The organism is Streptomyces sp. NBC_01549, from assembly GCF_026339955.1.
In the GTDB taxonomy this organism is placed as follows: domain Bacteria; phylum Actinomycetota; class Actinomycetes; order Streptomycetales; family Streptomycetaceae; genus Streptomyces.
Genome location: NZ_JAPEPW010000001.1, coordinates 3,526,814 through 3,641,756, shown reverse-complemented (window position 1 = coordinate 3,641,756; position 114,943 = coordinate 3,526,814). Strand labels below are relative to the sequence as shown.

General features: G+C 70.3%; 95 protein-coding genes and 5 pseudogenes (2 of these 100 cut by a window edge). 46 read left to right on the top strand and 54 right to left on the bottom strand.

Annotation, left to right across the window (positions count from 1 at the left end; translation table 11 throughout):
• Positions 1-1,551: the 3' portion of an acetate--CoA ligase family protein gene (locus OG819_RS16275; protein ID WP_266650047.1), read on the top strand. The gene continues 675 nt to the left of window position 1, outside the view; only the last 1,551 of its 2,226 coding nucleotides appear in the window; its start codon lies beyond the left edge, outside the window; it ends in the stop codon at positions 1,549-1,551.
• Positions 1,552-1,624: 73 nt separating this feature from the next.
• Positions 1,625-2,539 (top strand): enoyl-CoA hydratase-related protein, encoded by a 915-nt coding sequence (locus tag OG819_RS16270; protein ID WP_266650045.1) that lies wholly within the window; start codon positions 1,625-1,627, stop codon positions 2,537-2,539.
• Position 2,540: 1 nt separating this feature from the next.
• Here OG819_RS16270 and OG819_RS16265 read toward each other — a convergent pair whose 3' ends face one another.
• On the bottom strand, positions 2,541-3,500 hold the full coding sequence (locus OG819_RS16265; protein ID WP_266650043.1) for a hypothetical protein: 960 nt from the start codon (positions 3,498-3,500) through the stop codon (positions 2,541-2,543).
• Positions 3,501-3,603: 103 nt separating this feature from the next.
• On the opposite strand from OG819_RS16265, the gene OG819_RS16260 reads away from it, so the two are divergent.
• A complete protein-coding gene (locus OG819_RS16260) occupies positions 3,604-4,224 on the top strand; it encodes a flavin reductase family protein (RefSeq protein ID WP_266650041.1) in 621 nt (206 codons plus the stop codon).
• A 120-nt stretch (positions 4,225-4,344) separates the two neighbouring features.
• Here OG819_RS16260 and OG819_RS16255 read toward each other — a convergent pair whose 3' ends face one another.
• The 3 genes from OG819_RS16255 to OG819_RS16245 form a co-directional block, all read right to left on the bottom strand.
• Positions 4,345-5,592 carry an IS701 family transposase gene (locus OG819_RS16255; protein WP_266652542.1) on the bottom strand — a complete coding sequence of 416 codons (1,248 nt, stop codon included), beginning with the start codon at positions 5,590-5,592 and terminating at the stop codon, positions 4,345-4,347.
• Between the two features lie 377 nt (positions 5,593-5,969).
• Entirely contained in the window at positions 5,970-7,985 is a 2,016-nt protein-coding gene (locus tag OG819_RS16250; protein WP_266650039.1) for a hypothetical protein, read from the bottom strand.
• A gap of 450 nt (positions 7,986-8,435) precedes the next feature.
• Positions 8,436-9,632: an MFS transporter gene (locus OG819_RS16245; protein ID WP_266650037.1), complete on the bottom strand. Its 1,197-nt coding sequence runs from the start codon at positions 9,630-9,632 to the stop codon at positions 8,436-8,438.
• Between the two features lie 14 nt (positions 9,633-9,646).
• On the opposite strand from OG819_RS16245, the gene OG819_RS16240 reads away from it, so the two are divergent.
• From OG819_RS16240 to OG819_RS16225, 4 genes are all read left to right on the top strand, one after another.
• Positions 9,647-11,056, top strand: a complete 1,410-nt coding sequence (locus OG819_RS16240) for a recombinase family protein (protein ID WP_266650035.1) — start codon at positions 9,647-9,649, stop codon at positions 11,054-11,056.
• Between the two features lie 326 nt (positions 11,057-11,382).
• Positions 11,383-11,739, top strand: a complete 357-nt coding sequence (locus tag OG819_RS16235; RefSeq protein ID WP_266650033.1) for a hypothetical protein — start codon at positions 11,383-11,385, stop codon at positions 11,737-11,739.
• 637 nt (positions 11,740-12,376) lie between these two features.
• A complete protein-coding gene (locus OG819_RS16230; RefSeq protein WP_266650031.1) occupies positions 12,377-12,655 on the top strand; it encodes a hypothetical protein in 279 nt (92 codons plus the stop codon).
• Positions 12,656-13,030: 375 nt separating this feature from the next.
• Complete coding sequence (locus OG819_RS16225; protein WP_266650029.1) at positions 13,031-13,864, top strand: recombinase family protein; 834 nt, start codon at positions 13,031-13,033, stop codon at positions 13,862-13,864.
• A gap of 68 nt (positions 13,865-13,932) precedes the next feature.
• Here the strand turns inward: OG819_RS16225 and OG819_RS16220 are convergent, their stop codons facing one another.
• The 5 genes from OG819_RS16220 to OG819_RS16200 all read right to left on the bottom strand — a co-directional run bounded on the left by OG819_RS16220 (position 13,933) and on the right by OG819_RS16200 (position 17,208).
• Positions 13,933-14,787, bottom strand: a complete 855-nt coding sequence (locus tag OG819_RS16220) for a hypothetical protein (protein ID WP_266650027.1) — start codon at positions 14,785-14,787, stop codon at positions 13,933-13,935.
• Positions 14,768-15,673: an aldo/keto reductase gene (locus tag OG819_RS16215; RefSeq protein WP_266650025.1), complete on the bottom strand. Its 906-nt coding sequence runs from the start codon at positions 15,671-15,673 to the stop codon at positions 14,768-14,770. The genes OG819_RS16220 and OG819_RS16215 overlap by 20 nt, the downstream gene beginning before the upstream one ends.
• The gene (locus tag OG819_RS16210) at positions 15,670-16,857 is read right to left on the bottom strand and encodes a cupin domain-containing protein (protein ID WP_266650023.1); all 1,188 of its coding nucleotides are present in this window, start codon (positions 16,855-16,857) and stop codon (positions 15,670-15,672) included. Before OG819_RS16210 ends, OG819_RS16215 begins: the two co-directional genes overlap by 4 nt.
• Before the next feature lie 14 nt (positions 16,858-16,871).
• Positions 16,872-17,009: a hypothetical protein gene (locus OG819_RS16205; RefSeq protein WP_169435287.1), complete on the bottom strand. Its 138-nt coding sequence runs from the start codon at positions 17,007-17,009 to the stop codon at positions 16,872-16,874.
• Between the two features lie 76 nt (positions 17,010-17,085).
• The gene (locus tag OG819_RS16200) at positions 17,086-17,208 is read right to left on the bottom strand and encodes a hypothetical protein (RefSeq protein WP_266650020.1); all 123 of its coding nucleotides are present in this window, start codon (positions 17,206-17,208) and stop codon (positions 17,086-17,088) included.
• A gap of 424 nt (positions 17,209-17,632) precedes the next feature.
• On the opposite strand from OG819_RS16200, the gene OG819_RS16195 reads away from it, so the two are divergent.
• Positions 17,633-18,889 (top strand): helix-turn-helix transcriptional regulator, encoded by a 1,257-nt coding sequence (locus OG819_RS16195; RefSeq protein ID WP_266650018.1) that lies wholly within the window; start codon positions 17,633-17,635, stop codon positions 18,887-18,889.
• A 14-nt stretch (positions 18,890-18,903) separates the two neighbouring features.
• Positions 18,904-19,275, top strand: coding sequence for a hypothetical protein (locus OG819_RS16190; protein ID WP_266650016.1), 372 nt, complete (start codon positions 18,904-18,906; stop codon positions 19,273-19,275).
• A gap of 134 nt (positions 19,276-19,409) precedes the next feature.
• Here the strand turns inward: OG819_RS16190 and OG819_RS16185 are convergent.
• A pseudogene (locus OG819_RS16185) lies at positions 19,410-19,631 on the bottom strand (MFS transporter); the annotation flags it as partial.
• Between the two features lie 71 nt (positions 19,632-19,702).
• Between OG819_RS16185 and OG819_RS16180 the strand changes: the two are divergent.
• Entirely contained in the window at positions 19,703-20,701 is a 999-nt protein-coding gene (locus tag OG819_RS16180; RefSeq protein ID WP_266625653.1) for a GlxA family transcriptional regulator, read from the top strand.
• Positions 20,702-20,730: 29 nt separating this feature from the next.
• Here the strand turns inward: OG819_RS16180 and OG819_RS16175 are convergent, their stop codons facing one another.
• From OG819_RS16175 to OG819_RS16165, 3 genes are read right to left on the bottom strand one after another with little or no spacing between them, the layout of a single operon-like run.
• The gene (locus OG819_RS16175) at positions 20,731-21,780 is read right to left on the bottom strand and encodes a Zn-dependent alcohol dehydrogenase (protein ID WP_266625655.1); all 1,050 of its coding nucleotides are present in this window, start codon (positions 21,778-21,780) and stop codon (positions 20,731-20,733) included.
• A gap of 10 nt (positions 21,781-21,790) precedes the next feature.
• Positions 21,791-22,936 carry an acyl-CoA dehydrogenase family protein gene (locus OG819_RS16170; protein WP_266650014.1) on the bottom strand — a complete coding sequence of 382 codons (1,146 nt, stop codon included), beginning with the start codon at positions 22,934-22,936 and terminating at the stop codon, positions 21,791-21,793.
• Between the two features lie 59 nt (positions 22,937-22,995).
• Positions 22,996-23,910, bottom strand: coding sequence for an SDR family oxidoreductase (locus OG819_RS16165; protein ID WP_266650013.1), 915 nt, complete (start codon positions 23,908-23,910; stop codon positions 22,996-22,998).
• A gap of 99 nt (positions 23,911-24,009) precedes the next feature.
• Here OG819_RS16165 and OG819_RS16160 point away from each other — a divergent pair, with 99 nt between their 5' ends.
• Positions 24,010-24,936: a cyclase family protein gene (locus OG819_RS16160; protein WP_266650011.1), complete on the top strand. Its 927-nt coding sequence runs from the start codon at positions 24,010-24,012 to the stop codon at positions 24,934-24,936.
• A gap of 544 nt (positions 24,937-25,480) precedes the next feature.
• On the opposite strand, the gene OG819_RS16155 is transcribed toward OG819_RS16160, so the two are convergent.
• From OG819_RS16155 to OG819_RS16140, 4 genes are all read right to left on the bottom strand, one after another.
• Positions 25,481-25,963 carry an ATP-binding protein gene (locus OG819_RS16155; protein WP_266625663.1) on the bottom strand — a complete coding sequence of 161 codons (483 nt, stop codon included), beginning with the start codon at positions 25,961-25,963 and terminating at the stop codon, positions 25,481-25,483.
• A 476-nt stretch (positions 25,964-26,439) separates the two neighbouring features.
• A complete protein-coding gene (locus OG819_RS16150; protein WP_266625665.1) occupies positions 26,440-27,369 on the bottom strand; it encodes an acyl-CoA dehydrogenase family protein in 930 nt (309 codons plus the stop codon).
• Between the two features lie 10 nt (positions 27,370-27,379).
• On the bottom strand, positions 27,380-28,534 hold the full coding sequence (locus OG819_RS16145; protein WP_266625667.1) for an acyl-CoA dehydrogenase: 1,155 nt from the start codon (positions 28,532-28,534) through the stop codon (positions 27,380-27,382).
• 7 nt (positions 28,535-28,541) lie between these two features.
• Positions 28,542-29,735 carry an amidohydrolase family protein gene (locus OG819_RS16140; protein ID WP_266433514.1) on the bottom strand — a complete coding sequence of 398 codons (1,194 nt, stop codon included), beginning with the start codon at positions 29,733-29,735 and terminating at the stop codon, positions 28,542-28,544.
• 159 nt (positions 29,736-29,894) lie between these two features.
• Between OG819_RS16140 and OG819_RS16135 the strand changes: the two genes are divergently transcribed.
• On the top strand, positions 29,895-31,400 hold the full coding sequence (locus tag OG819_RS16135) for a class I adenylate-forming enzyme family protein (RefSeq protein ID WP_266625669.1): 1,506 nt from the start codon (positions 29,895-29,897) through the stop codon (positions 31,398-31,400).
• 44 nt (positions 31,401-31,444) lie between these two features.
• On the opposite strand, the gene OG819_RS16130 is transcribed toward OG819_RS16135, so the two are convergent.
• Both OG819_RS16130 and OG819_RS16125 read right to left on the bottom strand, forming a co-directional pair.
• On the bottom strand, positions 31,445-31,957 hold the full coding sequence (locus OG819_RS16130) for an EF-hand domain-containing protein (RefSeq protein ID WP_266433510.1): 513 nt from the start codon (positions 31,955-31,957) through the stop codon (positions 31,445-31,447).
• A 156-nt stretch (positions 31,958-32,113) separates the two neighbouring features.
• Complete coding sequence (locus OG819_RS16125; protein ID WP_266650009.1) at positions 32,114-32,488, bottom strand: STAS domain-containing protein; 375 nt, start codon at positions 32,486-32,488, stop codon at positions 32,114-32,116.
• Between the two features lie 388 nt (positions 32,489-32,876).
• On the opposite strand from OG819_RS16125, the gene OG819_RS16120 reads away from it, so the two are divergent.
• Together OG819_RS16120 and OG819_RS16115 are read left to right on the top strand one after the other, a co-directional pair.
• The gene (locus tag OG819_RS16120) at positions 32,877-33,458 is read left to right on the top strand and encodes a sigma-70 family RNA polymerase sigma factor (RefSeq protein ID WP_266650007.1); all 582 of its coding nucleotides are present in this window, start codon (positions 32,877-32,879) and stop codon (positions 33,456-33,458) included.
• A gap of 212 nt (positions 33,459-33,670) precedes the next feature.
• A complete protein-coding gene (locus tag OG819_RS16115) occupies positions 33,671-34,870 on the top strand; it encodes a zf-HC2 domain-containing protein (RefSeq protein WP_266634426.1) in 1,200 nt (399 codons plus the stop codon).
• A gap of 135 nt (positions 34,871-35,005) precedes the next feature.
• Here OG819_RS16115 and purU read toward each other — a convergent pair whose 3' ends face one another.
• Both purU and OG819_RS16105 read right to left on the bottom strand, forming a co-directional pair.
• Positions 35,006-35,887 (bottom strand): formyltetrahydrofolate deformylase, encoded by an 882-nt coding sequence (gene purU, locus OG819_RS16110; protein ID WP_266625673.1) that lies wholly within the window; start codon positions 35,885-35,887, stop codon positions 35,006-35,008.
• A gap of 74 nt (positions 35,888-35,961) precedes the next feature.
• A complete protein-coding gene (locus tag OG819_RS16105) occupies positions 35,962-36,408 on the bottom strand; it encodes a hypothetical protein (RefSeq protein WP_266583286.1) in 447 nt (148 codons plus the stop codon).
• A 171-nt stretch (positions 36,409-36,579) separates the two neighbouring features.
• On the opposite strand from OG819_RS16105, the gene OG819_RS16100 reads away from it, so the two are divergent.
• Positions 36,580-38,100: an ABC transporter substrate-binding protein gene (locus OG819_RS16100; RefSeq protein WP_266650005.1), complete on the top strand. Its 1,521-nt coding sequence runs from the start codon at positions 36,580-36,582 to the stop codon at positions 38,098-38,100.
• A gap of 1,717 nt (positions 38,101-39,817) precedes the next feature.
• Here OG819_RS16100 and OG819_RS16095 read toward each other — a convergent pair.
• Positions 39,818-41,203 carry a transcriptional regulator gene (locus tag OG819_RS16095; RefSeq protein ID WP_266650003.1) on the bottom strand — a complete coding sequence of 462 codons (1,386 nt, stop codon included), beginning with the start codon at positions 41,201-41,203 and terminating at the stop codon, positions 39,818-39,820.
• Between the two features lie 297 nt (positions 41,204-41,500).
• On the opposite strand from OG819_RS16095, the gene OG819_RS16090 reads away from it, so the two are divergent.
• From OG819_RS16090 to OG819_RS16080, 3 genes are all read left to right on the top strand, one after another.
• Positions 41,501-42,163 (top strand): bifunctional DNA primase/polymerase, encoded by a 663-nt coding sequence (locus tag OG819_RS16090; RefSeq protein ID WP_266652707.1) that lies wholly within the window; start codon positions 41,501-41,503, stop codon positions 42,161-42,163.
• Positions 42,164-42,256: 93 nt separating this feature from the next.
• Positions 42,257-43,051, top strand: a complete 795-nt coding sequence (locus tag OG819_RS16085; RefSeq protein WP_266650001.1) for an ABC transporter ATP-binding protein — start codon at positions 42,257-42,259, stop codon at positions 43,049-43,051.
• Positions 43,048-44,688, top strand: a complete 1,641-nt coding sequence (locus OG819_RS16080) for a transporter (RefSeq protein ID WP_266625682.1) — start codon at positions 43,048-43,050, stop codon at positions 44,686-44,688. The genes OG819_RS16085 and OG819_RS16080 overlap by 4 nt, the downstream gene beginning before the upstream one ends.
• A 104-nt stretch (positions 44,689-44,792) precedes the next feature.
• On the opposite strand, the gene OG819_RS16075 is transcribed toward OG819_RS16080, so the two are convergent.
• The gene (locus tag OG819_RS16075) at positions 44,793-45,668 is read right to left on the bottom strand and encodes an alpha/beta fold hydrolase (protein WP_266625684.1); all 876 of its coding nucleotides are present in this window, start codon (positions 45,666-45,668) and stop codon (positions 44,793-44,795) included.
• A gap of 786 nt (positions 45,669-46,454) precedes the next feature.
• The gene (locus tag OG819_RS16070) at positions 46,455-47,147 is read right to left on the bottom strand and encodes a metal-dependent transcriptional regulator (RefSeq protein ID WP_266625686.1); all 693 of its coding nucleotides are present in this window, start codon (positions 47,145-47,147) and stop codon (positions 46,455-46,457) included.
• Positions 47,148-47,422: 275 nt separating this feature from the next.
• On the opposite strand from OG819_RS16070, the gene OG819_RS16065 reads away from it, so the two are divergent.
• Entirely contained in the window at positions 47,423-48,178 is a 756-nt protein-coding gene (locus OG819_RS16065) for an SIS domain-containing protein (protein ID WP_266625687.1), read from the top strand.
• Between the two features lie 83 nt (positions 48,179-48,261).
• Here OG819_RS16065 and OG819_RS16060 read toward each other — a convergent pair whose 3' ends face one another.
• Positions 48,262-49,644: a PAS domain-containing protein gene (locus tag OG819_RS16060; protein ID WP_266650000.1), complete on the bottom strand. Its 1,383-nt coding sequence runs from the start codon at positions 49,642-49,644 to the stop codon at positions 48,262-48,264.
• Positions 49,645-50,309: 665 nt separating this feature from the next.
• Here OG819_RS16060 and OG819_RS16055 point away from each other — a divergent pair.
• Positions 50,310-51,356: an isopenicillin N synthase family oxygenase gene (locus OG819_RS16055; protein WP_266625691.1), complete on the top strand. Its 1,047-nt coding sequence runs from the start codon at positions 50,310-50,312 to the stop codon at positions 51,354-51,356.
• 30 nt (positions 51,357-51,386) lie between these two features.
• On the opposite strand, the gene OG819_RS16050 is transcribed toward OG819_RS16055, so the two are convergent.
• Entirely contained in the window at positions 51,387-52,487 is a 1,101-nt protein-coding gene (locus tag OG819_RS16050; protein WP_266625693.1) for a citrate synthase 2, read from the bottom strand.
• A 433-nt stretch (positions 52,488-52,920) separates the two neighbouring features.
• Here OG819_RS16050 and pdxH point away from each other — a divergent pair, with 433 nt between their 5' ends.
• Positions 52,921-53,559 carry a pyridoxamine 5'-phosphate oxidase gene (gene pdxH, locus OG819_RS16045; RefSeq protein WP_266434108.1) on the top strand — a complete coding sequence of 213 codons (639 nt, stop codon included), beginning with the start codon at positions 52,921-52,923 and terminating at the stop codon, positions 53,557-53,559.
• A 30-nt stretch (positions 53,560-53,589) separates the two neighbouring features.
• Here pdxH and OG819_RS16040 read toward each other — a convergent pair whose 3' ends face one another.
• The 10 genes from OG819_RS16040 to OG819_RS15995 form a co-directional block, all read right to left on the bottom strand.
• Positions 53,590-54,123, bottom strand: a complete 534-nt coding sequence (locus OG819_RS16040; protein ID WP_266434106.1) for a TetR/AcrR family transcriptional regulator — start codon at positions 54,121-54,123, stop codon at positions 53,590-53,592.
• 149 nt (positions 54,124-54,272) lie between these two features.
• Positions 54,273-55,016 (bottom strand): enoyl-CoA hydratase family protein, encoded by a 744-nt coding sequence (locus tag OG819_RS16035; RefSeq protein ID WP_266649998.1) that lies wholly within the window; start codon positions 55,014-55,016, stop codon positions 54,273-54,275.
• Positions 55,013-56,620, bottom strand: coding sequence for a 4-coumarate--CoA ligase family protein (locus tag OG819_RS16030; protein WP_266649996.1), 1,608 nt, complete (start codon positions 56,618-56,620; stop codon positions 55,013-55,015). Before OG819_RS16030 ends, OG819_RS16035 begins: the two co-directional genes overlap by 4 nt.
• 33 nt (positions 56,621-56,653) lie before the next feature.
• Positions 56,654-57,787: an acyl-CoA dehydrogenase family protein gene (locus OG819_RS16025; protein ID WP_266625696.1), complete on the bottom strand. Its 1,134-nt coding sequence runs from the start codon at positions 57,785-57,787 to the stop codon at positions 56,654-56,656.
• Between the two features lie 91 nt (positions 57,788-57,878).
• Positions 57,879-59,744: a biotin carboxylase N-terminal domain-containing protein gene (locus OG819_RS16020; protein WP_266649994.1), complete on the bottom strand. Its 1,866-nt coding sequence runs from the start codon at positions 59,742-59,744 to the stop codon at positions 57,879-57,881.
• 7 nt (positions 59,745-59,751) lie between these two features.
• A complete protein-coding gene (locus OG819_RS16015; RefSeq protein ID WP_266649992.1) occupies positions 59,752-61,350 on the bottom strand; it encodes a carboxyl transferase domain-containing protein in 1,599 nt (532 codons plus the stop codon).
• Entirely contained in the window at positions 61,347-63,053 is a 1,707-nt protein-coding gene (locus OG819_RS16010; protein WP_266649990.1) for an acyclic terpene utilization AtuA family protein, read from the bottom strand. Before OG819_RS16010 ends, OG819_RS16015 begins: the two co-directional genes overlap by 4 nt.
• Positions 63,050-63,844: a TIGR03084 family metal-binding protein gene (locus tag OG819_RS16005; RefSeq protein ID WP_266625704.1), complete on the bottom strand. Its 795-nt coding sequence runs from the start codon at positions 63,842-63,844 to the stop codon at positions 63,050-63,052. The genes OG819_RS16010 and OG819_RS16005 overlap by 4 nt, the downstream gene beginning before the upstream one ends.
• Before the next feature lie 141 nt (positions 63,845-63,985).
• The gene (locus OG819_RS16000) at positions 63,986-64,459 is read right to left on the bottom strand and encodes a hypothetical protein (protein WP_266649988.1); all 474 of its coding nucleotides are present in this window, start codon (positions 64,457-64,459) and stop codon (positions 63,986-63,988) included.
• A gap of 113 nt (positions 64,460-64,572) precedes the next feature.
• Positions 64,573-65,421, bottom strand: a complete 849-nt coding sequence (locus OG819_RS15995; protein WP_266649986.1) for an alpha/beta fold hydrolase — start codon at positions 65,419-65,421, stop codon at positions 64,573-64,575.
• A 219-nt stretch (positions 65,422-65,640) separates the two neighbouring features.
• On the opposite strand from OG819_RS15995, the gene OG819_RS15990 reads away from it, so the two are divergent.
• Positions 65,641-66,147, top strand: a complete 507-nt coding sequence (locus OG819_RS15990) for a MarR family winged helix-turn-helix transcriptional regulator (protein WP_266625711.1) — start codon at positions 65,641-65,643, stop codon at positions 66,145-66,147.
• Between the two features lie 273 nt (positions 66,148-66,420).
• Here OG819_RS15990 and OG819_RS15985 read toward each other — a convergent pair.
• Positions 66,421-66,555, bottom strand: a pseudogene (locus OG819_RS15985) (nuclear transport factor 2 family protein); the annotation flags it as partial.
• 38 nt (positions 66,556-66,593) lie between these two features.
• Here OG819_RS15985 and OG819_RS59090 point away from each other — a divergent pair.
• Together OG819_RS59090 and OG819_RS15980 are read left to right on the top strand one after the other, a co-directional pair.
• Positions 66,594-66,713, top strand: a pseudogene (locus OG819_RS59090) (TetR family transcriptional regulator); the annotation flags it as partial.
• 238 nt (positions 66,714-66,951) lie between these two features.
• Positions 66,952-67,158, top strand: coding sequence for a hypothetical protein (locus OG819_RS15980; RefSeq protein ID WP_266649984.1), 207 nt, complete (start codon positions 66,952-66,954; stop codon positions 67,156-67,158).
• Here OG819_RS15980 and OG819_RS15975 read toward each other — a convergent pair.
• From OG819_RS15975 to OG819_RS15960, 4 genes are all read right to left on the bottom strand, one after another.
• Positions 67,141-68,115, bottom strand: coding sequence for an EamA family transporter (locus tag OG819_RS15975; protein ID WP_266649982.1), 975 nt, complete (start codon positions 68,113-68,115; stop codon positions 67,141-67,143). The genes OG819_RS15980 and OG819_RS15975 overlap by 18 nt on opposite strands.
• Positions 68,116-68,225: 110 nt before the next feature.
• On the bottom strand, positions 68,226-70,448 hold the full coding sequence (locus OG819_RS15970) for an ABC transporter ATP-binding protein (RefSeq protein WP_266652705.1): 2,223 nt from the start codon (positions 70,446-70,448) through the stop codon (positions 68,226-68,228).
• 183 nt (positions 70,449-70,631) lie between these two features.
• Positions 70,632-70,763: a hypothetical protein gene (locus tag OG819_RS15965; protein ID WP_266433458.1), complete on the bottom strand. Its 132-nt coding sequence runs from the start codon at positions 70,761-70,763 to the stop codon at positions 70,632-70,634.
• A gap of 244 nt (positions 70,764-71,007) precedes the next feature.
• Positions 71,008-73,938: an FAD-binding and (Fe-S)-binding domain-containing protein gene (locus tag OG819_RS15960; RefSeq protein ID WP_266652703.1), complete on the bottom strand. Its 2,931-nt coding sequence runs from the start codon at positions 73,936-73,938 to the stop codon at positions 71,008-71,010.
• Between the two features lie 400 nt (positions 73,939-74,338).
• Between OG819_RS15960 and OG819_RS15955 the strand changes: the two genes are divergently transcribed.
• The 7 genes from OG819_RS15955 (at position 74,339) to serC (ending at position 81,459) form a co-directional block, all read left to right on the top strand.
• Positions 74,339-76,141 (top strand): ATP-binding protein, encoded by a 1,803-nt coding sequence (locus OG819_RS15955; protein WP_266649980.1) that lies wholly within the window; start codon positions 74,339-74,341, stop codon positions 76,139-76,141.
• Positions 76,138-76,545, top strand: coding sequence for a roadblock/LC7 domain-containing protein (locus OG819_RS15950; RefSeq protein ID WP_054235659.1), 408 nt, complete (start codon positions 76,138-76,140; stop codon positions 76,543-76,545). The genes OG819_RS15955 and OG819_RS15950 overlap by 4 nt, the downstream gene beginning before the upstream one ends.
• Positions 76,542-76,889, top strand: a complete 348-nt coding sequence (locus OG819_RS15945) for a DUF742 domain-containing protein (RefSeq protein ID WP_067371922.1) — start codon at positions 76,542-76,544, stop codon at positions 76,887-76,889. Before OG819_RS15950 ends, OG819_RS15945 begins: the two co-directional genes overlap by 4 nt.
• 61 nt (positions 76,890-76,950) lie before the next feature.
• Positions 76,951-77,574 carry an ATP/GTP-binding protein gene (locus tag OG819_RS15940; RefSeq protein ID WP_266652702.1) on the top strand — a complete coding sequence of 208 codons (624 nt, stop codon included), beginning with the start codon at positions 76,951-76,953 and terminating at the stop codon, positions 77,572-77,574.
• 65 nt (positions 77,575-77,639) lie between these two features.
• On the top strand, positions 77,640-78,794 hold the full coding sequence (locus tag OG819_RS15935) for a cytochrome P450 (protein ID WP_266652701.1): 1,155 nt from the start codon (positions 77,640-77,642) through the stop codon (positions 78,792-78,794).
• Positions 78,791-80,008 carry a cytochrome P450 gene (locus tag OG819_RS15930; protein WP_266649978.1) on the top strand — a complete coding sequence of 406 codons (1,218 nt, stop codon included), beginning with the start codon at positions 78,791-78,793 and terminating at the stop codon, positions 80,006-80,008. The genes OG819_RS15935 and OG819_RS15930 overlap by 4 nt, the downstream gene beginning before the upstream one ends.
• 332 nt (positions 80,009-80,340) lie before the next feature.
• Positions 80,341-81,459, top strand: coding sequence for a phosphoserine transaminase (serC, locus tag OG819_RS15925; RefSeq protein ID WP_266583333.1), 1,119 nt, complete (start codon positions 80,341-80,343; stop codon positions 81,457-81,459).
• A gap of 411 nt (positions 81,460-81,870) precedes the next feature.
• Here serC and OG819_RS15920 read toward each other — a convergent pair whose 3' ends face one another.
• Positions 81,871-82,857, bottom strand: a complete 987-nt coding sequence (locus OG819_RS15920; protein ID WP_266649976.1) for a WD40 repeat domain-containing protein — start codon at positions 82,855-82,857, stop codon at positions 81,871-81,873.
• A 138-nt stretch (positions 82,858-82,995) separates the two neighbouring features.
• On the opposite strand from OG819_RS15920, the gene OG819_RS15915 reads away from it, so the two are divergent.
• From OG819_RS15915 to OG819_RS15905, 3 genes are all read left to right on the top strand, one after another.
• Positions 82,996-83,670 carry an SGNH/GDSL hydrolase family protein gene (locus OG819_RS15915; RefSeq protein ID WP_266649974.1) on the top strand — a complete coding sequence of 225 codons (675 nt, stop codon included), beginning with the start codon at positions 82,996-82,998 and terminating at the stop codon, positions 83,668-83,670.
• Positions 83,671-83,780: 110 nt separating this feature from the next.
• Positions 83,781-84,368, top strand: coding sequence for a Uma2 family endonuclease (locus OG819_RS15910; protein ID WP_266625749.1), 588 nt, complete (start codon positions 83,781-83,783; stop codon positions 84,366-84,368).
• A gap of 59 nt (positions 84,369-84,427) precedes the next feature.
• On the top strand, positions 84,428-85,420 hold the full coding sequence (locus OG819_RS15905) for an aldo/keto reductase (protein ID WP_266433448.1): 993 nt from the start codon (positions 84,428-84,430) through the stop codon (positions 85,418-85,420).
• A gap of 252 nt (positions 85,421-85,672) precedes the next feature.
• On the opposite strand, the gene thpR is transcribed toward OG819_RS15905, so the two are convergent.
• The 3 genes from thpR to OG819_RS15890 form a co-directional block, all read right to left on the bottom strand.
• The gene (thpR, locus tag OG819_RS15900) at positions 85,673-86,245 is read right to left on the bottom strand and encodes an RNA 2',3'-cyclic phosphodiesterase (protein WP_266625753.1); all 573 of its coding nucleotides are present in this window, start codon (positions 86,243-86,245) and stop codon (positions 85,673-85,675) included.
• Positions 86,246-86,323: 78 nt separating this feature from the next.
• Positions 86,324-87,607, bottom strand: coding sequence for an MFS transporter (locus OG819_RS15895; protein ID WP_266625754.1), 1,284 nt, complete (start codon positions 87,605-87,607; stop codon positions 86,324-86,326).
• Between the two features lie 343 nt (positions 87,608-87,950).
• Entirely contained in the window at positions 87,951-88,388 is a 438-nt protein-coding gene (locus tag OG819_RS15890) for a MarR family winged helix-turn-helix transcriptional regulator (protein WP_054235179.1), read from the bottom strand.
• 143 nt (positions 88,389-88,531) lie between these two features.
• On the opposite strand from OG819_RS15890, the gene OG819_RS15885 reads away from it, so the two are divergent.
• Positions 88,532-88,738, top strand: coding sequence for a ribbon-helix-helix protein, CopG family (locus OG819_RS15885; RefSeq protein WP_266433440.1), 207 nt, complete (start codon positions 88,532-88,534; stop codon positions 88,736-88,738).
• Positions 88,739-88,754: 16 nt separating this feature from the next.
• Here OG819_RS15885 and OG819_RS15880 read toward each other — a convergent pair whose 3' ends face one another.
• Positions 88,755-90,206, bottom strand: a complete 1,452-nt coding sequence (locus tag OG819_RS15880) for an NCS2 family permease (protein ID WP_266625757.1) — start codon at positions 90,204-90,206, stop codon at positions 88,755-88,757.
• A 282-nt stretch (positions 90,207-90,488) separates the two neighbouring features.
• Here OG819_RS15880 and OG819_RS15875 point away from each other — a divergent pair, with 282 nt between their 5' ends.
• On the top strand, positions 90,489-90,767 hold the full coding sequence (locus tag OG819_RS15875) for a DUF2530 domain-containing protein (RefSeq protein ID WP_266583352.1): 279 nt from the start codon (positions 90,489-90,491) through the stop codon (positions 90,765-90,767).
• Positions 90,768-90,903: 136 nt separating this feature from the next.
• Complete coding sequence (locus tag OG819_RS15870; protein WP_266649968.1) at positions 90,904-93,303, top strand: cation-translocating P-type ATPase; 2,400 nt, start codon at positions 90,904-90,906, stop codon at positions 93,301-93,303.
• A gap of 25 nt (positions 93,304-93,328) precedes the next feature.
• On the opposite strand, the gene OG819_RS15865 is transcribed toward OG819_RS15870, so the two are convergent.
• From OG819_RS15865 to OG819_RS15850, 4 genes and pseudogenes are all read right to left on the bottom strand, one after another.
• Positions 93,329-94,270, bottom strand: coding sequence for a hypothetical protein (locus OG819_RS15865; RefSeq protein WP_266649966.1), 942 nt, complete (start codon positions 94,268-94,270; stop codon positions 93,329-93,331).
• Positions 94,271-94,493: 223 nt separating this feature from the next.
• Entirely contained in the window at positions 94,494-95,414 is a 921-nt protein-coding gene (locus tag OG819_RS15860; protein ID WP_266649964.1) for a hypothetical protein, read from the bottom strand.
• A 230-nt stretch (positions 95,415-95,644) separates the two neighbouring features.
• Positions 95,645-95,958, bottom strand: a pseudogene (locus OG819_RS15855) (calcium-binding protein); the annotation flags it as partial.
• On the bottom strand, positions 95,958-96,278 hold the full coding sequence (locus OG819_RS15850; protein WP_266649963.1) for a hypothetical protein: 321 nt from the start codon (positions 96,276-96,278) through the stop codon (positions 95,958-95,960). The gene OG819_RS15850 and the pseudogene OG819_RS15855, both read right to left, overlap by 1 nt.
• A gap of 311 nt (positions 96,279-96,589) precedes the next feature.
• Between OG819_RS15850 and OG819_RS15845 the strand changes: the two genes are divergently transcribed.
• The 3 genes from OG819_RS15845 to OG819_RS15835 all read left to right on the top strand — a co-directional run bounded on the left by OG819_RS15845 (position 96,590) and on the right by OG819_RS15835 (position 103,090).
• Positions 96,590-101,158: an RICIN domain-containing protein gene (locus OG819_RS15845; RefSeq protein WP_266649962.1), complete on the top strand. Its 4,569-nt coding sequence runs from the start codon at positions 96,590-96,592 to the stop codon at positions 101,156-101,158.
• A gap of 316 nt (positions 101,159-101,474) precedes the next feature.
• Entirely contained in the window at positions 101,475-101,771 is a 297-nt protein-coding gene (locus tag OG819_RS15840) for a hypothetical protein (RefSeq protein ID WP_266649960.1), read from the top strand.
• Positions 101,772-101,857: 86 nt separating this feature from the next.
• The gene (locus OG819_RS15835; protein ID WP_266649956.1) at positions 101,858-103,090 is read left to right on the top strand and encodes a hypothetical protein; all 1,233 of its coding nucleotides are present in this window, start codon (positions 101,858-101,860) and stop codon (positions 103,088-103,090) included.
• Positions 103,091-103,646: 556 nt separating this feature from the next.
• Here OG819_RS15835 and OG819_RS15830 read toward each other — a convergent pair.
• On the bottom strand, positions 103,647-103,874 hold the full coding sequence (locus OG819_RS15830) for a DUF397 domain-containing protein (RefSeq protein WP_266433420.1): 228 nt from the start codon (positions 103,872-103,874) through the stop codon (positions 103,647-103,649).
• The gene (locus OG819_RS15825) at positions 103,871-104,695 is read right to left on the bottom strand and encodes a helix-turn-helix transcriptional regulator (RefSeq protein WP_266433419.1); all 825 of its coding nucleotides are present in this window, start codon (positions 104,693-104,695) and stop codon (positions 103,871-103,873) included. The genes OG819_RS15830 and OG819_RS15825 overlap by 4 nt, the downstream gene beginning before the upstream one ends.
• Before the next feature lie 507 nt (positions 104,696-105,202).
• Between OG819_RS15825 and OG819_RS15820 the strand changes: the two genes are divergently transcribed.
• On the top strand, positions 105,203-105,508 hold the full coding sequence (locus tag OG819_RS15820) for a hypothetical protein (protein WP_266433418.1): 306 nt from the start codon (positions 105,203-105,205) through the stop codon (positions 105,506-105,508).
• A gap of 444 nt (positions 105,509-105,952) precedes the next feature.
• Positions 105,953-106,162 (top strand): annotated as a pseudogene (locus OG819_RS15815) (pectate lyase); the annotation flags it as partial.
• A 542-nt stretch (positions 106,163-106,704) separates the two neighbouring features.
• On the opposite strand, the gene OG819_RS15810 reads toward OG819_RS15815, so the two are convergent.
• Positions 106,705-109,911, bottom strand: coding sequence for a sacsin N-terminal ATP-binding-like domain-containing protein (locus OG819_RS15810; RefSeq protein WP_266649954.1), 3,207 nt, complete (start codon positions 109,909-109,911; stop codon positions 106,705-106,707).
• A gap of 381 nt (positions 109,912-110,292) precedes the next feature.
• The gene (locus tag OG819_RS15805) at positions 110,293-111,219 is read right to left on the bottom strand and encodes a DUF3027 domain-containing protein (RefSeq protein WP_266649952.1); all 927 of its coding nucleotides are present in this window, start codon (positions 111,217-111,219) and stop codon (positions 110,293-110,295) included.
• 476 nt (positions 111,220-111,695) lie between these two features.
• Here OG819_RS15805 and OG819_RS15800 point away from each other — a divergent pair, with 476 nt between their 5' ends.
• The 4 genes in view from OG819_RS15800 to OG819_RS15785 are tightly spaced (at most 59 nt apart) and all read left to right on the top strand, a layout consistent with a single transcriptional unit that may run on beyond the window.
• Positions 111,696-113,126 carry an MFS transporter gene (locus OG819_RS15800; RefSeq protein WP_266649950.1) on the top strand — a complete coding sequence of 477 codons (1,431 nt, stop codon included), beginning with the start codon at positions 111,696-111,698 and terminating at the stop codon, positions 113,124-113,126.
• Between the two features lie 59 nt (positions 113,127-113,185).
• Positions 113,186-113,671 carry a DUF2771 domain-containing protein gene (locus OG819_RS15795; RefSeq protein ID WP_266649948.1) on the top strand — a complete coding sequence of 162 codons (486 nt, stop codon included), beginning with the start codon at positions 113,186-113,188 and terminating at the stop codon, positions 113,669-113,671.
• A gap of 26 nt (positions 113,672-113,697) precedes the next feature.
• Complete coding sequence (locus OG819_RS15790) at positions 113,698-114,435, top strand: futalosine hydrolase (protein ID WP_266649945.1); 738 nt, start codon at positions 113,698-113,700, stop codon at positions 114,433-114,435.
• Positions 114,413-114,943, top strand: the 5' portion of a protein-coding gene (locus OG819_RS15785) for a 1,4-dihydroxy-6-naphthoate synthase (protein WP_266649943.1). 333 nt of this gene lie beyond the right edge of the window; 531 of the gene's 864 nt are visible here — the first part of the coding sequence; its start codon is at positions 114,413-114,415; the stop codon falls past the right edge of the window. The genes OG819_RS15790 and OG819_RS15785 overlap by 23 nt, the downstream gene beginning before the upstream one ends.

Sequence of the window (114,943 nt, the reverse complement as noted above, 5' to 3'; positions counted from 1 at the left end):
CCCACTGGCAACGAGGCCGACCTCGAGACCGCCGACTTCATCTCCTACTTCTCCGAGCAGCCGCAGATCGGCGCGATCGCCTGCTACGTCGAGGGGCTGAAGGACGGCCGCTCCTTTCTGCTCGCCGCCGACCGCGCCGCCCGCCGCGGAGTGCCCGTCGTCGCCGTCAAGGTCGGCCGCACCGAGACCGGCGCCCGCACCGCCGCCTCACACACCGGCAAGCTGACCGGCGCCGACACGGTGGTGGACGCGGCGATGCGGCAGTACGGCGTGATCCGCGTCGACGGGCTCGACGAACTCCAGGACACCGCCGCCCTGCTGGCCCGCGCCGGCGCCCCACGGGCCGAAGGGGTCGTCGTCTATTCGATCTCGGGCGGCACGGGCGCGCACTTCGCCGACCTGGCGACGGCGGCGGGGCTGCCCCTGCCCGGTCTCTCCGCCGCCAAGCAGGCCGAGCTGCACCAGTGGATACCCGAGTACCTGAGCGTGACCAATCCCGTCGACAACGGCGGGCACCCGGTCGGCGACTGGCGCGGGCGGAAGATCATCGACGCGATCCTCGCCGACCCGGAGGTCGGGGTACTGATCTGTCCGATCACCGGGCCCTTTCCTCCCATGAGCGACAAGCTCGCGCAGGACCTGGTGGACGCGGCGGAACAGACGGACAAGCTGGTGTGCGTGGTGTGGGGCTCGCCGGTCGGCACCGAGGCCGCGTACCGCGAGACACTGCTCGGCTCGTCGAAGGTCGCCACCTTCCGGACCTTCTCCAACTGCATCACGGCCGTGCGCGCCTACCTGGACCACCACCGGTTCGTCGCCGCCTACCGCTCCCCCTTCGACGAGGCGCCCCGCACCCCCTCCCCGTCCTTCCGCAAGACGCAGGCCCTGATGCGGCCGGGGCAGCAGCTGAGCGAGCACGCGGCGAAGCAGCTGCTGCGCGCCTATGGGATCCGGGTGCCGCGCGAGCAGCTGGTGACCAGCGCGGCGGCGGCCGTGCGCGCGGCGAGCCTCGTCGGCTACCCCGTGGTCATGAAGGCGTCCGGAGCCCAGATCGCCCACAAGACCGAACTGGGCCTGGTGAAGATCGGACTGACCTCCGCCAGCCAGGTCAGGGACGCCTACCGCGAGCTCACCGACATCGCGCGCTACGAGGGGATCTCGCTCGACGGGGTGCTGGTGTGCCAGATGGTGGAGCGGGGCGTGGAAATGGTCGTGGGCGTCACGCACGACCAGCTCTTCGGGCCGACCGTGACCGTCGGGCTGGGCGGCGTGCTCGTCGAGGTGCTGCGGGACGCGGCCGTCCGCGTGCCGCCGTTCGGCGAGGACCAGGCGCGGGGCATGCTCGGCGAGCTGCGCGGGCGGGCCCTTCTGGAGGGTGTGCGCGGGGGACCGCCGGTGGATGTGGACGCGCTGGTCGAGGTCGTCCTGCGCGTACAGCGGATGGCGCTGGAACTCGGGGACGACATCGCCGAGCTCGACATCAACCCGCTGATGGTGCTGCCCAGGGGGCAGGGAGCGGTGGCGCTGGACGCGCTGGTCGTCTGCCGCTGAGTCCCGGCGCACCAGCGCCCGTGCCGTCGCCCGGCCCCGCCGCACCATCCCCCGTAAAAACCGGAGCATCCCCATGACGTCCTCCCCCGAAGACTCCGCCAATCCCGCCGAACCGGTCGAACCCGCCGGTCCGCTCGAACCCACAGGTCCGATCGAACCCGCCGATCCCGTTGACTCATTGGTACTGCACGCCACTGACAATCACGTCTCGTGGATCACCCTCAACCGCCCCGAAACCCTCAACGCCATCACCCCTGACCAGCGAGAACGCCTCATTCGGCACTTCTCCCACGCCTCCTTTGACCCGGACGTACGGGCCGTCGTGATCACGGCGACCGGACGTGGTTTCTGCACGGGCGCGGACCTGCGCGGAGGGCCGTCGGCCGGGGAGCCGTCGGCCGGGGAGCCACCGGCCGGGGAGCGAGTGGCCGGTGACGTGGCCCGCACGATCCGGCTCGGCGCCCAGCGCCTGATCGGCGCGGTCCTCGACTGCGAGAAACCCGTGATCGCGGCGGTCAACGGCACCGCGGCCGGCCTCGGCGCCCACCTCGCCCTCGCCTGCGACCTCGTACTCGCCGCCGATTCCGCCAAGTTCATCGAGGTGTTCGTGCGCCGCGGCCTGGTCCCCGACGGCGGCGGCGCGTATCTGCTGCCCCGTCTCATCGGCCCCCAGCGCGCCAAGGAGCTGATGTTCTTCGGCGACGCGCTGACGGCCGCGGAGGCGGCACGGCTCGGGCTGGTCAACAGGGTCGTACCGGCCGACGATCTGGAGAAGACCGCCCGCGACTGGGCCGAGCGGCTGGCCACCGGCCCGACCCGCGCCCTCGCCCTCACCAAACAGCTGGTCAACGCCTCCCTCGACACCGACCGCAGCACCGCCTTCGCCGCCGAAGCCGCCGCCCAGGAGATCAACATGACCACGGCCGACGCACAGGAGGGTGTCGCGAGCTTCGTCGAACGCCGCACCCCGCGCTACCGGGGCCGCTGAGTCAGTCCCGCGTCAGTCTGCGCAGATCCCCCGAGTCGGGGTCACCGAACAGGACGTACAGCTCGGGCTCGTCTTCGCTCCCCCCGATGGTCCAGAAGGTGGCGTCCCCGCACCCGGGGACGGTGACGACCACGCCGTCCCGCGCCCCCGGGCCGTTCTCGGAGTAGTGGTCGTGGACGCCGTCCGTGTCGAGGAACCAGGTGCCGGTCCCGCCGCACACCGCGAATTCCGTGGTGACCGGATCGTGGTCACCGGGTTCGGCCGCCACCTTGGTGAGACCGGCCCGCCCGCCGGTGCCGAGCCGCAGTACGGCCCCGTGGCCGCCCCGCCAGACTCCGGCGAGTTGACCGGAGGAGAGCTTCGGGGGCTCGTACTCCTTGATGAGGCCGGTGGACTGCGCCACCGTGCCCGCGACGACAACCACCACGCTCACGCCGATCGAGCCGAGCGCCGAGCCCAGCCAGATCCGTCGGCCGCGCGGTGCGCGCCCCGTCCTGCGCGTACGCCCTCGCACGTATGCGACGCCGAGCGCGGGCAGCACCCCGAACCCCACGATCCACAGGGCCCCGACGAGGAACAGCCAGCCGCCGAGCGCGGCACCGACCGCCGACCAGACCACTGCGAGCACACCGACGAACACCAGGTGCCAGACCCACTCCGGGCCGCCCGCGCGCCGCATCGTCAGGCGGGCGAGCGTCGCGGCCGGCATCGTGTGCACGGCCGCGTGCAGCCGGCCCAGGACCCAGAGGAGCAGCGGCGCGAAGAGGAGCAGGCAGGCCAGGCCGAAGGCACTGTCGTACCCCGCGCCGTACGGATCGTCGTCGTTCAGCGTCCCGAGCCAGGACAACGCAGCGACCACCGGGAGCTGCGCCGCACAGACCGCCACGGCGGCGTTCAGATCGGCGTCCGCCCACTTCAGCCCCGCGCGCCCCGGCTTGCGCGCCGCGTCCGCCCACCCCATGGGCGCGAAGATACGCGCAGGCCGGACCGGTAGTCCCCACCGGGCTCGTGCCGGCCCCCGCCCCTTCCCATCTGACACCCCGTCAGCTTCAATGGGTGATGTGATGGGACACGCAGGGATGGCGGCAGCCGCCGTCCGTTACCTCAGGTCGGCCGGGGCCTCCACCGTCGCGGGGCCCGTCGAGGCGCTGCCGCGGCCGGAGTTGCGCGCGGTGGGGGACGATGAGCGGGCGCCGGTCGATCAGACCGTGTTCCGGCGGGTGCTGGGGAACTTCGCGACGGGTGTCACCGTCATCACCGCACCGGGCGTCGACGGCGAGGCGGGGGTCGCGGGACCGGCCGGCTTCGCCTGCCAGTCGTTCGCGTCGCTCTCGCTCGACCCTCCCCTGATCTGCTTCATGGTGGGGCGTACGTCGACGACCTGGCCGCGGATCGCCCGCGCGGGCGTGTTCTGTGTGAACGTACTGGGGGCGCACCAGGGCGAGTTGTGCCGCGGGTTCGCCGTGAGCGGGGCGGACAAGTTCGCCGGGGTCGTGTACGACGCGGCGCCCGTTTCCGGTTCGCCGCGTCTCGCGGGCGCCGCGGCCTGGGTCGACTGCACGATCCACGCGGTGCACACCGGCGGGGACCATCTGATCGTGGTGGGCCGGGTGAACGCGCTCGGCGCAAACGACGGTGACGACGGCATCGCACCGCTGTTGTTCCACAAAGGGCGGTTCCTCTAGTAGGGCTTTGTTAGGTCCTGTGGTGGGGTTCGGGTGTGGGGGCGGGGTGGCCGCATATCGAGCAGGCGCCGGTCCAGGTGGCCAGGATCTTCTGTAACGCGCGCAGAACCGCGTAGAGGGTCAGGCCGGCGCAGGGACTTTTGGGTCGAGGCGGAGCATGGTGCAGAAGGCCTGGGCGAGGGCGGCCAGGGTCACGTGCCGGTGCCAGCCGAGGTAGCTGCGGCCTTCGAAGTGGTCCAGGCCGAGGCCGTCCTTGAGCTCACGGTAGTCGTGCTCGACCCGCCAGCGGATCTTGGCGATACGGACGAGTTCGCGTAGCGGGGTGCCGGCGGGCAGGGTGGAGAGCCAGTAGTCGGTGGGCTCGGCGGCGCCGGGTGGCCATTCGGCCAGCAGCCAGCACTCGGGCAGACTGCCGTCCAGGTCACGGGGGATGTCGCGGTTGGCCGGGCGCACGCGCATGGCCACGAAGCGCGAGCGCATGTCGGCCCGTGGGTTGCGCGGACCGCTCTTGGTGCCCTGGCGCCAGGTGACGGTGCGGGCGGCGCCCCGCCCGGCGGCCAGGACGAGGTCACGCAGGGTGCTGTGCGGCATCGGGTAGGCGGGCCGGGGCGGGCGGCCGCGGCCGCTGTAGGGCGGACGCTCGGGCAACGCCTCACCGGGGTAGGCGGTGGTGGTTCCTTTGACGGCGACCGCGTAGGCGAGACCGCGTTCGGTCAGGCCCAGGCGGAAGCCGGTGGCATCGCCGTAACCGGCATCGGCGACCACCGGCAGACCGGGCAGTTCCCACTGGCCGCGGACCTCGTCGAGCATCTCCAGCGCCTGGCGCCACTTCTCCTTGTGGCGGACCTGGTCGGGGATGCCCGCCCGCTGGCGGCGTCGGCGGATCGCCTCGGCCAGCAGCGGGTCGTCCCCGGATGCGGCGTCGTCCCAGCTGTCGGGGATGAACAGCCGCCAGTTGACGGCCGCTGAGGCGTGGTCGCTGACCAAGTTGACACTGACCGCTATCTGGCAGTTTCCGCGCTTGCCCAAGGCGCCGCAGTACATCCGGGCCACCCCAGGGGAGTCGTACCCGTCCTTTGGGAAGCCCGTGTCGTCGATCGCATACGCCTCCGGGGTGATGTGCGCCGCTGCCCACCGCGAGACCCGGCGCCGCACCTCGACGTAGTCCCAGGTGGAGGAGGAGATGAACTGCTGCAGCTGCTGGTGGTCCACGCCCAGACGCTCGGCCATCGGCTGCATCGACTTGCGCTTGCCGTCCAGCATCAGCCCACGCACGTACAGCTCGCCCTTGGCCCGCTGGTCCCGGCGTTTCACCGTGCCGAGCATCTCGGCTGCGAACGCCTCCAAGCGGGGGCGGATCTCGTCCATCTCCTCAGGTGTCACACCTGACAGGACATCACGAGACTACCTCGGAACGATCAACCAGGGTACGTAACAAAGCCCTACTAGTGCCGCGGCAGGCAACAATGCGTGGTCACCTCTGTGGTGGAGAAGCGTCTGGGCGCTCTACCTGTCGCTGCCGGGTTTCTGTGCGGGCTTGATGTGGCTTCGCGGGCATGTCGAGCAGATGGGCTCCAAAAAAGCCGGGGCAGTAGGCAGCCGGCGTGTGCGGACGGTGCGGGCGCGGCTTCGACGCGCTGGTAGAGGAGCGCAGTTGCCCTGTCGGCCTCGAACGGCGGGCGGCCGACCAGCAGCTGGCAGAGCACACAGCCCGGCCGAAGGGGCCGTGTGCCGTCGCGCTCGTGTCACCCGAGCCCGGTCCGCCGCAGCGCCGTCGCGGAGATTGCCTGGTGCGCCTCCATCGCCGCTTCGGCCCGCTCCGCCTCTCCCATCGCGGCCAGGGCGTTGGTGGCGGAGTTGAAGCGCTCCATGGAGGTGGGATGGTCGGGGCCCAGGACGTACTCCTTCAGGGTACGGCGGTCGAGGACCATCGGGTCGGTGTGCGGAGCGCGGACCGAGTCGAGGATCTCCGGGAGGCGGGTGCACTCGCGGTCGAGGAGGTAGGCGCCGCCCGCAGTGGTGTAGGCAGCCCGGAACTCGTGGTCGGGCAGGTCGCGCGCGTTGGTGAGGACGTACGGCTTGAGGCTGGCCACGAAGTCGGCGACCACCGATGAGACGTCGCTGATGAGGATGTCCGCCTGGTTGAAGCACTCGTAGAGGTTCGGCAGTTGATTGAGGATCACGTTGTGGCAGACAGCGCCCTGGCTCTCCCAGAAGATCCGGTGCCACTCGGCGCGCAGTTCCTGCCACTCGGCCGCCCCGGCGCGGTCGGGAACCCGGGCCTCGCGCATCTGCTCGGCGTCGTCGCCGCCGTGTCGGCCGGCCAGTTCGTCGAGGCGGGCCTGGATCTCCCGCAGCCGGGGCCGTACGGCGGCGACCGCGGCCTCCACCTCCGCGGGGTCGCGCCGCTCGTTGTCGGCACGCAGCAGCTCGCGGATCGCCTTGTCGGCGGCCGCCGCCTCGGCCGAGCGCTTGCCGGTGAGCGGGTGCGGCTTGTAGACGATCCGTACGTTCTCCGTCAGGAGCTTCTCGATGAGGGGCACGCCCATCGGGATCAGAGAGGTGTGGCAGTCGTCGTCGCTCCAGCCCTCCCAGGTGGGCGCGTAGAGGACGACGGGCAGAGGGCCGGGGACGTGCTCGGCGTGCAGGCGGATCGGGGACAGCTGCGGGCGGCCCACCTCCACGATCGCGCTGTCACTGATCGCGTGCCGCACCCGCTGGTAGCGGTCCCTGCCCGCGCGGCCGGCCACCCAGATCTCGTCGTACACCTTGCTGACCCGGTTGCTGCTGGCGAGCTTGTCGCTGTCGCCGTGCCCGATGAAGACGTGCTTGGCCTCGGCCACGCGGAGCATGTGAACGTTCTTGCCCGCGTTGCCGGGATACAACACGACCCGGACGCCGGACAGTTCGAGCTCGGCCAGGTCGTCGGCCTTCGGCACGCAGACCACCGGGATCCAGGTACGGCTCAGGTAGCGGAACGAGGCGCGCTCCCGAAGGATGATCACCGGGCGCAGGTCGAGCTGCTCGAGCGTCTCGATCCACATGTTGACCTGGTACATGAAGTCACGGGAGACGGCCGCGAAGCTGAAATAGAGCGCCACCTCCGGTCGATATCCCTCCAGTTGGCGGTTGACCTCGGCGAACACCTCGTCCCGTGCGGGCATCCGGCGCACCCTGCGGTACTGACCCAGCAGCGCGAGGACAGCCGCCACGGTCACACCGACGGTGAGCGCGAAGCCCGCGTAGGCCGGCTCCCAGGTGCCGGCGATGAGCGCGGCGAGGAGCCCGGCGTGGGCCGGCAGGTCCAGGTGGAGGAGCTTGCGCAAGTGGCGTCTGTACAGTACGGCGGGCGGCTGCTGCGGTATCGGCAGCTCGCTCAGGTCGAGGTTGCGCACCACCAGCGGCAGCACCCGGCGCCGGCGGATGGCGTGGTGCACCGCCGTGTACAGCATCATCATCGCGAAGTGACCGCTGAAGACGGCGAGGGCCGTGACCAGCACCACGCCCGGCGCGTCCATCTGGCTGGCCAGCGCGAGCAGCATCACCGTACGAACCGCGAACCGCATGGTGCGATCGAGATGCAGCGCCGCCAGCCGGCGCACGAAACTCGGAGCGCGTACATGCAGTACCTCGTCCACCACATACGTCACGGCCGCCGCCGCCGCGAAACCCCACGGGGACGGCAGCAGGGCGAAAACCGGCAGCGCGACGAAACCGACGCCGAGCAGGAGCACAAGGAGCAGGTCGATCACCCCGCGCACGCGTAGGACTCCACACAACCGACGGATCATCATGGGCAGGACTTCCTCTTCCGAGAAGTTCGCCCGGAGGGGCGACCTGGTGTACGCCAGTTCGACTCCGAAAGAAGGTGAAGAGTTGTACACCTGGCCCACAGGAAAAATTCATCTTCCGTTGGTGAATGCCTGGTCGCTGCTCCGCGCCATCGGCGGACGGCAACGGCATGCGGATCTCGTCGGGGAGGAAAACTTGAAGTGCCTCCGTGGAGAGACGAAGACCCCGAGCTCCCTTGAACGTCAGCACCGCCCTGGCCACCCCCCTCCCCCGCATCCTGCGTCGCCTTGTCGAAGTCCTCGATCGGGTAGGCATGGTCCGCGACCAGTGGACGCGCTCGGCGCGAACGACGGTGACGACGTCGCGCCGCCGCTGTTCCACAAGGGGCGGTTCCTTTAGCTCAGTGGGCCGCCGCTGGCTCAGTGGGCCGCCGCGGGAAGCGCGGGTGTGCCCGCCACGGGGCGCCGTCGGATCACCAGCGACATCAGGGCCGCCGCCGCGCACAGCGCGCCCGACGCGTACCAGACCATGTCGTACGAGCCGAACACGTCCCGCGCCACACCACCGAGGAAGGCGACGAGGGCGGCGCCGATCTGGTGGGAAGCGAGGACCCAGCCGAAGACGATGGCGCTGTCCTCCCCGTACTGCTCGCGGCACAGGGCGAGGGTGGGCGGGACCGTGGCGACCCAGTCGAGGCCGTAGAAGACGATGAAGAAGATCATCGGAGGGTGGACGGACGGGGCGAGGAGCATGGGGAGGAACAGGAGCGAGACGCCGCGCAGGGCGTAGTAGACGGCGAGCAGCCGACGCGGTTCGAAGCGGTCGGTGAACCAGCCGGAGGCGACCGTTCCGACCACGTCGAAGACCCCGATCACCGCGAGCAGCGAGGCCGCCGCCGTGATGGGCATCCCGTGGTCGTGGGCCGCGGGCACGAAGTGCGTCTGGACCAGGCCGTTCGTCGAGGCGCCGCAGATCGCGAAGGTGCCGGCCAGCAGCCAGAACGGGCCGGTGCGGACGGCGGAGAGCAGGACCGTCACCGCGCGCCGGGCGGCGCCCTGTACGGGCGCGGGCTTCGGTACGAACTCCGCCGACCCGTACGGCTTCACGCCCACGTCCGCCGGGTGGTCCCGCAGCAGCAGCCATACGAAGGGGACGACCGCGAGCGCCGCTAGGGCCACCGTCACCGCGGCCGGGCGCCAGCCGTGCTCCGTGACGATCCAGGACAGGAGCGGCAGGAAGATCAGCTGACCCGACGCCGAGGCCGCCGTCAGGATGCCCGTGACCAGGCCCTTGCGTGCCGTGAACCAGCGATTGGTGACCGTCGCCGCGAAGGCCAGCGCCATCGAACCGGATCCCAGGCCGACCAGCAGGCCCCAGCAGAGCAGCAGCTGCCAGGCCGCCGTCATCCACACGGTCAGGCCGGAACCGAGCGCGATCACCATCAGGGCGACCGCCACCACGCGCCGGATACCGAAGCGGTCCATCAGCGCCGCCGCGAACGGCGCCGTCAGCCCGTACAGCGCGAGGTTGAGGGACACCGCCGCGCCGATCGTGCCGCGCGACCAGTGGAACTCGTGGTAAAACTTTGGGGCACACAGCACGGTGAGCAGGAACAAGGGGGGCAGGACAGGTGGACGTCACCATCTACGTACGACTCAGCCTCGATCAGCACGGCGACGAGTTGGGCGTTCAGCGGCAGGAGGACGAGTGTCGGGCGTTCGCCGCAGCCCGTGGCTGGACCGTACGAGAGGTAATCGCGGACAACGACGTCAGCGCCACCTCGGGCAAGGTGCGACCGGGGTTCGAGCGGCTGTTGGCGTCCAAGCCGGACGCGATCCTCTGTTGGCACACTGACCGGCTCGTACGCAAGACGGAAGACCTGCTGCGAGTGATCGCACTCGGGATCAACGTCCATGCCATCCACGCCGGACACCTTGACCTCGCGACTCCGGCCGGTCGAGCCACGGCCAAGACGGTTACGGCGTGGGCGGAGTACGAAGGCGAGCAGAAGGCGCTACGGCAGAAGGCGTCGAATCTTCAGGCGGCGAAGAACGGCAAGCCGCACAAGGCGGGCTTGCGAACCTTCGGATACGCCGACGACTACGTGACCGTGGTCGAGGACGAGGCGGAAGCGATCCGCAAGGGCGCCGAGATGGTTCTTCAGGGCGAGACCCTGGCGGCTGTCGCCCGCTACTGGACCGGCCTCGGCCTGCTCGCTCCTCGCTCGTCGTCCGGCACTGCGAAGGGCGAAGCGAAGGGGTGGGGCGTAGGCGGGGTGAAGAAGGTCCTCATCTCCCCTCGGTACATCGCTCAGTCCACCTACCGGGGCGAGGTGATGGGCGAGGGCCGGTGGCCCGCGATCCTGGACGAGGCGACGCACTACGCCGTCGTGTCGGCACTGACGAATCCCAAGCGGTTCACGGGTGGCGCACGTACCGGCTCGGCCCCTCAGACCCTGCTCGCCGGACTGGCCACGTGCGGGCGTTGCGGGGAGACCGTGCGAGGCGGCATGTACCGAGGGACACCGGTCTACCGCTGCGGACAGAAGCACGTGCGCGTGCCCCGAGAGCTGGCCGACACGCGAGCTGGTAACGCTGTCCTGGCGCGGATCGTCTTCCCCGACTTCCTGCCTTGGGTCCTCGGCGCTCGACAGGAGCAGGGAGACGACTCGGCTCACCTTCACCAGGAAGCGCAGACCCTGCGGGAGCGGCTCGACGGGTTGGCTCTGGCCTACGCTTCGGGATCGATCACCCTGTCGCAGATGACGGCCGGTACCGAGGCGATCCGGGCCAGGCTGAACACGATCGACGAAAAGCTGTCCGGTGTTACCGGCCTCCCCCCGATCGATCCCGTGTCTGGCATCGCTGGCCTGATTCAGGACTGGCCGAACGCTCCACTCCCCGTACGTCGAGCGTGGGTCAAGTTCGTCACCACGATCACGATGCACTCGAACGGCTTCAAGAAGGCGGCGAAGATGACCGTGGACGACTACATGTCCGTGGACTGGAACCACACCGCCGACGACGACCCCGACGCGTAGCCTGCCTCGCTCGACTGGCCCCGCTCTCACGCGAGAGCGGGGCTTCGTCATGTCTGGCCAGCGAGGCGGGGGCTCGGCCGGCACAGTTGACGACCGAGCAAGCGGCCATGTAAGAAGATCCTCCCGCTCCTTCGAGGAGCGGACACCGTAGCTCCCGTCGTGTGACGCCGGTAGAGCTGGCCACTCCGTGAAGGGGCCGCCATCCCAAGGGGCTGGCAGGGGAAGCCGAGGGCACCCCGAAGCGCAGGACGGTACTGCGCGACTTCCACTCACCTGCCGAGGTACAGCCACGCGCTGCCCTCGGCCGCCGCCGGGAGGTCGTCCCCTTGACCAGCACTATCAGCTTCGGCCCTGGCCGCCCGTGGGGCGGTGTATCTCAGCGCGAGTACCAGCGCATGGCCCAAGACCTCCGACACCAGCTTGCCTACCGCATCCACTTCGCGGCCCTCGGTTGGGCCGACCGCCACGGACACGCAAGCTTCGGCCCCGGCAAGCTCGCCGCGCTGCTCGGCAAGGAGGGCAAGCCCCTGTCCGACCAGAGCACGAACAACGCCCTGGCCCGCGCCAAGGAACTGGAGCTTGTCTCGCCCCGATCGGGGGCCGCTTGCCTTGTCCTCCCCTCTCACGTCTTCCAGAAGAGGAAGGGCGCACCCGTGCCGTGCCGCTTGCACCTCGATCGGTGACTACATCTCTCGCGTGTAGCCAGCGCACGCCGCGCGTGTACCGAGACGGCATCTCACCTGCGGAAACGTTCGCGTCTTCTCTTGTCTTTTTGGCCTCACAGCGCGGCCCCGAAGGAGCCGTCAGAAAGAAGCCACGTACGTACTTACGTCACCGGCAAGGAGAAGTGGGGCGCGCAGCGCCCCCAGTCGCAAGGGCAGCGGCGAAGAGAACCAAGCAGCAGGCGCGGCCTCCGGCCGCACAACCGGATGACACTTCGCACGAGCGGCCCGGAGGGGCCGACATCAGGAAGACCAGGGAGTTGGTCAAGTGGGGGCGCTGCCGCGCCCCACTCCCAAGGCCCAAGGCAAGGCGCTCGGGCAAGGGGCCGCTACGCGGCCACAACGGGAGGCAGCAGACGGCAAGCCCCGAAAAGGCTTCACTCTTGTGCAGTCCCTGAGCGCCGGCCAAGCCGGGCGCAGCCCTCCTACCTGCATCTTCTTTGCCGTAGCCTCGCTCCGCCGCTGCCCTGACGGGGTCTGGAACCGTGGCAGGATTTGAGCTGCCAAGACGTGGCGGTCGGGCAAGGCCCCCTTCGGGGGTCATACCCCCACCCCTTGGGCCTTCGCATCCCACCGCCGTCGCCCTGCGATGCGGGCCATGATCAAGATGTCTTGGGCGCTGATAGGCGAGCACGCAGACGAGTGGACCGGGGCGGACACCCAAGAGGGTGCGGCGGTACTGGAAGCCCGGGTCAGGACAGCAGTCGGGACCAGCGGCATGACAGCCGAGACGGCGCAGTACTGGCACACCACGTTCCTCGCCCCCGTGGTCGAGGCTGTACGCACCGAGGGACAGGCGGCCGTCTCGCGCGGCGAGGCATGGAGCAAGGCGGTCGTGTCCCGTCTCGAAGGATCTGGTCCGGAGCCATGGTGCTGACCTGCGACGACCAGATCAATTGAGACGCCCGGCTGAGGCAAATCTCAGACGATCAGGTCCGCGAACGGACTTCACGGACACGGCGAACAGGTGTCCGCCGCATCTGACCTGCTCGTCTCAGGCGATCTGGTCCGCCACGAACGAATCGGACCAGATCCCTTGAGACGCGGACCAGATCGACGGAGACGGGACAGGTCGGTCCGATGCTCGTGTCTGTCTCACTCACCGGGGCCGTCTCGTAAACCTTCGTTTTCGGGACAGACGGACCAGGCTCGGGGCGTGTCCGTTTCGCCCACGCTCGGCTGTCTCGTAACCCGTCCCGAAAAACCGCCCTCATCGCTGACTTTCGGGACACGTTTGTGAGACGGTCTCGTCATGACCACGAACACCCCGGCCGCACAGGTCGAACGCCACGCCTGCCCGAAGTGCGAAGCCCCCGCCGGTAGCCCCTGCCGCACGACCACGGGCAAGGTGGCAGCGAACTACCACACGGGCCGCTTCGCCCTGGTGCCCGCGCTCAAGGCAGAACTGACCGTGAAGACTCCGGCCGACCGCAACCCCGGCAAGGCATGGACGGCAGGCGTTCCCGTTCCGCAGGTACCCGACGCGATACCGGGCGCAGCGATCCGACTGGGCTACGCCCGTTGCTCAACCGTTGGACAGGAACTCCAGTCCCAGTTGGACATGCTTGCCCGTGCCGACTGCACCCGAGTCTTCTCGGAGAAGATCAGCACCCGTGTGAAGGAGCGGCCGGAACTGGAGAAGGCGCTCACTCTGGCACGGGAGATCAAGGCAGCCGCGCCGAATCAGCCGGTCATCCTGACCGTGGTCGAAATGAAGCGGCTTGCCCGCAGTGCGGCAGAGCTGATGACTCTGTCTTCCACCCTTCAGGCGGACGGCATCCAACTGGAACTCCTGTCCGGTCCCCTTCAGGGTGTGTACGACCCGAACGGGGCGGGTGCCATCGTGTTCGCCGTGCTCGCCGTGAGTGCAGAGGTGGAGCGGGAGGGCATCCGGGAGAAGACGTTGGAAGGGTTGGAGGCTGCGGCCCGCAAGGGCAACGTCGGTGGGCGGCCGTCCGTCTTGGATGACGACAAGCTCGCCGTAGCCCGTGCCCGGCACGCCAAGGGAGACAGCGTCACAGCCATCGCCAAGGCTCTGGGAATCGGCCGCGCCACGTTGTACCGCCACCTGGGAGAGAGCGCCTGAGGCAGGCGCACAGGGACACAGGCAGGCCCCCGGCATCACGTCGGGGGCCGCTGTCATGCGCGGGCCTGTCAGGCGCTGACCTCTGAGTGAAGGGGAACCGGCGGCCGAACGCCCGTGAGTGACTCCGCCCGAGCGAGAAGGTGCGGGGCTAGGTCCGGGTACCAGCCACGGGCTACCGCTTGCAGCATCTCCGCCAGGGCCGCAAGCTCCCCAACTCGGCCGGCTGGGGTGTCCAGGACCGAAGCGAACTCCAGCCGGATGCGGTCCGCCACATCGGGAACGAGCAGGCTGTTCGCGTGAAGAAGACCCACGTCGTAGCCGTAGGGCACCAGGCCCCACCGCTCCCAGTCCAGCAGGGTCAGGGGCATGGTCGTGAGGTTGCCCCAGTGCAGGTCACCATGACCGGTCACCCGCTCCACCTTGGCCGGGGCAGGGATGCCGAGGAACTGGGGGAAGGCGCGTTCGATCCACCCGTCCCGGACGGTGACCTTTACTCCCTCCGCCTCAGCGAGCAGGGCCAGGGCTCGGCGCAGGTCGGCCCACCACTCGTCAGGCAAGCCGGGGTCGCGGTCCAGGTCGGCCCGCTCCGGGGACACGACGGGGTGCGTCACGTAGTCGAGGACTTCGGCCTCGAAGGCCCACTCCCCGTCAGTCCAGTCGTGCACCTCGTACAGGCTCGGGCGCGGGACCGCGTCAGGCACCAGCAGGGAGGCACCCACGATGCCCTCCCCCTGCTTCCTGCCTTCGTTCCTCCTGGCCGTCCGGCCCACCCGTAGCCACCGCTCCCCCGCCTGCCGACCGAGGGTCACCCCTTGGAACCCCCAGGCCAGCGGACCCGTACACGTGAGACCCAGAGCCTTCGCCGCCCTGTCGTGGGCAGCCTCCATCAGCGTCTGTACGTCCTCACTCGGCGGCGAGTTCATCGGTCACCCTCCTCAGTTCCTCGGCCGTCAGGGGCGCAGCCAGAGCCTTCGCCGCATCGTCCCAGTGTTCGCGGGTGCTCGCGGAAGTCAGGACGACATCGAGGCCGGGGCACGATCCGGCAGCCAGCAGGGCAGCGGCTGCGGCCGACAGGCCGGGACGGATGAAGTTCACCAGTTCAGGTGTCATGGCATCCAGCAGTTCGCCGCCGTGCAGAGGGGCGGAGCCGAACGTGATCAGCCCCGCGTCCTTCGCCTGCACCAGCGGTCCGCCGCCGTCGAGTGCCTGCCTGATCAGGTCATCCATGATCAGACTGACGGGCATCTGCAACCCTGTGAAGTGGTGCTCGGCGGAACCCGCCGCCTGTCGGGCGAGCCCAAGCAACTCGGGAACCGTGAACGCTTCGGAGGTCAGGCCCGTCCAGGTGGCGACGCCGTACCCGCCGATCCTGCCCGCATGGACGAACTCCTCCAACGCCGTGAAGGCTTCCCGCACACGCCAGTGCAGAGCGGCACGGTCAAGGCCGTGCCCGTGGTGCTCAGGGTTGTGCACGAACACCAGGTCGGCGCGGCCGAGTGCGCCCAACGAACGCTCCGTCTGCCAGCGAACGAAGCCCGGTTCAAGGCTGTGCCTACCGGCCGCCTCCTCCCGAGTAAGCGCGCCCTCAGCCAGCGCCGTGCGCCCCTGCTCCTCCGTGAAGAACCCTGTCTTCGTGGCCACCCGAACGGTGGGGTACTCGCCGAGAACCGGGCGCAGCGCCTCGTGTGCTCCACCGTGGGCGTAGTTGGGTGCTGTGTCCACCCAGGGGCTACCGGCAGCCAGGGCGGTGCGTGCCGCCTGACTGACGGCACGCACGCGGTATGTCCCCAGGGAGAGGGCGGCGGTCACAGCGCGGTCCCCACGACCGCGACGGCATGGCCCTCGATGAGGGCGGAGACCAGCTCGGCCACGTCCTTGATCTCCAGTCCGGCGGAGTCGGCCATCTCGCCGAGCGTGGTCGGCTGACCGGTCAGCAGCGTACCGAGGACGGGCGTGGCCGACTCGGCGAAGTCCCAGGCGGTACCGGCCGCCGAGAACGTGACCGTGCTGTGGGCGGGGTTCGCCGTCAGGCGGCCCCGAGGGGCGGTCAGCTTGACCGTGATCTCCGGACGTGCGGGCAGCCCGTCCACGTAGGGCAGAGAGGGAATCGCATGCCCCAGGTCGGTCGTGTCGATGGACTCCGCCCACCGCTCCACCAACCGGGGATCGGCCAGTTCGTTCAGCACCTCACCGCGTAGCGCGGCGATGAAGTCGGAGTGCTCACTCAGTGAGGCAAACCGGGGGATGTCCCTGCGCAGAGCGAGGGACGACCGGAGCTGATCCACGACCCAGAGCATGAGGTCCGCACCCGTGTGCGGGACCATGCCGAACGTCAGGTGAAGCGACTCCGTCCCCTGGTCAGCCGTGACCGCGTGCCACCAACCGCGTGGCAGGTAGAGCACGTCACCGGGGGCGAGAACGATGTCCGCCACGGGGTCGCCCTCGGGCCTGTCTGGCGACTCCACGTCCCGGAAGGTCGGAGCCTCGCGTGTGGAGCCGTACAAGCGCCACCGCTTCGAGCCGTGCACCTGCACCACCACGACATCGTGGTCGTCCCAGTGCAGGCCGAAGCCTTCGCGATCAGTCCAGGAGGCGTACGCGTTGGCCTGCACGGACGTGCCGAGGAACCGTTCAAGACCTTCGGCAGCCGCACCCACCACCGGGTGGATCTTCTCGACCGCATCGAGGACCAGCGACGCCCCGTCCTTGAGCTGGGCGTGGAAGTCGGCCGGCTGGATGCGAGACCAGGTGACCGCGCGGCGGTTCGTGGTTGGGATCGCGTAGCGGTGAAGGGGAACCATCTCGCCATCCATCGACAGGCGCAGCCGGGGTGGCTCCAGTCGTTGCGTGGCGATAATCCGGTTCAGGTCGTCCCAGGAGAACAGGCCCGCCGTGTCGGCGGTGCCGGGGAAGTGCGCGTAGGAGCGGTGGTACGTCTGGGCGAGGAACGTGTCCCCGCCCAGACGCCCCGCCCACGAGGCGGCATCAAGCATCGTGGGCAGCCCCGTCAGTCGTTGCCGTCAGAACGCCCGCTACTGACGTCCGACTCCTGCTCGGCACGCGTCCGCGCGGCCACGATCTTGCGCTTCGCGACGAGCAGGCCACCCCCCTCGGGGGCCACCGAACCGGTGTTCTCTTCCACCATCGGACTTACCTCTCTACTCGGAAACACCCGCCGGGAATCCGGCGGGAGGAACGGGAGGCAGCAGCCTTCGAGGCAGCTACCGCGTCGCAAGGGCTCCGGCGAGGAACACGGCCGAGCCGCCGAGGACCATGGCCAGGTAGAGCGGACCTGCGTACCGGCCGAAGCGGCGCAGCACCCAGTTCTGTAAGCCAGACCTCACGCCGTCCTCGGCTCGATGTCAGCCGGGCGGAGCGAAGTGGCGGACAGTGCGTTGTGGCCCGTGCATCGGGCACACCCGCAGGGCGGGTATCGGCCCGGATCGGACAGGATGACGAACGGGTCGCCCTCTCGGACGCTCGTGCTCTGCTGCCAGGTACGACCGGAATCACGGGACACGCGAAGCGTCATGAGAACGCGAGGGTCAGCTCCGAGGCCCCGGGCCTGAGAGGAACCGAGACCATCACGCGCCATGCCGTTCTGCGCTGCCATGTCCGCACCCTTCCGCAGGTTTCTTCCGTGTCCGCTTGCGACAACACCAAGGAAAGCGCGCGGAGTCTGAGCCCTCCACGGCATCAATGCGGCACTCTTGATGCACATCCGTGCACGGGAACGCCGTGGGTTCAGGTCACGGGAAGAGGGGCGTCATGGGGCTGGCGGGACGGCGCAAGACCCTGGGTTACAGTCAGGAGAAATTGGCCGAGTTACTTGGCGTGGACCGCACAACGGTCGGACGCTGGGAGAGCGGCAGGATCGAACCCCAGCCACCCCAACGACGGGGCTTGGCCAGTGCCCTCGAAGTCACTCTCATCGAGCTTGACGCCCTCCTGCCGCAGCCACGAGCCGCCAGCCAGGAGGCCACAGGGCAGCAGTCCAGTGACCACCCAGGCGCGGGAGACCCCGACGAAATGATCCGCCGCGAATTCCTCCGCATCCTCACTGTCAGTGGAGCCCTCGCAGCCCTGCCGCTGGATGAGGCCGAAGCCCTCACAGACGGGGTGCGCAGAGGCGCACCATCCGACTTCCTGCGGATGAACGGCCACCTGTGGCAGGTCTACCAACTGGCCCGCTCCAAGGGCTCTGTCTACCCCGTCGTCCGCGACCAGCTCGCCACGCTGAACGAAGCCCTGGCAGCGGACACCCGAGGCAACTCCAGGCCACTCCTGAACGCGGCAGCCGACCTCTTCCAGTTGGCTGGAGAAGTTGCCTTCGATGCCAACCGCTACACCGACGCGGCAGCCTCGTACTCCCTGGCGGCGTCCGTGAGTAAGGACGCCGGAGCCTACGACCTCTGGGCGTGCGCCCTCGTACGGCACGCCTACGTGGACATGTCCGAGCAGCGCTACCGTCAGGCGGCGCAGGTCCTTGTAGCGGCGGAAAGACTGGCGCAGCGAGGGGACAGCATCCTCGCCACCCGTCAGTGGGTCGCTGCGGTCCAAGCCGAGGCGTACGCCGGCCTGGGCGACCTGACCGAATGTGAGCGCGCATTGGGCAAGGCCGAGGAAGTAAGGGACCTGACCACGGGCAGCACCAACGGTGGCTGGTTGCGCTTCGATGGCACGCGGCTGGCCGAAGAACGGGGAGCGCGCTACGTACAGCTTGGCCGCCTCGACCTGGCGGAGGAGGCCTTGCAGAAGGCCCTGGCCCAGACCGCCCTTGCCTCCGGGCAGTCGTACCGGCGCAGGGGTGCTGTACTGACCGATCTTGCTGTCGTCGGTGCGAAGCGGCGTGATCCGGAACAAGTCATGACGTACGCACGGGAGGCCGTCCAGTTGGCCCAAGCATCATCATCCGGGTACATCGCCCGTAGACTCCAAGCCCTGTGCGATGAGTTGGGCCCCCTGAGCAAGGACCACCGCGTAGCGGAGCTGGGGGCGGAGATCGCCACGCTGAGCACGCCGTGACGAGAGGGGTTGGCATGTCGCAGATCGAAGGCGCACGAGTGTTCCGGGAAGCCTGGATCGAAGGAGTGCACCAGCACTTCCCAGGCGAGCCGAAGCCCGGCTACGTGACCCCGTGGGACGACACCCCCCAGTGGGAGCGCGAGGCCGCAGGCTCTGTCTACGAGCAGGTCCGCCAGTTCATCGAGATCAGCAGTGGCCACGCTGCCCGGTTGTCCCGAGAGCAGAAGGGCCGGTTCGTCGCCACCTGCTGGACCGCTCAGATGTTCAAGCACTTCGAGGACCCGAAGCCCGGCTACGTCGCCGACTGGCCCGACCTTCCGAAGTGGCAGCAGGAGACCGACGCCGACATCTTCGAGGCAATCGAGAAGGTGCTCAGCCACCGCTGATGAAGGCGGAGCCCCTCGGTCTCAGTCAGTTGCCCGGGGCCGAGGGACAGGCGGGCGAGTCGCAGCACCTCGGCGTGCCCACACAAGGCTCGTGCACGCATCCACCATCCAAGTGATGGTTCCCCCAAGCATCACCACGCGAAATCCTGGTGCAGCGGGTCGATCAGCAGACCCGGCAGCGAACGGAAGGCCGCCGCACCGATGATCGTCACGAAGGTGACGGCCGCGACGAACCAGGCGCGGTGGATGCGGACGCGGGGCGCATTAGAGCCGGTGCGGCCGGTCGCGTCGGTGGGGTGGGGGTCCTCTGCGGCTGCGGCGCCCCCCGGGGAGGCGGCTTCGGTTGTCTGGGTCACGACATAGAGCTTCGGGTCTGCGTCCGTCGCGAACGAGTGGCCCGAAGGACAGTATTCATTAGGATCGGGCCATGACCTCTCACGGTACGCACGCTCTCCACCGCGTCGTCGTCCTCGCCCTCGACGGGCTGCTGCCGTTCGAGCTCGGCATCCCGCAGCGCATCTTCGGCAAGGCACGCGACGCGGACGGGCGCCCGCTGTACAAGGTCGTCACCTGCTCGGTCCGGCCGCCCGGGCCGGTCGAGACGGACGCCGACTTCGCCGTCCTCGTCGCGAACGGACCGGAAATCCTCGCCACCGCCGACACCGTCGTCATCCCCGCCTCCTACGAACTCGGCCCCGTCCACGAGGAAGGCGTCCTCACCCCAGAACTGGTGGCCGCCCTCGCCCACATCCGCCCCGGCACCCGCCTCGTCTCCATCTGCACCGGCGGCTACGTCCTCGCCGCCGCCGGATACCTCGACGGCCGGCCGGCCACCACCCACTGGATGCACGCCGAGCACTTCCAGCGGCTCTTCCCGAAGATCAAGGTCGACGCCGAAGTGCTCTTCGTCGACGACGGCGACATCCTCACCTCCGCCGGTGTCGCCGCCGGAATCGACCTGTGCCTCCATCTCGTACGCCGTGACCACGGCACCGCCGTCGCCAACGACGTGGCCCGCCGCACCGTCGTACCCCCGCACCGCGACGGCGGGCAGGCGCAGTACATCCAGCGGCCGGTGCCGGAGCCGCAGGCAGCCACCACGACCGCCGCCCGCGCCTGGGCCCTGGCCCGCCTCGACGAGCCGATCCAGCTGCGCGACATGGCCGAACAGGAAGCCATGTCCGTACGCACCTTCACGCGCCGCTTCCGCGAGGAGGTCGGCGTCAGCCCCGGGCAGTGGCTCACCCAACAGCGCGTCGAACGGGCCCGGCACCTGCTGGAGACCAGCGACCTGTCCGTCGACCAGGTCGCGCGGGACGCCGGCTTCGGCACAGCCCAGTCGATGCGGCAGCACCTACAGGCGGTGCTCGGGGTCACCCCCACCGGGTATCGCCGAACCTTCCGGGCTCTCGGGGCCGTGCGTTGAGCGCGGGACGGGGACGGGGGCGCTCCCCCCTAAAACGTCAGCACCGCCCGCGCCACCCTCCCCCCCTCCGCGTCCTGCGCCGCCTTGTCGAAGTCCTCCACCGGGTAGGTCCGGGTGACCAGTTCGTCCAGGAGGAGGCGGCCTTCTCGGTAGAGGTCGGCGTACAGGGCGATGTCGCGCTGGGGGCGGGAGGACCCGTATCGGCAGCCCAGGATGGACTTGTCGAGGTACATGGACGAGACGAGGAAGGACGCCTCGGCCGTCGCCGGGGGTACGCCGAGGAGGACCGCCTGGCCGTGGCGGTCCAGCAGGTCGATGGCCTGGCGGATGAGTTCGACGCGACCGACGCACTCGAAGGCGTGGTCCGCGCCCGTGGGAAGGATGTCCTTCACGTCCTCCGTCGACGTCAGGAAGTGCGTCGCGCCGAACCGCCGGGCCACGGCCTCCTTCGCCGGGTTGGCGTCGACCGCGACGATCTTCAAGGCGCCCGCGATCCGCGCGCCCTGGAGAACGTTGAGCCCGATTCCGCCGGTGCCGATGACGAGGACGGTGTCCCCCCGGTCGACCCTCGCGCGGTTCAGGACCGCGCCCACTCCCGTCAGTACGCCGCATCCGATCAGCGCGGCGGACGGGAGGGGGATGTCCTTGGGGATGCGGACGGCCTGGACGGCCTTCACGACCGTCCGTTCCGCGAACGCGGAGTTGGACGCGAACTGGTACAGCGGCCGCCCGCCCCGCGCGAACGGCTGCCGCGGCATCCCGATCGCCTTGCGGCACATCGTGGGCCGCCCCCGGTCGCACTCCGCGCACGCCCCGCAGTTGGCGAGCGTGGAGAGCGCGACGTGGTCGCCGGGCCGGACATGGCCGACGCCCACGCCCACCGCCTCGACGACCCCCGCGCCCTCATGTCCCAGGACCACGGGGACGGGGAAGGGGATCGTCCCGTCCACGACCGACAGGTCGCTGTGGCAGAGTCCGGCCGCGGAGATCGCGACCCGCACCTCGCCGGGTCCCGGATCCCGTATCTCCAGGTCGTCCACGACCTCGGTCCGCTTGCCGTCGAAGATCACGCCTCGCATCGCGACTCCCTCAGCCCTTGGGTTCCCTCGGCAGGCCGAGCACGCGCTCGGCGATGATCGTGCGCTGGATCTCGTCCGAGCCGCCGTAGATGGTGTCGGCCCGGCTGAACAGGAACAGGTGCTGGAAGGGGTCGAGTTCGTACGGGGCCGCGGCCGACCAGTCCGCGGGGCCGGTCGCGGCCTGCGCGCCCCGTACCCGTACCGCCAGTTCACCGAGCCGCTGGTGCCAGCGGCCCCACAGCAGCTTGGCGACGCTGGGCGCGCCCGCGTCGCCCGAACCGCCCAGTGTCCGCAGCGCGTTCCAGCGCATCGTGCGCAGCTCCGCCCACTGGCGTACGAGGCGGTCGCGGACCACCGGGTCGGCCGCCGCGCCCGTGGCGACGGCCGTCTCGATCACTCGCCCCAACTCCTCGGCGAACCCGATCTGTTGAGCCAGGGTCGAGACCCCTCGTTCGAAACCGAGGAGGCTCATGGCGACCCGCCAGCCGTTGCCCGCTCCGCCGACCACGTGCTCGGCGCGCGCCACCGCCCCGTCGAAGAAGACCTCGTTGAACTCGCTGGTGCCGGTGAGCTGGCGGATCGGGCGGACCTCGACGCGGCCCGGCTGGTCCATCGGGACGAGAAGGAAGGACAGGCCGTGGTGGCGGGTCGACCCCGGTTCCGTACGGGCGAGGACGAAGCACCAGTCCGCCTCGTGGGCGAGCGAGGTCCAGATCTTCTGGCCCGTGATGCGGTACGTGTCGCCGTCCGGTGCCGCGACCGTACGTATCCCCGCCAGGTCCGAGCCCGCGCCCGGCTCGCTGTACCCCTGGCACCAGAGTTCCTCGCCACGGGCGACCGGGGGCAGGAAGCGGGCTTTCTGTTCCGGGGTCCCGTGGGCGATGAGGGTGGGGGCGAGGAGCTTCTCACCGATGTGGCCGGAGCGGGCCGGGGCCTTGGAGCGGGCGTACTCCTCGGCCCAGACGACCTGTTGGGTCAGGCTCGCCCGCCGGTTGCCGTAGCCGTCCTCCGCCCAGCCGAGGCCGATCCAGCCGCCCCGGCCCAGTTCCCGCTCCCAGTCCTGCCGGACGACCGGCTCCCCGACCGGATGGGCCGTCAGCCAGTCCCGCGCCGCGCGCCGGAAGGCCTCGTCCTCGGCGTCGAATCCGAACTCCATGTGTCCCCCTCGCCCACGGGCCCAACAGAACAACGGCACGCCACGCTTTCAGCCGCACCTCACGCGTTCGGCCGCGCCTTGCGCGCCGCCGCCCGCGCCATCGCCTCCACCTGCTCCAGCAGCGGCATGGGATCCACACCCACGGTCCCCGGCAGGAAGTCCGCTATCCGCTCCGGAGTCCAGGGGCCGCCGTCCGCGTACCCGGCGCGCAGCTCCCGCGGCTGTGCCCAGACCGCGATCTTCGGGCCGGCGATCGTGTAGACCTGCCCGGTGATGCGTTCCTCGCGGGCGCGGTCGGAGAGGAGGTAGACCACCAGCGCGGCCACGTCCTCCGGTTCGCCGATCTCCTTCAGCTCCATGGGGACATTGGCCGACATACGGGTACGGGCGACCGGTGCCACCGCGTTGGCCGTCACCCCGTACTTGTGCAGGCCCAGTGCCGCGCTGCGGACCAGCGAGATGATCCCGCCCTTCGCCGCGCTGTAGTTGGCCTGCGCGACCGAGCCCTGGTGGTTGCCGCTGGTGAAGCCGATCAGGGTACCCGTGCCCTGTTTGCGCATCACGGCCGAGGCGGCCCGGAAGACCGTGAACGTGCCCTTCAGGTGGGTGGCGACGACGGGGTCCCACTCCTCCTCGGACATGTTGAAGAGCATCCGTTCACGCAGGATGCCGGCCACGCACACCACTCCGTCGATGCGCCCGTACGAGGTCAGCGCCGCGTCGACGACCCGCCGGCCGCCCGCCATCGTGGAGATGTCGTCGGCCACCGCGACCGCTTCCCCACTCGCCGCCTCGACCTCCTTCACGACGGCGTCGGCGATCGAACTCGTCGGCTCGGCGCCCTCGATGGACACCCCGTAGTCATTGACGACGACCCGTGCGCCCTCGGCCGCCGCGGCGAGCGCGACAGCGCGGCCGATCCCGCGGCCCGCCCCCGTCACGGCGACGACCTTGCCTGCCAAGAAGTTCCCCATGTCCGGCCCCTTCCCGCAGTTTCTGACGATCCGTTAGATTCGGTCTCCTCGGATTCTACGACCCGTCAGATACCCGGAGACAAGCCCCGCGGAGGACTCATGTCACTTCCGGTCGAGTTCCACGACATCGCCAAGCGCGTGAAAAACTGGGGGCGTTGGGGCGCCGACGACGAGATCGGGACCCTGAACCTGATCACCGACGAGGTGGTGCGAGAGGCCGCCGCCTGCGTCCGCACGGGGCGGCGCGTTCCGCTCGCGCTCCCCCTCCAGCAGGACGGGGTGCAGACCGGGATGATCCCCGGGCGGGTCAATCCGCTGCACGTCATGGTGCAGATCAACCAGGAGATCTTCGGTCCGGGCACGGTCGCGTGCAGCGACGACGCCGTGACCCTGGGACTCCAGGCGGCGACCCACTGGGACGCGCTCACCCATGTCTCACACTCCGGGAAGCTCTACAACGGCCGCCCGGCCGGCACGATCACCCCGCACGGCGGCGCCGAGTTCAGCGGCATCGACAAGCCCCGGCACATCGTCTCGCGGGGTGTCCTGCTCGACATCCCGCGCGCGCGGGGCGTCGACCGCCTCGACGGCGGGCACGCCGTGACCCCCGAAGACCTCGACGCGGCGGAGGAGTTGGCGGGCACACGGGTGCGATCCGGCGACATCGTGCTCGTACGGACCGGGCAGATCCAGGCCTATCTGGCGGGCGACAAGCACGCGTACGGGTATCCGTCGCCCGGGCTGTCGATCCGTACGCCCGAGTGGTTCCACGCGCGCGATGTCGCGGCCGTCGCGAACGACACCCTCACCTTTGAGGTCTTTCCTCCCGAGATCGACGACCTGTGGCTGCCCGTGCACGCGCTCGACCTGGTCGAGATGGGGATGCTGCAGGGCCAGAACTGGAACCTCGAAGAGTTGTCCACAGCCTGTGGACAAGAAAATCGCTACGCCTTCCTGCTGTCCGCGATGCCGGAACCGTTCGTGGGCGGCACGGGGACCCCCGTGGCGCCGGTCGCCATCCTCTGAGGTGAGCCCCTGAAGTCCCCCGGAGTCCCCCCGAGCCCCCGGGGGAAAGGGTCGGCTGGCGGCGCGCCGCTGCGCGCCCCGAGCACGGCATCGCGCGCCGCCATCCGGTTCCGGCGTACCCGCCCTGCTCCCTCTGCCCCTGTAGGAGCCGACGCCGAATCACGACCCGCACTCGCCGAGGGCTCCCGTCACCGAAACCCTCGTCGTCCCCTCGCGGCGAATCGCTGAACACAAGCGTGATCAAACGGACACGTCACGTCAACACCCGTTCGGGGAATTATCACTTACGCACCCTTTGCGAAGGCGCGCACGGAAGCACACCCCGGCGCACTCGGCCCCGGCCGGGGCCGCGGAAACGGAACGCGTGCACAGATGCACGAACCGTGCCCCCGCACCAACGGCACGGAAGCGTGCGCGGGCGCGAACTGAACCCGCCCGCACGCCTCGCACGCGAACTGGAACGCCCGTACGCCTCACCCGCGAACCGGAACGCCCGTACGGTGCCCCGCGCGAACCGGACCGCCCACACGGCGTCGTACGCGGACTAGACCGCCTCGTACGCCTCGTACGCGAAGCCCTCATAAGAAGAAGTCGCATACGCGACCCCCGCCCTGGCGCCCTGCGTACAGCGGTCGACCTCGCACCAGATGCTCTTGCCGGCACCCTCGGGGTTCCATCCCCAGCGGTCCGCCAGACCGTCGACCAACTCCAGGCCGCGGCCGTTGGTCTCGTCGCCCTCGGCATGCCGGGGCACCGGGGGTCGGGCGCTGGAGTCGGCCACCTCCAGGCGGACGGTGCCGATGGACCCATCGAGGACGCCCGGCAGGGACAGCCGCAGCACGGCCGGACAGCCGGTGTGCACCACGGCGTTGGTCACGAGTTCGGAGACGAGCAGGATCAGCGTCTCGGCGAGCGGTTCATCGACACCTATCCCGGACCCCGCAAGCCGCGAACGGGCCCACCTCCGGGCTCGCCCCACCTCCGCGGGGTCGGGCCGGATCTCCAGCTGCACTTGAAGCACCTGCACCGCTCACACCATCCGAACCGGCGGACACATCGCCTCGCGCCTCACGAGGGCCACGATCGTGGCCATGACCTGCATGACCAGAACCATGATCACGGAACGTGATTCCCTTGAGAGACAGCATGGTTGACGTACAGTCACCCCAACAAGCGCTTCGGGCATATTCCAGCGCGAAGGAGTACGCGTGCGGCATACTGTGCGACGCTCGCCTTGGGGAGTCGAACAGGCAGTCGCGGGGGCCCGCACCGCCTTGCGAGCGGCGAGCATCGCCGGATCCGGCGCGGCCTCAGGGGCAACACCGGGATGGCTCGATCTCAGAACCACTCGCATCCCACACAAGGTACCGGAGCTCGCCGCCGACTCCAGGCCGTGACAAGTCACGCGTAGGACACAACCCGATATCAACGCTCCGTAATTCCGGTATGCCACGATCCGCGACATTCATGGCGGCCCGTACCGGACCGTGCCTGCACAGAGCCCTATCGACCCACTCCGGCCACCAGATCGGCCGCCAACAATTCCTCACTCTCCGTAGCGATCCCGGCACGTTGGGTCCGCGCCCAAGACCGCTTCAGATACAGATGGACGTCGGACTCCCAGGTGAAGCCCATGCCGCCGTGCACCTGGAGGCAGTCACGGGCGCCACGCACGGCGGCCTCGTCGGCGAGCAGACGGGCGGCCGCGATGTCCACGGGGTCGGCCGTGACGGCGGCGGCGTAGACCGCGGCGCGCGCCAGTTCCACCCGCACCAGCATCTGCGCACACAGGTGCTTGACCGCCTGGAAGGCCCCGATCGGCTGCCCGAACTGCTCGCGGGTCCGGGCGTGTTGCACCGCCGTCTCGCAGGTTCGCGCGGCGCCGCCGAGTTGTTCGGCCGCCGTGAGTAGCGAAGTCAGGTAAGCAGTCGGGAGTGCGCCGGTGGAACCCGTGGGGCGCACGCCGGTGAGACCGGACCCTTCGGGTACGGGTACCCGGTGCAGCGGTGTCAGTGGATCCACCGACCTCAGCGGCTCGGCGCCGGTGGCGTCCCCGCGTACGACGTCCGCCTCCGTCAGCCACTCCACCAGGCCGCCGCCGTCGACGGCCGTCACCACGGTCTCCCCGGTGGCGGCCCCGTCCACCACGCCCGCCGCGAGATGCGTGGCGATCAGCGGGCCGGGCAGCAGGACCCGCCCCGCCTCCTCGAAGGCGAGCACCGTCTCCGGGAGGCCGAGTCCGACGCCGCCGTCCGCCTCGGGCAGTCGCAGCGCGAAGAACCCGGCCTCGCCGAGCTCACGCCACAGGGCCCGGTCGAGTCGCGGCCCCTCGTCCACGGCGGCGCGCAGCCGTTCACGGCCGAACCGCGCGGCGAGCAGCTCGCGCACGCCCGCCTTCAAGGCTCGTTGATCATCAGTGAGTTGGAAGTCCACCGGGAAGTACTCACCGCCCCTTCGGCAGGCCCAGGATCCGTTCGGCCACGATGTTGTGCTGGATCTGCGAGGTGCCGGCCGCGATGGTGTACGACAGGGAGCTGAGCCGGTCGAGGGTCCACTCCCGGCCCAGGTCCAGCGCCTCGGGGCCGAGAACCTCGGCGGCGGCGTCATACAGCTCCTGCCGCGCGTGTGAGTACCTCAGTTTGAAAACCGAACCGCCGACCCCCGGCACTCCCCCGTTGCTCTGCGCCTCGCTCACGTTCCACTGCGTGAGCCGCCACAGCGCGCGGAACTCGGCGTTGAGCCCGCCCAGCCGCCGTCGTAGCGCCGGATCGTCCCAGCGGCCGTTCTTCCGGGCCTCGCGCGCGACCTCCCCCAGCACCCGTCGGCAGGCCACGACCTCGCCCACGAAGGCGGTACCGCGCTCGTACGACAGGGTGACCATGGTCACGCGCCAGCCGTCGTTCTCGGCGCCGACCCGGTGGGAGACGGGCACCCGTACCTCGTCGAGAAAGACCTCCGCGAACTCGGTCGAGCCCGCAAGGGTGCGCAGCGGCCGGACGGTGATCCCGGGCGCCTCCATGGGCATCGCGAGCCACGAGATCCCGCGGTGTTTCGGGGCCGCCGGATCCGTCCGGACCAGCAGCTCGCACCAGTCGGCGACCTCCGCGTGGGAGGTCCAGATCTTGGACCCGCTCACTACGTAGTCGTCGCCGTCCCGCCACGCGCGTGTGCGCAGAGCCGCGAGGTCCGAGCCGGCGTCCGGTTCGCTGAACCCCTGGCACCAGACCTCCTCGCCGCGCAGCACGGGCGGCAGCCAGCGCGCCCGCTGTGCGGGGGTCCCTTCGGAGGCGATGGTCGGCCCGGCGTGCAGCAGTCCGACGAAATTGGCCCCTACGTAGGGGGCGCCCGCCTTTTCCGTCTCCTCCAGGTAGATGAGGTGCTGGGTCGGCGTGGCGCCCCGGCCCCCGGCGTCGACGGGCCAGTGCAGCCCCGCGTACCCGGCGTCGTACAGCATCCGCTGCCACCCGAGGTCGTACGCCCGTCGGCCCGGCCAGTCGTCCGGGGACGGTTTCGGGGGCAGCGACGGGAGCACCCCGGCGAGCCACTCCCGCAGCCGGGCACGGAACTCCTCCTCCTCGGGGGTGTACGTGAGATCCATGGGCCGTCTACTTGTCGAGGTCCAGATCGAGCATGCGGATCGCGTTCCCGCGCATCAGCTTGTGGATCGTCTCGTCGTCGAGGCCCTTCACATGGTCGAGGGCGACCTCCTTGGTGTGCGGGAAGGTCGAGTCGACGTGCGGGTAGTCGGTCTCGAAGGTGGCGTTGTCCCGTCCCACGACGTCCAGCGAGGCGACGCCGTGCTTGTCGCGGAAGAAGCAGCAGAAGATCTGCCGGTAGTAGTACGTCGAGGGCGGATCCGGGATGAGGTCCCGGACGCCGCCCCAGGCGCGGTGCTCCTCCCAGACGTCGTCGGCACGCTCCAGGGCGTACGGGATCCAGCCCATCTGCCCTTCGGAGTAGGCGAGTTTGAGGCGCGGGAACTTCACCAGCACCCCGCTGAAGAGGAAGTCCATCATCGAGGCCATGGCGTTGTTGAAGGACAGCGAGGCCTGTACGGCCGGGGGCGCGTCCGGGGACGCGGCGGGCATCTGCGACGAGGAACCGATGTGCATGTTCACGACCGTCCCCGTCTCCTGGCAGACCGCGAAGAACGGGTCCCAGTAGCCGGAGTGGATGGAGGGCAGGCCGAGGTGGGTGGGGATCTCGGAGAAGGTCACCGCCTTCACTCCGCGCGCGGCGTTGCGCCGGATCTCCGCGACCGCCAGCTCGATGTCCCACAGCGGGATGAGGCACAGCGGGATCAGCCGGCCGCCACTGTCGCCGCACCACTCCTCGACCATCCAGTCGTTGTACGCGCGCACGCAGGCCAGGGCGACCTCCTTGTCGTGCGCCTCGGCGAAGGTCTGCCCGCAGAAGCGGGGGAACGTCGGGAAGCAGAGGCTTCCCTCGACGTGGTTGAGGTCCATGTCCTTGAGCCGCTCGACGGGGTCCCAGCAGCCGCGCCGCATCTCCGCGCGCGTGATGCCCTCCAGGGTCATCTCGTCGCGGTCGAAGCCGACGGCGGCGATGTTGCGCTTGTACGGGAACTTGAGGTCCTCGTAGATCCACCAGTCGGTGGGCGGGCCGTCCGGGTCCATGGTGATCTGGTACTTGCCGCCGACGTAGGCGAGTTCGCCGATTCCGGCCGTGAGGGGCTTGGGTCCCCGGTCCTGGTACTTCTTCGGCAGCCAGGTCTCGAAGAGGTGCGCGGGCTCGATCACGTGGTCGTCGACGCTGATGATGCGGGGCAGTTCGGTCATGGTTCCCCTCCGCCTGGCGTACATATCTGATGGGTCGTCAGATACTTGCTTCCCCAGCAGGCTAGTCCCGCACCCCTGGACCGACAAGGCGCCGAGCCCTACGCTCTGCCACGATCTGACTGTCCGTCAGCTGTATCACGGTCACAGGGGGCCGCCGCCGTGAACGACACCGCCCACGCACTGAGCGCATGCCGCACCCTCTGGGAACTGGTCGCCCGCCGGGCCGACCTCACCCCCGACCGCCCGGTCCTTCTCCAGGAGGACCGCACCCTGAGCTTCGGCGAGTTGCGCGACCGCGCCGAGCGGGTGGCGGCGGGCCTGTACGACATGGGCGTACGCCCCGGCACGGTGGTCGCCTGGCAGCTGCCCACCCGTATCGAGACCGCCCTGCTGTCCTTCGCCCTGGCCCGCCTGGGCGCCGTGCAGTCCCCGGTCATCCCCTTCTACCGCGACCGCGAGGTCGGCTTCGCGCTCAGGGAGTCCAAGGCCGAGTACTTCGCCGTACCGGGCGAGTGGCGGGGCTTCGACCACACGGCGATGGCGCGGCGGCTCGGCGCGAAGGGCGTCTTCGAGGCGTACGACGTGCTGCCGGACGGCGATCCCGCCGCGCTGCCCGCGCCACCCGCCGAGGGCACCTCGGTCCGCTGGATCTACTGGACCTCGGGGACGACGTCCGACCCCAAGGGCGTCCTCCACACGGACCGTTCGCTGATCGCGGGCGGGTCGTGTCTCGCCCACGCGCTGCGCCTGTCGGCCGACGACGTGGGCTCGATGGCCTTCCCGTACGCGCACATCGCCGGGCCCGACTACACGGTGATGCTGCTGCTGTACGGCTTCCCCGCGGTGATGTTCGAGCACTTCGCACTGCCGGCGGCGCTGGCGGAGTACCGGCGGCACGGGGTGACGGTGGCGGGCGGTTCGACGGCGTTCTACTCGATGTTCCTCGCCGAGCAGCGCAAACGGCCGTCCGAGCCGGTCATCCCCACGCTGCGGCTGCTGGCGGGCGGCGGCGCGCCGAAGCCGCCCGAGGTCTACCACTCCGTCGTACGGGAGATGGGCGTGCAGCTCACCCACGGGTACGGGATGACCGAGGTCCCGATGATCACGATGGGGGCGCCGGACGACACGGCCGAGAACCTCGCGACGACGGAGGGCCGGCCGCCGGAGAGCATGGAGATACGGATCGTGGACGGCGAGGTACGGCTGCGCGGGGAGGCCGTCTGCCAGGGCTATCTGGACCCGGCGCAGACCGCCGAGGCCTTCGACGAGGACGGGTACCTGATCACCGGCGACGTAGGTCATCTGACAAAGAGCGGGCATCTCGTCCTCACCGGGCGCCTGAAGGACGTCATCATCCGCAAGGGCGAGAACATCTCCGCGAAGGAGATCGAGGACCTGCTGCACCGGCACCCCGCCGTCGGCGACGTCGCGGTGATCGGCCTCCCGGACGCCGAACGCGGCGAGCGGGTCTGCGCGGTGGTCGAACAGCCCCCGGGCGCCGCCGAACTGACGCTCCCCGTCGTGATCTCGTACCTGCGCGAGGAGGGACTCTCCGTCCACAAACTCCCCGAGCAGCTGGAGGTGGTGGACGCCCTCCCCCGCAACGAAACGCTCCGAAAGGTACTGAAGTACAAGCTCAGGGAGCGGTTTTCGGGGGAGGGGTGAGGGTGGGGACCGGACGGCCAGGGGGAGTGCGGGTCCCGTAGGGGCTACTCCGGCACGGTGAAGTAGCGGGCGAACGAGGTGACGACCTCCGTTTCGCCGATCCGGCCGTCGGCGTCCGTGTCGAGCGCCGCGGCCGCCACGGCGGCGACGCCGTCCGGCACGCCCAGGGCCTTGAGTACGCGAACGGCCTCCTCGACCGTTGCCGTTCCGTCCCCGTCGGTGTCCGCGACGGCGAGGGCCGCGTGCAGGAAGGGACGGGCGATCTCCCCGAAGCGGTCGGGGCTGTCACGCAGCCGCTTCACGGCGCCGTTCACGAACTCCGCCCGGGTGATGCGCTGATCGCCGTCACGATCCGCTATCCCCGCCATGCCCTGCCAGAACGCCTCCGCGCCGACGTACAGGGCCTGGCCCTTGTCCGACCGCGCCGTCGTATCGAACTCGGCGAGAACCGACTTCGCCGCGGCGTTGAAGTCCTCCCGGTCGATGTAGCCGTTGCCGTCCTGGTCGAAGCCTGCGAAGCGGGCGGCAATCCTGCGCTCGTACTCGGTGCTGACCATGGTCTTCTCGGACCGCCTTACAACTCAGCCGGACTCTCAGCCGGACTGCGGTTTTCATCTGGCACGGAGCGTACGACGCCCAGGCCACCGGGGGTGGGGGAAAACGACGGTTGTGCCAAGACCGAGGGAATTCCCGGACAACTGTGTGGCGCGGGCTCACGCCGACAGCGGGCTCGATTCCTCGTCGACGGCCGAGCCGACGTCCGGATAGACATCGAAGAGGCGGCGCACGCCGAGGGCCCCGAGAACGCGGTTGACGTGGGAGACGTCGGACGCGCCCCGGGCCGGCAGGATCAGCCGCAGACGCCCCTGGCAGGAGCGGACCAGGCGGCGGGTCGCGATGAGGACCCCGACACCGCTGGAGTCGCAGAAGAGAACCTCGGAGAGGTCGAGGACCAGACTGCGGCGGCCCTCCGCCACCGCCTCGTGCACCCGCCGGCGCAGCACCGGAGACGTCACGAGATCCATCTCGCCCGACACCCGGAGCACGGCCCACTCGCCCCATTCGTCGTCGGTCACCTTGAGCGTCACCGCAACGCCTCCCGCTCGCCTCGCCCGCCGAAAAACGGAAGCACCTCTTACGCTTCCTGTCAGCGCGGTTGCCCCACCGTCGTTCCATGAAACACCGGTACGGGATCGATGAAACGTCGGTCTACAGTCGAAAACGCTGGACGACCGAGCTGTTTCGGTCGTTCAGTGGTCACATACGGTCTAGTTCGATCGGATCCAAGGGGGGAAGTGATGGGCTTCTACCATCCGCACCCCGTCCAGGGGCGCACATTGACGTAAAGGGGCGTGCGCTGTCGGACGTGCCGACTACATTCGAGACAGCGATGCACACAGGCTGGACGGGGACGCCGGCCGGTACGGACAGGGACGCAGGGACAGGCGCCGGGCAGGAGCAGAGTGAGGGGGCCGCATGGCGAGGAAGGACGCACCGCCCCGCTGGGACCGCAAGATGCAGCAGCGGCTCGCACGCGGGGAGGCGGCCGCGCTCGGTGAGCTCTACGACCGGTTCGCCTCGCTCGTACACGGCCTCGCGCACCGCGTGCTCGGCGACGAGCGGGCCGCCGACGGCATCACGCGCGAGGTGTTCGCCCACGTCTGGCAGAGCCCCGAGTCGTACGACCCCAAGCAGGGGCCCCTGCGCTCCTGGATCGCCACGCTGACCCACCGGCTCGCCGTGCAGCGGCTGCGCACCACCGAGACCGCCGCGCTCGCCCTGGACGGCGGCGGCACCACCGAGGAGTTGGAACGCAAAGTGCGCAGCGCCTCCGTCGCCGCCCGCGCTGACTACATCGTCACGTCCATGCCGACCCCGTTGCGGGCCGCCCTGGAGCTGGCGTACTTCCAGCGCCGCGACTACCGCCAGGCCGCCGCCGACCTCGGCGTCACCGAGGACGAGGCCCGCCGCCGGCTCCGCCTCGGCCTGCAACTGCTGTCCACCGCCCACGACGCCGGGCCCTCCGGTGTGCCGCCCGAATACGGAGGTGCGCGGTGAGTGGCGGAGCGGACCGGTTCGAGACCTTCGACGAGCCTTTCGACGAACACGACAAACACGAGGAGCACGACAAGCACGAGGAGGACGACAAGCGCGAGGAGCACGACAAGCGCGAGGAGCACGAGGCCAAGGACGGTGGCGTGGACAGCGGGGGCGATGACGGTGGGTTCCCCGGTTCCGCCGGTACCTCCGGTTCGGGACAGCCGCCGCGTATCCCCACGCCGCGTTCCTCCGTCGAGGACACCGGACTTCCGCTGCCCGAACCCACGCCGCTCGCCCTGGAACACCGGGTGCTGAAGTCACTGCTCGGCGCGTGGGCGCTGGCCGCCTGCTCGGCTCCGGAGACGGAGGCGGTCGAGGAGCACCTCGGGGAGTGCGGCTCGTGCGCGGACGAGGCGCTGCGGCTGCGTGAGGCGGTCGGGCTGCTGCACCCGCAGGAGAGCCTCGACATCGACCCGGCGCTGCGCACCCGGGTCCTGGAGAGCTGCCTGGACCGGCGCCCTGCGCGTATTCCGGTGCCCGAGTGGGCGGCTCCCTACGACGCGGAGACCGCGCGGCTCGACGCGCTGTTGCAGGACATAGGAGACGCGGAGTGGCACGCGCCGGTGCGGTTGCGCTGGTTCGAGGGCGACGCACCCCTGAGCCGGCGTACGACCGTGGCCGGGGTCATCGCGCATCTGCTCTCCGTGGACGGGCTGGTGGGGGTCGCGCTGGGCCTGGAGGACCCGCTCGGCGGAGCGACGAGCGCGAAGACCGAGGCGCCGGGGGCGGCTCCGGGTGCCACGACCCCTTCGGAGCGCACCGAGGCTTACTGGCGTGCCTCGCACTTCCCGCCCACCCGGGCCGTGCGCGGGCCCTGGCGGGAGCAGAGCCACCATCTCGTCCGTACGGTGGCGTTCGCGGGCGGGGGCTCCGGGCGGCTCGCCGTGTCGTACGGCGGTTTCGAACTGCCGCTCAGCGACTCGATGCTGGACCGCGCCTTCGAGTGCTGGGTGCACGCGGGGGACATCGCGGACGCCGTGGACTATCCGTACGAGCCGCCCGCGCCGCGTCATCTGCACCGGATGATCGATCTGGCGGCGCGGATGCTGCCCGTGTCGCTCGCCGAGCGGCGGCGGGCGGGGCTGTCGGCTCCGGCGCCGCGCCGGCTCGTCGCGGCGGGGGCGCCCGGGCGCAGCCTGCGTCTGGAGATCGAGGGCTTCGGTGGTGGCGAGTGGCTGATCCCGCTCGACTCTCCGGCGAGCGTGGCCTCCGCCGAGCACGAGGTCGCGCATGTCGCGCTGGACGGGGTGGAGTTCTGTCGGCTGGCGGCGGGGCATGTGTCGCCGGAGGAAGCGGCGGCGGGGCAGGTGGGTGATCGCGAGGCCATCAGGGACGTGCTCTTCGCCGCCGCGTCGCTGAGTCGGATGTGAGCCGACCCGCTTTCCTCGCCCCCGCCGCCCCTACCCGTCCCATCCTTATCTGGGGGCTCCGCCCCCAGACCCCCGCATCGGCCTGAACGGCCTCGTCCTCAAACGCCGGACGGGCTGAAGGACGCGGCCCCGGCCCTACGCGAACACCACCGTGCGGCGGCCGTTCAGGAGGATTCGGCGCTCGGCGTGCCACTTCACCGCGCGCGCCAGCGCCTGGCACTCCACGTCCCGCCCGATGGCGACCAGCCCGTCGGGCGTCACGTCGTGACGGACGCGCTCGACCTCCTGCTCGATGATCGGCCCCTCGTCGAGGTCGGCGGTGACATAGTGCGCCGTCGCGCCGATCAGCTTCACACCGCGCGCATGCGCCTGGTGGTAAGGCTTCGCGCCCTTGAAGCTCGGCAGGAAGGAGTGGTGGATGTTGATGATCCGGCCGCTGAGCTGCTTGCACAGGTCGTCCGAGAGCACCTGCATGTAGCGGGCCAGCACGACCAGTTCGACCCCTTCGGAGCGGACCAGTTCGAGCACCTGCGCCTCGGCCTGCGCCTTCGTGTCCTTCGTCACCGGAATGTGATGGAAGGGGATGTCGTACGAGGCCACGAGCTCGGCGAAGTCCGTGTGGTTGGAGACCACGGCCGCGATGTCGACGGGCAGCGCGCCGCTGCTCGCGCGGAAGAGCAGATCATTCAGACAGTGGCCGAACTTGCTGACCATCAGCACGACCCGCATCTTGTCCTCGGCCCGGTTGAGCTGCCAGTCCATGTGGAAGGAGTCACCGACCGCCGCGAAGCTCGCGCGCAGCTTGTCCACGGTCACCGGCTCCTCCGCCGAGAAGTGGACACGCATGAAGAACAGTCCCGTGTCGTGGTCGCCGAACTGCTGACTGTCCTCGATGTTGCAGCCGGTCATGAAGAGGTAGCTCGACACGGCGTGCACGATTCCCTGCTTGTCCGGGCAGGAGAGGGTCAGGACGTACTGTTCGGCGGGCGCGGCGGCGCGGACGGACTGATCGTTCATGCACCACAGGGTCCCATACGAGGTACCGCGCCGGACGACCGTCCCGCCACGCGGACGCCCACGGCGCCCGGTCGCTACGCCGACCGCGTCAGGATCCGCAGGACCTCCAGCGTCCGCGGGGGGATGTCGGGATCCTCGCCGTCGCTCACCGCGAGGCGTACGTGCGCGTCGCGCGCCGCCCGCAGCGCCTCCGGCCACGCCTGGTGGTCGAGGTACGCGGAGACGGGTGCGTCGGGCCCGACCTGGTGCATGATCCGCAGGACGCGAAGCACGGCGGTGTCTACCAGGGCCGCCTCCTGGGAGTCCCGGAAGATCGTGCCGACGTACTTCTCGGCGGACCAGTTGTCCAGCCAGGTGTCCTCGACCAGGCGGTACACGGCGTCGGTGACGTCCCCGTATCCGTCGATCCCGGCGAGCCAGACGTCACGTTGGAAGGCGGGGTCGGAGAGCATGTGCAGCGCGGAACGCACATTGCTGCGCCAGCGCCACCAGGGCATGTCGTTCAGTGGCATGCCGCCCATGGTGGAGGAGCGACGGCCGCGACGGGAAGAGTTCTCCGAACCTTGCACAGTCGACGATCGTACGTTCCTCGCAAAAATGCGATCAACGACCCCCGTAATTCACCTCTGCGTCACCTCACGTTGACCGCTGGTCACACGCGGGTTAGCGATGTGACGGAATCGTGTGCGTCCATGACCGGTAGGCGACGCACCAGCACCACCCCACCCGTCCACCCCCCACGCACCGGGACCAGACTCTCGACCAAGGTCAGGACCAGAGTGCTGTTCGCGGGCGCGGTGGCGGCGTGTGCGTCGATCGCCGTCGAGTGCGGGGCCATCCCCGGTGTCACGGGGGGCTCCGGGGACGACCCCATCACCGTCATGACCTGGGCGCCGCAGGACACCCCCGCGACCAACAAGCCCGGCATGCCCGCGATGGCCGAGGCCTACGCGCGCTGGGTCAACGCGAACGGTGGCATCAACGGCCACAAGCTCAGGGTCCTGACCTGCAACGACCACAACGACACCGTGTACGCCGCGAAGTGCGCCCGGCGTGCGGCCGACGAGAACGCGGTCGCGGTCGTCGGCTCCTACAGCCAGCACGGCCGCTCCTTCCTGGCCCCGCTGGAGGCCGCCGGCATCCCGTACATCGGCGGCTACGGCGTCACCGACGACGAGTTCTCCAGCCCGCTCTCCTACCCGATCAACGGCGGCGAGCCCGCCCTGCTGGCCGGTCTCGGGCAGCAGCTCGGCAGCAAGTGCGGCCCGGTCGCGCTCGTCCGCCCCGACACCGTCGCGGGCGACCAGCTCCCGGTGCTGCTCAACGCCGCCCTGAAGGGGCAGGGCCACGCGGCCGCCACCGACCAGCGGGCCGCCGAGGAGGCGACGGAGTATTCGGGGCAGACGAAGGTCGCGCTCGAGCACGCGACCTCGGACCCGTTGAAGCAGGGCTGTGTGGTGTCCGCGCTCGGGGACCGCACCGAGACCTTCATGGACTCCTTCCGGCGCGACCGCCAGGACTATCCGAAGGTGGGCACGGGCACGGTGCTGGGCAGCCTCGACCAGTCCCTGATCGACTCCACCGGCGGCCCGTCGAGCCCGTACGAGGGCGCGCACGTCACCGGCTGGTACCCGGTGGCGAGCGACGCGCGCTGGAACCCGATGCGCAAGGTGATCAAGGAGCAGGCCTTCGGGGACAACCGGATCGACCCCGCGGACGCCGGCGTGCAGACCACCTGGATCGCGTACAACGTGTTCAAGTCGGTCGTCGAGTCACTGGGCGACAGCAAGGTGACCTCGCTCGCGATCCGGCAGGCCCTCGACAACGGCCTCAAGGTGACCACGGGCCGCCTCACCCCGACCCTCAGCTGGCGTTACGAGGACCTGATCGCGGCCGTCGACTTCCCGCGCCTGGTCAACGCCCACGTCACCTTCCAGGTCGTGCGCAAGGGTCTACTGACCTCGGACCGCAACGGGTTCATCGACGTGTCGAAGACGCTGGAGAACGCGGACGCCAACCGAGACGCGGACGCGGACCGGGCGGTCACAGCTGGGTCGTCGTGCGCCGCGTCAGTCCGTACGTCGAGGCGATCGAGTTCCACAGCTTGGCGGCCTTCACCTTCTGCGCGGTCGCGGTGCCGCTGGCCTGGTTGGCCGCCGCGGTCTGGCCGGTGCTGCGGGCGTGGCCCTTCCTGCAGCCCTTCTTGCCCTTGACCTGGTCGGCCCAGGCCGCGTAGTGGTTGTCGGCCGACGCGGAGGCCTGCCAGGCGCTGTTGAGCGCGGCGGTCAGCTGGGCGTTGTTCGGGAGCTTGTCGACCGAGAGGCCGGAGAGCCTGGTCACCAGTTCGGACCGCTGCTTGGCCGCGTCGCGCAGATCACTGGCCGCCTGGTCCAGGTTGTTGCACGCCTTCACGTTCTCCACGGCGTTGATCACCGAGTCGCGGCTGTTGTTGCTGTCCGCGAGGAGCTTGTCCAGCGCGACGACCTGTGCCTTGGCCGGGTCGGCCACGGACGACGACGCGCCGTCCGTGGCCCCGGCCGTCGCCGACACGTTCTTGCTGCTGTCGTCCTTGCCGCTGTCACTGCCTCCGCCGCCGAGCAGGGCGCCGGCCCCGACACCGAGCACGACGATACCGATGCCGACGGCCGCGATCAGCGGGACGCGCGAGCCGCTCCGTCCACCCCGGCCGCCGTTGCCGTCGTCGGCCGCGCCACGCCGGGTGGCGGCCCGCCCGCCCGGCGCTCCGGGCATCCCCGGGGCCTGCGCGGCATACGGGGCGTGCGGGGCGTGCGCGTGGGGGGCCTCGAACCGCGGCAGCTGCTGCGTGGACGAGGGCCCCTCCGACGCACTCGGCGCGCCGGACGCACTGCGGAACAGGTTGTCGAACTCCGCGGGCGGCTGCCGGTCCTCCGGCCCGCCCGGACGTATCCCGTAGCCCGCCGCGCCCGGCTCGGCGGGCACGGGGGCGATGTACTGCGTGGCCTCGGCATCGGGGTGCGCGGCCGGGGGCAGCGGTCCCGAGGACACCTCGGGCGGCAGCGCACCCGGGCCCACCGGCGGGATGTACTGCGTGGCGCCCTCGTCGACGGCGGGCGGCAGGGCTCCCGGAACGGCGGGCGGCAGCGCGGCAGCGCCCTGCGGCTGGTGCGGGGGTACGGCACCGCCCTGATGACCGCCGTACCCGGAATCCTGCTGACCGCCGTACGAGGACGTCTCCTGACCCCCGTACGACGGCGGCTGCTGCTGATCCCCGTACGGTCTCTGCTCCCCGTACGACGGCGGCTGTGCGCCCTCGGCCGGCAGCGCGCCGGCGCCGGGGGCCTGCTGGGCCGGGAAGCCCTGCTGCTGGGCCGGGGCGGCGCCCCAGCCCAGCGCCGGCTGCTCGGGCGCGGCCCAGGTCTGGGTGGACGGATTGTGGCCGCCCCAGTCCGAAGCGGGGGCGCCGGCCGGGGACTGCTCGGAGCCACCCCAGGTCTGGGTGCCGTTCACGGGCGCCCCCCAGCCCTCGGCCGGCTGCGGGGCCGGTGCCGCCGACTGGTCCGGCCCCCAGGGCTGGTCCCAGGTCTGACCGCCCGCCGGGACCGCGGGAACGGCCCGGTCGCCCGTCATGCCCGGCAACAGCGGCTCGCCGCCGTCGGAGGGCAGCACGATGCCTTCGCGCGCCGTGCGCGCCGAGGGCTGCTCGCCCTGTCCACTCTGTGTCACCGGGACTCCTACTAATGGGGGACCTTCGGAATCGTCGGCTCACGCTACCGGGTCCCCACGCGCCCGTGCTACGCAGCACAGGCCGTTACCCCCGCCCCCTGTGACCGGGGTAACGAATACGCCCCGCCGGGCGCTGTATCTGCCTCCTCCCACTCCAAGCGCCTTGGTTCGCCCAGAGTTCACGACCGTGCACACCGCGTGTTCACCGGCGCGCACACGATCCCCTCATGCCGCCGCCTGCAACTCCATCCGCGCCCCGAACTCCCTTACCACCGCTTCATCCCGGTAGGGCTCCAGACGCTGCTGGAAGTCGTCCAGGTACTCGGCGCCCCGGTTGGAGCGGAGCGTGCCGAGGAGTTCGACCGCGCGCAGGCCCGTGTGGCACGCCTGCTCCACCTCGCGCTGCTGGACCTGTGCGGTGGCCAGCAGGACGTAACCGATGGCCCGGCGGCGGGCCCGCGACTCCGGGTGCCCGGCGAGGGACTCCTCGGCGCAGCGCGCGGCGGCCTCCGCCTGACCCAGGTCACGGTGGCAGTGCGCCAACTCGTCGGCGAGATAGGCCTCGTCGAAGTGCGCGATCCACGTCGGGTCGTCGCCGGAGGCTGCGTCGACGCCCTCCAGGGCGGTGATCGCACGCCCGGACGCCACCTGAGCGGCGCGCGCGTCGCCCATCAGGGCATGCCCGCGCGCCTCCGCGGCGTGGAACATCGACTCCGCGCGCGGCGTCACCCGCCCCCGCGCTCCCTCCTGCGCCGCGCGCGCCAACTGCGCGATCTCGCGCGGGTTTCCGAGCTGCGCCGCCAGGTGGCTCATGGACGCGGCCAGTACGTACCCGCCGTATCCCCGGTCCCCGGCCGCCTGGGCGAGCCGCAGCGCCTGGATGTAGTACCGCTGGGCGAGCCCTGGTTGACCGGTGTCGATGGCCATGTAGCCCGCGAGTTCCGTCAACCGCGAGACCGCCGAGAAGAGTTCGCGTCCGACGCCTTCCCGGTACGAGCCCGCGAGCAGCCCGGAGACCACGCTGTTGAGGTAGTGCACGACGACCGGGCGCACATGCCCGCTGCCGTACTGGTGGTCCAGGTCCGTGAGCGCCTGGGTCATCGCGCGGACCGCCGCCACGTCCGAGAGCCCGACCCGCGGGCCCGCCGCACGCGCCACCTGCGAGTCCGGCGCGGAGATCAGCCAGTCGCGGCTCGGCTCGACGAGCGCGGAGGCCGCGACGGACGAGCCGGACAGGAAGTCCCTGCGCCCCACGTCACTGCGCCACAGCTCACACACCTGCTCGATGGCGCCGAGGACGGTCGGCGAGAACTGCAACCCCACACCCGACGCGAGGTTCTTGCCGTTGGCCATGCCGATCTCGTCGATCGTGACCGTACGGCCCAGCTTGCGGCCGAGTGCCTCGGCGATGATCGCGGGAGCGCGTCCCCGCGGCTGCTGACCGCGCAGCCAGCGCGCCACCGACGTCTTGTCGTAGCGCAGATCGAGGCCGTGCTCGGCGCCGCACATGTTGACCCGGCGGGCCAGGCCGGCGTTGGAACAGCCCGCTTCCTGGATGAGCGCCTGCAGCCGTTCGTTCGGCTGCCTGGCGACGAGAGGCCTTGCGGCCATGGCGTACCCCCTGTGGCTGCGGTGCCTGCCCACGCACCGAGTTGACGTGTCCTCATCGGCCAACCACAGCGAAGGAAGCCGGCCATGAAGATCAATGCCCCGCCGATATACCGAAGATGCGAGACATGTGAGGATTGCCGGGGTAAAGGCGACTGCCCGACCCCACCCCTGGTTACCCACCACCCGCTGTCGTTCCCCGTGCGCGCCCCCACCCGTGCATCCATGCGCCCCACACGCGGAAACGATGCCCCTCCCCCGCGCACGCGCCTCCCGTAACTCTCGGTGGCCACTAGAGTTGTGTTCATCGTGGAAGAGACCATCGCGGGGCCCGAAGCCGTCCAAATCCCGAAGCAGCGCGGCGAATCATTGCTTGACACCGCCGTGCGATATGCCGAAGAGCGCCATTGGGACGTGTTCCCCGGCACCTGGCTGGAGGCTGTCGACGGGATGCAACGCTGCTCCTGCGGCGAGGCCACCTGCCCCGCGCCCGGCGCACACACGGCATGCGAGGACTGGGCGACGCAGGCGACGGGCAGCGCGACCGTCGCGCGCCGCATGTGGTCGAAGCAGCCGAACGCGTCGATCCTGCTGCCCACCGGGCGTACGTTCGACGCGATCGATGTGCCGGAGACGGCCGGATTCCTCGCGCTCGCCCGCATGGAGCGGATGGAGCTGACGCTGGGTCCGGTGACGTGCACGCCGGACCGGCGGATGCACTTCTTCGTCCTTCCCGGTGCGGCGGCGAAGGTCCCCGACCTGGTGCGGCGGCTGGGCTGGCCGCCCGCCTCCCTCGACCTGGTCACCCTGGGCGAGGGCTCGTACGTGGCGGCTCCGCCGACCCGGTTCGGGTCGCGGGGTGCGGTGCAGTGGGCCTGCCGGCCGACGCCCGCGAATCGATGGCTGCCGGATGCGGAGGAACTGATCTCGCCGCTCGCCTATGCGTGCGGCAGGGACCGGTAGGGCCGGTTGGGCGTCGTGTTTTCACCGCGGGTTCGTCGTGGCTGGTCGCGCGGTTCCTCGCGCCCCTGAAACCTTGCCCCTTAGGGTGCTCACATGGCCGAGCAAACAGGGGCAGGCGTTCCCGCCGTACGTGTGCGAGGGCTCTGGAAGCGGTTCGGGGAGCAGGTCGCCGTCGCCGGGATCGATCTGGAGTTGCCGGCGGGGCGGTTCATCGGGCTCGTAGGGCCCAACGGCGCGGGCAAGACGACCACCCTCTCGATGGTGACCGGGCTGCTGCGGCCCGACCAGGGCGGCGTCGAGGTCGTCGGCCATGACGTGTGGCGCGACCCGGCGGCGGTGAAGGCCCGGATCGGCATACTCCCCGAGGGCCTGCGACTCTTCGAACGGCTCTCCGGGCGTGAGCTTCTCGCCTACACCGGCCGACTGCGCGGGCTGCCCGGTGCCGAGGTCGACAAACGCACCACCCAGCTCCTCGACGTCCTCGACCTCGCGGGCGCCCAGCACAAACTCGTCGTCGACTACTCGACGGGCATGCGCAAGAAGATCGGCCTCGCCGCCGCTCTCCTCCACAACCCCGAGATCCTCTTCCTCGACGAGCCGTTCGAGGGCGTTGATCCCGTCTCCGCGCAGACCATCCGCGGTGTCCTGGAGCGCTACACGGCGTCGGGCGCCACGGTCGTCTTCTCCTCCCACGTCATGGAACTCGTCGAATCGCTGTGCGACTGGGTGGCCGTCATGGTCGCGGGGCGCATCCGCGCGCACGGCCCGCTCGCGGACGTCCGCGGCAGCGCGCCCTCCCTCCAACAGGCGTTCCTGGAACTGGTCGGCGCGCAGGCCCACGACCGCGGGTCCGACCTGGACTGGCTGGGCGGCGGGGCGACGCGATGAGCGCCGGCACGAACGCCTCCGGGGTCTCCTCAGAGGTCTCCTCCGAGGCCTCGATCACCCCCGTCGTCGTACGGCTGAAGCTGTCGCTGCTGCGCAACGGGTTGCGGCAGTCCGCCGGACGACGGGCCGCCTACATCACCTCGGTCGTCGTCGTCCTCCTCTTCGCCGCCCTCCAACTGCTCGGCCTGATCGCCCTGCGCGGCAACGCGCACGCCGTCTCCGTCACCGTCCTGCTGATCGCGGTCCTGGCGCTCGGCTGGGCCGTGATGCCGCTGTTCTTCCCCAGCGGCGACGAGACCCTCGACCCGACGCGCCTGGTCATGCTGCCGCTACGACCGCGCCCGCTGGTCCGGGCGCTGCTCGTGGCCTCGCTGGTCGGCATCGGACCGCTGTTCACCCTGTGCCTGCTGATCGGTTCCGTGATCTCCGTGGCGCACGGCACGGCGGCGTACGTCACCGGTGTCGTGGCCGTGCCGGTGGCCCTGCTCGTCTGTGTGGCCCTCGCACGTGCCGTCGCCGCCGCCAACATCCGGCTGCTGTCCAGCCGCAAGGGCCGCGACCTGGCCGTACTGAGCGGCCTCGTCGTCGCGATCGGCGCGCAGGTCGTCAACTTCGGCGCGCAGCGGCTCGGTTCGGCGGGCGGACTGTCCCGGCTCGACCCGGCGGCGGACGTGCTGCGCTGGGTACCGCCCGGGTCGGCGATCGGCGCGGTGGACTCGATGAGCAAGGGCTCGTACGGGGCCGGGGTCGTCCAACTCGCCCTGAGCGTGGCGGCGCTGGTGGGGCTGCTGGCGCTCTGGTCGAGGCATCTGACCCTGCTGATGACCTCGCCGGACGGATCGACGCTGCAGGCGGGCGAGACCGGGGCGCGGGAGCGGGTCCCGACGGGCGGACTGCGCCGGCTGCTGCCCTCGGGGCGCACCGGGACCGTCATGGAGCGCAGCCTGCGCTACGTGTGGCGCGACCCGAAGACGAAGGCCGCGTGGGTGACCTCGCTGGCGATCGGGCTGATCGTGCCCGTGTTCAACGCCCTGCAGGGCACCGGCTCGATCTACTTCGCGTGCTTCGCGGCCGGGATGCTCGGCATCCAGATGTACAACCAGTTCGGTCAGGACACCTCCGCGTTCTGGATGGTCGCGATGACCATCGCGTCCCCGCGCGACGCGTACGTCGAACTGCGCGGGCGTGCGCTGGCGCTCCTGGTGATCACCCTGCCGTACGCGACCCTCGTGACCGTGCTGACGACGGCGATGCTCGGTGACTGGCCCAAGCTGCCCGAGGTGCTCGGACTGTCCTTCGCGCTGCTCGGCGCGATGCTGGCCACCGGCGCGTGGTCCTCGGCCCGGTTCCCGTACTCGATCCCGCAGGAGGGCTACAAGAACGTGGCCCCCGGGCAGGCGGGCCTCGCCTGGATCGCCATCTTCGGCGGAATGGTCTCGGCGGCGCTGCTGACCGCCCCCGTCATCGCCCTCACGATCTGGCTGAACGTGACGGCGGACGGGCACCGGTGGAGCTGGCTGCTGCTGCCGCTGGGGGCGGGATACGGGGCGCTGCTCACGGTGTTCGGGCTGCGGATGGCGGCACCGCGGACGGCCCGGCGGCTGCCGGAGATCCTGGCGGCAGTCAGCAAGGGCTGAGCTGCGGCGGGGGTGCGCTGCGGGGGGCTGCGGAGGGGCTGCCCGGGGGGGGGGGGGAGGTGAGCTGCGGAGAAGGGCTGAGCCTTTGACGAAGGCCCGAGCCGCTAACGGTCCTGGCCGGTGAGCACGCTGTCGAGGAAGGGCTCGATCGCGGCGCGCCACGCCTCCGGCTGGTCGTAGTGCACGAGGTGACCGGCGTCGGCCACCTCCGCGTACTGGCCGTACGGCAGGACGCGGACCATCTCCTGGGACTCGGCCCGGCCTAGCTCGCCGTCGAGACCCCGCACGACCAACGCGGGGCACCGGACCTGGGCGAGCTCCTCCCAGTGGGCGTCGTACACCCAGGTCTGGCGGGACTTGAGCATCTGCTCGGGGTCGAAGACCGGGCGCCAGCCGTCGGCGGACTCGTGCATCACCTCGGCGTAGAACTCGCCGCGGGACGGGTTCGGGCGCTCCACCCAGGGGTCGTCCTCGCCGAACCACTTCCGTACGTCGGCGAGCGTGGCGAAAGGCACGGGCCAGGCCTTGAACCAGTCCTCCCACTCGCGCTGCGACGCGGCCCCTAACGCCGAGGCCCGCATGTCGCAGATGATCAGACCGCGGACGAGGTCGGGGCGCTTGGCGGCGAGCTGCCAGGCGGTCAGCGCGCCCATGGCGTGGCCGATGAGGACGGTCGGGGCGAGACCGAGCTGCTCGAGAGCGGCCTCGGCGTCCTCGACGTACGCCTCCCGGGTGTACTGCCCCTCCGGGGCCTTGTCGCTCTGGCCGTGGCCGCGCTGGTCGAGGGCGACCGCACGGTGCCGCTCGGAGAGCCAGCGGGCGGTGGACGCCCAGTGGGAGGCGCGGCCCATGAGGCCGTGCAGAAGCAGCACGCCGGGGGCGGGCGGGGTCCTGGGAGGGTCGGTCTTGGGAGGATCGGCGAACTCCCACGCAGCGAGGCGTAGACCGCCCGCGCCCGTCACGTCGATGCGCCGCACCATAGGTCTGGCACCCCCCTAGCTCGCTCGGACCGTTCGCTCCCGCTCGAGTCGGCCGGTCCACTCGTACCGCTTCCTACCGGTTCCTACCGCTGTCGTGTCGCTGCGTCCGCTGATGTGTTGTTCTACCTGTACCCGATTTGCCCGCGATACGCCGCTAGGTTATCGAATGGGCATTCGAAAATACTCCTCTCGGCGGCAACACCCCTCGTTCGAGTGACCATGTTCGGGGATTGACCGCCGCCGCCGAGGGGAGATCTTCAGCGGGAGGCGGACCACTCGGGGAAATCGGTCCGAAGGGGATGACCCTGGGAGCTCGGGGCTCCGGGTCAGCACAGGGGAGGACAGGCCCCGGCGCCGCAAGGTGCCGGGGCCCTCTCCACATCTACGGCACATCCTCCCCGCCCCCTCCCCAACCGTGCGACATCCCTCTTGGACACGGTCAAGAGCCCTCAGGTCATATGCCTCACGGGTCAGCCTCGCACGCAAATGGTCGCGCCGCTGCGATTCCGCACACTGAATCTTGGTTTCGGCCATGTAGAGAAAACGTCACAACTACCCCTGCTGTCACGGGAGTTGACATGACCGAGGTAAGTCGTCGGGAGCCGGGGAGGGGTGGATTGCCGGGTCACCGCAGGCGGACGACACGCTCCACGGCGGGCGCCCGGAGGCCGACCCGGGGTTCGGCGACCGCCGGACCCCGTGGCCCACCCCCGGGAGCGGCCCCTCGCGGGCTCAGGGCCGGGAAACCCGCACCCGGGGTGCGAGGCCTCCCACGATCAGCGGACGTCAGCGCTTGGCGACGAACACATGCGACGCGACGCCCGACTCCAGCTCCGCCGCCTCGCCGCCGCTGCCGACGAGCACGCCGCCCGCCGACTCCGTCACGCTCACCACGGAGCCAGGCTGCACGCCCGCGCGCCGCAGCGTGTACATCAGCTGCGCGTCCGTCTGGATGGGCTCGCCGATCCGGCGTACGACGACGGTCTTGCCGTCCAGGCCGGGGTCGAGCTCGGCCAGCGACACCATGCTCTCGTCCAGGAACGGGTCGGCGCCGTCCTTCTCCCCCAGCTCCTCCAGTCCGGGGATCGGGTTGCCGTACGGCGACTCGGTCGGGTGGCGCAGCAGCTCCAGCACGCGCCGCTCCACCGCCTCGCTCATCACGTGCTCCCAGCGACACGCCTCGGCGTGCACCTGCTCCCACTCCAGACCGATCACGTCGACGAGCAGGCACTCCGCGAGGCGGTGCTTGCGCATGACGCGGGTGGCCAGGCGTCGGCCCTCCGCGGTGAACTCCAGGTGCCGGTCGGTGGCGACCGCCACCAGACCGTCGCGCTCCATGCGTGCCACCGTCTGGCTGACCGTCGGACCGCTCTGGTCGAGCCGCTCCGCGATCCGGGCGCGCATGGGGACCACGCCTTCCTCCTCCAGCTCGAGGATGGTGCGGAGATACATCTCCGTGGTGTCGATCAGTCCGGACATACGTGCCCCTTGATTAGCTCTGCCGAAGGCTCGGTGGCTCACCGGCGTGTGCGCTGGCCCTGAACCCAATTCTGACGCATACCACTGACAAGCGTGCCTCGCCGTCGAAACCACGGGGTTACGACTGCCCGGGCGAACACCCCACCGGGTGCCTCCGCGGCCACCTCCGCAGGCCGTATTGACAGGGCGCTGGTCCAGACCGCAACGTGATCCGCGGCACGAAGCGTGACCCAGCGTCCACCCGACGCCGACGAGACTTCTAAGGGGCTTCGCCGATGAGCGACCGCAAGCTGGCCGGGCAGTTCTTCGACGCGGCGATCGGCCTGCTCCAGCGGGTGCGCGACGAGGACGCGGGAGACATCGACGCGGCCGGCACCCTGATCGCCGACACCGTCGTCGACGGCGGCCGGCTCTTCGCCTTCGGCGCCGGGCACTCCTCGCTCGCCGCGCAGGACGTCGTCTACCGCGCGGGCGGCCTCGCCCTGATGAACCTGCTCCCGGTCCCGGGTGTGGTCGGCGTCGACGTCATGCCGGCGACGCTGGGCTCGGCCCTGGAGCGGGTCGACGGCCTCGCGAGCGCGGTCCTGGAATCCAGCCCGCTCCGCTCCGGCGACGTACTCGTGATCATCTCCCTGTCCGGCCGCAACGCGCTCCCGGTCGAGATGGCCATGAGCGCGCGGGCCCTGGGCGTGAAGGTCATCGGCGTCACCTCGGTCGCCTACGCCTCGGAGACGACGTCCCGGCACGTCTCGGGGACCTATCTGAAGGACCACTGCGACATCGTCCTCGACTCGAAGATCGCGGTCGGCGACGCGGAACTGACCCTGGAGACGATCGAGGCGCCCTTCGCCCCCGCCTCCACGGTGGTCACGGCGGCCCTCCTCCAGGCCGTCATGGCCACGGCCGCGGGCGCGCTGGCCGACCGGGGCATCGAGCCGCCCCTGCTGCGCTCGGGCAACGTCGACGGCGGCCACGAGTGGAACGGCCGGGTGATGACGGAGTACGGCGACCGGATCTTCTACCGCCGCTGAGCCGACCTGGATCTTCCACGGCCGCCGAGCCCACCGAAATCCTCGGCCCCCGCTGGGCCGTTCGGGTGGGGATGGCGGCGGCTCTATGTCCGCCCCGCCAATCCCTCCAGATCCAGCGCCATGGCGATCCGTACCGCCACGTCCTCCGCGTACGTCGCGTCCGTGCGCTCGAACTGGCTGCGTCCCGACCCCCGCAGAAACGTCACGACGCCCAGCGTGCGCCCCCGGCTGCGCAGCACCGCGCACAGGGCGTGCACCGAGTCCGGCGGCCACTGGCGGGCGGTGGCCCACTCCCGCATCCGCTCGGGCGTGATCTCACCGGAGCTGGCCCGTACGGACCCGGCCCGCTCCACGCACTGGAGCGCGGGATGCCCCTCGGCGTACCGCACGGGCAGTCCGGCCTTCCCGGTGAGCAGGCTCGGCCCGGGCGCCCCGGCGGGCGTGGCCGCGGCGCGTACCAGCCGTACGGGCTCGTCGTCGTACCCCGCCGAACCGCCCGCGACCCGGTCGATCAGCGCGTGGTCGGCGAACCCGGCGAGCGCGAAGTCGAGGTGGACGGTGGCGGCCTCCCCGGGGTCCTCGCACTCGGCGGCCGCCCGTGCCGCCCGGTGCAGCTGGTTGGCCCTGAACCGCAGCAGAGCCGCCTCCTGCTCGATGTGCTTGGCCTCGGTGACGTCCTGGAAGAGCCACCCGACACCGAGCGGAACCGGTTCTTCCGCGAGCGGTGACGCAAGGCGCACGAACCCGCTGCGCCAGCACCGCCGCTTCTCGCCCTCGGCCGACCGCACGCTGACCCACATCTCGGCGGGCGCGGGCGGGGCGCCCTCGGCGAGCACATGCGTGAGCGCGCTCTCCAACTCCTCGACCCCTTGGGACAGCAGCTCTCCCAGCGGCCGTCCGAGCACCGCCGTACGCCCGATCCCCAGGGCCCGGGCCGCGTGCGCGTTGACGACGGCGGGCCGCAGGTCCGCGTCCACCAGGACCACACCCCAGCTGGCGTCCTCGAACAACGCCTCGCTCAGGGCGATGGACCGCTCCAGATCGATCTGCGCGTGCACCTCGCTGAAGGCGCAGTACACCCCGGCGGGCTTCCCGTCGGCTCCGCGCACGGCGGCGGACTGGGTCCGTACGAGCACGCGCCCGCCGTCCTTGGTCAGCAGCGCGAACTCGTGCACCTGGCGCCCGGGGGCCTCCATCGCGGACAGCAGCCGCGCCTCGACCTCCTCGGCGTCCGCGGTCCGCACGGCCCACCCGGCGAACCCGCGCCGCCCCACGGCCTCGGCCGCGGTCCAGCCGAGAATCCGCTCGGCCTCGCGGTTCCAATGGGTGACGACCCCATCGGCGTCGAACGCGCACAGTGCCGCGTCCATCCCGTCCAGCAGCGCGGCAAGCAGATCCGAACCAGCCGGCTCGGGCTGGTCCGGCCCCAGCTCGTCGGTGGTCCCACTACGCCGGGAAGCACTCACCTGGACCCCCTGCAGGCTGCGTCCGCACGTACGGCGAGACAGTTCGCTCACTCGCCTTCATTCAACTCGAACGTGACCCAGCCCACATCGTGTTCCCCAAAGATGGGAAGAAATCGTTGTACGCAGGGATTCGGCCCCGCCAGCCCCAGGAATCGCAGGGGTCGAAAAAAAGTGGTTGAGCTGACGCCGATCGGTTCCTAAGGTGTGGTCTACACGAGAAGGGAGGTGGTTCGGCACATGTACAAGAACCGGACGCGTGAGGTGGCTGCGGGCTAGCGGCCCGTCACCACATGAGTGCGGTGCCGGACCAGTACGTGAGATGAGCGTGCAGCCGGCCCCAATCCCAAGCAGTCACCCGACCCGCGAGCTCGCCGGTACGTCCGGCCGGCTCCTCCGCCGAGAGGCGGAGGGACCCGAGCTCGCGGGTCGTCTGCGTTTCGCAGGGCATGTGACGCAGGGCACATGCGTTTCGGGGGGTCCGCAGTACCCTTGGACCATGTTTCCGATGCTCGTTCGACGCCGACACGTGGACTTCGTGCGCGTCACGAGCATGGGCTGTCGGGCTTCTTCCTGACCTCGGCCCCTCTCCTCCCCCTTGGCACCCGTGGCCCCCGCCCCATCCCCGGCGGCCGCCCGGGCACCCGTACACCCTGCGGACGCACCTCATGACGACGAACACGTCTTCTGCCCAGCACCAGCAGCACCGGCTGTACCAGCAGCTTCCGATCATCGATCTCTCCGCGGCCGACCGCGGCCCCCAGGCCCGCGCCCTGCTGCACGCGCAGTTGCACAGCGCCGCCCACGACGTGGGCTTCTTCCAGCTCGTCGGGCACGGCGTGACCGAGGGCGAGACCGCCGCCCTGCTCGACGCCATGCACCGGTTCTTCGCCCTGCCCGAGGCCGAGCGGCTCGCCCTCGACAACGTCAACTCTCCACACTTCCGCGGGTACACGCGCACCGGCGACGAGCGCACCGGCGGCAGCCGGGACTGGCGGGACCAGCTCGACATAGGGGCCGAGCGGCCCGCGCGCACCCCCGGTCCGGGCAAGCCCGCCTACTGGTGGCTACAAGGGCCCAACCAGTGGCCGGCCGCACTGCCGGAGCTGCGGACCGCCGCGCTGGCGTGGATCGACCGGCTCAGCTCGGTCGCGGCGCGGCTGCTGCGCGAGCTGCTCACCGCGATCGGGGCCCCCGCCGACTTCTACGAGCCGGTCTTCGGGGAGCGGGCCCATCCGCATCTGAAGCTCGTGCGGTACCCGGGCAGCGCGGGCGACGGCGCCGACCAGGGCGTGGGCGCGCACAAGGACTACGGATTCCTGACGCTGCTGCTCCAGGACCAGGTCGGCGGCCTTCAGGTGCAGCGCGAGGACGGCCTCTTCCACGAGGTGCCGCCGCTGCCGGGGGCGTTCGTGGTCAACCTGGGCGAGCTGCTGGAAGTGGCCACCAACGGGTACCTCGTCGCCACCAACCACCGGGTCGTCAGCCCGCCCGGGGCCACCGAGCGGTTCTCCGTGCCCTTCTTCTACAACCCGCGACTGGACGCCCTCGTGGAGCCGCTGCCCTTCCCGCACGCCTCCGCCGCGCCCGGCGTCACCGACGACCCGGCGAACCCGCTGTTCGCGGAGTACGGCTTCAACGAGCTGAAGGGCAAGCTCCGGGCCCACCCACTGGTCGCGGCCCGTCATCACGCGGAGCTGCTCACCCCCGCGTGACGACCGGCCGCTCCTTGGCCCGACGGAGGCTCAGTGGGCGATGTCCTCGTAGCCCTTGATCTCCTGGGGGCTGCGCGGGCCGGGGCCCACATAGTGCGCGGACGGCCGTACGAGCCGTTCCGTGCGCTTCTGCTCGAGGATGTGCGCCGACCAGCCGGCCGTACGGGCGCAGGTGAACATCGACGTGAACATGTGCGCCGGGACCTCGGCGAAGTCGAGCATGATCGCGGCCCAGAACTCGACGTTCGTCGCCAGGACGCGGTCCGGACGGCGTGCGTGGAGCTCCTCCAGAGCCGCCTTCTCCAGCGCCTCGGCGATCTCGAAGCGGGGGGCGCCGAGCTCGCGGGCGGTGCGGCGCAGGACACGGGCGCGCGGGTCCTCGGCGCGGTAGACGCGGTGGCCGAAGCCCATCAGGCGTTCGCCCTTGTCCAGGGCCTTCTTGACGTAGGCCTCCGCGTCTCCCGTGCGCTCGATCTCCTCGATCATGCCGAGGACGCGGGAGGGCGCGCCGCCGTGCAGCGGCCCGGACATGGCCCCGACGGCGCCGGAGAGGGCGGCGGCGACATCCGCGCCCGTCGAGGCGATGACGCGGGCGGTGAAGGTGGACGCGTTCATGCCGTGCTCGGCGGCGGACGTCCAGTAGGCGTCCACGGCCGCGACGTGCTTGGGGTCGGGCTCGCCGCGCCAGCGGATCATGAAGCGCTCGACGACGGAGTGCGCTTTGTCGATCTCGCTCTGCGGAACCATGGGTCGGCCCTGGCCGCGGGCGGACTGGGCGACGTACGAGAGGGCCATGACGGCGGCGCGGGCGAGGTCCTCGCGGGCCTGGGCCTCATCGATGTCGAGGAGGGGTTTGAGGCCCCAGACGGGGGCGAGCATGGCGAGCGCGGACTGCACGTCGACGCGGATGTCGCCGGAGTGGACGGGGATGGGGAACGGCTCGGCGGGCGGCAGACCGGGGTTGAAGGCGCCGTCGACGAGGAGGCCCCAGACGTTCCCGAAGGAGACGTGGCCGACCAGATCCTCGATGTCGACGCCCCGGTACCGGAGTGCGCCGCCCTCCTTGTCCGGTTCGGCGATCTCCGTCTCGAACGCGACGACTCCTTCGAGTCCGGGTACGAAGTCGGACATCAGGCGGCTCCTCGTGATGTGTGCGACAGCGGATTTTGGGGGGTTTTATGCCTTTTCGTGCGCTTTTCGTGCGGTCGGCAAGCATGGCCGACGATGGGTGACGGGTCGACGTCCGGTTCCACGGTCGCTCGTGGACTCGCGGTCCGGTACGTCATCCCGGTGATGCCCCGTACGACCGGCGGTCACCCCAACGGGACGGCAGCAGCACGATATCCCCGGGTGTCACCTTTGGGGAGGGTGTGCGGCACTCAGTGCCACTCAGTGATGAAGCCCACCCCGCCGGGTGGGGGCCCGAATACGGCAAGATGACCGCGTGACCGACCGCTTCCCGGATGAATCCGCAGCCGAGCCCCTCGTCCAGCGCGCGGCACGGGCCGCCGCCGAAGAAGCGGCCGAGGGCGCCGGCGAAGAACTCGCCGCCGACCCCGCCGCGATGCGCGCCCACTACCGCGCCGAGGGGCTCGTCGAGGCCGATCTCGCCGCGCATCCCATGGACCAGTTCGCGCGCTGGTTCAAGCAGGCCGCACAGGCCTGCGTACAGGGCATGGTGTACGAGCCGAACGCGATGATCGTCTCCACGGCGGACGCGGAGGGGCGGCCCAGTTCACGCACGGTGCTGCTCAAGCAGTACGACGAGCAGGGCTTCGTCTTCTACACCAACTACGACTCCCGCAAGGCACGCGAGCTGTCCGAGAACCCGTACGTCTCGCTGCTCTTCCCCTGGCACCCGATGGCCCGCCAGGTCATCGTCACCGGAACGGCACGGCGCACCGGCCGCGACGAGACCGCCGCGTACTTCCGCACCCGCCCGCACGGCTCCCAGCTCGGCGCCTGGGCCAGCGCCCAGTCCTCGGTCATCCCCTCCCGGGACGAGCTCGACGTCGCCTACGAGGAGTTGAGCGCCCGCTACCCGGAGGGCGAGCAGGTCCCCGTGCCCCCGCACTGGGGCGGCTTCCGCATCGCTCCCCGGACCGTCGAGTTCTGGCAGGGCCGCGAGAACCGCCTCCACGACCGTCTGCGGTACGTGGCGGAGCCGGACGGCGGCTGGCGGGTGGAGCGCCTCAGCCCGTGACGCGGGCGGGAGCGGGAGCGCGGGCGGCGCTCAGCCCAACGCCTCGTCCAGCAGGAGACCCCACTGCGCCACTACTCGCTCCCGGCGCCCCCCGTCGTTGGTGAGGAGGTTGGCGAGGCCGAGGCCGCGGGACATGTCCAGGAGGCCCTGGACCGTTTCGCGTACGCCCGGGCGGGATTCGTCGGCGGCGAGAAGCTCCACGGCGATCCGGTGGGTCTCGCGGCCCACGCGGGCCTCCAGCTCGGTGACCCTCGGACGGAGTTGTTCCTCGTCGGAGGCGGCGACCCAGAGGTGGAGGGCGGCGCGGAAGAGGGGGCCGGTGTAGAGGTCGACCAGGGCCGCGACCACCTCGCGGCGGTCGGCGGCACCGTCCGGGAACAGGGCGCGCAGTGCGGTGGAGCGTTCCTCGGCGACGTACTCGACCGCCGCGGTGAACAGGTCCTCGCGGGTACGGAAGTGGTGCTGGGCGGCCCCCCGGGACACTCCCGCCCGTTCGGCGACGACGGAGACCGTGGAACCCGCCCAGCCGTGCTCGGCGAGACAGGCCACGGCGGCCGCGAGCAGCCGCTGCCTGGTGGCCCGGCTGCGGTCCTGCTTGGGAACGTGCGGAAGCCGGGAACCGCGAGGGGCTTGTTCGGCAGGCTCCGTCGCGTCCGTGGTCGCCTCTGTGGTCACGTCCGTGGGCTCCGCGTGCCCCGCGGCTTCCGTCGTGCTCACACCACCCATGCGGGATCCCGTCGTTCGAGGAAGGCCGTCATCCCCTCGCGGGCCTGCGCGGAGGAGAACAGTTCGGCCGAGAGCGCGGTCAGGGCGGCCGCGTCCCGGTCGAAGGCCTCCAGCACCCTAGCCGTGAGCAGCCGTTTCGTCTCGGCCAGGCCCTGGGGGGAGGCGCGGCGCAGGCCGTCCAGTACGGGTTCCAGGGTGACGTCGACGTCGTCGCCGGTCGCCGTCAGGAGTCCCGTCCGTACCGCCTCCGCCGCGTCGAAGCGTTCGCCCGTCAGGTAGTAGCGGGCGAGGGCGCGGGGGTCCGTACGAGGCAGGAGGGGAAGGGAGATCACGGCGGGCGCGACGCCGATGCGTACCTCCGTGAAGGCGAACGTGGCCTCCTTGGAGGCGATCGCCAGATCGCAGGCCCCGAGGAGCCCCAGTCCGCCCGCCCGCACATGGCCCGTCACGCGGGCCACCACCGGCTTGTGCAGCTCGACGATCTGCCGCAGCAGGGCGACGAGCGCGTCCGGGTGCGGCGGGTCGCGCAGGTCGGCGCCCGCGCAGAACGTGTTCCCCGTGTGGGCGAGGACGACCGCGCGGACGTCGCGGTCCTTGCCGCACCGGGTGAGCCCGTCCGCGAGCTCGCCCACGAGGGCTGCGGAGAGGGCGTTGCGGTTGGCGGGCGCGTCGAGGGTGAGGGTGGTGATGGCGCGGTCGTGCGCCACGCGGACAACCGGTTCAACGGTCATGACAGGCCCCGCAGTTCCCGGCGCAGGATCTTTCCGGAGGCCGCCCGTGGGACGGCGTCGATGAAGGTGACGCCGCGGACCCTCTTGTACGGGGCGACACGCTCGGCGACGTACATCATCACCTCTCCTTCGGAGAGGTCGGGGACGTCGGAGAGGTCCGCGGCCGGACCGGCCGGGCCGGCCGCGGACGGCTGGCGCACCACGAAGGCGTGCGGGACTTCGTTGTTGTCCTCGTTGTAGACCCCTATGACGGCCGCGTCCGCGATACCGGGGTGGGTGAGGAGGAGGGCCTCCAGTTCGGCGGGCGCGACCTGGAAGCCCTTGTACTTGATGAGCTCCTTGACGCGGTCGACGACGAACAGCCAGCCCTCGGCGTCCACGTGGCCGACGTCTCCGGTGTGCAGCCAGCCGTCCGGGTCGATCATCGCGGCGGTGGCGTCGGGCTGCCCCAGATAGCCCTTCATGACCTGGGGCCCGCGGATGACGATCTCGCCCGCCTCACCGACGCCCAGATCCTTGTCGGGGTCGTCGAGGGAGACGATGCGCATCTCGGTGCCCGCGACGAGCCTGCCGACCGTTCCTGGGGGCGCGTCCTGGGCGGCGTCCAGGGGGACCAGGTGCGTGCAGGGAGACAGTTCCGTCATCCCGTAGCCCTGGCCGATGGGCGGCAGCCCGAGCCGCTCGGCACAGGCCAGCGCGAGCTTGGCGTCCAGGGGCGCGGCGGAGGAGATGATGTATTTCAGGGACGACAGGTCGTACCGCGCGACGGCCGGGTGCTTGGCCAGGGCCAGCACGATCGGCGGCGCCACGAACAGGCCGCTGATGCGGTGCTTCTCGATGGCCGCGAGGAAGGTGTCGAGGTCGAAGCGGGGCAGTACGACGACGGTGGCGCCCTGCCTCAGGGGCGCGTTCATGAGGGCCGTCAGCCCGTAGATGTGGAAGAAGGGCAGCACCGCGAGGATGCGCTCGCCCTCGCCCATCGGCAAGAAGGGCACCAGTTGCGCCAGGTTGGTGGCGATGGACCGGTGGGTGAGCATCACCCCCTTGGGTATGCCGGTCGTCCCGGAGGAGTACGGCAGGGCCGCGACGTCCGTCACCGGGTCGATGTCGATCTCCGGTTCGGGCGCGGCCGAGCCGAGCAGGTCGATCAGCGAGCGATGCCCCGGCGCGCTGTCGCAGACGAAGATCTCCCGCACTCCGCCGGCGAGCTCGGCGGCCTGCCGCGCCGCCTCCAGGAGGGGCGACACGGTGACGATCCAGTTCGCGGCGCTGTCCCGCAGCTGCTTGGCGAACTCCTCGGGCGTGGCGAGCGGGTGCACGGTCGTGACCGACGCCCCCGCGCGCGTGGCGGCGTAGAACGCCGTCGGGAAGGCGACGGTGTTCGGGCTGTGCAGGGCGAGGACGTCACCCTTGCGGACGCCCGCGTCGGCGAACGCGGCGGCCAGCCGGCGGTGGAACCGGTCCAGTTGCCCGTAGGTGAGCGTGGTGCCGTCGACTCCGTCGATCAGCGCGGGCGCGTCGCCGCGCTCGGCGGCGCGGCCCAATACCGCCTCGTGGATGGGTTCCTCTACGGCCGGGACTTCGGCGTACTCGCTGCGGAACACGGTTCCTCCTGGAGCGGCTCGGGGAGCGGCGGGCTAGTACGACTTGGGCAGGCCCAGGGTCTGGTGGGAGACGTAGTTGAGAATCATCTCCCGGCTCACCGGAGCAATACGAGCCACGCGCGAGGCCGTTATCAACGAGGCGAGACCGAATTCTCGGGTGAGGCCGTTGCCGCCGAGCGTGTGCACCGACTGGTCGACCGCCTTCACGCAGGCCTCGCCCGCCGCGTACTTGGCCATGTTGGCGGCCTCACCGGCGGCGACGTCGTCCCCGGAGTCGTACAGGTACGCCGCCTTCTGCATCATCAGGCGGGCGAGTTCGAGATCGATGTGGGCCTGTGCGAGGGGGTGGGCGACGGCCTGGTGGGCGCCGATGGGCGCCTTCCAGACGGTGCGCTCACGGGCGTACTCGACGGCCCTGGAGAGCGCGTAGCGGCCCATGCCGATCGCGAACGCGGCCGTCATCACCCGCTCGGGGTTGAGCCCCGCGAAGAGCTGCAGCAGGCCCGCGTCCTCGTCGCCGACGAGCGCGTCGGCGGGCAGCCGCACGTCGTCGAGGGTCAGCTCGAACTGCTTCTCCGCGCTGTGGAGTTCCATGTCGATCCGGCGCCGCCCGAAGCCGTCGGCGTCGCGCGGGACGATGAACAGGCAGGGTTTGAGGCGGCCCGTCCGCGCGTCCTCCGTGCGCCCTACGATGAGGGTGGCGTCCGCGATGTCGACGCCGGAGATGAACACCTTGCGGCCGCTGAGGAGCCAGTCGGCGCCGTCCCGGCGGGCGGTGGTGGTGATGCGGTGCGAGTTGGAACCCGCGTCGGGTTCGGTGATGCCGAAGGCCATGGTGCGGGTGCCGTCCGCCAGGGCCGGGAGCCACTCCTGTTTCTGGGCGTCCGTGCCGAAGCGGGCGATCACCGTGCCGCAGATCGCCGGCGACACGACCATCATCAGGAGGGGGCAGCCCGCGGCCCCGAGTTCTTCCAGGACGATGGAGAGTTCGGCTATGCCGCCGCCCCCGCCACCGTATGCCTCCGGCAGGTTGACGCCGAGGTAGCCGAGCTTGGCCGCCTCCGACCAGAGGGTGTTGATGTCGTAGTCGCGCCCGTGACGTTTACCTAGGGCGGCCACGGCGGATCGGAGGGCCTTGTGTTCTTCGGTTTCTGTGGCGGGGCTCATGGGGGCTCCTGGGGCCGTCATCACGCTGCGGGTTGTTTGTGGCTGGTCGCGCCCACGCGGCGGAGCCGCATGATGTGACAGTGCCGCGCCCCTAATGGGGCGCTGTACTCACCGGTGTTGTCTCCACCACTGCCAACAAGGTCCCGACCTCCACCTGTTGGCCGGGGGTGGCGTGGAGGGCCGTGAGCGTGCCTGTCGTCGGTGCGGAGATCTTGTGTTCCATCTTCATCGCCTCCAGCCACAGGAGGGGCTCTCCGGCCCGTACGGCGGCTCCCGTGGCCAGGCCCTCGGCGACGCGGACGACGGTTCCGGGCATGGGGGCCAGGAGGGAGCCGGGGGCCTGCTGGGCGGTGGGGTCGGGGAAGCGGGGCAGGGCGGTGAGGACGGTGGCGTTCACGAACACCCGGTCGTCGTACCGCGTCACCTCGAACTTCCTTCGTACACCGTCCACTTCGAGTACGACGAGACGCGCGTCGGCGTGCACCACGCGCACCCCGTCGGCCGTCAGGCCCTCGCGGGTGTGGTGGTAGCGGACTTCGTGCTCGGTGCCGGCCAGGTCGTAGCGCTTGGTCTGGGACTGCGAGGGGAGGTTGCGCCAGCCGCCGAACCCGGAGCGGGACCGGCTCCGCGCGTCCGCCAGGGCCGCCGCCAGTGGCGTGTACGGGTCCGGGGTCGGCGTCGTGAGGGCGGCGAGGTGACGGTCGTAGAACCCGGTGTCCATGCGGGCCTCGGCGAACTCCGGGTGCCTCAAGGAGCGTACGAGCAGATCCCTGTTGGTCGTCGGGCCGTGGATGTCGGCCCGCTCCAGGGCGCCCGACAGCTTGCGCAGGGCCTGCGCGCGTGTGGACGCGTACGCGATCGCCTTCGCCAGCATCGGGTCGTAGTGGACGCCGATCGGGTCGCCGTCGGCGTAACCGGTGTCCAGGCGGACGCCCTCCGGGACGGCGAGGCGGTGCAGGGTGCCGGTCTGCGGGGCCCAGGCCCGCGCCGGGTCCTCGGCGTACAGGCGGGCCTCGATCGCGTGCCCACGCGCGCGTGGCGGGTCGTTCGCGAGGGCCGCGCCCTCCGCCACCTGGATCTGCAGCGCGACGAGGTCGACGCCGAAGACCGCCTCTGTCACCGGGTGTTCGACCTGGAGGCGGGTGTTCATCTCCAGGAAGTGGGCCTTGCCGTCGGCGACCAGGAACTCGACCGTCCCCGCGCCCACGTAGTCGACGGCCCGTGCGGCCCGCACGGACAGGTCGTGGAGGGTTTCCGTGAGGTCTCCGAGACCGGGCGCCGGGGCCTCCTCGATGACCTTCTGGTGGCGGCGCTGGAGGGAGCAGTCGCGGGTGCCGAGCGCCCAGACCGTGCCGTGCGCGTCGGCGAGGATCTGCACTTCCACATGCCGACCGCCCTCTACGTAGGGCTCGACGAAGACCTCGCCGTCGCCGAAGGCGCTGAGGGCCTCGGCGCGGGCGGCGGTCAGCTCGGCGTCGAGGGCCTCGAGCTCGCGTACGACGCGCATGCCGCGTCCGCCGCCGCCCGCGGCCGCCTTGACGAGCACCGGGAGATCGGCGGCGGTGACCGTCTCCAGTGGTTCGAGGCCCATCAGCTTCTTGGCGCGCGTCTTGGAGGCCATCGCCTCGATGGCCTCGGGCGGCGGACCGATCCAGACGAGGCCCGCGTCGAGGACGGCCCGTGCGAAGTCGGCGTTCTCGGAGAGGAAGCCGTACCCGGGGTGTACGGCGTCCGCGCCGGCGCTCAGGGCCGCCTTCACGATCAGGTCGCCGCGCAGGTACGTGTCCGAGGGCGCCGCCCCCGGCAGCCGTACCGCCTCGTCGGCCACACGCGCGTGGAGGGCGTTCTCGTCGGCGTCCGAGTACACGGCGACGGTCCGGATCCCCAACTCACCACAGGTGCGGAAGACCCGGCAGGCGATCTCGCCCCGATTGGCCACGAGGACAGAAGTAATCACTGGGACCTCACATCCGGAAGACGCCGAAGCCACCGCGCGCGCCCTCATAGGGGGCCGTGTGGATCGCGGACAGGCACAGGCCGAGGACGGTGCGGGTGTCGCGGGGGTCGATGACCCCGTCGTCGTACAGCCGCCCGGACAGGAACATCGGAAGGGACTCCGACTCGATCTGCTGCTCCACCATGGCGCGCAGGGCCGCGTCGGCGTCCTCGTCGTAGGGCTGCCCCTTCGCCGCGGCCGACTGCCGGGCGACGATCGAGAGGACGCCCGCGAGCTGCTGGGGGCCCATGACGGCGGACTTGGCGCTGGGCCAGGCGAACAGGAAGCGCGGGTCGTAGGCGCGCCCGCACATGCCGTAGTGGCCGGCCCCGTAGGAGGCGCCCATGAGGACGGACAGGTGGGGGACCTTCGAATTGGAGACGGCGTTGATCATCATCGCGCCGTGCTTGATGATGCCGCCCTGCTCGTACTCCTTGCCGACCATGTAGCCGGTGGTGTTGTGCAGGAAGAGGAGGGGGATGTCGCGCTGGTTGGCGAGCTGGATGAACTGGGCGGCCTTCTGGGACTCCGCGCTGAAGAGCACTCCCTGGGCGTTGGCCAGGATGCCGACGGGATAGCCGTGAAGGGTTGCCCAGCCGGTCGTGAGGCTCGTCCCGTAGAGGGGCTTGAACTCGTCGAAGTCGGAGCCGTCGACGACACGGGCGATGACCTCGCGCGGGTCGAAGGGGTGCCTCAGGTCGCCGGGGACGATCCCCAGGAGCTCGTCCTGGTCGTACTTGGGGGGCGCGGCCGGGCCGGGATCGCCGAACGCCTTGCGGTGGTTGAGCCGGGCGACGACGCGCCTGGCCTGCCGGAGGGCGTCCCGCTCGTCGACGGCGAAGTAGTCCGCGAGGCCCGACACACGCGCGTGCATCTCGGCGCCGCCCAGGGCCTCGTCGTCGCTCTCCTCGCCGGTCGCCATCTTCACCAGCGGCGGCCCGCCCAGGAAGACCTTCGCCCGCTCCTTGACCATGATCACGTGGTCGGACATGCCTGGGATGTACGCGCCTCCGGCGGTGGAGTTCCCGAAGACGACGGCGACGGTCGGAATGCCTGCCGCCGACAACCTGGTGAGGTCGCGGAAGATCGCGCCCCCGGGGATGAAGATCTCCTTCTGGGACGGCAGATCGGCACCGCCCGACTCGACCAGGCTGATGCAGGGCAGCCGGTTGGCGAGGGCGATGTCGTTGGCCCGCAGGGCCTTCTTCAGGCTCCAGGGGTTGCTGGCGCCGCCCCGCACCGTCGGGTCGTTCGCGGTGATCAGGCACTCCACACCCTCGACGACCCCGATCCCGGTCACCAGCGACGCGCCGACCGCGTACTCGCTCCCCCAGGCCGCGAGCGGCGACAGCTCCAGGAACGGTGTGTCGGGGTCCAGCAGCAGCTCGATGCGTTCACGGGCGAGCAGCTTGCCGCGCTTTTGGTGCCGGGCCACGTACTTCTCGCCGCCGCCCGCGAGCGCCTTGGCGTGCTCGGTGTCCAGCTCGGCGAGCTTGGCGAGCATGGCCTCGCGGTGGGCGGTGTAGTCGGGGGCGGTGGTGTCCAGGGCGGACGCCAGGACCGTCACAGCAGGGCCTCCGGGATGTCGAGGTGGCGGGAGCGGAGCCATTCGCCCAGGGCCTTGGCCTGGGGGTCGAAGCGGTGCTGGGAGGCGACGCCTTCGCCGAGGATTCCTTCGACGACGAAGTTGAGGGCGCGGAGGTTCGGCAGAGTGTGACGGACAACTTTCAGATGACGACTTTCAGATATCAGATTTTGAAATCTGTCAGCTGTCAGCTGATGAACCAACCAGCGCCAGGCGTCATCCGATCGCGCCCACACCCCGACATTCGCGTTCCCGCCCTTGTCCCCACTGCGCGCACCCGCGACCAGTCCAAGAGGAGCGCGTCTCGTCGACCCCGTGCGGAGCGGTTCGGGCAGGACGGGCTCGGGCACGGGTTCGAGTACGAGGGTGTCGAGGACCGGAGCCACCGGCACCCGGCGCCCGTCATGGAGGACCGCCACGTGCTCCACGGCGTCCTGGGGGACGTACACGTCCTCGAAGACCCCGTACGGGGAGCCCTTTCCCGGGGGCGCGATCACATGGAAGCCGGGGTAGCTGGCCAGGGCCACTTCGATGGCGGCGCCGCTGAGGGTGCGGCCCACCGCGTCCTGGTCAAAGTCGCGTACGACGAGGCGCAGGAGGGCGCTCGCGGTCTCCTCGGTGGGGGCGTCGGGGTGGTCGGTGCGGGCGAGGTCCCAGCGGACCTCCGCGGGGCGCGACTTGGCCGAGTCGAGGGCCGCTTCCATCTGGTCGCGGACGAGGGCGGCCTTCGCCTCGATGTCGAGGCCGGTGAGGACGAAGACGACTTCGTTGCGGTAGCCGCCGAGGCGGTTGAGGCCGACTTTGAGGGTGGGGGGCGGGGCCTCGCCGCGTACACCGGAGATGCGGACGCGGTCGGGGGCCTCCTGGGTGAGGTGGACCGAGTCGAGGCGGGCGGTGACGTCGGGGCCCGCGTACCGGGCACCGGAGGTCTCGTACAGGAGTTGCGCGGTGACCGTGCCGATGTCCACGAGGCCGCCGGTGCCGTCGTGCTTGGTGATGACGCTGGTGCCGTCCTCGTGGAGTTCGGCGAGGGGGAAGCCGGGGTGGCGCAGGCGCCCCGGGTCGTGGTCGGTGAGCTCTTTGAAGAACGCATAGTTGCCGCCGGTCGCCTGGGTGCCGCATTCCAAAACGTGACCGGCGACGACGGCGCCGGCGAGGCGGTCGTACGCGTCCGGCGCCCAGCCGAAGTGGGCGACGGCGGGCCCGGTGACCAGCGCCGCGTCCGTGACCCGCCCGGTCACCACGATGTCCGCGCCCGCGCGCAGACAGGCGGCGATCCCGGCGCCGCCGAGATAGGCGTGCGCGGCGAGGCTCCTGGGGTGGCCGGCGGTCAGGTCGTCGCCCTCCACGTGGGCGACGCGCACCGGTATGCCGAGGCGGCCAGCCAACTGTCTTACGGCGTCGGCGAGTCCGGCGGAGTTGAGGCCGCCCGCGTTCGCCACGATCCGTACGCCCCGCTCGTGCGCGAGGCCGAGGCACTCCTCCAACTGGCCCAGGAAGGTGCGGGCGTAGCCGCCGGAGGGGTTCTTGAGGCGGTCGCGGCCGAGGATGAGCATGGTCAGCTCGGCGAGGTAGTCGCCGGTGAGAACGTCCAGGGGACCGCCGGTGAGCATCTCGCGCATCGCGTCGAAGCGGTCGCCGTAGAAGCCGGAGGCGTTGCCTATGCGGAGGGGCGCGACGGTCACTTGGCCTCTCCCTTGGACTCGCGCCCCTGTCCCGGTGGCCCCGCGAAGGCCTGCGCGATGTCCAGCCAGCGGTCCGCGTCGGGACCCTCCGCCCGTACCGCGAGGTCGTCGCGGTGGGCCCGTTGGGTGACCAGAAGACAGAAGTCCAGGGCGGGGCCGGTGACGCGCTGGGGGGCCTCTTCGGGCCCGTACGTCCACAACTCGCCCTTGGGACCGGTCAGCTCGACGCGGAACTCGGAGGCGGGTGGCGTGAGCCCCCGTACATGGAAGGCGAAGTCCCGGGCCCGTACGCCGATGCGGGCCACATGGCGGAGGCGGTCGGTGGGAGTACGCGCCACGCCCAGCGCGTCCGCGACGTCCTGGCCGTGGGCCCAGGTCTCCATCAGGCGGCCGGTGGCCATGGAGGCGACCGACATGGGTGGGCCGTACCAGGGGAAACGGGTGCCCGCGGGGGCCGCGCGAAGGGCCTCCTCCAGCGCCGTTCGCCCCGCCCGCCAGTCGCCGAGCAGCGTGGCGGGCGGCAGCCCGGCCCCCTCCTCCGCGCCCTCGTCCACGAATCCGCCGGGCGAGGCGATGGCCTTCTCGACCTCCTTGGCGAAGGCCTCGGCGTCCGTCACGGCGAGCAGGGCGGAACGGTCCGTCCAGGCCAGGTGGGCGATCTGGTGAGCGATGGTCCAGCCGGCGGCGGGGGTGGCGCGCGCCCACTGTTCCGCCGTCAAGTCGCCGACCAGCAGGTCGAGTTCTTCGCTCTCCTGGTGCAGATCGTCGATCACTGACGACGGGTCGGACACGATGGAGCTCCCCTCGGGGCACGACGGTGTGCGGGGCCTTTCGCGATGCGTTCTGGAGCATGGCAGCGAGGGAAGAAACAAGCAAGCATGCTTGCATTAATTGATGTGCCGCACCGGCTCCAGGGAGACGTTCCGCGCGGGCTACAGGGAGCGGAAGATGCCGTCGGGCGCCGCCTCCGCCGCCTCGGCGAAATCGGCGAAGTCGAGATTGGCGATCATCAGGTTGGCGTGAATCTCGTGGATCCCGGCCGGGACGGTGCGGAACTCGCCGCCTTCGGCCTCGAACTCCTCGTCGCTCTCACACTCTTCCCTGGTCAGGGTGGACATCGCCAGCAGAGCTCCATGGCCGGCGTGCAGGGCGACGCCGTCCGCGAGGAAGACGACGGCCAGCTCTTCGTCGGCGGAGACCGCGGCGAGTACGTCGGCCGTGGTGAGCCCCGCCCAGGAGGGGCCGTCGACCACATGGACGTGTGGTTCGAAGTCCTCCGGCCCCCAGGGCAGGGACAGCGCGATTTTCAGCGCCGCCCATGCCCCGTCGTCGCGGAAGTCGGTTCTGATGACCACCGCCGCGAACTCATCGCGGTCCGCCGCCCATTGCCCGGCGCGATCCCTCATGACGCAGCCCCGCTCCCCCGCTCGGATCACCGCCTACGCACGCGGCACACACACTAGATGTTTGATTCCGATCCGCGTCTGCGCGTCCCGCGCCATGGGGGCCGGCCGCGGGGTCAGCGGACGGTGGCCCGGGCGGCTTGCTCGATCACACGGGTGACGGCGCCCGGGTGGGAGACCGAGACCGCGTGGGACGCCTTGATCTCGACGGTGTGGGAGTGGGCACGCTGGGCCATGAAGCGCTGCGCGGCCGGCGGGATGTTGTAGTCCTGGGTGGTGATGAGGTTCCAGGAGGGGATGGTCTTCCAGGCGGCCGTGGTGGCCTTCTCCTCCAGGGCCGAGGCGGCCACCGGGCGCTGGGTGGCGGCCATCAGGTCGGTGACCGACTTGGGCACGTCGGCGGCGAACTGGTGGTGGAACTTGTCGGCCTTGATGTACAGGTCGGCGCCGGTGCCGCCGCCGGGGAGCGGGAAGGGCACGGAGTTGAGGGTGGGACCGAGAGTGCTGCCGGGGAACTTGTTGGACAGTTCCAGCGCGCTCTCCCCCTTGGCGGGGGTGAAGGCGGCGACGTAGACCAGCGCCTTGACCTGCGGGTCGCCGACGGCGGCCGCGCTGATCACGGCGCCGCCGTAGGAGTGGCCGACGAGAACGACCGGCCCGTTCACACTCTTGAGCACGCTGTGGACGTACTCGGCGTCACTGGCCAGCCCGCGCAGCGGGTTGGCGGGAGCGATGACCGGATAGCCCTCACGCTGCAGGCGCTTGACCACCCCGTTCCAGCTGGAGGAGTCCGCGAAGGCGCCATGCACCAGGACGACGGTGGGCTTGTTCCCGGTCGGGCGGTGCTCGGCCTTGGCGGCGCTGGCCGGGGTGGTGGTCGTCAGGGTGAGGGCCGCCACTCCGGCGACGGCGCCCAGCAGGGCGGCGTGCTTGCGGGTGGGGCGGAAGGCGGCCTTGAGGTTCATAGTGGCTCTCCTGTGCGTGCGGGTATGTGTGGGTTGATGCCGGCCTGATGGCCGCCCCGGCGATCCCTCCCGGGGCGACAGGAGAAACCTAGCGTCCGATTCCCTCGTGCACAAGTTAAGTGTGTGCGAGACAATCGTTTGCATGGAAGATGCGACAATGACGCCAGGGCGACCACCCGACGACTGGCGACCACCCGACGGCCGAGGAAGGGAAGGACCGTGAGCGACGACGACAGCCGCACACCCGTACCGGGCGACCCCGGCGAGCCCTCACTGATCCTGGACGACCAGCTCTGCTTCACCCTGTACGCGGCCTCACGCGCCGTCACCGGCGTCTACCGGCCGCTGCTCGACGCGGTGGGCCTGACCTATCCCCAGTACCTGGTCATGCTCGCGCTCTGGCAACACGGCGTCACGCCCGTCAAGGACCTGGTGACCGCCCTGCAGCTGGACTACGGGACCCTGACACCGCTGATCAAGCGCCTGGAGACCAACGGCCTGCTCAAACGGCGGCGGCGCCCCGACGACGAGCGGGTGGTGGAGGTCGTGCTCACCCCGGACGGGGCCGCACTGCGCGAACGCATCCTCACCGTCCCGCCGGTGATCGGAGACGCCATGGGGCTGACCCCCGAGGAGATCCAGACCGTACAGAGCCTGCTCCGCCGGCTGAGCGCCAACGTGCTCCGCCACACCACCGGCACCGCGCCGACGCCGCCTTCCTCCTGAAGGATCCCTCCCAAGGGCCCGATCGGCCGCGCACCCCGCGTGTTCGAGTCGGCGGAGTGGACCAGTTCGAGGTGGGTGCCGAGGTCCTTGTCGAGGAAGGCGACGCTGCGGTCGTCGCCGCCGGCGTTGTAGACGAAGAGGCCGACCTCCAGGTTGGAGGTGGCGTGCGTCAGTTCCGACAGGGCGTCCGGGGCGCTGAGGTCGAGCGCGACCGTGCGGGTCTCGACGTCGTACTTCGCCCGGATCTCGGCTGCGGCCGGTGGCCCGGTCGCCGTCGACGACGATGTGCGGCACGGTCAGGACGTGGCCGCAGCCGTTGTGGATCACGCTCTGGTGACCGACGCCGTGAACCATCCCGAGGACGCCTTCCCGGCCCTCCATCCGCAGGTGCGGGACCGCGTCGAAGACACCGTCCTCGGTCCAGAGGTCCGCCGCGGCCTCGCCGGATCCACTGTCGACGGCGGGACACGAGCATCAACGAACGGGCTCTCGCGGCAGCGCGCGAACTGCTCGTCCAGCGCGGCTTCGACGCGACGACGATCCAGGCGGTCGCCGAACACTCGGGCGTGCACGCCTCCGCGATCTACCGCCGCTGGCCGTCCCGGATCGAGCTGATCGAGGAGGCCACGTTCCCCGAGCTCAGCCCGCTGAGCGTGCGGCCGACGGGGGATCTCCGCCACGATCTGGGCCGGTTCGTCCGCGCCTACTTGGCGGCCTTCAGCACTCCCGCAGCCCGCGCGGCCGCCGCCGGCCTGCTCGCGTACCACCAGACGTCGGACCGGACCGCCGGAGGTGTACGTGCGCATGTCGGCGCGACCGCAGTTCCTGGACATCCTGCGCGCCGCGCCACCCGGGACCACCGTCGACCCCGGCGTGGACCCGGACGACGTGTTCGACATGCTGCTGGGCGCCGTTCTGACCCGCATGCTGCTGTTCAGCGCCACGGCGCGAGCCCGCCCCGTCGAGCGGACGGTCGAGATGGTCCTCCGGCTGCTACGCCCGCTCGGCTGAACCGGCGTTCTTCGCCCTGCCCCGCCCCACCTGTGTCCGTACCGCCCCCATGCTCGCCGCGATGACCAGGGCGATCGCGAGGGCCTCGGTGGCGGAGAGGGCCTGGTCCAGGACGAGGAAGCCGGCGGTCGCGGCGACGGCCGGCTCCAGGCTCATCAGGATGGCGAAGGTGGCGGCGGGCAGGCGGCGCAGCGCGAGCAGTTCGAGGGTGTACGGCAGCACGGAGGACAGCACGGCGACCGTGCCGCCCAGGGCCACGGTCGTCGGGTTCAGCAGCCGGGTCCCGGCCTCGGCGATCCCCAGCGGCAGGAAGGCCACCGCCGCGACCACCATGGCGAGCGCGAGCCCGTCGGCCTGCGGGAAGCGTCGGCCCGTACGGGCGCTGAAGACGATGTACGCCGCCCACATCGCGCCCGCGGACACGGCGAAGGCGACGCCGACCGGGTCGAGGGAGCTGAAGCCTCCGCCGCCGAGCAGGAAGACGCCGCCGAGGGCCAGGCCCGCCCAGAGGAGGTTCAGGGCGCGGCGGGAGGAGAGGACCGAGAGGACGAGTGGACCGAGGACCTCGAGGGTGACGGCGGGGCCCAGTGGGATGCGGGCGACCGACTGGTAGAAGAGGCCGTTCATCGCGGCCATGGTGAGACCGAAGACGACGACCGTGCCCCAGTCCGCCCGCGAGTGCCCGCGCACCTTGGGCCGGCAGACGGCCATCAGCACGATCGCCGCCACCAGGAGCCGCAGGGTGACGACACCGAGCGCGCCCGTGCGCGGCATGAGGGTGACCGCCAGCGCGCCGCCGAACTGCACCGAGACGCCTCCGGCGAGGACCAGTCCCACGGGGCCGAGGGCACCCCAGCGGCTCGGGACGCCCTCGCCCGGGCCGGGCGAGGGCGCCATCGCCGGGGCGACCGAGGACGGAGACGCCGGGGAGGACGGGGCGGCGCTGGGCGTGTTCACGGGGCCTTCCAGGGGCTCGACTCGGAAGTCGTGCATCAAGGTGCACTTCTCAGTCCACAGTAATGGACCACGTCAGGCACGTGAACCCTTTATGCGCCTGTCCGGGGCGCCTAGTCGCGGAAGAGGGGCCGCCCGTCGGGGAGGTAGCCCTCGAGAGGGTCCCGCAGAGGGTCGGGGTCAGGGAGGGGATCAGGGAGACGGTCGGGAAGCGCACCGGGGTACCAGGCTCCCTCGGCCCCGTACTGCCCGCCGGTCCCGTACTGCCCGGCAGTCCCGTACTGCCCGGCAGTCCCGTACTGCCCGGCGGCCTCGTACTGCCCGGCGGCCCCGTAGTACGCGTACTGCGGAGCCGCTTCCGCCACGAAGCCTCCCGAGTAATCCATCGGCACTCCCACAGGCACCCCGGTCGGCACACCCGCCGGTACGTCCATCGACACCCCCGTCGGCACTCCCATCGGCACTCCCACCTGTACCGCACCGCCCATGGGAACCTCCGCCTCCGCGAACAGCGGCATCCGCAGTTCTCCGGTGTCCATCTGGGCGTTGTTCTGCGATCCGTGCAGGCGGGCGTACGCGCCGCCGCGGGCGAGGAGCTCGTCGTGGCGGCCGGTCTCGACCACGCGGCCGCGGTCGACGACAAGGATGCGGTCGGCGTCGGGCGCGAGGTTGAGGTCGTGGGTGATCATGATCGTCGTACGGCCCTGCATCAGGCGCCGCAGCGGCTTGATCACGCGGCGCGCGGCCATCGCGTCCAGGCCGGTCGTCGGCTCGTCGAGGACGAGGACCGGGGAGTCGCGCAGGATGGCGCGGGCGATGGCGAGCCGTTGGAGCTGGCCGCCGGAGAGGCGGGCCGAGTTGGGGTCGATCTTGGTGTCGTATCCGTCCGGCAGCTTCATGATGAAGTCGTGCGCGTCGGCGGCGCGCGCGGCCTCGACGAGCGCCTCGTCGCTGGCGCCGGGGCGCCCGCAGCCGATGTTGGCGCGGACGGTGTCGTGCAGGACCAGGGTCTCCTGCGGCAGCAGCGTGACGTACTCGCGCAGCCGGGCCAACGGGAAATCGCCCACCGGGACGCCGTCGAGGAGGACGGAACCGGAGTCCGGGTCGTAGAAGCGCAGGAGGAGCTTGGACACGGTGGATTTGCCCGCGCCGCTCGGACCGGTGACGATCACGAGCTCGCCGGGGCTGACCGTGAAGGACAGGCCGCGCAGCGCGTCGCTCTCCGCGCCGGGGTAGCGGAAGGTGGCGTCGCGGACCTCCACGGCGCCGTCGGGGCGGCCGAGCCGGCTCTCCGCCGAGCTCGTCTGGTCACCGACCGCGGGCCGCACATCGAGGATCTCGATCAGCCGTTCGGCACCGGCGGTGGCGGCGGCGACGGTGAGACCGAGCTGGGCCAGGCCGCGCACGGGCGGGTAGAGGTAGCCGAGGAACGCGGCGAAGGCGAGCAGTTGGCCGAGGGTCATCCGACCGCCGGAGATCTCCCACACGCCGAGGCCGACGACCGCGAGCACGCAGATCGTCTCGATGACCTGGACGAGCTGCTCGTACAGCTCGTTGAGGCGTCCGGAGCGCACGGACGCCTTGAACCAGGCGTTCGCCTCCTGGTTCAGCCGCCGCCGCTCGGCGTCGCGGCGGTCGTACGCCTGGGTGAGCACGATGTTGCCGAGGGACTCCTCGACGACGGAGGTGATCGCGCCGTCGGCGACCCGGCCGTCGCGCGAGACGGACTTGATGGAGCCGGAGAAGCGGCGGGCGGCGAGCCAGAACAGGGGCGCGAGCACGAAGGTCGCCGCGGCCAGGTCCCAGCGCAGCCAGAACGCGGCCGCCGCGTAGAACAGCGCGCTGAACGCCGCCGACGCCGCGCCCACGAGCCCGGACACCACCATCGTCTCGATCGACTCGACGTCGCTGGTCAGCCGGGACAGCAGGTCGCCCTGGCGGTGGCGTTGGAAGAAGTGCGGCGGCAACTGCTGTACGTGGTCGAAGACGTGCTCGCGCAGCCGCATCACAAAGCGCTCGGTGACCCAGGTGGCGAGGGAGTTGCCCGCGTAGGCGACGGCGGCGCCGAGCACGGCGACGGCCAGCCATTCGGCGGCCGGGACCCAGAACGCGGCCAGTGAGCCCTGTTGCAGCGCGTGGTCGGTCAGATCGCCGAAGAGGAGGATGGCGGCCGTCTCGGCGAGGGCGGCGAGCACCGTGCACAGCCAGATGGCCAGCAGCCAGCTCCGCAGCCCCTTCGTCAGCGGCCAGAAGCGCCGGAAGGCGGTACGGGCGGGGATGGTCGGCGTGTCGTAGCCGAGTTCGTCGTCATCCTCGTACTCGTCGTCCGCGTCCATGTCCGTGTCCGTGTGCGCGTGTTGCTCGTACCCCTGATTCTGCCTTTGCCGGGTCATGGCCCTCCTCATTTAAATTGCAGGCCGTGCCGTGGAATTTCCGTTCGCCACCGGAATCGTTTATGGGAAGCCCCACCAAAAGAGAGAGGCCGACGGCGCACCGTCGACCTCTCTACTACCGCCCGATCAGCGTTCGTCGTTGGGGAACGGCTTGGGGAGCGGCTTGTGCGCCCTCTTGCGCGGCTTCGGCGCCGGCGGGGGCGGGAGCTGCTTCGACTTGGGCTTGGGGGGCAGGGGGGCAAGCTTCTTGAAGCTCATGCCAACTCCTTGAGGTTCTGGCGACGCAATAGCGAGCGCAATAGTGCTGCGATGATGCGAGAATTCTCTACGGATACGGGCGGGAATTCCTGGTCGTCACCTCGGTTTTCCCTGCCGCCCGACATCAAGGAATCTACACGCCTCGCACCCCAAGGCACAGCAAAATGCAGCACATGACGACTGTGAATCCCCTTATGAAACCTGAGAGTTGCCTAAAAAACCTGGGTATTGCTTATCCACGCCGTCAGGCCGCACCTTGGTCGCCCCCCAGGCCCACCCCTTGGTCCAGCGCCTCCGCCAGCGCCTCTGCCAGGTGCCGCCCCTTGCGCCCCGCCAGTTGTTCCAGCTGGGTACGGCAGGAGAAACCGTCCGCGAGAAGCAGTGTGTCGGGTGTGGCGGCCCGCACGGCCGGGAGCAGTTGCTCCTCGGCGCAGGTCTTCGACACCTCGTAATGCCCCTTCTCGAAGCCGAAGTTGCCCGCGAGTCCGCAGCAGCCGCCCGCGAGGGAGCCGGTGAGACCCGCCGCCTCGCGCAGCCGGCGGTCGGCGGCGTCGCCGAGGACGGCGTGCTGGTGGCAGTGCGTCTGGCCGGCCACCGGACGGTCGAGGCGCGGGGGTGACCAGTCCGGGGCGAGTCGCTCCAGGGCCTCGGCGAACGTCAGCACCGCCGACGCCAGGCGCGCCGCGCGAGGGTCGTCGTGGAGGAGCTCCGGAAGGTCCGTGCGCAGGGCGGCGGCACAGCTCGGTTCCAGGACGACGACGGCGGGCGGGCGCGGGTGGACGTCCGGGTCCAAAAACACGCCCATCAGGTCGAGCGTGCGGCGCATCACCGCACGGGCGCGGTCGAGTTGACCCGTGGAGACGTACGTCAGTCCGCAGCAGACGTGGCCGCGCGCGCCCACCGACCAGGGGTGGTGAGAGAGCGGCACGCTCTCCCCGGCGCGCGGTGTCCGCTTCTGCATCACCACCGTCGGCGGGAGCATCACGTCCACCCCGGCCGCCTCCAGCACCCGTACGGCCGCCCGCCCCACGGACGGCGAGAGATGCTCCGTGAAGGTGTCCGGCCACAGGAACGCGGCCTCTCCCGGGGAGTCGGCGGCCTCCGTCTCAGGGCCGTACGCCTCCTCCCGGAGCATCCGTCGCACCCGCTCCTTGAAGCGTCGCCCCCACCAGCGGCTGAACGTCTCCGGCGCCAGGCGCGGGATCTCCCGCTCGGGTGCGATTCCGCCGAGTCGTTTGGCGAGCGCCGCCAACGGTCCTACGGAGGAGAGGGAGTTGAGCAGCGCGGCCGATCTCGTACGGTCGACCAGGCGCAGCCACACCGGCAGCCGGCCCATCGTGTAGTGCGCGACGGGGCGCCTCCTGCCTTCGTAGTGATGGTGCAGGAACTCCGCCTTGTACGTGGCCATGTCGACGCCCACCGGGCAGTCGGACCGGCAGCCCTTGCAGGACAGGCACAGGTCCAGTGCGTCCCGGACCTCGGTCGAGCGCCAGCCGTCGGTGACCACCTCGCCCGCGAGCATCTCGTGCAGCAGCCGGGCCCGCCCCCGCGTGGAGTGCTCCTCCTCCCCCGTCGCCCGGAACGACGGGCACATGACACCCGAGTCGGCGGCCGTCGTCGTACGGCACTTGGCAACCCCCACGCATCGGCGCACCGCCGCCGAGAAGTCCCCGCCGTCCGCCGGATATCCGAACGCCACGTCCACCGGCTCGCGCGGCAGCACCGCGAAGCGCAGGTTCTCGTCCAGTCGGTGCGGGCGTACCAGCATCCCGGGGTTGAGCAGGTCGTCCGGGTCCCACAGGTCCTTGGCCCGCTCGAAGAGACCGACCAGCTCCGTGCCGTACATCCTGGGCAGCAGTTCGGCCCGTGCCTGCCCGTCCCCGTGCTCGCCCGAGAGGGAGCCCCCGTGGGACACCACCAGCTCGGCCAGTTCCTCGGAGAAGCGGCGGAAGCGGGCCGTCCCGGCGCTCGTCAGCAGGTCGAAGTCGATGCGGACGTGGATGCAGCCGTCGCCGAAGTGCCCGTACGGGGTGCCGCGCAGGTCGTGGGCGCTCAGCAGGTGCCGGAAGTCGCGCAGATACGCGCCGAGCCGGGCGGGCGGCACCGCGCAGTCCTCCCAGCCCGGCCATGCCTCGCTCCCGTCCGGCATCCGGGTCGCCGTGCCGCTCGCGTCCTCGCGCAGCCGCCACAGGACGCGCTGCCCGGCCGGGTCGGTGACCACGAGGGAGTCGAGGACGTCGGCGGCCCGGACGATCGCGTCCGCACGCGCGCGGGCCTGTGCCGGATCCGCGCCCCCCGTCTCCACGAACAGCCACGCGCCGCCGCGCGGCAGCCCCGCGTCCGGGGGTACGAGGTCCGCGGCCATCCCCTCCACGGTGAGCGGCCCCAGCGGCAGCAGCCCGGCCGCCGCCTGAGCCGCCGCGCTCTCGTCCGCGTACGCCAGCACGGCCAGCGCCCGCGCCCGCGGTGCCTCGACCAGTCGTACGACCGCCTCCGTGAGCACCCCGAGCGTGCCCTCGGAGCCGCAGAAGGAGCGGGCGACGTCGGCGCCCTTCTCGGGGAGCAGCGCGTCGAGCGCGTAACCGGAGATACGGCGGGGCAGCTGTGGGAAGCCCGTGCGCAGGCGGGCCAGCTCGCCCTCGACCAGGGCCCGGAGGCCGTCCGGGGCGCCCTGCCAGTTCCGTCCCAGACGTACGACGGAGCCGTTCCCCTTGACCACCGACAGTTCGCGCACGCTGTCCGCCGTCGTGCCCCAGGCCACCGAGTGCGAGCCGCACGAGTTGTTCCCGATCATGCCGCCGAGGGTGCAGCGGCTGTGGGTGGAGGGGTCGGGGCCGAAGCGCAGTCCGTGCGGGGTCGCGGCCTCCTGGAGGCGGTCGAGGACGACACCGGGCTGGACGACGGCCGTGCGCGCCTCGGGGTCGAGCGCGACGATCCGGTTCATGTGACGGGTGAGGTCGAGGACGACTCCGGTGCCGGTCGCCTGTCCCGCGATCGACGTGCCGCCACCGCGTGGCACGACCGGCACCCCGTGGGCCCGGCACACGGACAGGGCGGCCGCCACGTCGTCGGCGTCGCGCGGGCGGACCACGCCGAGCGGGACCCTGCGGTAGTTGGACGCGTCCATGGTGGTCAGCGCCCGCGCCGTCACGTCGAAGGCGACCTCGCCGCGCATCTCCGCCGCGAGGGCGGCCCGCAGCCCGTCCACGTCGGGCGGGTCCGCCGCGCCGCTCGTGCCGTCCTTCGCGCCAAGATCCGTCATGTCTCCAGGATGACCCCGCACACCGACAACGGTCCGTAACCGTGACGCATCGATCACCGGGCGATCACTGGTCGACCGCCGGTCGATCACCTGCTGATCACCTGCCGATCGCCGGTCGATCGCGAGTCGATCACATGCCGCTCGCGGGCCGATCACCGACCGATCGCCGTCGGATTATGAGCTCGGCCCCAGAACCTTCCCAATACGATCACGAACTCTCATATAGTGACGTCGAATTAAGCAACCGGTGTCGCTTCTCGCCCAGGAACCTCGACCAGGAACTTCGCCCAGGACACGACCGAGGACACGATTCATGACCGCGCCCATCCCCTCCGGCGAACGACCCACCCTTCGCGCGACAGCCCCCGCGCCCCTGCTCACCGCCGCCCTGGCGGCGGTCGCGGTCGTCCTCGCCGTCTCCCTGGCACCTGACCCGGCACGCGTCGCCCTCGCCTGGGGCACGGGCACCGCCGCCGTGCTGCTGTGCGTAGCCGTCGCGGTCGCCACGCGCGCCACGCAGACCGCGAAACTCGCACGCCGCCGCCTCGACACCGTGGCCCAGGACGCCGGGCGGCTCCTGCAGGAACGCGCCCGCATGGCCGAGGAGTTCAACCAGGAGCGGTCCCGGGTCGCGGAGGAGTCCGCCCGCGACCGCGCGCGCCTGGCCGACGCCGACGCCCGCGAACGCGCCCTGCTCACCCAAGGGTTCGAGGAGGAGCGACACCGCCTCACCACCCGGATCGGCGAGGAGCAGCGGCGGTCCACGGAACTCGCCGAGGAGAACGCCCGGCTGACCGAGCGGGTGCGACAGGCGGGCAGGGACCGGGCCGCCGCGATCTCGGCCACCGCCAACGCCGCCGGGCGGATGCAGGCACTGTCCACCGGCATGCTCGCCGACCTGCGCGCCATGGAGGACAAGCACTCCGACGAGGACGTCCTCGCCGACCTTCTCCACCTCGACCACCGCACCGCTCAGGCGGGCCGCCTCGCCGACTCCGTCGCCGTCCTCGCGGGCGCCCGCTCCGGCCGGCGCTGGGCGCGCCCCATCGTCATGGAGTCGATCCTGCGCGGCGCCATGGGCCGCATCGGCGGCTACCAGCGGGTGCGCGTCCACTCCGCGAGCGACGCCGCCGTCGCCGGCCACGCCGCCGAGGGCGTGATGCACGCGCTCGCCGAACTCCTCGACAACGCCGCGAACTTCTCCCCGCCGACCGCCGAGGTCCACGTCTACGTCGAGGAGGTCCCGGCCGGTGTCATCGTCTCCGTCGAGGACAGCGGCCTCATCATGGGCGACGTCCAGCTGCGCCGCGCGGAACGCGCCGTCTCCGGGGACGCTGAGAACTCCACCGACCTCGGTGGCCTCAGCGGCACCCGGCTCGGCCTCGCGGTGGTCGGCAGGCTCGCCCGCAAGCACGGCCTGAAGGTGTCCTTCCGACCCTCCGCACGTGGCGGCACGGGCGTCCTGGTGCTCATCCCCCAGGACATCCTGAGCCAGCCCGCCGCTACCGCCCCGGCCACCCCGGCCGCGACGGAGCCCCAGGCCAAGCCCGCCGCGGCGACCCCGGCCGCCACCGAGGACCACTCCCTCGCCGAGCCGCGCCCCCAGGCGTCGTACGCCGCCGCCCGCGCCCCCGAGGACCTCGACCCGGACCCGGTCCCCACCCACGAGTCGCCCCGGCACGACACCGACACCCCGCCGAACGGCACCCCCACGATCGGCACCCCCACGACCGGCGGCCTCCCCAAGCGCCGCCGCGGCCGCACCCTCGCGCACGCCGAGCGCAGCCGCGCCCACCTCGCGAACCAGGCCGACTCCGAACCCCGTACGACCGACTCCAAGACCACCGCCGCCCGCTTCAGCAGCTTCCGCCAGGCCGTCCGGGGTACCGCGCCCGACCAGGCGGCGGTCCAGGGCACGGTGCCCGAGGACGAGGCCGTACGCGCCGCGGAAGACGCCGTACGCGCCGCCGAAGAAGCCGTACGGCGCGCGGCATCCGAAGACGCCGTAGCGGACGAATCCGAAAACGCCGCACGCGGCGAAGAAGCCGTACGGGACACCACCCCGGCGAATCCCTCGCACACCCCCTCGCATCCGGAAGGCGACCCCACTTCATGACCGGCACCACCACCGCCGACGAGAAGCTCTCCTGGCTCATCGAGGGCCTCCTCGAGCGCACCCCGGGCGCCCGGCACGCGCTCGTGCTCTCCCGGGACGGCCTGAAGCTGTGCCGCACTCCGGAGCTCACCGTCGACCGCGCCGACCAGCTCGCCGCGATCGCCGCCGGCATCCAGTCGCTGTCCCACGGCGCGTCCGTGGAGTTCGGCGACGGCACCGGGGGCGTGCGCTCGGCGATGACCGAGTTCTACGGCGGGGTCCTGTTCATCGTGGAGGCGGGCGACGGCGCCCACCTCGCCGTGGTCACCGCCGAGGACGCGGACGCCGGTCTGGTCGGGCACAACATGAGCGAGCTCGTGGAACAACTCGGCGAACACCTGAGCGCGCAGCCCCGGACGTCATGAGCCGTCCGGGCAGGGACGACGCGCCCGACCGGCTCTACACCCTCACCGGAGGGCGCAGCCGGTCCGCGCCCGACACCCCGTTCGACCTGGTGACACTCGTGGTCGCCGAGTGCGATCCGGCGGTGGGCATGCAGTCGGAGCACGCGGCGATCCTGCGGCTGTGCGAGCGGCCGACGGCGGTCGTGGAGATCGCCGCCGTGCTGAAGCTGCCGGTGTCCATCACCCGCATCCTGCTCTCCGACCTCCTCGCCGCGGGCCGCGTCAGCGCCCGTCACCCCCAGAAGGCCGCTCTTCCCGATCCCGACATCCTGGAGCAGGTGCTCGTTGGACTACGCAACCTCTGACGCGAGGACTCCCGCGGACGCTTCCGCGAACGCTTCGGCGAGCGCCGCCGCCAGGACTCCGCTGGACGCCACCGCCGACAACGGCCTGAAGATCGTGGTCGTCGGCGGATTCGGCGTGGGCAAGACGACCCTGGTCCGCTCGGTGAGCGAGATACGTCCGCTCAACACCGAGGAGACGATGACCCGGGCCGGCGAGGCCATCGACGACACCAGCGGGGTGCGCGGGAAGTCCGCGACCACCGTCGCCTTCGACTTCGGCCGCATCACGCTCGACGCCCGCAACGTGCTGTACCTGTTCGGCGCGCCCGGCCAGGAACGCTTCTGGTTCCTCTGGGACCGTCTCTTCTCCGGCACCCTCGGCGCGGTCGTCCTCGTCGACACCCGGCGCATCGACGACTCCTGGTACGCGATCGACCGCCTCGAACACCACGGCACCCCGTTCATCGTCGCCTGCAACGACTTCGGCGGCCCCACGCACACCCCCGACCAGATCCGCGAGGCCCTCGACCTCGACCCGCACGTCCCGCTCATCGACTGCGACGCCCGCTCCCGGGAGTCCAGCAAGCGGGTGCTGATCACGCTGGTCGAACATCTGAAGACCGTGTACGCCGCCCAGCGCGCCCAAAGCGTCCACCACCCCCACGGCACGCACGCCACTGTCAAATCAACGGAGTTGGCCCTGTGACCCCCGCCCCCGTGCCCCTTAACGGACCCCGGTTCCAGACCGAACCCGCCGAGCTGTACCGGGAGATGCGGCGCGACCACGGTGCCGTGACCCCCGTCGTCCTGGACGGCGACATCCCGGCGTGGCTGGTGCTCGGCTACCGCGAACTGCACCAGGTCACCGGCGACCCCGTGCTGTTCAGCCGCGACTCCGAGCTGTGGAACCAGTGGGACCGCATCCCCGACGACTGGCCACTGCTGCCGATGATCGGCCGCAGGCAGCCCTCGATCCTCTACACCGTCGGCGAACGCCACCGTGAGCGCGCCGCGATGATCAGTGACGCCCTCGAAGCCGTCGACCCCTCCGAACTGCGGGCCCAGGCGGAGAAGTTCGCCGACGAACTCATCGACGCGGCGTGCGCCAAGGGCGAGACGGACCTCATCGGGGACTACGCCGCCCTGCTGCCCGTCCGCGTCCTCGCCACGCTCTACGGCTTCGCCGAAGAACAGGGACCCGGTCTCGTCACCGCCCTCAACGACATGGTCAACGGCCGTGAGACCGCACTGGCCGGACAGCAGCACCTGGCCGGCTCCATGGCCCAGCTGATCGCCGACCGCAAGGCCGAGCCCGCGAACGACGTCGTGTCCCGCATGCTCGCGAACACGGCCGGCTTCACGGACGAGGAGATCATCCAGGATCTGATGGTCATGATGGCCGCCGGCCACCAGCCGACCGCGGACTGGATCGGCAACTCGCTGCGCCTGATGCTCACCGACGCACGCTTCGCCGCCTCCCTCTTCGGCGGCCGCAACAGTGTCGCCGAGGCCATGAACGAGGTCCTCTGGGAGGACACCCCCACCCAGAACGTGGCCGGCCGCTGGGCCTCCCGTGACACCCAGCTCGGCGGTCACCTCGTCCGCGCGGGCGATCTCCTGCTCCTCGGCCTCCAGGGCGCCAACTCCGACCCCCAGGTCCGCACGGACGGCTCCGCGCTCACCGGCGGCAACAACGCCCACTTCTCCTTCGGTCACGGGGAGCACCGCTGCCCGTTCCCGGCGCAGGAGGTCGCGGAGGTCATCGCGCGGACGGGGATCGAGGTCGTACTGGACCGCCTGCCGGACATCGACCTGGCGGTCCCGGCCGACTCCCTGACCCGGCGCCCCTCCCCGTGGCTGCGGGGTCTGACCGAACTTCCTGTGCGCTTCACCCCGACCCCGGCCCTCGGAGGCACCCCCGCATGACCAGTCGTATCGTCCTGGACCCGTTCGTGTCCGACCTGGACGGCGAAAGCGCTCGGCTCAGGGAGGCCGGCCCGCTGGCCGCCGTCGAACTGCCCGGCGGCGTACCGGTGTGGGCCGTCACCCACCACGCCGAGGCACGCGCCCTGCTCACCGACCCCCGGCTGGTCAAGGACATCAACGTCTGGGGCGCCTGGCAGCGCGGCGAGATAGCGCCCGACTGGCCGCTGATCGGGCTCGCCAACCCCGGCCGCTCCATGCTCACGGTGGACGGCGCGGACCACCGCCGGATGCGCACGCTGGTCGCGCAGGCGCTCACCCCGCGCCGGGTGGAACAGATGCGGGAGCGCATCACCAAACTGACGGAGGGTCTGCTCGACGGCCTGACGTCGGGCCCGGACGGCGTCGTCGACCTGAAAGCCGACTTCGCCTACCCCCTTCCCATGTACGTCATCGCCGACCTCATGGGCATCGAGGAGTCCCGGCTCCCCCGCCTCAAGGAACTCTTCGAGAAGTTCTTCTCGACGCAGACCCCGCCCGCGGAGGTCATCGCCACGCTGACGGAGTTGGCCGGCATCATGGCGGCGACGGTCGCCGCGAAACGCGCGGAGCCCGGCGACGACCTGACCTCCGCCCTGATCCTGGCCTCCGAGGACGGCGACCACCTAACCGACGAGGAGATCGTCTCCACGCTTCAGTTGATGGTCGCGGCCGGCCACGAGACGACGATCTCCCTGATCGTCAACGCGGTGGTCAACCTCTCCACCCACCCCGAGCAGCGCGCCCTCGTCCTCTCCGGCGAGGTGGACTGGTCGGCGGTCGTGGAGGAGACCCTCCGCTACGCGACCCCGACCTCGCACGTCCTGATCCGTTTCGCGACGGAGGACGTGCCCGTCGGCGACAAGGTGATCCCGGCGGGCGACGCCCTGATCGTCTCGTACGGCGCGATCGGCCGCGACGAGAACGCCCACGGTCCGTCCGCGGGGGACTTCGACATCACCCGCACCGTCGAGAACCGTCACATCTCCTTCGGCCACGGCCCGCACGTCTGCCCCGGTGCCGCCCTCTCCCGGCTGGAGGCGGGGGTCGCCCTCCCGGCCCTGTACGCCCGCTTCCCGGACCTGGACCTGGCGATCCCCGCGACGGAACTCCGCAACAAGCCGGTGGTAACCCAGAACGACCTGCACGAACTCCCCGTGCACCTGACCGTCGACTAGCCCCAGCCTTCCCTCGCCCCCGCCGCCCCTACCCGTCCCATCCCCAGGGGCTCCGCCCCTTCAACCCCACTGGGGGCTGCCGCCCCCAGACCCCCGCACCGGCCTGAACGGCCTCGCCCTCAAACGCCGGACGGGCTGAAGATGCGGGGCGAAGCCCCGCTTTCAGGGGCGCGGGGAACTGCGCGACCAGCCCCCACCCACCCGCAGCCGAAGAACGCACCCCGGGGATGGGTCGGGTAGGGGCGGCGGGGGCGGGGAAACGTGGCCGCCACCCCGTCTCACCCGCCGGACCACGTCTCCACCACGTTTCACATAACGGATACGCTCGCACCGTGGCTGATATCCAGATCCCCGCTGACATCAAGCCCGCCGACGGACGTTTCGGCGCGGGCCCCTCCAAGGTGCGCACGGAGGCGCTGGACGCGTTGGCCGCGACCGGTACCTCCCTGCTCGGCACCTCCCACCGCCAGGCCCCGGTCAAGAACCTGGTCGGCAAGGTCCGCGAAGGCGTGCGCGACCTGTTCTCGCTCCCCGACGGCTACGAGGTCGTCCTCGGCAACGGCGGCTCCACCGCCTTCTGGGACGTCGCGACCCACGGTCTGATCGACAACAAGTCCCAGCACCTCACCTTCGGCGAGTTCAGCTCCAAGTTCGCGAAGGCCGCCAAGCTCGCCCCGTGGCTCGCCGAGCCCACCGTCATCTCCTCCGACCCGGGCACGCACCCCGAGCCGACGGCCGAGGCGGGCGTGGACGTCTACGCCTACACCCACAACGAGACCTCCACCGGCGTCGCAGCCCCCCTCAAGCGCGTCAACGGCGCCGACGAGGGTTCCCTCGTTCTGGTGGACGCCACCTCCGGCGCCGGCGGCCTCCCCGTCGACATCGCCGAGACGGACGTCTACTACTTCGCCCCGCAGAAGTCCTTCGCCTCCGACGGCGGCCTGTGGATCGGCGTCTTCTCGCCCGCCGCCATCGAGCGCGCCGAGCGCGTCCACGCCTCCGGCCGTCACGTCCCGGAGTTCTTCAGCCTCCCCACGGCGATCGACAACTCCCGCAAGAACCAGACGTACAACACCCCGGCCCTCGCGACCCTCTTCCTGCTCAACGAGCAGCTGGAGTGGATCAACGGCCAGGGCGGTCTGGCATGGTCCACGGGCCGCACGAAGGACTCCTCGACCCGCCTCTACAGCTGGGCCGAGGAGAGCAAGTACGCGACCCCGTTCGTCGCCGACCCGACCAAGCGCTCGCAGGTCATCGGCACGATCGACTTCGCCGACGAGATCGACGCCGCCGCCGTCGCCAAGGTCCTGCGGGCCAACGGCATCGTCGACACCGAGCCCTACCGCAAGCTCGGCCGCAACCAGCTCCGTGTCGCGATGTTCCCGGCGATCGACCCGGCGGACGTCGAGGCGCTGACGAAGTGCATCGACTACGTGATCGAAAAGCTGTAGTCCTTACTCGCACGCACCTTCGCGTACACACTTTCGTACGCGGACGGGGGCGCCCGGCGCGGACAATCGCACCGGGCGCCCCTTTCTCATGCCGTACACGCACTCATGCCGTACGCGCGCTCACGTCGCCGTGCATGTCACTGTCGGCACGGACCCGCCCACCGCGAGGGCCCCGTTGTGATCGGCGCTCACGGCGGTGACGCTCGCCCCGGCGCAGTCTGGAGCCGCCTCGTCCGGACGAACAACAACGGCTGCGACTCCCATCAGGAGCATCTGCGGAAGTTCGGCGACTTCCAGAACACCCACAGTTCGGTCAACCTGCCGGCCGGACCGAAGCCGGCCCAGCACCTACTGATCCAGCCCGGCGGCACGCGGCTCGCGGGCCATGACTCGCGCGCTATGACTCGCGCGCTATGACTTGCGCAGCAGCCGCTTCATCCCGAAGAAGACCGCCAGGACGGCGGCGACGGCGAGCGCCCCCACCTTGGCGCCGGAGCTCATGCCCCCGCCACCGCCGCCGTCCGCCGACGAACCCCCTCCGTCGGAGGGGGACTTGGAGTCGGAGCCGCCGGGCGCCGAACCGGGCTGGACCGGACTGTCCTTGCCCTCGCTGCCGTACATGAGCTTGGACCCGTCGGCGGTGTACGTGATCGACTCCCCCTGCCCCTGAAGCGGCACGTTCAGCCGACCCTGCCGCTTCGGCTTCCCGTCGTTCCAGGCGTACGCGATCCCGCCGAAGTACCCGCGTACGGCGAGCTGTTTGCCGTCGGGCGAGAAGGCTCCGTCGGTGACCCAGAGGTCGATGGTGGCGACGGACCGGAAGATGTTGGTGCCCGACGTGGAGAGCCGGGCGGGGCCCTCGTACAGGTGGCCGCCGTCCTCGTTCTTGTCGGCGATGTAGACCCGTCCGGTCTTCGGATGGACCATCAGCGCCTCGGCGTTGCGGGGCCCGTCGGCGTACTTCACGACGTACTGCGTGGCCCGGATCGTCTGGTTCTTGAGCACCTTCGGCTCGGGCAGCTTGTAGATCCACACGTAGGACCACTTGCCGCCGAGGTTGTCGCCGATGTCGCCGACGTAGAGGTCGCCGTCGGGTCCGAGGGAGATGGCCTCGACGTCACGCGGCGCGCCCACCCCCTTCATGGTGATGGTGGCGACGGTCTCGCCGGTCCTGCTGTCGACGGCATAGAGGTACGGACCGTCGTCGCTGTCGTTGTGGGTCCAGTAGATGCCGGGGTGGAGGTGCGAGGCGGCGAGGCCGCTGGACTCGGTGATCCGGGGATCCTTGATCGTGAACCCCCCGTCCCCGCTGTCGGCGAGGGCGGGCGCCGGCAGCGCGAGGGCGAGGACGGCAGCGGCGGAGGCGGCTCCGGCGAGGAACGAGGGCGATCGGCGCATGGCCCAAGCCTCCCATCCCGGCGCCGCCGGAACCCGGATGCACCCACGAGGAACCGCCACCCCCGGCGTGTCCATCCTCACACCCCGCACCCCACACGACCCGTACTGATCACCCGCCCGATCATCCATGATGAGCGGATGCTCAGGTTCATGCCCGTCGGCGACTCCATGACGATCGGAAGCGCGGGCGAACACACGTGGCGTTACCGAATGTGGCAGCACCTGCGCGCGACGTACGCGGGCCCGTTCCGGATCGTCGGCCCGCGCGAGACGCTGTACGACAAGGCGACGGAGTCCCCCGACTCTTACGAGTACGCGGACCCGGACTTCCCGCGGGCCCACCTCGCGGGCTGGGGCGAGGGCTGGCAGCACATGGTGCCCCTGATCGGTGACGCGGTCCGCACCCACCGCGCGGACGTGCTCCTGGTCTCCCTCGGTCTGATCGACCTGGGCTTCTACACGAACGCCGTACAGACGGCGGCGAACGCCCGCGCCTTCGTCGCTGAGGCCCGCGCGGCGAACCCGCGTATCCACCTGGTCCTGCTCCCGGTGATACCGAACGTCCGCGCGGAGTCCGACGCCGCCTTCGCCGCCGAGGTCACCGCCTTCAACGAACTCCTGGCGAAGGTGGCGGCCGACCTGGACGAGCCCCGCTCCCCCGTCCTCCTCGCCTCCCCGCCCCCCGCCTACGACATCCACCACGACACGTACGACGGCACGCATCCGAACGCGACCGGCGAACACAAGATCGCGGAGGCCTTCGCGGAGGCGATGTACCAGGCCTGGGACCTGGGCGAGCCCTACTCGGCCTGATCGAGGTCGAGGTCGAGGTGAAGCATGCCCCGACGTAACCCGGTCACCGTGCGTATCGTTGTACCGCGCGGCTGCGCTCGACCGGGTTGCGGCCGGGGAGGAGCGCCACGATGACCGTCCTTGAAGACAGGATCGAGATGGCCGAGGAAAGCGGCGAACTGACTCTGGACGTCATGTTCGAGTGTCTCGAGAAGATGCCCATCCCCGAGGGAACGAAGGTCGAGATCGTCGGGGGGAACATCTTCATGTCACCGCAGCGGCAGCACCATTGGGAGATCATCCTCGACATCGTGGAGCAACTGCGTGGCAAGTACCCGCGCAAGCGACTGGCGTCGGACGTACGCATCGACTTCCCCGGAAACCTGAACGGTTTCGCCTGCGACGTGGCCGCGATGGCCGAGCGATCGGTGAAGGACAGCAAGGGCCGTTGGCGCTACCAGGACGTCGAGTTCGTGGCGGAGGTGATCTCCAAGGACACCGCCGCCAACGACTACGGCCCCAAGAAGCTCACCTACGCCCTCGCCGAGGTCCCCGTCTACCTCATCGCCGACCCCTACCAGGGCAGGTGTCACCTCTTCACCGAGCCCAAGCGCGGCGACTACACGGTCGAGACGAAGATCGTCTTCGGTGACCCCGTCGATCTCGCCACCACCGTGGTCGGCCTCACCCTCCAAACCGAAGAGTTCCCCCGCGACTGACCCGCCACGAGCGCATCTCCCTTGCCTAGAGCGCACTCCACGTCGTTGGCTAGGGACTCATGAAGTACACGCAGCTCGGACGCACGGGACTCAAGGTCAGCCGGCTCGTCCTCGGCACCATGAACTTCGGTCCGCAGACCGACGAAGCCGACAGCCACGCCATCATGGACGCGGCACTGGACGCGGGGATCAACTACTTCGACACCGCGAACGTGTATGGCTGGGGCGATAACAAGGGCCGTACCGAAGAGATCATCGGGAACTGGTTCGCGAAGGGCGGCGAGCGGCGCGACAAGGTCGTGCTCGCCACCAAGGTGTACGGGAACATGGCCGCCGACGGCGACGCCTGGCCCAACCACGACAAGCTGTCGGCCCTCAACATCCGACGGGCCGTGGACGCCTCCCTCAAGCGGCTCCAGACCGACTACATCGACGTCTACCAGTTCCACCACGTCGACCGCCGCACTCCCTTCGAGGAGATCTGGCAGGCCATCGACGTACTGGTGCAGCAGGGCAAGATCCTCTACGTGGGGTCCAGCAACTTCCCCGGGTACAAGATCGCCCAGGCCAACGAGATCGCCGCCCGGCGCGGCGGCACGATCGGTCTCGTCAGCGAACAGTGCCTCTACAACCTCGCCGAGCGGCGCGCGGAGATGGAGGTCATCCCGGCCGCGCAGGAGTACGGCCTCGGGGTCATCCCCTGGTCGCCGCTGCAGGGCGGACTGCTCGGCGGTGTCATCAAGAAGGAGGTCGAGGGCGGGCGCAGGGCGAGCGGCCGGGCCGCCGACTCCCTCGCCAACACCACCATCCGCGCGCAGATCCAGTCGTACGAGGATCTGCTCGACAAGCACGGGATCGAGCCCGGTGAGGCCGCCCTGGCCTGGCTGCTGACCCGTCCCGGCGTCACCGGCCCCATCGTCGGCCCGCGCACCGCCGAACAGCTCGACTCGGCCCTGCGCGCGGTCGAGCTGGAGCTGTCGGACGAGTTGCTGACCGGCTTGGACGAGATCTTCCCGGGGCCGGGCCCGTCCCCGGAGGCCTTCGCCTGGTAGGGCTCCCCAGGGGGCGCCCCACCGGGCGCCCCTCAAGGGGCACGCAGAACAGCGCGGCCGGCCACGCCCCGCCCGCAGACGGACAAGCGGCGCGGCATTCCGCTCACCCCGGCGGAGCGCTCCGGTCGGCTCTACTTGACCGCCGCCGCCAGCGCCACCACGACGAACATCAGCACGAGCACACCGGCCATGATTTGGTTTCGGGTCTTCGGGTTCACGCCCTTGAGGTTAACCGGCCGCCTCGAGGCGCCTTCAGCCGCCCGCCCCGTCCAGCGGCCAGCACGCCACCGTCTCGTAGCGCGGCTGCTCCCCCGGCACTCCTGACCTCGGCAGATTGCTGCGTACGAGACACAGTTCCCGGGCCGTCCAGTCCCGCCCGGCGAAGGCGTCCAGGGCCGTGACGTACGGGGCGAAGTCCACGGTGTCCCGGCTGCGGGCCAGCGTCAGATGCGGGCGGTAGCGACGGTGCTCCCCCATCTCGACGCCCACCTTCCGCGCCGCCGCCTCCGCCCGGTCGGCCAGCAGCCGCATCGTGGCGACGTCTCCCGACACCCCGGTCCACAGCGCCCGGCCGCCGAAGTGGCCGCCGCCGCGGAGGGCGAGGGGGATGGAGGGGGTGCGGTGGGCCGCGCGGGCCAGGCGGTCCGACAGGGGCTGGAGGAGTTCCTCCGCCACCTCGCCGTAGAAGGCGAGGGTGAAGTGCCAGCCGGGGCGGCCCGTCCAGCGCAGTCTGTCCGCGCCCGGCAGGCGGTGCAACTCGTCCACCACCACGCCGAGTTCATGGATCACGGCCTCCGGTGGCAGCACGGCCGCAAAGAGTCTCATGCACCTCACCCTTGCAGGGAATGGATCACCGGGCCACCTTCGCCCCCGATGAAGGACGGGGTTCCCTCGGCGCCCTCGTCACATCGCCGTGGCCAGTTGCTCCTTCTGCTTTCCCGCTTCCCTCGGTACGAAGCTGACCTGCGGGTGGCCCCGGTGCCAGCCCACCGACAGGCGCAGCCCGCCGACCCGGGCCAGGACCAGGCCGACGGTGGTCGCGGCGACGGCCGAGACCAGGCCGCCGAGGGCGAACCCGACCCGGGCGCCGTAGGCGTCGGTGACCCAGCCGACCAGCGGTGCTCCCAGGGGCGTACCGCCCATGAAGACCATCATGAACAGCGCCATCACCCGGCCGCGCATGGCCGGGTCGGTGCCCATCTGGACCGCGGTGTTCGCCGTGACGTTGACGGTGAGGCCGAAGGTTCCGATCGGGACCATGAGGAGGGCGAAGAGCCAGAAGGACGGGGCCAGGGCCGCCACCACCTCCAGGATGCCGAAGGCCATGGCCGCCGCGATCAGGACGCGCAGTCTCGCCGTGCCGCGGCGGGCGGCAAGCAGCGCGCCGGCCACCGAGCCGACCGCCATCAGCGTGTTGAAGAGGCTGTACCCGCCGGCGCCCGAGTGGAAGATGTCGTCCGCGTAGGCAGAGAGCCAGACCGGGAAGTTGAAGCCGAACGTGCCGATGAAGCCGACGAGGACGATCGGCCAGATCAGCTCCGGGTGGCCGGCGACATAGCGCAGGCCCTCGCGGAGCTGGCCCTTGCCGCGCGGCGCCCGCTCGACCGGGTGCAGCTCGCGGCCGCGCATCAGGAGCAGGCCGACGACGGGCGCCACGAAGGACAGGCCGTTGAAGAGGAACGCCCAGCCCGTGCCCACGCCGGTGATCAGGACGCCCGCGACGGCGGGGCCGACCAAGCGGGCGGACTGGAAGTTGGCGGAGTTGAGGCTGACCGCGTTCTGCAGCTGGCCCGGGCCGACCATCTCGGAGACGAAGGACTGGCGGGCCGGGTTGTCGACGACCGTGGCGAGGCCGACGGCGAAGGCCGCCAGATAGACGTGCCAGACCTGGACATGGCCGGAGAGGGTCAGGAAGGCGAGCACGAGGCCGGTGACGCCCATGGCGGTCTGGGTGGCCAGCAGGGTGGGGCGCTTGGGGAGGCGGTCGACGAGGACGCCGCCGTACAGCCCGAAGAGCAGCATCGGCAGGAACTGCAGCGCGGTGGTGATGCCGACCGCGGCGGAGGATCCGGTGAGGCTCAGGACCAGCCAGTCCTGGGCGATGCGCTGCATCCACGTGCCGGTGTTGGAGACGACCTGGCCGATGAAGAACAGCCGGTAGTTCCTGATCCTCAGCGAGCTGAACATCGAAGAGCGGGAGGGGCGGGGGGAGTTCTCGGGGGCGGGCGGGGAGTCGGGGGTGGCTGGTCCGGGGGCGGAAGGTATTCCGGATCCCGTACTCAAAGGGATTCGCCTCCTAGCGTTGGACGTCATCGCACGCGGGCGCGGCCGCGTCTGTCACGTGAGGTTCGGGCACGGCGGGGCGTGCGGGACAGTGCGCACGGCTGTCACGGCGTGCCCCTCGCGGTGCATGGGACACCGCGGTCGGCGCACACCCGGCGGCCTGCCGTGCGCGGCTGCGACCGCCGCGCGGCGCCCGCGCCGAAGTCGCGCCTGTCGCGCGTGCGCCCGGGCCGGGTGTGCGCCCCTGTCACAGTTGCGCGAGCTTCTCGAGGACGGGCGCGGCCTCGCGGACCTTCGCCCACTCGTCCTCGTCGAGGGCCTCGACCAGTCCGGCGAGGAACGCGTTCCGCTTGCGGCGGCTCTCCTCGAGCATCGCCTCGGCCTTGTCGGTCTGGGTGACGACCTTCTGGCGCCGGTCCTCGGGATGCGGCTCCAGCCTGACCAGTCCCTTGGCCTCCAGCAACGCGACGATGCGGGTCATCGACGGCGGCTGCACATGCTCCTTACGGGCAAGTTCGCCGGGCGTGGCGGTGCCACAGCGGGCGAGGGTGCCGAGCACCGACATCTCGGTGGGGCTCAGCGACTCGTCGACCCGCTGGTGCTTGAGTCGACGCGACAGCCGCATTACTGCGGAGCGCAGGGCGTTCACGGCGGCAGCGTCGTCGCCATGGGTGAGGTCAGCCATGTCTTTAGGGTAACTCATTACCCTCTCTAAAGAGCCACAGGATGCCCGTGACGCGGGCCACTGAACCTTTACGTCACCCATATGAGTGAGTCGCCTCCAGAAAGTGACCCATTCCCCGCCGGGCTCCCGCGACCCTCGACTCCATGGGGACCAGCGTGCTCAGCCTGCGGATAGACGGGGAGCTGCTCGACCGGCTCCGACACCACGCCGCCAAACGCGGAATGAGCGTCCAGGACTATGTCGTCCGGACGCTGATTCGCGATGACTTCGACGAGCGGTTCCAGACCGCCGTCGAGGAGACGGAGAAGTTCTACGGGGTGACGTCAGACCCCGCGGGGCCGCTCGCGTGAGCCCCGGTGGGGCCGCTTACGTCAGGCCCAGGGCCGGCATCAGGTAGTAGAAGCCGAACACCGCCGAGACGACGTACATCGCGACCGGGATCTCCCGGGCCCGGCCGGCGGCCAGGCGCAGCACGACGAAGGTGATGAAGCCCATGCCGATGCCGTTCGTGATCGAGTAGGTGAACGGCATCATCATCATCGTCACGAAGGCCGGGATGGCGATCGTGTAGTCCGCCCAGTCGATCTCCTTGACCGAGTGGGACATGATCAGGAAGCCGACCGCGATGAGCGCGGGCGTGGCGGCCTGGGACGGGACCATCGTGGCGACCGGGGTGAGGAACAGCGCCACGGCGAAGAGCGCACCGGTGACGACGTTCGCAAAGCCTGTGCGGGCGCCCTCGCCGACGCCCGCCGTGGACTCCACGAAGCAGGTGGTGGCGGAGGAGGAGGTCGCGCCGCCCGCGGCAACCGCGATGCCGTCGACGAAGAGGACCTTGTTGATGCCGGGCATGTTGCCCTGCGCGTCGGTCAGCTTGGCCTCGTCGCTGATGCCCATGATCGTGCCCATCGCGTCGAAGAAGGTCGACAGCAGCACGGTGAACACGAAGAGGGTGCCGGTCAGCACGCCGACCTTGTCGAAGCCACCGAAGAGACTGACCTTGCCGACGAGACCGAAGTCCGGGGTGGCGACCGGGTTGCCCGGCCACTTCGGGGTGGTCAGACCCCAGGACGGGATCTTGGCGACAGCGTTGATGATCACCGCGACGACCGTCATCGTGACGATCGAGATCAGGATCGCGCCGGGCACCTTGCGCACCATCAGCGCGAGGGTGAGCAGCGTGCCGAGGATGAAGACCAGGACGGGCCAGCCGTTGAGGTGGCCGTCGGCGCCGAGCTGGAGCGGCACGGTCGTCTGCGCGATGTCCGGGATGCGCGTGACGAAGCCGGAGTCGACCAGGCCGATCAGCATGATGAACAGGCCGATACCGATCGCGATGCCCTTGCGCAGGCCCAGCGGCACGGCGCTCATGACGCGCTCGCGCAGACCCGTGGCGACAAGGAGCATCACGATGAAACCGGCCAGTACGACCATGCCCATCGCGTCCGGCCAGGACATCCGCGGGGCGAGCTGGAGGGCGACGACCGTGTTCACACCGAGGCCCGCCGCCAGCGCGATCGGCACGTTGCCGATGACGCCCATGAGCAGCGTGGTGAAGGCCGCGGTGAGAGCGGTCGCGGTGACCAGCTGACCGTTGTCCAGGTGGTGCCCGTACATGTCCTTCGCGCTGCCCAGGATGATCGGGTTCAGCACGATGATGTAGGCCATCGCGAAGAAGGTGGCGAAACCGCCGCGGATCTCGCGGGGCAGCGAGCTGCCGCGCTCGGAGATCTTGAAGTAGCGGTCTAGCGCACCCTGCGCGGGGCCGGGCCCCGGCTGTTCCGGGGCGGGGGCCTTGGTGGTGGCCGAGGTGGACATGGATGACCTCATACGTGCGGGGCCTTGCGGGCCAGGACTGGCGCCGGGCGGGGACGGCGCCGGGCTGGGGGAAACATGATCGAGTCTGGCCGCCGCTCGATCACCAACAGGTTTCTCAGATGTTTCTGTTGGAGTTTCGTACGAACAGAAGGAGCCAGACTCAGACCGTTTCAGTATGAACATATGAGTCCGAAATCGCTATCTCCGCGCGTAGACCGTTGGTATACAAGGGGCCGCACGGGTCTGGCGAAGCCGGAGTGGACAGCCTCGTAAGCTGTGTCCATGGCGAAGTGGACCCCCAAGCACGAGGCGCCGGAGCCCCTGGAGGGCCCCGTCGTCGCCACCATCACGGGCGGCACGATCCTCTGGTTCGTCCTCTTCCTGGTGCAGCTGCCGTTCTACGGCTGGTTCGACGACCACGGGCACGTGTGGTGGCTGTGGACCTGCCTGGCCGGCGCGGGCCTCGGCCTGATCGGCATCTGGTACGTCCGCGGGCGCGACGCCGCCCTCAAAAAGGCCGCCGCCGAAGCGGAGCGGTCCTCGTCCGCCACGGCGGAGTAACCGCCCTCCGCTGCTGCGGAGCGACCAGCTCCCCCTACAACCACGGCATCACTCACCGCCGCCCCGGTCCTCCCCTGGTCGGATCTTTGGGGCACTCGGCGGGTGGAGCCGTATTTCCGCACGTACCGTCGAATGCATGACGCACATCGACGCGGGCGCCGAACTCGATCCTGTGCACCCCGTACCCCTGCCCGCCCCCAAACGGGCCCCGGGGCTGTCCGCCGCCGAAGTGGCCGAACGGGTCGCCCGCGGCGAGGTCAACGACGTCCCCGTGCGCAGCAGCCGCTCCATGGGCGAGATCGTCCGCGCCAACGTCTTCACCCGGTTCAACGCGATCATCGGTGTGCTCTGGCTGATCATGCTGTTCGTGGCGCCGTTCCAGGACAGCCTGTTCGGGTACGTGATCATCGCCAACACCGGGATCGGCGTCATCCAGGAGTGGCGGGCCAAGAAGACCCTGGACTCGCTCGCGGTGATCGGCGAGGCGAAGCCGACGGTCCGCAGGGACGGGGTCGCCGGCGAGGTCAGTACGTCGGAGATCGTGCTGGGCGACGTGATCGAGATCGGACCCGGGGACAAGATCGTCGTGGACGGCTCGTGCGTCGAGGCCGACGGTCTGGAGATCGACGAGTCACTGCTCACCGGTGAGGCGGACCCGGTGGTCAAGCACCCCGGCGACGAGGTGATGTCGGGCAGCTTCGTGGTCGCGGGCGGCGGCGCGTTCACCGCGACGAAGGTGGGCCGGGAGGCGTACGCGGCGCAGCTCGCCGAGGAGGCGTCCCGGTTCACCCTCGTCCACTCCGAGCTGCGCAGCGGTATCTCCACGATCCTCAAGTACGTGACGTGGATGATGATCCCGACCGCGATCGGTCTGGTCATCAGCCAGCTCGTGGTCAAGCAGCACGGCTTCAAGGACTCCATCGCCCGTACGGTCGGCGGGATCGTCCCGATGGTCCCCGAGGGCCTGGTCCTGCTCACCTCCGTGGCCTTCGCGATCGGCGTCATCCGGCTTGGCCGGAAACAGTGCCTCGTGCAGGAACTCCCCGCCATCGAGGGCCTCGCCCGCATCGACACCGTCTGCCTCGACAAGACCGGCACCCTCACCGAGGGCGGCATGGACGTCAGCGAGCTGCGGCTGCTCCAGGGCGCCGACGAGACGTACATACGCAAGGCCCTCGGGGCACTCGGCGAGTCCGATCCGCGGCCGAACGCCTCCCTCCAGGCGATCATCAACTCCTACCCGGACAGCGAGGACTGGCGCTGCACCGAGTCGCTGCCGTTCTCCTCGGCCCGCAAGTACAGCGGGGCCTCCTTCAGCGAGGGGAACGGGGAATCCAGCACGTGGCTCCTTGGCGCCCCGGACGTGCTGCTGCCCGACGGGGACCCGGCGCTCGCCGAGACCGAGCGGCTGAACGAGGACGGGCTGCGGGTGCTGCTGCTCACCAAGGCCTCGAAGGACCTCGACGACCCCGAGGTCACGCGGGCCGCGCGGCCCGCCGCCCTGGTGGTCCTGGAGCAGCGGCTGCGCCCGGACGCGGCCGACACCCTGCGCTACTTCGCCGAGCAGGACGTCAAGGCGAAGGTCATCTCCGGCGACAACGCGGTCTCGGTGGGCGCGGTGGCCGGGAAGCTCGGCCTGAGCGGTGCGGTCGTGGACGCGCGCCACCTTCCCGACGAGAAGGAGGAGATGGCGAAGTCGCTGGACAAGGGCACGGTGTTCGGGCGGGTCACCCCGCAGCAGAAGCGGGACATGGTGGGTGCGCTGCAGTCGCGCGGCCACACGGTCGCGATGACGGGCGACGGCGTGAACGACGTGCTCGCCCTGAAGGACGCCGACATCGGCGTGTCCATGGGCTCGGGCTCGGAGGCGACCCGGGCGGTGGCCCAGATCGTGCTGCTCAACAACAGCTTCTCGACACTGCCCTCGGTGGTCGCGGAGGGCCGACGGGTCATCGGCAACATCACCCGCGTCGCGACCCTCTTCCTCGTGAAGACGGTCTACTCGGTGCTGCTGGCCATCCTGGTGGTGTGCTGGCGGGTCGAGTACCCCTTCCTGCCCCGGCACCTGACCCTGCTGTCCACCCTGACGATCGGCATCCCGGCGTTCTTCCTCGCGCTCGCCCCCAACACGGAGCGGGCGAGACCGCACTTCGTACGGCGGGTCATGCGGTACTCGATCCCCGGGGGCGTGGTCGCGGCGGTCGCCACCTTCGTCACGTACCTGGTGGCCCGTCATCACTACACCGGTCCCGGCGAGTTGGACGCGGAGACCAGCGCCGCCACGCTGACGCTGTTCCTGATCTCGATGTGGGTGCTGGCGATCATCGCCCGCCCGTACACCTGGTGGCGCATCGCCCTGGTGGCCTCGATGGGCCTGGCGTTCCTCGTCGTACTGATCGTGCCGTGGCTCCAGCACTTCTTCGCGCTGAAGCTGGTGGGCGTCCAGATGCCGTGGATCGCGGTGGGCATCTCGGTGGTGGCGGCGGCCACCCTGGAGTTCCTGTGGAGATGGGTGGACCGCCGCTTCCCGGCGTGAGCCGTGCCGGCAGGTACGACGGGTACTACTTCACGTCGACGTAGTCACCCGTGGCGCTGACGGCCGGGGTGGTCGTGGTGCCCGCGAAGCTGAAGCGCCAGTAGCCGTCGTAGTTGGCGGTGGTGGTGGCCTTCAGGTTTCCGTACGAGTCCGAGTACACCGTCTTGATCGTGGTGTACGTGCTGGTGCCCGCCTTGCGGAACTGCAGCTTGACGGGCTGGTTGGTGAAGCCCTTGTAGGTGTTGGTCTCCCAGTTGGCGCGGGTCAGCTTGCCGGTGGCGGTCAGGGTCTTGCCCTTGTAGACCGGCTCCGGGGTCGCGTTGACGGTCAGCTTCGAGTAGCGCTGCACCTTCGTGGTGCCCAGGCCGCCCTGCTCGGCGTAGCCGACCTTGCTGAGGTCGAAGGTGGAGCTCTCCGGGTCCTGCCCGTTGTACGCGATGGCGAAGGCACCCGCCGACCAGGTGCCGGCGTCGGAGTTGAGCAGATCGCCGTCGGCCGGGTGGATGTCGACGTTGCCCTTGCAGCTGGCCGTGGTCGACGAGGTGACGGTGCAGGTCGCCGGGTTATCACCCAGGAGGAAGTTGTCCGGCGAGTCGTACGAGCCCTTGTAGATCTCGGGGCTGGAGAAGAAGTCACTCGCGGTGATGTCGACGTCGCTGCCGTGCGTGAGCGTGTACGTCACCGGGACGGCGACGTGGTTGGTGGTACCGACCTTGATCGCGCTGCCGATCTTCAGGTTGGAGAAGGTGACGTTCAGGGCGTACGGGGCGGCGTCCGCGGCAGTGGTGGCGGTGAACGCGGTCTTGCCGGAAGCGGACTGCGCGGACGCGGAGTGCGCGGCTTCCAGGACCTTGGCGACGTCCGCGCGGTAAGAGGCGGCGGAGTCGGCGGCGTGCGCGGCCGGCACGACGAACGCGGACAGGGCCAGGGCGCCGGAGACGGCGGCCACAGTGGCTCGAATGTGCATGCGATCCCCAAGTGGAGAAAGGGGCCCCGACAGTGTTCGTTCCTCACGGTTCGTCTTCACATGGGGCCCAAGTGATCATTGAGTCTGTTGACTCGGCTGATCAGATCCGTTACAGAGGTGAATGGTTGTACCAGTGATGAAAAGTTTGTACGCGCATGACCTAAGGCACAGCCCGCGGCGTGCCGGGTCCTCCCGGCGCGCCGCGGGACGGTGATGGACCGTCTTACTGCACGTCGACGTAGTCACCCGTGGCGTTGACCGCCGGGGTGGTCGAGGTTCCCGCGAAGGAGTAACGGAAGGTGCCGTCGACGGACGCCGTGACCGTCGTCTTCAGCGCACCGGTGGTGGACGTCTTGATCGTCTTGACCGTGGTGTAGGCGGTCGCGCCCTTCTTCTTGAACTGCAGCTTCACCGACTGAGTGCCGTAACCGGCGTACTTCCCGGTCTCCCAGTTCGCGCGCGTCAGGGCACCGGTGACCGTGATGGTCTTGCCCTTCTTCACCGGCTCCGGGGCCGCGTTGACCGTCAGCTTGGACAGACGCTGGAGGTAGAAGTTGGCGGCCGCCGGGTCCTTCACAGCGACACCGATCTTGGACGGGTCGGCCGGGGTGGTCTGGTTCTGCCCGTTGTACGCCACCGCGAACGCGGCCGATTTCCAGGTGCCGGCGTCCGAGTTGATGAGCTCCAGCGGGTCGATGGAGACGGTACCGGTGCAGGTGGCGGTGGTCGTCGTCTTGACGGTGCACGCGGCCTTGGTGCCGACGATGTCCCAGTCGTTGCTTTCGAACGACGCGCCCTTGTACAGGTCGATCGAGGTCACGAAGTCGCTGGCGGTGACATTGACGTCCGCGCCGTGGGTCAGGGTGTAGGAGAAGGGCACCTTGACGGTGTTGGTGGTGCCGACCACGATGCTCTTGCCGTTGTTGACCTTCACGGCCGAGAAGGTGGCGTTGAGGGCGTACGGGTCGCCGTCTACGGTCGCGGTGAACGCGGACTTGCCTGAGTGCTGCTGCGCCGCGGTCTGAGCGGCCTTCACGACGGAGTCGTGGTGGAACGAGGTACCCGCGGCGTGCGCGGCCGGCGCAACGAAGGCGGAGAGGGCCAGGGCGCCGGAAACGGCAGCCACGGTGGCGCGAATGCGCATGCGATCCCCAAGTGGAGAAAGGGGCCCCGGTGGTGAGTGGTCGTTCCTCACGGCTCGTCTTCCCTTGGGGCCCAAGTGAAGGTGGAGTCTCTTGACTCGAGTGATCAGATCCGTGACGCGAGCGAATGGTTGTACGAGTGATGAAAAATTTGTGCGTACACGGCCGAGATCACAGCCTGCGGCGCAGTCGGGTCCTCCCGGCCCGCGCCGCGTAACGGTGAGGGACCGTCTTACCGCACGTCGACGTAGTCACCCGTGGCGTTGACCGCCGGGATGGTCGTGGTCCCCGCGAAACTGTAGCGGCAGGCACCGTCGACGGACGCCGTGACCGCCGTTCCAACACACCGGCGGTGGACGTCTTGACCGTGCTGTACGCGGTCGCGCCCTTCTTCTGGAACTGCAGCTTCACCGACTGATTGCCGTAACTCGAGTACTTGCCGGCATCCCAGTCGGCACGGGCCAGCGCACCCGTCACTGTGATGGTCTTGCCCTTCTTCACCGGCTCCGGAGCGGCGTTGACCGTCAACTTCAAGTAGCGCTGGATCAGGGTGGTGCCGAGGCCCCCTGGTCGGCGTAGCTGATCTGGGAGAAATCCGGGTTGCTGCTGTTCTGCCGGCCGTTCCCGTCAATCGCCAGGGCGCCAGCGCTCCAGGAGACCGCGTCCGAGTTGAGCGGATCGCCGTCGGCCACCGCAGGCGGTGCACAACCCCGAACCGTGTCTGGCGGTTGGCCGGGACCGGTGCTCCGAACGCCCGCGGGCAGGTGATCGTGGACATCGATGGTGTGCTGATGCTGGCCCACTCCGATCGAAAACACGCCAACCCTACTCTTCGCCTCCTCGCCGCCCACATCGGTGAACCGCAAAAGAAACACAGGATTTCCAAGGGTGCAGAGAGGCTCTGTGCCCCGTGCAGCCGGTCGTCGATCACAGGTGACTTCACGCCATCTCCTGTCGGCGGGGAGGAAAGTCCTTGCTCAGGGCGCATGACACCTGCCTAAAGTGGCGCGCGCTTGACCGGATCTTGACCAAGCCGTCAGCGCTCAGTTCAAGCCAGCGACCAGGGGAACGACGTCGCCGCGCCACGGGGGGCACATCTCCATGCCGCCGTACCTGCGCGCCACGAGTCCGCCACGGCCGACCCGCGACTCCCTTCCCCCCGACAGGGGATACGCGCATGCGCCTCAAACCACCGAAACTCCTCAGACCCGGCCGACCACCGAAGTCGAAACGATCCGCCACCACCGCCCGCATCCTCCCGCCCGTCCTCGCTACCGCACTCCTCGCCGGCATGGCCGTCAGCTCGGGTCCAGTCGTCTCCACCACCGGACGGGACGCCGCCCCCGCGAGTGACAGCTACCCCTGGTACGAGGACACCGCCGCCGAGCAACTGCGGCAGGACCAGTGCCTGATGGCCGACGTCCTGCGGCTGGGCGGGACGTCCATGGCCACGACCGCGCAGGACGCGCTCAACCAGCCGCAGGCCACGCTGCACACCCTGGCCGACCGCGCCCACTGGCAGCAGACTCCGCTGGCGACGGCGTACGACAAGGACCGCGACCTGTCGACCGGGGAACTCACCGCCATCAACACCCTCCGGGACACCTGGAAGGTGCCCGTCGAAGGACTGACCACCCCGGCCGGATTCACCGAGACCGGCTTCCACTGGCCGCCCGGCACCAACAACGACGGCCAGCAGAGCTTCTACGGCCAGACCGGCCTGACCAAGTGGATCTCCGACCGGTTCTGGCAGAGCGAGGACGACTTCTACAAGGACTCCACACCCGCAGTCGACGAGGCGACCCTCAAGGCCGTCGACGCCGTGGGGACTCCGCGCTACACCTCCACCCCCGACCCCAGCCTGCCCAACGACGAATGGAACCGCGCGCTCGCCGAGCGGGACGCGTTCACCTGGATGCACGGGGGCCCGGGGCACGACACGGACGCGGACGACGCCCGGATCTTCCTGGAGTCCGGCGGCTTCCCCCGCACCGCTCCGGAACCGGACAGCGCCGAGTACCGGATCGCCGTGGAGAACCTCAAGGCCCGATTCGCGACCTGCGCTTGGCGTGACCCCCTCGACCCGGACAACGTGCTGGGCGACGCCACCGCCACCGCGGCCGCCGAGTGGCAGCAGGAGATCGCCTCCCAAGCCACCCAGCGCAACCAGATCCTGACCGCCAACAAGGACGCCGTCGCGGCCCTCGCCACCGGTTCCAAGGCGCTGGGCGACCTGCTGGGCCAGTCCTGGGCCGCCGACCGCCTCACCCGCTGGCAGGACTACTGGTCCGAGGGCGGGGCCGGCTGGGTCGGCAACGCTCCGACCGTGATCAAGGTGCACGCGGCCGTCGGCAAGTGTCTGGAGGCCCAGGGCGGCGCTAAGACAGACGGCACCCCCATCCAGTTGTACACGTGCAACGGCTCCGACGCGCAGAAGTGGGAGATCTACGGCGACGACAAGGGCCTGCACCTGCGGAACGTCAACTCCCTGAAGTGCGTCGACGTTTCGAACAACAACTCGGCCGACGGCACGAAGATCCAGCAGTGGACGTGCAACAGCTCGCCCGCGCAGACCTGGGAGTTCAACCTCCAGGCCACCTCGGCCCTGAAAAACACCGGCACCGGCAAGTGCCTGGACCTGCACGAGTACACCGAGGGCTACGACAGCTGGCTGTACACATGCAACAGCAGTGGTCCCCAGCAGTACGACGTCACACCGTCCGGCCACACTGGGACCATTCCGACGGTAGCCCAGTTCATCAAGGCCACGGCCAACCTCACGAAGGCACGGGCGGCGGCGGCGAACAAGCTCACCGCCATCAAGGACCAGCTCACCGCCGCGCAGAGGGCAGCCACCGCCTCCGACACTGCCGAGCAGGCCGCCTACACCATCGCGGACGGCAACGACGCGCCCAGGGGCCGCGGTCTGCTGGTCGGTCAACAAAAGGCGCAGGTTACCAAGGGCGCGGTCGCCGCGCTGGAGGCGATGGTGAAGGCCGGCGAGACCGCCGAGGCCGCCACCCGCGCCGCCGCCGCGGACAGCGCGACCATCACCCAGCGGGCTCTGGCACAGGCCGCGCAGGTAAAGGCCGAGTTCCGCAAGGAGGCCGCCGAGAAGGCTGAACTGCAGGCCAAGGCCGCCGCCGACGCCGCGAAGGTCCACCGCGACAATGCCAAGAAGGACAAGGAGACCGCGGAGGCCAAGCTCGCCGTCGCGGTGAAGGCCGAAGGTGACGCGAAGGCGGCCGCCGCCGACGCACACGCCAAGCGGCTGGCGGCGGAGGCCGAGGAGAAGACGGCCAAGGCGGAGAAGGAGACCGCGGCCGTCAAGCAGGCCGAGGCCGCCGAACACCGCCAGAACGCCGAGTCCGAGGCGACGAAGGCCAAGGACGCCAAGGACAAGGCCGAGGCCGCGGAGAAGACCGCCGAAAGCAGGCGCGACGACGCGGTCAACGCCAAGGACCACGCCAAGGAGATGCGCGACGACGCGTGGGACGCCGAGCAGAAGGCGGACGCGGCCCGCGCCAAGGCCGACGCGAAGGACGCCTACGCCGACTCCCTCGACTCCGGTGACGAGGCCGACGCGGCCCGTGCCGCGGCAAACGACGCGGACACGGCGGCCGACAATGCCGAAGCGGCGGCGGGCCGGGCCCGTTCTGAGGCGGACGCCGCCACGCAGGCCGCGGCCGACGCCGACGCCGCAGCCACCCGCGCGGAAGCAGCCGCGAAGCGGGCCCGCTCCGACGCGGACGCCGCGCAGGCGGCCAAGCTGAAGGCGGACTCGGCGGTACGGACCGCCACCAGCGCCGCGGCCGATGCGATCAAGGCGTCCCAGGACGCCGCGTCCGAGGCCAAGACGGCGGTCAAGCTGGCCGATGAAGCCGAGCAGCACGCCAAGGACGCCAAGACCCAGGCCGACGGAGCCAACAAGGAGGCCGGCAACGCGGTCGCGGCCGCGGCGAAGGCGGCCGGGTTCGCGCACGTCACCGCCCAGGCGGCCGTGCACGCGGGCGAAGCGGCCCAGCAGGTCGCCAACCCCGCCAACGACGCGATCCAGCTCGGCTCGCCTTACGTCGACTCCGACTCCGCGGCCGGGCTGGTGGTGCTGACGGGGCAGTCGTCGAAGACGATCGCGGAGCAGCAGCAGGCAGTCGCGGACGCGCACGCCAAGAACGCCGCCGCCGAGGCCGACGCGGCGAAGAACCTCGCCGACCAGGCCCAGGGCGACGCCAAGGAGGCCTACCAGCACGCGGCGAACGCGGCCAAGTACGCCGCCGACGCCCGCACCTACTCCAAGGAGGCCCTGGGCTACGCGGCTGACGCAGCCAAGGCTGCTGCGGCGGCGCAGGCGTCACTGGCTCGCAGCATCGAGTACGACCGGCAGGCCGCCGACGACGCTGCGGCCGCCGACAAGGCCGCCGGTCACGCCGAGGGCTACGCAAAGGACGCTCGCGACTTCGCCGACGCGGCCGAACTCGACGCCGAGGCGGCCCGCTCCGCGGCCGCCCAGGCCGAACAGGACGCCCAGGACGCCCGCGCCGCCGCTGACCGCGCCGACGCCGCCGCCACCGAGGCAGAACAAGCCGCCAAGGACGCCGACAAGTACGCCAAGGAAGCCCAGGACGCCGCTGACCGCACCGAACGGGAGGAGGCCAACAAGGAGGCATCCCAGGGGTCCGGTACGGGCATTCCCGGTGTGTTCGCCGTTCCGGACGAGTCCACCGTCGAGATCGTCAGCAGCAAGCAGATCGGCACCTGCCCGGGGATGCCGGAAGCGGCCTTCCAGGGCTGCAACGCGAAGTACGACCTGGTCGTCACCTACGAGGCCGACTTCTACCTGTGCACCGACGACCAGGCCCAGGCCACGGCCGACGGGTGCCCGAAGGCGGCGTGGCAGTTCCTCCAGCGGGCGACGCTGAAGAACATCAAGATCGACGGCTGGACGCACACGTTCTCCGGCAAGGACATCGTCCGCGCCGGATGGCAGAGCCTCTTCGGCGATGTGGCCGGATCGATCCTGTTCCAATTCTTCGCCGCAGACCTGATGGACTGCTGGCACGGCAGCAAGACCGCCTGCGCCTGGAGCCTCGCCACATACGTCCCGGTCGAAGGCCTGCTCGCCCCGATCTCACGCGCTGTCAAGGCGCTCGACGCCGCCGCCAGGACAGGCATCGACTTCGAAGACGCCTTCAAGGCACTACGCGCCCTCGACGGTCTGTCGCCGCTGGCAAAGGAAGGAATCGGCGCCAGGGCCCTCCAACAGCTGTACGAGACGTGCACGAAGCGCGGCAAGGCGGCATTCGCATTCTCTGCAGGCGGCGCGTGCGCGAAGATTATCCCGTACGCCAGTACGGACTTGGCCGTTGTTGCCTACAAGTTCCGGACAGGCAGCGGACTCAGGTACAAGTTCGGACGGAACGTCGCGGTTGCATGGGTTCCAGGATGGGCTGAGAAAACCGGCGCGAAGGATGACTTTGTCGCCTTTGCGAATATCCCCCTGGGGCTTCACTCCGAGGAATTGATCGTAAAAAAGCTGGAAGAAAAGGGATTCAACAAGAACCAGATCAAGGAACTCTACAGCGAACGCAGTCCCTGCCCGGACAAGTGCTCTCCTCTCGTGGAAGGCATCCCGGTAACCTACTCAACTCCAGACGGACCTGGATCAGCCCAAATGATCAAGTTCATGCTCGACACGTTCGAGCGTGGAAAGTTTGCACGCTCCACACAGCAAAATCTGTCTGAGTGACGCACGAAGGGGGGCGCCGGAGAGCTGAACTTTTGGCGCCCCCTTATGCGTACGGAAACGCATCGCTGTCGGCCAGAGAAGTAAGTTTCTGGCCAACCGGAGGAACTGCGGCTTCCAACATCCGTAACATCAGAGATGACCTCACACCAGGAGATGCCCAGTGACGTATATAGACCCCGAGAGTCGAGCCAAGGCTAAGGCGAACGGTCACCCGTATGCTTCGGAGGAAATCATCGCCGCTGGGTACGACCTGGCGGGCCGGGTCTGCCGAGAACTCCACCTCGCCGGTCTTCCCGCTTATGTCGAGCGTCCCGGAGTGCCGAAACAGCCCGGCGTCTGGGTGGAAGTCGACAGCCAGGGTGAGTACGCCGGAGGCCTCTACGTCCGCTGGAGCGCCCCAGAACTGGCAGAGGCCGGTATGCGGGCAGTGGCAGAACGGCAGGACCCGGCAGCGTCGGAGTGGAAGCGCTACGCCGAGGTCGTTCTACTCATGCAGACGGCATTGATCGGGATCCTGCAGCTGGCCGGATTCTCCGTCGTGCGGGCCGAGGAGGTCGACGACGTCGCCGAGGGTGATGTGTACGTTCACGCCGATACGCCCTCGTCTTCGTGAGCACCCTCGTGATCCAGAACACGCTCGCCGCCCCCGAACGGGCCGACGTCCATACCGACGCGGCGTGCGAGCGCTCGGGCTGACCAATGCCGGGAATTCCGTCCCGGCGGGGCCTTCCATATCCGCAATCTTGTGCTGTTTGTCACGGTAGCAGGAGGCTTGATCTGTCGAACTGGAAGAATCGACAGTCGGAATCCCCTTCGCTGCGCACGGCTCTCTCAGGGGAACCCTTGACATACATTGATCCTCAGAAACGCGCCAATGCCGAGAAGAACGGCTCTCCGCATGCTCCGGAAGAAGTCATCGCCGAGTGGCACGCGCTGGCGAATAAGGTATGCCGAGAGCTGCACCACGCGGGTCTCCCCGCTTACGTGCAGCACCCCGGCACCCTGGCTGACAGGCAGGCCGGCGCGTGCGTTCACGTAGACACCATCGAAGGTCCGGCAGGTGGCGTCCATGTCAGCTGGAACGCCGGTGAATCCCTGACCGAGGCTGTCTTCGAATTCATGCAGCCGGACCGGCTCGATCTCTCGGAACCGGTGATTGCGCACGGTACGCGGATCGTCTCACTCGTGGACGAGACGATCAGAAGCGTGCTCACGCTTGCCGGTTTCCGCACCCGTGACGCGGTCGAGCTCAACGACCTGGCCCCGGGAACCTATGTCGCGGGCAGGCAGCCGAGACAGTGGTTCATCGAGCACATCCTCACCGAGGGTGTGCTCGGTCTCATCGCCGCCATCCGCTCCTGCGATCCAAGCGGTGACGATTCCGGTGAGCCGGCCGGTATCAGCGCGGAGGGCAAGGCACGGCTCACCGGACGGGGCATCCGGACCGTGCAGGACGGTCTGCAGCGTCTGGCGGACGACGACCAGCAGGAATTCGCCCGCGTCTTCCGCAGGCTCGCCGGAGCGATGCACAGCCAGGACATGGCGTACAGGGGCTTCTGGAAGGCAGACCGGTCGCTGCTGGAACTTCCCGACGAACTCTGCCTCCTCGCGCAGAAACCGCCGGCCGTAGCCGGTACTTCGGTGCTCCGGTCCCAGGTGCTCGCGGCCGCGTACATGGCTTTGCTCGGCAGTATCGAGCTGGCTGACGAGGACACAGTCGACGACGATGAAGCCGTCAAGATCACCGAAGCGTGGACGGGAACCCTGTTGAGGCGGCTGGACCAGGCGCCCGACGAGGACCGGCAGGAGCTGATCCGCCTCTTCCGAGAAGCTGCCCGCGAGGAGACCGACCCCGAGCACAAGACGTTCGCTTCCGGATTCCCGGAGGCCGTCGGTGTGGTCGAAGAGAGCGAGGGAACGACGACCATCTGATCAGGAGATCCCGGCCATCGGCCACAAAGCGTGCTCCACCGGCTTCCATCCACTGGACGACGTCCATGAGGCGGTCGGCGAGCGTCTTGATCGACTCGTCGGGCGGCACGCACATGTTCTGTCACGACTATCAGTCCAAACGTGCGGTGCAAGTGCTGAAGTGGAAGTCTCCCGGAAACGAGTGCGTCGGTTGTCGAAGAAACGGTGACGTCCATCGACCCGGACCTCGGCTTCCGTTTCCTGCCGCACCTCGTATGACGTCGCGGTCACCGGGACCCAGTACCGCCGCCGGCACCTGATGCCGGGATCGATCGGCAAGGCGGCCCAGATGCTGGACATGGCCCTGGCGGTCTGACGCGACAACGAGTCCTGGCCGCTCGGGCGCCCAGGACTCAAGTGCGGAGGGCTCCGCCGTGTGCGCGACGTTGTCCACCAAGCGGTGCAGCGAGACGTGCCCCTGGATGGGTGCCATAGCCGCGCCGGTGTCGAGGATGATGACGCAACGTGCCCTCGGTGGAATCACCATAACCCCACCGTTATCGACCGGCAGCCCGTCTCACTCGAACGAGACGCCGCCGAACGCGTCCACGTTTTTGACCGCCCCCACGAATGGAACCCACGCCCCTGCGCCGATCACCAGCGCAGGGCCCTGCGGGGTCTTGCTGTCACGGACGGGCACGAGGCCGGGGTGGCCGTCGGCGACCTCGACGCAGTTGTTGGCTCCCCCGTCGCTGTAGCTCGACTTACGCCAGACAGCGCCGCTGAGATCGGGGGTGTGTTTCATGACCGGTGCTCCTCCAGAACGCCCCTGATGAACGCAAGTGAGTCCGACGGGGGCAGCGCCATGTCTCGAAGCCGATCGTAGGACAAGCGGTGCCGCAGAACATCCTCCGGATCGTCGATCAACTCCCCGCCACCGTTGCCCTCTTTGTAGGCAGCGGCACTTCCGTCCTTCTGCCAAAGCACAGTTAGTGATCCCTCTACGAGGTAGTGGACCCCCGCGGCGAAGGGGAGCACCTGGAGGACGACGTCGGGCCACATCGCGACAGCCTCGATATGAAGCAGCTGGTCGTCCCAGGTCTTCGCGGTGGCCGACGCACGCCGGAACGCATACTCGTCGATGATGAAGCGGACATGCGGCGCCGCGTCCATGCGCAGCAGCAGTTGCCGCCCCAAGCGCGCGGCCACCTGCTCCTCGATCGCCTCATCGGTCTCCGCCGTTGTCTGAGGCCCGGACAACACCTCACGCGCGAACTCCTCGGTCTGCAGCAGTCCGGGCACGCCGAGCGTGAACACGTCCATCGCCCGCGCCGTCGCCTCCAGCCGCATGAACTCCTTGTACCTGTTCTTGAAGGCGTCGTGCCGTGCCGCCTTCCAGAGCTGAACCAGCAGGTCACCAGACCCGTAGTAGCCGTCAAGGTCCTCCATGACTGCCATCTTTGAGAGCCGCTTACCCGCTTCCAGACGGCTCAGATAGCTCTTGTCGTAAGCGGTCTCCCCGGCCAACTGGCCCAGTGATTTCCCCGCCTTCTCCCGCAGATACCGAAGCGTCCGCCCCAGTGCGGCAAGCCCCGACTGCCCCTCCCGGTCAACCTGTTCGTCCATGTCACCCCTCACCGTTGCCTGGGCGTCAGACAACACCCACCCTCTTCCGCAGCGTATGACGAAGCAGTGACGATCGAGACACGAACGGTAATCACCGCTCGTCAGGACACACCCACGACAAACCCCCGCAGTCGATAGCAGGTCGACCCGGGGGGGGGCCGACGCTGCGCAAAGGAGCGCCGACATGACTGAACGTATCGCGGGATTCTGCGAGTTACTATTGCTCGCACTGGTGCACGCATTGCTTCCCGCGCGGGGCCGTCACCGAGCGGTTCCGGCCCACCTGCTGGACGTGGGCGGCAGGCCTCCGGCACCCTCCACCCCCGTACACCGCTACGTGGACGAATGGCCCTTCGAGTGGGACATCCACCTTGTACGTCCGTATCTCCTCACGGCGGAAGAACGCCGCGCGCGGCGATCGCAGCGGCAGCGCCGACGTGCCCTCTGGTTGGCGGTGCACGGAGTCGACGTCGGACCTCGCCGCATTCACGGAGTGGAGGTGTCCGCGTGAACAGCCCCACCGGAACACCCGAACCGCTGCGGTTACTGCCGTGGACGCCCCCCGAAGGCAAGCCCTGCTACCTGAGCACAGACAGCGACGGCAGCCGTCTCTCGCTGCTCGCCGACGACGTCGAAGCAGCCCAGCTGGACTCCGGCGAGCAGGTGCTGGCCGGAGCCAGGGCCGTACTCGCCGACCCCAAGGCCGGCGAGCGCGCGGTGCGTTTCGCGCTCACCAGGGCGACGGAGTCCCTGGCGGACGTACTACGCATCGCCATCAGCCGAGATGGACGCATCCAAGGGGACGAGCGGTGACCAGGACAGCCACACACCGTGACCTACCTCACGCCACCAACACCCGCATCCTCCAGCACTCAGCACCCTCGACCCTGGAGGTCCGGTCACCACACATCGCCCTTGCCGGAGAAGAGAAGCCGATCGTGGCTCATGAGGTGGATCCCCACCCCTGCGAAAGAACGCCCGAGGCGATCCGTACGGCCCTCCAGCCGCGTCCCGACTGGCTGCAGGCCTTCGAACAGGACTGGTTGAGCGCGGCGGCGGACTTCGATCACGCGGCGCTCGACGGCGTGATCGAAAAATGGTTTCCCTTCGCCTGCGCGACACCCGGCTACCTCGACGAAGTGGAGCAGACCGTCAAGCGCGTGACCGAGGGCGACACCAACGGCATGGTCTTCCGCGACGCGGACGGGAACGCCTACGACGCCGACAACCATCCTCTCGACGCGGGCAGGCGCCACCGACGGTTTCGCCTCCGTCCACGCCATGGGGCAGAACGGCACGTACGGCGGCCGGGACGGCAGGACCGTCACCCTGAAGACCCTCGCCGACCTGGAGAAGTAAGCGACCTCGGCCGACCCGTACGTCATCGTCGTCGCCGCGACGATCGCCATGGACCCGGTCGGCAAGGAGATCAAGGTCGCGAGCAACAAGACGATCATCGGCTCCGGGCCATTGGGGCAGGGGTCCTCACTCCCCGTGGCACGTTCCTGTTTCGTGAGGACAGCCGGGCCCACCTTCCCAATGGGATGGAGAACGATTCCGTTTTCGTCCCCGAGATCACCCGCGAAGCCCTTGAGGCCGTCGGGACCGGTACCGCCTAGCCGATCAAGAGGCCATGACCGGGCACGGCTGCGCTCCGCACTCTTCCTTCCGATGGGTGCGGACCGCAGTCGTTCCACAGTGGGCTTACGCTCCGTCCCACCTTGTCGCCAGCACGACGTGACCGACCCCGAGTTACCTTTCTCGTGGCCCCGAAACGGGGCACCTGGCCCCCAGGCCCTGTATGGCTGCCTACCCCTGTCGAAGTGATGACCCGGGGGGTGCCGCCGGGCCTCGGGGCACCGCTTGACCGCTGATGAGGGGCCTGACGACCGCCCGGCGCATGACCGACCGGCACGGCAAGGACGATAAGGGCCGGCGCGCCGGTTTTTTCGAATTCGGTTTTGGTCAGCGAATATGAGGAGTGGGGGGCGAGAAGACCGACCCGAGGTTCAGTCGAACCACCGGTCCCGGGCCAGTTCCTCCGTGCGGGTCGGATCCTCCAGCAGGGCCGCGACCTCGAAGCGGCGCGGCCACTGTCCGGCCGCCCAGGCGAGGCCCGCCGCCACGCCCTCCAGGGTGGCGGCGTGCAGTACCCCGTCCCGTGTGCGGCGCCAGTCCAATTCGGTGCCGTCGACGACGAGTTCCTCGTGTTCGACGTACGAGGTGGGGGTCGAGGGGCCCAGCAGGACGCGTACGGACTCAGGTACGTCGTGCTCGGTGCCCTCCGAGGTCACCTCGCCGGTCACCGACTCGCTGAGCCGCCGCACCTGGAACAGCTCGGCGAGATCGGCGGCGCGCGCGGGCCGTACGGGGAGCAGCGGCATGCCCGCGGTGAAGGGCAGCAGGTCGGGCGAGTCGACGACCACGGCGTCGGCGGCGTCCACGACGGTCACCTCGCCGTCCACCACGGCACGCAACTCGTCCGGCAGCGTCACCTGTTCGGGTTCGAGGTCGGCCAAGGCCCCGTAGAGGGCGTGAAGTTGGGCTCCGGAGATCTGGCGGTCGGGGTCGGCGAGCCGGTCGAGGAGTTCGGCCGCGCCGCCGGGTTCGTCGAGGAGGGCGGCCACGGACGTGCGGACGCCCAGAGCGCGCAGGACCTGCTCGTCGTCGAAACCGGTGGCGTCGGCGGCGTCGTACAGACCATGCAGAAGGGGGTCGCTGCCCGCCGCCCGCAGACCGGCCGGGCGGCGGCCGTCGAGGACGGGATGGCCACGCAGCCACCAGGCCGTATACGGCCGGACGATCTCGTGGGTGCCGTCCGGGAGGAGGATGCGCACCGGCTGGGTGAGCGCGTCCCGCAGGGGCGGCTGGGAGAGCAGGGCGAGTGCCTGCGGCCAGCGGTCGTCGTCGACCAGGTCCAGGTCCCGTACGGCGACGATCTCCGTGACGACCGGCGGCACCGGCGTGTCGGGCAGCCGGTCGAGGACGTCCTCGCACCACACGTCGACGGCGTCCAGCAGGCCCGCGTCGTCGGGTTCCGCGAAGTCCGAGTCGCGGGGCTCCAGTTCGTCCGGGTCGAGGACGACGTCGGTGGCGCGGACGAGGGTGAAGTTGGCGAGCACGCCACAGGCCGCGAGCGGCTGTTCGCCCCAACGGTCGGCCAGCTCGCCGTCCACGAAGGCGAGTTCGTCCTCGCGCATGACCTGCGCGAAGGGGCTGCCGGGCAGCACGAGTTCGCCGGCGGGCGTCGGCTCCCCCTCCTCGTCCGGGAGGGCGAGGGCGCCGAGCCAGGGCTCGTCACCGGGTTCGAGACCGGCGTCACGGACGAGCGCGAGGACGGTGTCCGCCAGTTCCTCCGCGTCCGGGGCGTCCTCGTCCCACGCCCCGCCCTCGTCGTCGAGCGAGGCGGCGACGGCGGCGCGCACCTGCGGGGTGGTGAGCACGGCGCGAGGCGTGGCCGGGAGGGCGCCCAGCTTCTCCAGGAGGGGGTGGGCGGCGTCCGGGTGGGCGACCTTGAGTCCGAGGCGGGCGAGGGCGTCGGAGGTGGCGGCCCAGGTGTCGTCGGGAGTGGGCCCTTCGGGCAGCGGCAGCAGGATCTGGCGGGGGCCGATGGTCGTACGGCCGTCGGCGAGCGGTACGGGCAGGCCGGAGAGCCGGTCCGGGTCGACGCCGGCGAGGCTGTCGTACAGCCGCCACCACCACCCCGGGTCCTTCTCGAGACCGGCCAGCCGGTCCACGGCCTCGGTGAGCGGGACGCGGGCGACACCCAACGTCCGCAGCTCCACCCGGCGTTCGAGCCCGGCGGGCAGCAGGCTGGGAATCACCTCGGCGAGGACGCGGACGGTGTCGGCCCCGGCGCCCTCGACGACCTCGGCGTCGCGCGGCCGGAGGGCGTCCGGGTTTCCCGCGATCCCCGCGAGCCCGATCCCGGCCCCGCCGTCGCTCTCGGGCCAGTCCGCCGAGGCGTCCTGGTCCTTGGCCGGCGGGGCGGCGGGCGGCAGGAAGGCGGTGCGCGGCAGCCGGTCCAGGATCGCCTGGCGCAGCGTGCCGTCCAGCTCACCCTTGCCGAGCGGGCCGGGCACCAGGTCGATGATCCCAGTGTCCACCGGGCGCCAGGCGGCGAGCAGTTCGGCATACGCGTCCGCCGCCCGCTCCACCAGGAAGTCGGTGAGCGGGCCGGCCGCGGCATGGCGCCGGGTCGTGTCGAGCGGGAGGGAGGCGATGAGGAGGGCCGGAACGCCGAGGGGTTCGTCGCTGGGTGTGGGCGCGTGCACGACGGGGCTGGTACGGGGCCGGGCGGGCGTGCCGTCCCCGTCCACCGGGACGGCCCAGGTCACGGACCAGTGCGGGCGCAGGCGCTCCTCGACCGGGCGGTCGGCGAGGAGGGCGGAGTCGAGGGGGCCGTGGTGGGAGACGGTGCGGTAGGGGGTGGTGCCGTGGCGGGAGTCCTCGATGGTGACGCCGTGCTCGTCGCCGCGGCGCCGCAGCGTGCGTACGTCCTCACCGCTCTCCCCGACCTCGACGATCACTTCCTCCAGGCCCGGGAGGGCGAGCAGGAGGGCGTCGTCGATGTTCTGCAGGAGACGCTCGGCGAGACCCTCGGCGGCGGGGTCGCGCAGCGGGAGGATCACGACGGTGTCGTACGGGTCCGGGGCGGTGCCCTCGGCCGCGAACGGCAGCCGGAGCAGTGGCACATGACCGTCGCGCCGACGGATCTCGTCCCCGAGGCCCGGGCTGTGGCGGGCGGTGTCCGCCGCCAGTTCACGGGCCTCGGCGAGGGACCAGCGCACGCCGCCGTGCCGGCCGACCACGGCGGGCTCGTCGGTCACCGCGAGGACGGCCGCGAAACCGACGCCGAAGCGGCCGACCGCGGTGTCGTGCGCGTCCCGCTTCGCGGAGGCGCGGAGGGTGGCGAGCGATTCGACGCCTGCCGCGTCGAGGGGGGCGCCGGTGTTGGCCGCGAGGAGCACGCCGTCGCGGAGGGTGAGGCGGAGACGGCCGGGGACGCCGGCGCGGGCTGCCGCGTCGGCGGCGTTCTGGGCGAGCTCGACGACGAGCCGGTCCCGGTAGCCGCCGAGGACGAGGTCCTCCTCGGCGTTGGCGTCCTCGCGGAACCGGGCCGGGCTGGTGGCCCAGGCGTCCAGCACGCCGCGGCGCAGGCGGGCCGTGCCGAACGGGTCCGCGCCCTCGGGTGCCGGCCGCACGAACTTGCTCACGGTTCACTCTCCCTCTCGCTTCTCGCGACCGCGAGCGCTGGGCTCGGTCGCGGCACGAAGGTACCGCGCTGCGGGGTGGGTTCCGGCCCGGCCCACGGTGCGTCTCGGCCTGCGGCCCTCTCACGCCGGGACCGGGGCCCCGGATTCCGGCCTGCCCCGATCCGCCCGGCCGCGGGCTGCCGGGCCCCCTGAACCGGGGCTACGCCCCGGATCCTCACCCACGGATCCCCTGTCTGCGGGTCCGGTGGGGGCTGGTCGCGCCCCGCGGCGGAGCCGCATATGCACACAGCCCCGCGCCCCTGAAGGGGCGCTGCGCGCATCTTCAGCCCGTCCGGCGTTTGAGGACGAGACCGTTCAGGCCGATCGCGGGGGCGAGGGGAATTACGAGTGGCCCAGTTCCGCCGAGGTTTCGTCCGGGGTGATCGAGACCGAACCGGAATCCGGAGAGGGGCGGAGGGGGAAGGGGTCGACCCGGGTCTCGTCGATGACCGGAGGGGCCGGGCGGGGAGGTGTGGGCATGACCGCGGCCTCGGAGTGGCCGCCGCAGCCGTAGGAGAGGGAGACGACACGCCCGTCCGCCGGGGAGAACTCGTTCGCACAGACACCGAACGCCTGTCCGAGCGAGCCCCCGATGGGGTTCAGGAAGCCGCAGCTGACGCAGGACGCGGGGGCCGCCTGGGCCATCGCCGTCTTGGGGCCGTACGACTCCTCCCAGCGGTCGGCCGCGACATGGAGGCCGTAGCGGGAGAGGACACGGGCCCGGCGCAGGCCGAGTTCCTCCGCGACGGCCGCGATCGAGCCGCGGCGCGGCGCGAAGGGCAGGTGCGCGGGGGTGCCGGCGGTGACCTCGGCGTCCTCCGCCTCGGCCAGTTCCGCCATGTCCTGGGAGACCGCGGAGTTCGGCGCAGGCTCGTCCTCGCCGGAGAAACCCGGCTCGAGACGGAGGTCCTCGGCGTCGGTGGGCAGCAGGTCACCCGGCCCCATGTCCCCGGGCCGCAGCCGCTCGCTCCACGGCACCCACTCGGGCGCGAGCAGGGCGTCGGACCCGGGCAGCAGCACCGTCTCGTCGAGGGTGACGAGCTTCGCGCGGGAGGCACGGGCGACGGTCACGGCCCAGCGCCAGCCGCGGTACCCGAACTCTTTGCACTCGAAGTAGTGCGTGACAACGCGGTCCCCCTCGGAGACCAGTCCCACATGCTCACCGACGACGCCGGGGGCGGCGGCCTCCTCGGCGGCGGCGCGCGCGAGGTCGACGGCCTCGGCGCACAGGCGGTCGGGGGTGCGGCTTCGCGTTGTCGCTGCGCTCACAGGTATCGCTTCTCTCCTACGCCGTCTCACGGGTGCGCCATTCCTCGGCGGGAGTGCGGACGGAGCGGACCGGTGGGCCGCGTCGACGTCCGCGCCCGATCGCACTCGGGCGCACCTACGTCATCCATTCTGCGGGATGACCGAGAGGCGCGCGGCCGAGAACAACCGCCGCAGGCGCGCTACGCACGCTACCTTCTCCTGAGCCCTGGGCCCACACCGGCGGGGCGCTTCCGCACTCCGCGCCGGGTCTCCGGGCCGCCACGATGCGGTGTTTTCCCACCCCACGCCCCCTCTCGTACGGATCGAAAAGAACCTCGCACAACCATCGCGGTCGGCCGGAAATCGCTCCTCGCCCCCGCCCCGGTCCGGTTCTCCACCCCGACACGCGACCCGCGTCGGGCCCGTCACCAGCCCACTCGGCCGCTATACGCGTGGTAACCGCACTACGTACGCACTTCTCGGGGCACTATTGCGGAGTGGCAGCCGCGAGGTCGCCCCAGGGAACCGCCGGGATCGGCGCTGCCAAGGGGGGCACCAGAAACAGCGGATCGGGCCGGATGACCGGTTCCGTCCGCGCGATGGGCCGCGCCCTGCACTTCCCGGTGACCGGAACGGCGCGCGGGATCCGCAAGGTGACGCACGCCCACGGGGCCGGCGAATCCGGGCTCGGGAAACTGATCGAGCTGCACGCGGTGAACGGCGCCGGCGATGTCATGATCACCGTCGCGCTCGCCTCGACGGTCTTCTTCTCGGTACCCACCGACGAGGCACGCGGACGTGTCGCTCTCTACCTCGCCATCACCATGGCGCCCTTCACCGTCCTCGCCCCGGTGATCGGCCCGCTGCTGGACCGTCTCCCGCACGGCCGCCGGGCCGCGATGGCGGGCGCGATGTTCGCCCGGGCCATGCTCGCGCTGCTGCTGTCGGGCGCGGTCGTGACCGGCAGCCTGGAGCTGTATCCCGCCGCGCTGGGGGTGCTGGTCGCGTCCAGGTCGTACGGGGTCGTGCGAAGTGCCGTGGTGCCACGGCTGCTGCCACCCCGGTTCTCCCTGGTGAAGGCGAACTCCCGGGTCACCCTGGGCGGACTCCTGGCCACCGGTGTCGCCGCGCCGATCGGGGCGGGGTTGCAGGCCCTCGGACCGCGCTATCCGCTCTACGGCGCCTTCGTCATCTTCCTCGCGGGAACATTCCTGTCGTTCACGCTGCCGCCCAAGGTCGACTCGGCCAAGGGCGAGGACCGGGCGCTGCTGGCCGCGGACGAGGAGCACCTGCACGGACCGCACCTCATCAAGGACAAGCTGCAGCGGCCGGGGCTGCGTACCGTCGGTACGGCCGTCACCCACGCTCTCGGCGCCAACGCCGCCCTGCGCTGTCTCTCCGGCTTCCTGATCTTCTTCCTCGCCTTCCTGCTCCGCGAGCACCCGCTCACCGGCGAGAGCGCGGCCGTCTCGCTGGGGATCGTGGGCGTCTCGGCGGGCGCGGGCAACGCGCTCGGCACGGCGGTCGGGGCCTGGCTGAAATCGCGTGCCCCGGAGATCATCATCGTGACGGTCGTCGCGTGTGTGCTGGGGGCCGCGATCACCGCCGCCCTCTTCTTCGGTGCCGTCCTGGTGGCCTGTCTGACGGCGGTCGCGGGGTTCTCGCAGGCGCTCGCCAAGCTCTCCCTGGACGCGCTGATCCAGCGGGACGTGCCGGAACTCGTCCGTACGTCGGCGTTCGCGCGCTCGGAGACGCTGTTGCAGGTGGCCTGGGTGTTCGGCGGCGCGATCGGCATCGTGCTGCCTCTCAACGGCACGCTCGGCCTGTCCGTCGCCGCCGCGATCGTCGCCGTCGGATGGCTGACGACCGTGCGGGGGCTGCTCGGCGCGGCGCGGCACGGGGGGCCGACGCGGCCACGCGTGGCCTGACGGCGGCACGCCGTACCCCACGTGGGGGGAGCGGTGGACGTGCCCGATAGCCTTCGGCCATGACCTCCCTGCCCCGCGGCAGAGCCGCCAATGGACATCGCCGTCGCGCCGTTGCCGCTCTCGGCGCCGTTTCCGCCGGACTTCTCGTCCTGTCCGCCTGTGACAAGCCGACGCCGCTGGCCACCATCACGGTCGGCAAGAACTCCGTGAGCTCCGAGACCGACTGCTACAACGACGGCAAGGAGGTGAAGACCGAGGACCTGGCCAAGTGCCTCAAGGGCACGGACATCAAGTCCATCAAGGTCGACCCCGACGAGACCGTCCGGTTCGGTGTGGACCCGAAGATCGCCGACAACGGCTGGACGATCCTGATGAACGGTCAGCCGCTCACCGAATCCAGCAAGAAGACGTACCGCACGATCCCGGGCAGCGTGTTCTTCAACGCGCAGTACGGCGCGAGCGGCAACTCCACGCTCGTCTCCATCAAGGAGGGCGACAAGACGGTGACCGGGCTGTGGTCCTTCAAGCTCAAGAAGGACGCCTGATCGCTGCCGCTGGGCTGAAGGTGCTGGTGGCCACCGCGGTTCCTGTCGAGAGGGACGCGGTGGCCGGGGCGTTCGCTGCCACCGGCCGTTCGCTACGGCTGCCCGGCGCGGCCCTGGAGCGGCTGTCCCCGGCCCCCTGCGGCAGCACCGCCGCCCGCGTGACCCTCGATCTGCTGGCCGCCGGGGTGGGGCCCGCTCCGGCAGCCTCGTCCACCGCGGGCGCGCTCACCGCTGCCGCCCTGGACGGCGCCCCCTACGACCTCGTCGTCTCCACCGGGATCGGGGGCGGTTTTCAGCCTCAGGCCCCGGTGGGATCCCTCGTCGTCGCCGACGAGATCACCGTGGCGGATCTGGGTGCCGAGACCGCGGACGGGTTCCTGCCGGTCACCGAACTCGGCTTCGGAACCGTCAGCCACCGTCCGCCGCGATCACTCGTACGAGAGGTCGTGTCGGCCACAGGCGGACGTGCCGGAACCGTACTGACCGTGTCCACCGTGACCGGCAGCGCCGAGCGCGCCGCCGAGCTGCGGGCCCGCCACCCCCACGCCCTCGCCGAGGCCATGGAGGGCTTCGGCGTGGCCGAGGCGGCCGCCGCGCACGGTGTGCCCGTACTGGAGATGCGCGCGGTCTCCAACCCCGTCGGCCCGCGCGACCGCGCCGCCTGGCGCATCGGCGAGGCCCTCGCGGCCCTCACCGAGGCGTTCGGGAAGCTCGCGCCCGTCCTGGAGAGTTGGAACCCACATGACCCAGACCACCAGCCCTGAGAAGACCCTGCAGATCGCGTACTCGCCCTGCCCGAACGACACCTTCGTCTTCGACGCCTGGGCCCACGGCCGTGTCCCGGGCGCACCCGCGCTCGACGTGACCTTCGCGGACATCGACATCACCAACGGCATGGCCGAGCGCGGCGAGTTCGACGTGCTGAAGGTGTCGTACGCCGTGCTGCCGTACGTCCTGGACGAGTACGCGCTGCTGCCGTGCGGGGGCGCGCTGGGCCGGGGCTGCGGGCCCCTGGTCCTCACCCGTGAACCGGACGCGGACCTGACCGGGCGCACGGTCGCCGTTCCGAGCGAGCGGTCGACCGCCTACCTGCTCTTCCGTCTGTGGGCCGCGGACACGGTTCCCGGCGGGGTCGGCGAGATCGTCGTCATGCCCTTCCACGAGATCATGCCGGCGGTGCGGGACGGGAAGGTCGACGCCGGACTCGTCATCCACGAGGCCCGTTTCACGTATCAGAACTACGGGCTGCACAAGCTCGCCGACATGGGCGGC

What these genes read in the sequence shown, in the direction of transcription:
- OG819_RS15875 (WP_266583352.1), top strand. Translation starts at nt 90,489, where the DNA reads ATGGCGAAGTGGACCCCCAAGCACGAGGCGCCGGAGCCCCTGGAGGGC.
- OG819_RS15830 (WP_266433420.1), bottom strand. Translation starts at nt 103,874, where the DNA reads ATGAAACACACCCCCGATCTCAGCGGCGCTGTCTGGCGTAAGTCGAGC.
- OG819_RS15870 (WP_266649968.1), top strand. Translation starts at nt 90,904, where the DNA reads ATGACGCACATCGACGCGGGCGCCGAACTCGATCCTGTGCACCCCGTA.
- OG819_RS16170 (WP_266650014.1), bottom strand. Translation starts at nt 22,936, where the DNA reads ATGGAGTTCGGATTCGACGCCGAGGACGAGGCCTTCCGGCGCGCGGCG.
- OG819_RS15895 (WP_266625754.1), bottom strand. Translation starts at nt 87,607, where the DNA reads ATGTTCAGCTCGCTGAGGATCAGGAACTACCGGCTGTTCTTCATCGGC.
- purU (WP_266625673.1), bottom strand. Translation starts at nt 35,887, where the DNA reads ATGAACGATCAGTCCGTCCGCGCCGCCGCGCCCGCCGAACAGTACGTC.
- OG819_RS15825 (WP_266433419.1), bottom strand. Translation starts at nt 104,695, where the DNA reads ATGGACGAACAGGTTGACCGGGAGGGGCAGTCGGGGCTTGCCGCACTG.
- OG819_RS15865 (WP_266649966.1), bottom strand. Translation starts at nt 94,270, where the DNA reads ATGCACATTCGAGCCACTGTGGCCGCCGTCTCCGGCGCCCTGGCCCTG.
- OG819_RS16145 (WP_266625667.1), bottom strand. Translation starts at nt 28,534, where the DNA reads ATGGATCTCACGTACACCCCCGAGGAGGAGGAGTTCCGTGCCCGGCTG.
- OG819_RS16255 (WP_266652542.1), bottom strand. Translation starts at nt 5,592, where the DNA reads ATGGACGAGATCCGCCCCCGCTTGGAGGCGTTCGCAGCCGAGATGCTC.
- OG819_RS15970 (WP_266652705.1), bottom strand. Translation starts at nt 70,448, where the DNA reads ATGGACGCGGACGACGAGTACGAGGATGACGACGAACTCGGCTACGAC.
- OG819_RS16120 (WP_266650007.1), top strand. Translation starts at nt 32,877, where the DNA reads ATGGCGAGGAAGGACGCACCGCCCCGCTGGGACCGCAAGATGCAGCAG.
- thpR (WP_266625753.1), bottom strand. Translation starts at nt 86,245, where the DNA reads ATGAGACTCTTTGCGGCCGTGCTGCCACCGGAGGCCGTGATCCATGAA.
- OG819_RS16075 (WP_266625684.1), bottom strand. Translation starts at nt 45,668, where the DNA reads ATGGTGCGGCGCATCGACGTGACGGGCGCGGGCGGTCTACGCCTCGCT.
- OG819_RS15835 (WP_266649956.1), top strand. Translation starts at nt 101,858, where the DNA reads ATGCCGGGAATTCCGTCCCGGCGGGGCCTTCCATATCCGCAATCTTGT.
- OG819_RS15960 (WP_266652703.1), bottom strand. Translation starts at nt 73,938, where the DNA reads ATGCGCGGCGAGGTCGCCTTCGACGTGACGGCGCGGGCGCTGACCACC.
- pdxH (WP_266434108.1), top strand. Translation starts at nt 52,921, where the DNA reads ATGCGCGCCCACTACCGCGCCGAGGGGCTCGTCGAGGCCGATCTCGCC.
- OG819_RS16160 (WP_266650011.1), top strand. Translation starts at nt 24,010, where the DNA reads ATGTCACTTCCGGTCGAGTTCCACGACATCGCCAAGCGCGTGAAAAAC.
- OG819_RS15795 (WP_266649948.1), top strand. Translation starts at nt 113,186, where the DNA reads ATGACCTCCCTGCCCCGCGGCAGAGCCGCCAATGGACATCGCCGTCGC.
- OG819_RS15860 (WP_266649964.1), bottom strand. Translation starts at nt 95,414, where the DNA reads ATGCGCATTCGCGCCACCGTGGCTGCCGTTTCCGGCGCCCTGGCCCTC.
- OG819_RS16055 (WP_266625691.1), top strand. Translation starts at nt 50,310, where the DNA reads ATGACGACGAACACGTCTTCTGCCCAGCACCAGCAGCACCGGCTGTAC.
- OG819_RS15950 (WP_054235659.1), top strand. Translation starts at nt 76,138, where the DNA reads ATGACCGGCACCACCACCGCCGACGAGAAGCTCTCCTGGCTCATCGAG.
- OG819_RS16025 (WP_266625696.1), bottom strand. Translation starts at nt 57,787, where the DNA reads ATGAGCCCCGCCACAGAAACCGAAGAACACAAGGCCCTCCGATCCGCC.
- OG819_RS16270 (WP_266650045.1), top strand. Translation starts at nt 1,625, where the DNA reads ATGACGTCCTCCCCCGAAGACTCCGCCAATCCCGCCGAACCGGTCGAA.
- OG819_RS15905 (WP_266433448.1), top strand. Translation starts at nt 84,428, where the DNA reads ATGAAGTACACGCAGCTCGGACGCACGGGACTCAAGGTCAGCCGGCTC.
- OG819_RS15945 (WP_067371922.1), top strand. Translation starts at nt 76,542, where the DNA reads ATGAGCCGTCCGGGCAGGGACGACGCGCCCGACCGGCTCTACACCCTC.
- OG819_RS16095 (WP_266650003.1), bottom strand. Translation starts at nt 41,203, where the DNA reads ATGGCCGCAAGGCCTCTCGTCGCCAGGCAGCCGAACGAACGGCTGCAG.
- OG819_RS16165 (WP_266650013.1), bottom strand. Translation starts at nt 23,910, where the DNA reads ATGGGGAACTTCTTGGCAGGCAAGGTCGTCGCCGTGACGGGGGCGGGC.
- OG819_RS16225 (WP_266650029.1), top strand. Translation starts at nt 13,031, where the DNA reads ATGACCACGAACACCCCGGCCGCACAGGTCGAACGCCACGCCTGCCCG.
- OG819_RS16065 (WP_266625687.1), top strand. Translation starts at nt 47,423, where the DNA reads ATGAGCGACCGCAAGCTGGCCGGGCAGTTCTTCGACGCGGCGATCGGC.
- OG819_RS16140 (WP_266433514.1), bottom strand. Translation starts at nt 29,735, where the DNA reads ATGACCGAACTGCCCCGCATCATCAGCGTCGACGACCACGTGATCGAG.
- OG819_RS15920 (WP_266649976.1), bottom strand. Translation starts at nt 82,857, where the DNA reads ATGCGCCGATCGCCCTCGTTCCTCGCCGGAGCCGCCTCCGCCGCTGCC.
- OG819_RS16085 (WP_266650001.1), top strand. Translation starts at nt 42,257, where the DNA reads ATGGCCGAGCAAACAGGGGCAGGCGTTCCCGCCGTACGTGTGCGAGGG.
- OG819_RS15910 (WP_266625749.1), top strand. Translation starts at nt 83,781, where the DNA reads ATGACCGTCCTTGAAGACAGGATCGAGATGGCCGAGGAAAGCGGCGAA.
- OG819_RS16175 (WP_266625655.1), bottom strand. Translation starts at nt 21,780, where the DNA reads ATGCGAGGCGTGATCTTCGACGGCAAGCGGACCGAGGTCGTGGACGAC.
- OG819_RS15980 (WP_266649984.1), top strand. Translation starts at nt 66,952, where the DNA reads ATGTCGGCGCGACCGCAGTTCCTGGACATCCTGCGCGCCGCGCCACCC.
- OG819_RS15880 (WP_266625757.1), bottom strand. Translation starts at nt 90,206, where the DNA reads ATGTCCACCTCGGCCACCACCAAGGCCCCCGCCCCGGAACAGCCGGGG.
- OG819_RS16220 (WP_266650027.1), bottom strand. Translation starts at nt 14,787, where the DNA reads ATGAACTCGCCGCCGAGTGAGGACGTACAGACGCTGATGGAGGCTGCC.
- OG819_RS16130 (WP_266433510.1), bottom strand. Translation starts at nt 31,957, where the DNA reads ATGGTCAGCACCGAGTACGAGCGCAGGATTGCCGCCCGCTTCGCAGGC.
- OG819_RS16080 (WP_266625682.1), top strand. Translation starts at nt 43,048, where the DNA reads ATGAGCGCCGGCACGAACGCCTCCGGGGTCTCCTCAGAGGTCTCCTCC.
- OG819_RS15935 (WP_266652701.1), top strand. Translation starts at nt 77,640, where the DNA reads ATGCGGCGCGACCACGGTGCCGTGACCCCCGTCGTCCTGGACGGCGAC.
- OG819_RS16105 (WP_266583286.1), bottom strand. Translation starts at nt 36,408, where the DNA reads ATGGGCGGCATGCCACTGAACGACATGCCCTGGTGGCGCTGGCGCAGC.
- OG819_RS16190 (WP_266650016.1), top strand. Translation starts at nt 18,904, where the DNA reads ATGTCGCAGATCGAAGGCGCACGAGTGTTCCGGGAAGCCTGGATCGAA.
- OG819_RS16260 (WP_266650041.1), top strand. Translation starts at nt 3,604, where the DNA reads ATGGGACACGCAGGGATGGCGGCAGCCGCCGTCCGTTACCTCAGGTCG.
- OG819_RS15930 (WP_266649978.1), top strand. Translation starts at nt 78,791, where the DNA reads ATGACCAGTCGTATCGTCCTGGACCCGTTCGTGTCCGACCTGGACGGC.
- OG819_RS16180 (WP_266625653.1), top strand. Translation starts at nt 19,703, where the DNA reads ATGACCTCTCACGGTACGCACGCTCTCCACCGCGTCGTCGTCCTCGCC.
- OG819_RS15845 (WP_266649962.1), top strand. Translation starts at nt 96,590, where the DNA reads ATGCGCCTCAAACCACCGAAACTCCTCAGACCCGGCCGACCACCGAAG.
- OG819_RS15955 (WP_266649980.1), top strand. Translation starts at nt 74,339, where the DNA reads ATGACCGCGCCCATCCCCTCCGGCGAACGACCCACCCTTCGCGCGACA.
- OG819_RS16205 (WP_169435287.1), bottom strand. Translation starts at nt 17,009, where the DNA reads ATGGTGGAAGAGAACACCGGTTCGGTGGCCCCCGAGGGGGGTGGCCTG.
- OG819_RS16070 (WP_266625686.1), bottom strand. Translation starts at nt 47,147, where the DNA reads ATGTCCGGACTGATCGACACCACGGAGATGTATCTCCGCACCATCCTC.
- OG819_RS16210 (WP_266650023.1), bottom strand. Translation starts at nt 16,857, where the DNA reads ATGCTTGATGCCGCCTCGTGGGCGGGGCGTCTGGGCGGGGACACGTTC.
- OG819_RS16100 (WP_266650005.1), top strand. Translation starts at nt 36,580, where the DNA reads ATGACCGGTAGGCGACGCACCAGCACCACCCCACCCGTCCACCCCCCA.
- OG819_RS15885 (WP_266433440.1), top strand. Translation starts at nt 88,532, where the DNA reads ATGGGGACCAGCGTGCTCAGCCTGCGGATAGACGGGGAGCTGCTCGAC.
- OG819_RS15890 (WP_054235179.1), bottom strand. Translation starts at nt 88,388, where the DNA reads ATGGCTGACCTCACCCATGGCGACGACGCTGCCGCCGTGAACGCCCTG.
- OG819_RS16265 (WP_266650043.1), bottom strand. Translation starts at nt 3,500, where the DNA reads ATGGGGTGGGCGGACGCGGCGCGCAAGCCGGGGCGCGCGGGGCTGAAG.
- OG819_RS16195 (WP_266650018.1), top strand. Translation starts at nt 17,633, where the DNA reads ATGGGGCTGGCGGGACGGCGCAAGACCCTGGGTTACAGTCAGGAGAAA.
- OG819_RS15995 (WP_266649986.1), bottom strand. Translation starts at nt 65,421, where the DNA reads ATGAACCTCAAGGCCGCCTTCCGCCCCACCCGCAAGCACGCCGCCCTG.
- OG819_RS16035 (WP_266649998.1), bottom strand. Translation starts at nt 55,016, where the DNA reads ATGACCGTTGAACCGGTTGTCCGCGTGGCGCACGACCGCGCCATCACC.
- OG819_RS15915 (WP_266649974.1), top strand. Translation starts at nt 82,996, where the DNA reads ATGCTCAGGTTCATGCCCGTCGGCGACTCCATGACGATCGGAAGCGCG.
- OG819_RS16230 (WP_266650031.1), top strand. Translation starts at nt 12,377, where the DNA reads ATGATCAAGATGTCTTGGGCGCTGATAGGCGAGCACGCAGACGAGTGG.
- OG819_RS16050 (WP_266625693.1), bottom strand. Translation starts at nt 52,487, where the DNA reads ATGTCCGACTTCGTACCCGGACTCGAAGGAGTCGTCGCGTTCGAGACG.
- OG819_RS15965 (WP_266433458.1), bottom strand. Translation starts at nt 70,763, where the DNA reads ATGAGCTTCAAGAAGCTTGCCCCCCTGCCCCCCAAGCCCAAGTCGAAG.
- OG819_RS16000 (WP_266649988.1), bottom strand. Translation starts at nt 64,459, where the DNA reads ATGAGGGATCGCGCCGGGCAATGGGCGGCGGACCGCGATGAGTTCGCG.